The 115,343-nt window shown below is 45.9% G+C and carries 121 protein-coding genes, 1 other RNA gene, 1 pseudogene and 1 other annotated feature (1 of these 124 running past the window's edge); of the genes and pseudogenes, 90 read left to right on the forward strand and 33 right to left on the reverse strand.

Annotated elements, in window-relative coordinates:
- The 7 genes from NOM90_RS08905 to NOM90_RS08935 form a co-directional block, all read left to right on the forward strand.
- Window positions 1-528 (forward strand): LPXTG cell wall anchor domain-containing protein (locus NOM90_RS08905; RefSeq protein ID WP_255941416.1); only part of this gene is annotated, 528 nt, incomplete at its 5' end.
- 185 nt (window positions 529-713) lie between these two features.
- Complete coding sequence (locus NOM90_RS08910; RefSeq protein ID WP_255941418.1) at window positions 714-1,001, forward strand: Dabb family protein; 288 nt, start codon at window positions 714-716, stop codon at window positions 999-1,001.
- Between the two features lie 34 nt (window positions 1,002-1,035).
- On the forward strand, window positions 1,036-1,473 hold the full coding sequence (locus NOM90_RS08915; RefSeq protein ID WP_255941420.1) for a DUF86 domain-containing protein: 438 nt from the start codon (window positions 1,036-1,038) through the stop codon (window positions 1,471-1,473).
- A 39-nt stretch (window positions 1,474-1,512) separates the two neighbouring features.
- Window positions 1,513-2,607, forward strand: a complete 1,095-nt coding sequence (locus tag NOM90_RS08920) for a DUF4261 domain-containing protein (protein WP_255941422.1) — start codon at window positions 1,513-1,515, stop codon at window positions 2,605-2,607.
- A gap of 96 nt (window positions 2,608-2,703) precedes the next feature.
- A complete protein-coding gene (racE, locus tag NOM90_RS08925; RefSeq protein ID WP_255941424.1) occupies window positions 2,704-3,510 on the forward strand; it encodes a glutamate racemase in 807 nt (268 codons plus the stop codon).
- Window positions 3,511-3,575: 65 nt separating this feature from the next.
- Window positions 3,576-3,881, forward strand: a complete 306-nt coding sequence (locus NOM90_RS08930; RefSeq protein ID WP_255941425.1) for a HesB/IscA family protein — start codon at window positions 3,576-3,578, stop codon at window positions 3,879-3,881.
- 31 nt (window positions 3,882-3,912) lie between these two features.
- Window positions 3,913-4,140, forward strand: a complete 228-nt coding sequence (locus NOM90_RS08935; RefSeq protein ID WP_087801797.1) for a YuzB family protein — start codon at window positions 3,913-3,915, stop codon at window positions 4,138-4,140.
- Between the two features lie 55 nt (window positions 4,141-4,195).
- On the opposite strand, the gene NOM90_RS08940 is transcribed toward NOM90_RS08935, so the two are convergent.
- Together NOM90_RS08940 and NOM90_RS08945 are read right to left on the reverse strand one after the other, a co-directional pair.
- Window positions 4,196-6,202 (reverse strand): LTA synthase family protein, encoded by a 2,007-nt coding sequence (locus NOM90_RS08940; protein WP_255941428.1) that lies wholly within the window; start codon window positions 6,200-6,202, stop codon window positions 4,196-4,198.
- A gap of 12 nt (window positions 6,203-6,214) precedes the next feature.
- The gene (locus NOM90_RS08945) at window positions 6,215-7,360 is read right to left on the reverse strand and encodes a THUMP domain-containing class I SAM-dependent RNA methyltransferase (RefSeq protein ID WP_255941430.1); all 1,146 of its coding nucleotides are present in this window, start codon (window positions 7,358-7,360) and stop codon (window positions 6,215-6,217) included.
- A 254-nt stretch (window positions 7,361-7,614) separates the two neighbouring features.
- On the opposite strand from NOM90_RS08945, the gene NOM90_RS08950 reads away from it, so the two are divergent.
- From NOM90_RS08950 to NOM90_RS09005, 12 genes are all read left to right on the forward strand, one after another.
- Window positions 7,615-8,271, forward strand: a complete 657-nt coding sequence (locus NOM90_RS08950; RefSeq protein WP_255941431.1) for an O-methyltransferase — start codon at window positions 7,615-7,617, stop codon at window positions 8,269-8,271.
- Window positions 8,272-8,456: 185 nt separating this feature from the next.
- On the forward strand, window positions 8,457-9,530 hold the full coding sequence (gene hemE / locus NOM90_RS08955; RefSeq protein WP_255941432.1) for a uroporphyrinogen decarboxylase: 1,074 nt from the start codon (window positions 8,457-8,459) through the stop codon (window positions 9,528-9,530).
- A gap of 75 nt (window positions 9,531-9,605) precedes the next feature.
- The gene (gene hemH, locus NOM90_RS08960) at window positions 9,606-10,559 is read left to right on the forward strand and encodes a ferrochelatase (RefSeq protein ID WP_255941433.1); all 954 of its coding nucleotides are present in this window, start codon (window positions 9,606-9,608) and stop codon (window positions 10,557-10,559) included.
- Window positions 10,552-11,979, forward strand: coding sequence for a protoporphyrinogen oxidase (hemY, locus tag NOM90_RS08965; RefSeq protein ID WP_255941434.1), 1,428 nt, complete (start codon window positions 10,552-10,554; stop codon window positions 11,977-11,979). The genes hemH and hemY overlap by 8 nt, the downstream gene beginning before the upstream one ends.
- Window positions 11,980-12,259: 280 nt before the next feature.
- Window positions 12,260-13,780 carry a CapA family protein gene (locus NOM90_RS08970; protein ID WP_255941435.1) on the forward strand — a complete coding sequence of 507 codons (1,521 nt, stop codon included), beginning with the start codon at window positions 12,260-12,262 and terminating at the stop codon, window positions 13,778-13,780.
- Between the two features lie 24 nt (window positions 13,781-13,804).
- Window positions 13,805-14,581, forward strand: coding sequence for a glycerophosphodiester phosphodiesterase (locus NOM90_RS08975; protein ID WP_255941436.1), 777 nt, complete (start codon window positions 13,805-13,807; stop codon window positions 14,579-14,581).
- A 32-nt stretch (window positions 14,582-14,613) separates the two neighbouring features.
- Entirely contained in the window at window positions 14,614-15,240 is a 627-nt protein-coding gene (locus tag NOM90_RS08980; protein WP_255941437.1) for a fumarylacetoacetate hydrolase family protein, read from the forward strand.
- 37 nt (window positions 15,241-15,277) lie between these two features.
- Window positions 15,278-16,099 (forward strand): DUF92 domain-containing protein, encoded by an 822-nt coding sequence (locus tag NOM90_RS08985; RefSeq protein WP_255941438.1) that lies wholly within the window; start codon window positions 15,278-15,280, stop codon window positions 16,097-16,099.
- Window positions 16,096-16,671 carry a TetR/AcrR family transcriptional regulator gene (locus NOM90_RS08990; protein ID WP_255941440.1) on the forward strand — a complete coding sequence of 192 codons (576 nt, stop codon included), beginning with the start codon at window positions 16,096-16,098 and terminating at the stop codon, window positions 16,669-16,671. The genes NOM90_RS08985 and NOM90_RS08990 overlap by 4 nt, the downstream gene beginning before the upstream one ends.
- A 107-nt stretch (window positions 16,672-16,778) precedes the next feature.
- Window positions 16,779-18,737 carry an ABC-F family ATP-binding cassette domain-containing protein gene (locus tag NOM90_RS08995; RefSeq protein ID WP_255941442.1) on the forward strand — a complete coding sequence of 653 codons (1,959 nt, stop codon included), beginning with the start codon at window positions 16,779-16,781 and terminating at the stop codon, window positions 18,735-18,737.
- Between the two features lie 291 nt (window positions 18,738-19,028).
- Complete coding sequence (locus tag NOM90_RS09000; RefSeq protein ID WP_255941443.1) at window positions 19,029-19,757, forward strand: hypothetical protein; 729 nt, start codon at window positions 19,029-19,031, stop codon at window positions 19,755-19,757.
- 145 nt (window positions 19,758-19,902) lie between these two features.
- Window positions 19,903-21,681, forward strand: a complete 1,779-nt coding sequence (locus NOM90_RS09005) for an ATP-dependent nuclease (RefSeq protein ID WP_255941445.1) — start codon at window positions 19,903-19,905, stop codon at window positions 21,679-21,681.
- 275 nt (window positions 21,682-21,956) lie between these two features.
- Here the strand turns inward: NOM90_RS09005 and NOM90_RS09010 are convergent, their stop codons facing one another.
- Both NOM90_RS09010 and NOM90_RS09015 read right to left on the reverse strand, forming a co-directional pair.
- A complete protein-coding gene (locus NOM90_RS09010; protein ID WP_255941447.1) occupies window positions 21,957-22,790 on the reverse strand; it encodes an APC family permease in 834 nt (277 codons plus the stop codon).
- Between the two features lie 854 nt (window positions 22,791-23,644).
- Entirely contained in the window at window positions 23,645-24,061 is a 417-nt protein-coding gene (locus NOM90_RS09015) for a hypothetical protein (RefSeq protein WP_255941449.1), read from the reverse strand.
- A 31-nt stretch (window positions 24,062-24,092) separates the two neighbouring features.
- On the opposite strand from NOM90_RS09015, the pseudogene NOM90_RS09020 reads away from it, so the two are divergent.
- The 10 genes and pseudogenes from NOM90_RS09020 (at window position 24,093) to NOM90_RS09065 (ending at window position 30,270) form a co-directional block, all read left to right on the forward strand.
- Window positions 24,093-24,602: pseudogene (locus NOM90_RS09020) on the forward strand (phosphotransferase-like protein).
- A 245-nt stretch (window positions 24,603-24,847) separates the two neighbouring features.
- The gene (locus tag NOM90_RS09025) at window positions 24,848-25,594 is read left to right on the forward strand and encodes a metallophosphoesterase family protein (protein WP_255941451.1); all 747 of its coding nucleotides are present in this window, start codon (window positions 24,848-24,850) and stop codon (window positions 25,592-25,594) included.
- 32 nt (window positions 25,595-25,626) lie between these two features.
- Window positions 25,627-26,151: an AAA family ATPase gene (locus NOM90_RS09030; protein ID WP_255941866.1), complete on the forward strand. Its 525-nt coding sequence runs from the start codon at window positions 25,627-25,629 to the stop codon at window positions 26,149-26,151.
- A 79-nt stretch (window positions 26,152-26,230) separates the two neighbouring features.
- The gene (locus NOM90_RS09035) at window positions 26,231-26,701 is read left to right on the forward strand and encodes a hypothetical protein (protein ID WP_255941453.1); all 471 of its coding nucleotides are present in this window, start codon (window positions 26,231-26,233) and stop codon (window positions 26,699-26,701) included.
- A gap of 239 nt (window positions 26,702-26,940) precedes the next feature.
- On the forward strand, window positions 26,941-27,252 hold the full coding sequence (locus tag NOM90_RS09040) for a hypothetical protein (protein WP_255941455.1): 312 nt from the start codon (window positions 26,941-26,943) through the stop codon (window positions 27,250-27,252).
- Between the two features lie 43 nt (window positions 27,253-27,295).
- Entirely contained in the window at window positions 27,296-27,802 is a 507-nt protein-coding gene (locus NOM90_RS09045) for a hypothetical protein (protein WP_255941456.1), read from the forward strand.
- A 12-nt stretch (window positions 27,803-27,814) separates the two neighbouring features.
- On the forward strand, window positions 27,815-28,384 hold the full coding sequence (locus NOM90_RS09050; RefSeq protein WP_255941457.1) for a DinB family protein: 570 nt from the start codon (window positions 27,815-27,817) through the stop codon (window positions 28,382-28,384).
- 35 nt (window positions 28,385-28,419) lie between these two features.
- On the forward strand, window positions 28,420-28,881 hold the full coding sequence (locus NOM90_RS09055) for a VOC family protein (RefSeq protein ID WP_255941458.1): 462 nt from the start codon (window positions 28,420-28,422) through the stop codon (window positions 28,879-28,881).
- Window positions 28,882-28,908: 27 nt separating this feature from the next.
- Complete coding sequence (locus tag NOM90_RS09060; RefSeq protein ID WP_255941459.1) at window positions 28,909-29,598, forward strand: VOC family protein; 690 nt, start codon at window positions 28,909-28,911, stop codon at window positions 29,596-29,598.
- Window positions 29,599-29,610: 12 nt separating this feature from the next.
- Window positions 29,611-30,270, forward strand: a complete 660-nt coding sequence (locus NOM90_RS09065) for an ATP-binding protein (RefSeq protein ID WP_255941461.1) — start codon at window positions 29,611-29,613, stop codon at window positions 30,268-30,270.
- A gap of 338 nt (window positions 30,271-30,608) precedes the next feature.
- On the opposite strand, the gene NOM90_RS09070 is transcribed toward NOM90_RS09065, so the two are convergent.
- The 5 genes from NOM90_RS09070 to NOM90_RS09090 form a co-directional block, all read right to left on the reverse strand.
- On the reverse strand, window positions 30,609-31,652 hold the full coding sequence (locus tag NOM90_RS09070; RefSeq protein ID WP_255941462.1) for a M42 family metallopeptidase: 1,044 nt from the start codon (window positions 31,650-31,652) through the stop codon (window positions 30,609-30,611).
- Window positions 31,653-31,793: 141 nt separating this feature from the next.
- Window positions 31,794-32,201 (reverse strand): LapA family protein, encoded by a 408-nt coding sequence (locus NOM90_RS09075; RefSeq protein ID WP_255941463.1) that lies wholly within the window; start codon window positions 32,199-32,201, stop codon window positions 31,794-31,796.
- Window positions 32,202-32,283: 82 nt separating this feature from the next.
- Complete coding sequence (gene pepF, locus NOM90_RS09080) at window positions 32,284-34,086, reverse strand: oligoendopeptidase F (protein WP_255941464.1); 1,803 nt, start codon at window positions 34,084-34,086, stop codon at window positions 32,284-32,286.
- 123 nt (window positions 34,087-34,209) lie between these two features.
- On the reverse strand, window positions 34,210-34,389 hold the full coding sequence (locus NOM90_RS09085; RefSeq protein WP_255941465.1) for a hypothetical protein: 180 nt from the start codon (window positions 34,387-34,389) through the stop codon (window positions 34,210-34,212).
- Between the two features lie 6 nt (window positions 34,390-34,395).
- Entirely contained in the window at window positions 34,396-34,629 is a 234-nt protein-coding gene (locus NOM90_RS09090) for a hypothetical protein (RefSeq protein WP_255941466.1), read from the reverse strand.
- Between the two features lie 181 nt (window positions 34,630-34,810).
- Between NOM90_RS09090 and NOM90_RS09095 the strand changes: the two genes are divergently transcribed.
- Window positions 34,811-35,008 carry a cold shock domain-containing protein gene (locus tag NOM90_RS09095; RefSeq protein ID WP_018975236.1) on the forward strand — a complete coding sequence of 66 codons (198 nt, stop codon included), beginning with the start codon at window positions 34,811-34,813 and terminating at the stop codon, window positions 35,006-35,008.
- Between the two features lie 88 nt (window positions 35,009-35,096).
- On the opposite strand, the gene NOM90_RS09100 is transcribed toward NOM90_RS09095, so the two are convergent.
- Window positions 35,097-36,407, reverse strand: a complete 1,311-nt coding sequence (locus tag NOM90_RS09100; protein WP_255941468.1) for a multi antimicrobial extrusion protein MatE — start codon at window positions 36,405-36,407, stop codon at window positions 35,097-35,099.
- Between the two features lie 380 nt (window positions 36,408-36,787).
- On the opposite strand from NOM90_RS09100, the gene NOM90_RS09105 reads away from it, so the two are divergent.
- The 3 genes from NOM90_RS09105 to NOM90_RS09115 all read left to right on the forward strand — a co-directional run bounded on the left by NOM90_RS09105 (window position 36,788) and on the right by NOM90_RS09115 (window position 39,794).
- Window positions 36,788-37,819 carry a tetraprenyl-beta-curcumene synthase family protein gene (locus tag NOM90_RS09105; protein ID WP_255941868.1) on the forward strand — a complete coding sequence of 344 codons (1,032 nt, stop codon included), beginning with the start codon at window positions 36,788-36,790 and terminating at the stop codon, window positions 37,817-37,819.
- A gap of 30 nt (window positions 37,820-37,849) precedes the next feature.
- Window positions 37,850-38,821 carry a 6-phosphofructokinase gene (gene pfkA, locus NOM90_RS09110; protein ID WP_255941470.1) on the forward strand — a complete coding sequence of 324 codons (972 nt, stop codon included), beginning with the start codon at window positions 37,850-37,852 and terminating at the stop codon, window positions 38,819-38,821.
- A 109-nt stretch (window positions 38,822-38,930) separates the two neighbouring features.
- Window positions 38,931-39,794: a DUF72 domain-containing protein gene (locus NOM90_RS09115; RefSeq protein ID WP_255941472.1), complete on the forward strand. Its 864-nt coding sequence runs from the start codon at window positions 38,931-38,933 to the stop codon at window positions 39,792-39,794.
- Window positions 39,795-39,846: 52 nt separating this feature from the next.
- Here the strand turns inward: NOM90_RS09115 and NOM90_RS09120 are convergent, their stop codons facing one another.
- The 4 genes from NOM90_RS09120 to NOM90_RS09135 all read right to left on the reverse strand — a co-directional run bounded on the left by NOM90_RS09120 (window position 39,847) and on the right by NOM90_RS09135 (window position 44,407).
- Window positions 39,847-41,223 (reverse strand): MATE family efflux transporter, encoded by a 1,377-nt coding sequence (locus tag NOM90_RS09120; protein ID WP_255941474.1) that lies wholly within the window; start codon window positions 41,221-41,223, stop codon window positions 39,847-39,849.
- A gap of 101 nt (window positions 41,224-41,324) precedes the next feature.
- Window positions 41,325-42,527, reverse strand: a complete 1,203-nt coding sequence (locus NOM90_RS09125; protein WP_255941475.1) for a putative glycoside hydrolase — start codon at window positions 42,525-42,527, stop codon at window positions 41,325-41,327.
- A gap of 256 nt (window positions 42,528-42,783) precedes the next feature.
- Window positions 42,784-42,978, reverse strand: a complete 195-nt coding sequence (locus NOM90_RS09130) for a hypothetical protein (RefSeq protein ID WP_255941476.1) — start codon at window positions 42,976-42,978, stop codon at window positions 42,784-42,786.
- 625 nt (window positions 42,979-43,603) lie between these two features.
- Window positions 43,604-44,407 (reverse strand): YitT family protein, encoded by an 804-nt coding sequence (locus NOM90_RS09135; protein ID WP_370866593.1) that lies wholly within the window; start codon window positions 44,405-44,407, stop codon window positions 43,604-43,606.
- Between the two features lie 432 nt (window positions 44,408-44,839).
- On the opposite strand from NOM90_RS09135, the gene cshA reads away from it, so the two are divergent.
- The 4 genes from cshA (at window position 44,840) to NOM90_RS09155 (ending at window position 48,180) form a co-directional block, all read left to right on the forward strand.
- A complete protein-coding gene (gene cshA / locus NOM90_RS09140) occupies window positions 44,840-46,417 on the forward strand; it encodes a degradosome RNA helicase CshA (protein ID WP_255941478.1) in 1,578 nt (525 codons plus the stop codon).
- 157 nt (window positions 46,418-46,574) lie between these two features.
- Window positions 46,575-47,348 carry a YesL family protein gene (locus NOM90_RS09145; protein ID WP_255941479.1) on the forward strand — a complete coding sequence of 258 codons (774 nt, stop codon included), beginning with the start codon at window positions 46,575-46,577 and terminating at the stop codon, window positions 47,346-47,348.
- A 59-nt stretch (window positions 47,349-47,407) separates the two neighbouring features.
- Window positions 47,408-47,597: non-coding RNA, 6S RNA (gene ssrS / locus NOM90_RS09150), on the forward strand.
- Between the two features lie 190 nt (window positions 47,598-47,787).
- Window positions 47,788-48,180 (forward strand): DUF1499 domain-containing protein, encoded by a 393-nt coding sequence (locus NOM90_RS09155; protein WP_255941480.1) that lies wholly within the window; start codon window positions 47,788-47,790, stop codon window positions 48,178-48,180.
- A 97-nt stretch (window positions 48,181-48,277) separates the two neighbouring features.
- Here the strand turns inward: NOM90_RS09155 and tpx are convergent, their stop codons facing one another.
- Entirely contained in the window at window positions 48,278-48,796 is a 519-nt protein-coding gene (gene tpx, locus NOM90_RS09160; protein ID WP_255941481.1) for a thiol peroxidase, read from the reverse strand.
- 118 nt (window positions 48,797-48,914) lie between these two features.
- Here tpx and NOM90_RS09165 point away from each other — a divergent pair, with 118 nt between their 5' ends.
- Window positions 48,915-49,562: a rhomboid family intramembrane serine protease gene (locus NOM90_RS09165; protein ID WP_255941482.1), complete on the forward strand. Its 648-nt coding sequence runs from the start codon at window positions 48,915-48,917 to the stop codon at window positions 49,560-49,562.
- A gap of 65 nt (window positions 49,563-49,627) precedes the next feature.
- On the opposite strand, the gene NOM90_RS09170 is transcribed toward NOM90_RS09165, so the two are convergent.
- The 3 genes from NOM90_RS09170 to NOM90_RS09180 form a co-directional block, all read right to left on the reverse strand.
- Entirely contained in the window at window positions 49,628-51,343 is a 1,716-nt protein-coding gene (locus NOM90_RS09170; RefSeq protein WP_255941483.1) for a histidine kinase N-terminal 7TM domain-containing diguanylate cyclase, read from the reverse strand.
- Window positions 51,344-51,553: 210 nt separating this feature from the next.
- The gene (locus NOM90_RS09175; RefSeq protein ID WP_255941484.1) at window positions 51,554-52,231 is read right to left on the reverse strand and encodes a zinc metallopeptidase; all 678 of its coding nucleotides are present in this window, start codon (window positions 52,229-52,231) and stop codon (window positions 51,554-51,556) included.
- Window positions 52,232-52,258: 27 nt separating this feature from the next.
- Complete coding sequence (locus tag NOM90_RS09180; protein ID WP_255941486.1) at window positions 52,259-52,690, reverse strand: MerR family transcriptional regulator; 432 nt, start codon at window positions 52,688-52,690, stop codon at window positions 52,259-52,261.
- Between the two features lie 310 nt (window positions 52,691-53,000).
- On the opposite strand from NOM90_RS09180, the gene NOM90_RS09185 reads away from it, so the two are divergent.
- From NOM90_RS09185 to NOM90_RS09195, 3 genes are read left to right on the forward strand one after another with little or no spacing between them, the layout of a single operon-like run.
- Window positions 53,001-54,428 (forward strand): ammonium transporter, encoded by a 1,428-nt coding sequence (locus NOM90_RS09185; protein WP_255941487.1) that lies wholly within the window; start codon window positions 53,001-53,003, stop codon window positions 54,426-54,428.
- Between the two features lie 20 nt (window positions 54,429-54,448).
- On the forward strand, window positions 54,449-55,558 hold the full coding sequence (locus tag NOM90_RS09190) for a DUF294 nucleotidyltransferase-like domain-containing protein (protein ID WP_255941488.1): 1,110 nt from the start codon (window positions 54,449-54,451) through the stop codon (window positions 55,556-55,558).
- Window positions 55,555-56,292, forward strand: coding sequence for an exonuclease domain-containing protein (locus NOM90_RS09195; protein WP_255941489.1), 738 nt, complete (start codon window positions 55,555-55,557; stop codon window positions 56,290-56,292). Before NOM90_RS09190 ends, NOM90_RS09195 begins: the two co-directional genes overlap by 4 nt.
- A gap of 98 nt (window positions 56,293-56,390) precedes the next feature.
- Here the strand turns inward: NOM90_RS09195 and NOM90_RS09200 are convergent, their stop codons facing one another.
- Both NOM90_RS09200 and cimA read right to left on the reverse strand, forming a co-directional pair.
- Window positions 56,391-56,528, reverse strand: coding sequence for a hypothetical protein (locus NOM90_RS09200; protein ID WP_255941490.1), 138 nt, complete (start codon window positions 56,526-56,528; stop codon window positions 56,391-56,393).
- A 65-nt stretch (window positions 56,529-56,593) separates the two neighbouring features.
- Window positions 56,594-58,210 carry a citramalate synthase gene (gene cimA, locus NOM90_RS09205; RefSeq protein ID WP_255941491.1) on the reverse strand — a complete coding sequence of 539 codons (1,617 nt, stop codon included), beginning with the start codon at window positions 58,208-58,210 and terminating at the stop codon, window positions 56,594-56,596.
- Window positions 58,211-58,588: 378 nt separating this feature from the next.
- Between cimA and NOM90_RS09210 the strand changes: the two genes are divergently transcribed.
- The 3 genes from NOM90_RS09210 to NOM90_RS09220 all read left to right on the forward strand — a co-directional run bounded on the left by NOM90_RS09210 (window position 58,589) and on the right by NOM90_RS09220 (window position 61,717).
- The gene (locus tag NOM90_RS09210) at window positions 58,589-59,875 is read left to right on the forward strand and encodes a DNA polymerase IV (RefSeq protein WP_255941492.1); all 1,287 of its coding nucleotides are present in this window, start codon (window positions 58,589-58,591) and stop codon (window positions 59,873-59,875) included.
- A 133-nt stretch (window positions 59,876-60,008) separates the two neighbouring features.
- Entirely contained in the window at window positions 60,009-60,251 is a 243-nt protein-coding gene (locus NOM90_RS09215) for a ferredoxin (RefSeq protein WP_255941493.1), read from the forward strand.
- Between the two features lie 131 nt (window positions 60,252-60,382).
- Window positions 60,383-61,717, forward strand: a complete 1,335-nt coding sequence (locus NOM90_RS09220; RefSeq protein WP_255941494.1) for a L,D-transpeptidase — start codon at window positions 60,383-60,385, stop codon at window positions 61,715-61,717.
- A gap of 62 nt (window positions 61,718-61,779) precedes the next feature.
- Here NOM90_RS09220 and NOM90_RS09225 read toward each other — a convergent pair whose 3' ends face one another.
- Window positions 61,780-61,917, reverse strand: coding sequence for a hypothetical protein (locus tag NOM90_RS09225; RefSeq protein WP_255941495.1), 138 nt, complete (start codon window positions 61,915-61,917; stop codon window positions 61,780-61,782).
- A gap of 148 nt (window positions 61,918-62,065) precedes the next feature.
- On the opposite strand from NOM90_RS09225, the gene NOM90_RS09230 reads away from it, so the two are divergent.
- The 9 genes from NOM90_RS09230 to NOM90_RS09270 all read left to right on the forward strand — a co-directional run bounded on the left by NOM90_RS09230 (window position 62,066) and on the right by NOM90_RS09270 (window position 69,684).
- Window positions 62,066-63,157 carry a quinone-dependent dihydroorotate dehydrogenase gene (locus NOM90_RS09230; protein WP_255941870.1) on the forward strand — a complete coding sequence of 364 codons (1,092 nt, stop codon included), beginning with the start codon at window positions 62,066-62,068 and terminating at the stop codon, window positions 63,155-63,157.
- 37 nt (window positions 63,158-63,194) lie between these two features.
- Window positions 63,195-64,007, forward strand: a complete 813-nt coding sequence (gene yjbM, locus NOM90_RS09235) for a GTP diphosphokinase (protein WP_255941872.1) — start codon at window positions 63,195-63,197, stop codon at window positions 64,005-64,007.
- The gene (locus NOM90_RS09240) at window positions 63,997-64,473 is read left to right on the forward strand and encodes a DUF309 domain-containing protein (RefSeq protein ID WP_255941497.1); all 477 of its coding nucleotides are present in this window, start codon (window positions 63,997-63,999) and stop codon (window positions 64,471-64,473) included. Before yjbM ends, NOM90_RS09240 begins: the two co-directional genes overlap by 11 nt.
- Before the next feature lie 113 nt (window positions 64,474-64,586).
- Window positions 64,587-66,251, forward strand: a complete 1,665-nt coding sequence (locus NOM90_RS09245) for an RsmB/NOP family class I SAM-dependent RNA methyltransferase (protein WP_255941498.1) — start codon at window positions 64,587-64,589, stop codon at window positions 66,249-66,251.
- Complete coding sequence (locus NOM90_RS09250) at window positions 66,248-67,000, forward strand: pseudouridine synthase (RefSeq protein WP_255941499.1); 753 nt, start codon at window positions 66,248-66,250, stop codon at window positions 66,998-67,000. Before NOM90_RS09245 ends, NOM90_RS09250 begins: the two co-directional genes overlap by 4 nt.
- A 79-nt stretch (window positions 67,001-67,079) precedes the next feature.
- Window positions 67,080-68,222, forward strand: a complete 1,143-nt coding sequence (locus tag NOM90_RS09255) for a glycosyltransferase family 4 protein (RefSeq protein WP_255941500.1) — start codon at window positions 67,080-67,082, stop codon at window positions 68,220-68,222.
- A gap of 91 nt (window positions 68,223-68,313) precedes the next feature.
- Complete coding sequence (locus tag NOM90_RS09260) at window positions 68,314-68,886, forward strand: xanthine phosphoribosyltransferase (RefSeq protein ID WP_255941501.1); 573 nt, start codon at window positions 68,314-68,316, stop codon at window positions 68,884-68,886.
- 92 nt (window positions 68,887-68,978) lie between these two features.
- Window positions 68,979-69,308, forward strand: a complete 330-nt coding sequence (locus NOM90_RS09265) for a hypothetical protein (protein WP_255941502.1) — start codon at window positions 68,979-68,981, stop codon at window positions 69,306-69,308.
- A 118-nt stretch (window positions 69,309-69,426) separates the two neighbouring features.
- A complete protein-coding gene (locus NOM90_RS09270; protein ID WP_255941503.1) occupies window positions 69,427-69,684 on the forward strand; it encodes a hypothetical protein in 258 nt (85 codons plus the stop codon).
- 130 nt (window positions 69,685-69,814) lie between these two features.
- On the opposite strand, the gene NOM90_RS09275 is transcribed toward NOM90_RS09270, so the two are convergent.
- On the reverse strand, window positions 69,815-70,336 hold the full coding sequence (locus NOM90_RS09275; RefSeq protein WP_255941504.1) for a YhjD family protein: 522 nt from the start codon (window positions 70,334-70,336) through the stop codon (window positions 69,815-69,817).
- A 202-nt stretch (window positions 70,337-70,538) separates the two neighbouring features.
- On the opposite strand from NOM90_RS09275, the gene NOM90_RS09280 reads away from it, so the two are divergent.
- From NOM90_RS09280 to NOM90_RS09310, 7 genes are all read left to right on the forward strand, one after another.
- Window positions 70,539-73,112: an ATP-binding protein gene (locus tag NOM90_RS09280; RefSeq protein WP_255941506.1), complete on the forward strand. Its 2,574-nt coding sequence runs from the start codon at window positions 70,539-70,541 to the stop codon at window positions 73,110-73,112.
- A gap of 73 nt (window positions 73,113-73,185) precedes the next feature.
- A complete protein-coding gene (gene pepV / locus NOM90_RS09285) occupies window positions 73,186-74,589 on the forward strand; it encodes a dipeptidase PepV (protein WP_255941507.1) in 1,404 nt (467 codons plus the stop codon).
- Between the two features lie 29 nt (window positions 74,590-74,618).
- On the forward strand, window positions 74,619-75,632 hold the full coding sequence (locus NOM90_RS09290) for an asparaginase (RefSeq protein WP_255941508.1): 1,014 nt from the start codon (window positions 74,619-74,621) through the stop codon (window positions 75,630-75,632).
- 69 nt (window positions 75,633-75,701) lie between these two features.
- The gene (gene msrA / locus NOM90_RS09295; RefSeq protein ID WP_255941874.1) at window positions 75,702-76,214 is read left to right on the forward strand and encodes a peptide-methionine (S)-S-oxide reductase MsrA; all 513 of its coding nucleotides are present in this window, start codon (window positions 75,702-75,704) and stop codon (window positions 76,212-76,214) included.
- Window positions 76,215-76,487: 273 nt separating this feature from the next.
- Window positions 76,488-77,177, forward strand: coding sequence for a hypothetical protein (locus NOM90_RS09300; protein ID WP_255941509.1), 690 nt, complete (start codon window positions 76,488-76,490; stop codon window positions 77,175-77,177).
- A 55-nt stretch (window positions 77,178-77,232) separates the two neighbouring features.
- Entirely contained in the window at window positions 77,233-77,628 is a 396-nt protein-coding gene (locus NOM90_RS09305; protein WP_255941510.1) for a GNAT family N-acetyltransferase, read from the forward strand.
- An 80-nt stretch (window positions 77,629-77,708) separates the two neighbouring features.
- A complete protein-coding gene (locus NOM90_RS09310; protein WP_255941511.1) occupies window positions 77,709-78,212 on the forward strand; it encodes a hypothetical protein in 504 nt (167 codons plus the stop codon).
- Window positions 78,213-78,281: 69 nt separating this feature from the next.
- On the opposite strand, the gene NOM90_RS09315 is transcribed toward NOM90_RS09310, so the two are convergent.
- On the reverse strand, window positions 78,282-78,548 hold the full coding sequence (locus tag NOM90_RS09315) for an excalibur calcium-binding domain-containing protein (protein ID WP_255941512.1): 267 nt from the start codon (window positions 78,546-78,548) through the stop codon (window positions 78,282-78,284).
- A gap of 112 nt (window positions 78,549-78,660) precedes the next feature.
- On the opposite strand from NOM90_RS09315, the gene NOM90_RS09320 reads away from it, so the two are divergent.
- From NOM90_RS09320 to NOM90_RS09360, 9 genes are all read left to right on the forward strand, one after another.
- On the forward strand, window positions 78,661-79,311 hold the full coding sequence (locus NOM90_RS09320) for a DUF2625 family protein (protein ID WP_255941513.1): 651 nt from the start codon (window positions 78,661-78,663) through the stop codon (window positions 79,309-79,311).
- A gap of 115 nt (window positions 79,312-79,426) precedes the next feature.
- Window positions 79,427-79,840, forward strand: coding sequence for a phosphate-starvation-inducible protein PsiE (gene psiE, locus NOM90_RS09325; RefSeq protein WP_255941514.1), 414 nt, complete (start codon window positions 79,427-79,429; stop codon window positions 79,838-79,840).
- A 301-nt stretch (window positions 79,841-80,141) separates the two neighbouring features.
- On the forward strand, window positions 80,142-81,560 hold the full coding sequence (gene thrC, locus NOM90_RS09330; RefSeq protein WP_255941515.1) for a threonine synthase: 1,419 nt from the start codon (window positions 80,142-80,144) through the stop codon (window positions 81,558-81,560).
- Between the two features lie 171 nt (window positions 81,561-81,731).
- Window positions 81,732-82,568, forward strand: coding sequence for a hypothetical protein (locus NOM90_RS09335; RefSeq protein WP_255941516.1), 837 nt, complete (start codon window positions 81,732-81,734; stop codon window positions 82,566-82,568).
- A gap of 392 nt (window positions 82,569-82,960) precedes the next feature.
- Window positions 82,961-83,839 (forward strand): NAD(P)-dependent oxidoreductase, encoded by an 879-nt coding sequence (locus NOM90_RS09340; RefSeq protein WP_255941517.1) that lies wholly within the window; start codon window positions 82,961-82,963, stop codon window positions 83,837-83,839.
- The gene (locus NOM90_RS09345) at window positions 83,826-84,311 is read left to right on the forward strand and encodes a VanZ family protein (protein ID WP_255941519.1); all 486 of its coding nucleotides are present in this window, start codon (window positions 83,826-83,828) and stop codon (window positions 84,309-84,311) included. Before NOM90_RS09340 ends, NOM90_RS09345 begins: the two co-directional genes overlap by 14 nt.
- A 19-nt stretch (window positions 84,312-84,330) precedes the next feature.
- Complete coding sequence (locus NOM90_RS09350; protein WP_255941520.1) at window positions 84,331-84,870, forward strand: histidine phosphatase family protein; 540 nt, start codon at window positions 84,331-84,333, stop codon at window positions 84,868-84,870.
- A 12-nt stretch (window positions 84,871-84,882) separates the two neighbouring features.
- Window positions 84,883-85,287, forward strand: coding sequence for a hypothetical protein (locus tag NOM90_RS09355; protein WP_255941521.1), 405 nt, complete (start codon window positions 84,883-84,885; stop codon window positions 85,285-85,287).
- 108 nt (window positions 85,288-85,395) lie between these two features.
- Window positions 85,396-86,298 (forward strand): manganese catalase family protein, encoded by a 903-nt coding sequence (locus tag NOM90_RS09360; RefSeq protein ID WP_255941522.1) that lies wholly within the window; start codon window positions 85,396-85,398, stop codon window positions 86,296-86,298.
- Between the two features lie 92 nt (window positions 86,299-86,390).
- Here NOM90_RS09360 and NOM90_RS09365 read toward each other — a convergent pair whose 3' ends face one another.
- A complete protein-coding gene (locus tag NOM90_RS09365) occupies window positions 86,391-87,110 on the reverse strand; it encodes a 3-keto-5-aminohexanoate cleavage protein (RefSeq protein WP_255941524.1) in 720 nt (239 codons plus the stop codon).
- Between the two features lie 187 nt (window positions 87,111-87,297).
- Between NOM90_RS09365 and NOM90_RS09370 the strand changes: the two genes are divergently transcribed.
- From NOM90_RS09370 to NOM90_RS09395, 6 genes are all read left to right on the forward strand, one after another.
- A complete protein-coding gene (locus NOM90_RS09370) occupies window positions 87,298-88,326 on the forward strand; it encodes an HD-GYP domain-containing protein (RefSeq protein WP_255941526.1) in 1,029 nt (342 codons plus the stop codon).
- Between the two features lie 182 nt (window positions 88,327-88,508).
- Window positions 88,509-89,048, forward strand: coding sequence for a histidine phosphatase family protein (locus tag NOM90_RS09375; protein ID WP_255941528.1), 540 nt, complete (start codon window positions 88,509-88,511; stop codon window positions 89,046-89,048).
- 22 nt (window positions 89,049-89,070) lie between these two features.
- The gene (locus tag NOM90_RS09380; protein WP_255941530.1) at window positions 89,071-89,850 is read left to right on the forward strand and encodes an ABC transporter ATP-binding protein; all 780 of its coding nucleotides are present in this window, start codon (window positions 89,071-89,073) and stop codon (window positions 89,848-89,850) included.
- Window positions 89,851-89,955: 105 nt separating this feature from the next.
- Window positions 89,956-90,117 (forward strand): hypothetical protein, encoded by a 162-nt coding sequence (locus tag NOM90_RS09385; protein WP_255941532.1) that lies wholly within the window; start codon window positions 89,956-89,958, stop codon window positions 90,115-90,117.
- A gap of 332 nt (window positions 90,118-90,449) precedes the next feature.
- Window positions 90,450-90,959 carry a GNAT family N-acetyltransferase gene (locus NOM90_RS09390; RefSeq protein WP_255941534.1) on the forward strand — a complete coding sequence of 170 codons (510 nt, stop codon included), beginning with the start codon at window positions 90,450-90,452 and terminating at the stop codon, window positions 90,957-90,959.
- A gap of 121 nt (window positions 90,960-91,080) precedes the next feature.
- A complete protein-coding gene (locus NOM90_RS09395) occupies window positions 91,081-91,524 on the forward strand; it encodes an Hsp20/alpha crystallin family protein (protein WP_255941535.1) in 444 nt (147 codons plus the stop codon).
- Window positions 91,525-91,746: 222 nt separating this feature from the next.
- On the opposite strand, the gene NOM90_RS09400 is transcribed toward NOM90_RS09395, so the two are convergent.
- The gene (locus tag NOM90_RS09400; protein WP_255941537.1) at window positions 91,747-92,580 is read right to left on the reverse strand and encodes a hypothetical protein; all 834 of its coding nucleotides are present in this window, start codon (window positions 92,578-92,580) and stop codon (window positions 91,747-91,749) included.
- 190 nt (window positions 92,581-92,770) lie between these two features.
- Between NOM90_RS09400 and NOM90_RS09405 the strand changes: the two genes are divergently transcribed.
- The 9 genes from NOM90_RS09405 to NOM90_RS09445 all read left to right on the forward strand — a co-directional run bounded on the left by NOM90_RS09405 (window position 92,771) and on the right by NOM90_RS09445 (window position 100,422).
- Complete coding sequence (locus NOM90_RS09405; RefSeq protein ID WP_255941539.1) at window positions 92,771-93,685, forward strand: DnaJ domain-containing protein; 915 nt, start codon at window positions 92,771-92,773, stop codon at window positions 93,683-93,685.
- 14 nt (window positions 93,686-93,699) lie between these two features.
- Window positions 93,700-94,380 carry an HD domain-containing protein gene (locus NOM90_RS09410; protein WP_255941540.1) on the forward strand — a complete coding sequence of 227 codons (681 nt, stop codon included), beginning with the start codon at window positions 93,700-93,702 and terminating at the stop codon, window positions 94,378-94,380.
- 14 nt (window positions 94,381-94,394) lie between these two features.
- Entirely contained in the window at window positions 94,395-94,976 is a 582-nt protein-coding gene (locus NOM90_RS09415) for a GNAT family N-acetyltransferase (protein WP_255941541.1), read from the forward strand.
- 18 nt (window positions 94,977-94,994) lie between these two features.
- Window positions 94,995-95,726, forward strand: a complete 732-nt coding sequence (locus NOM90_RS09420; RefSeq protein WP_255941542.1) for a metallophosphoesterase family protein — start codon at window positions 94,995-94,997, stop codon at window positions 95,724-95,726.
- Between the two features lie 178 nt (window positions 95,727-95,904).
- Window positions 95,905-97,443, forward strand: a complete 1,539-nt coding sequence (locus tag NOM90_RS09425; RefSeq protein ID WP_255941543.1) for an NAD(P)H-binding protein — start codon at window positions 95,905-95,907, stop codon at window positions 97,441-97,443.
- A 204-nt stretch (window positions 97,444-97,647) separates the two neighbouring features.
- On the forward strand, window positions 97,648-98,127 hold the full coding sequence (gene fur, locus NOM90_RS09430; protein ID WP_255941544.1) for a ferric iron uptake transcriptional regulator: 480 nt from the start codon (window positions 97,648-97,650) through the stop codon (window positions 98,125-98,127).
- A 221-nt stretch (window positions 98,128-98,348) separates the two neighbouring features.
- Window positions 98,349-98,807 carry a GNAT family N-acetyltransferase gene (locus NOM90_RS09435; RefSeq protein WP_255941545.1) on the forward strand — a complete coding sequence of 153 codons (459 nt, stop codon included), beginning with the start codon at window positions 98,349-98,351 and terminating at the stop codon, window positions 98,805-98,807.
- Window positions 98,808-99,186: 379 nt separating this feature from the next.
- Entirely contained in the window at window positions 99,187-99,453 is a 267-nt protein-coding gene (locus tag NOM90_RS09440) for an AbrB/MazE/SpoVT family DNA-binding domain-containing protein (protein ID WP_370866594.1), read from the forward strand.
- A gap of 123 nt (window positions 99,454-99,576) precedes the next feature.
- Window positions 99,577-100,422, forward strand: coding sequence for a DUF2785 domain-containing protein (locus NOM90_RS09445; protein WP_255941546.1), 846 nt, complete (start codon window positions 99,577-99,579; stop codon window positions 100,420-100,422).
- A 253-nt stretch (window positions 100,423-100,675) separates the two neighbouring features.
- On the opposite strand, the gene ymzB is transcribed toward NOM90_RS09445, so the two are convergent.
- Both ymzB and NOM90_RS09455 read right to left on the reverse strand, forming a co-directional pair.
- Window positions 100,676-101,005, reverse strand: a complete 330-nt coding sequence (gene ymzB / locus NOM90_RS09450) for a protein YmzB (RefSeq protein ID WP_255941547.1) — start codon at window positions 101,003-101,005, stop codon at window positions 100,676-100,678.
- 123 nt (window positions 101,006-101,128) lie between these two features.
- Window positions 101,129-101,746 (reverse strand): TVP38/TMEM64 family protein, encoded by a 618-nt coding sequence (locus NOM90_RS09455; RefSeq protein WP_255941548.1) that lies wholly within the window; start codon window positions 101,744-101,746, stop codon window positions 101,129-101,131.
- Window positions 101,747-101,890: 144 nt separating this feature from the next.
- On the opposite strand from NOM90_RS09455, the gene NOM90_RS09460 reads away from it, so the two are divergent.
- Together NOM90_RS09460 and NOM90_RS09465 are read left to right on the forward strand one after the other, a co-directional pair.
- The gene (locus tag NOM90_RS09460) at window positions 101,891-102,184 is read left to right on the forward strand and encodes an antibiotic biosynthesis monooxygenase family protein (protein ID WP_255941549.1); all 294 of its coding nucleotides are present in this window, start codon (window positions 101,891-101,893) and stop codon (window positions 102,182-102,184) included.
- A gap of 70 nt (window positions 102,185-102,254) precedes the next feature.
- Window positions 102,255-102,514, forward strand: a binding site (T-box leader).
- Between the two features lie 391 nt (window positions 102,515-102,905).
- Window positions 102,906-104,462 carry a 2-isopropylmalate synthase gene (locus NOM90_RS09465; protein WP_255941877.1) on the forward strand — a complete coding sequence of 519 codons (1,557 nt, stop codon included), beginning with the start codon at window positions 102,906-102,908 and terminating at the stop codon, window positions 104,460-104,462.
- Here the strand turns inward: NOM90_RS09465 and glsA are convergent.
- A complete protein-coding gene (glsA, locus tag NOM90_RS09470) occupies window positions 104,430-105,377 on the reverse strand; it encodes a glutaminase A (RefSeq protein WP_255941550.1) in 948 nt (315 codons plus the stop codon). The genes NOM90_RS09465 and glsA overlap by 33 nt on opposite strands.
- Before the next feature lie 267 nt (window positions 105,378-105,644).
- Here glsA and NOM90_RS09475 point away from each other — a divergent pair, with 267 nt between their 5' ends.
- Window positions 105,645-106,706, forward strand: coding sequence for an ABC transporter ATP-binding protein (locus NOM90_RS09475; RefSeq protein WP_305120955.1), 1,062 nt, complete (start codon window positions 105,645-105,647; stop codon window positions 106,704-106,706).
- 88 nt (window positions 106,707-106,794) lie between these two features.
- On the opposite strand, the gene NOM90_RS09480 is transcribed toward NOM90_RS09475, so the two are convergent.
- A complete protein-coding gene (locus NOM90_RS09480) occupies window positions 106,795-108,099 on the reverse strand; it encodes an MFS transporter (protein WP_370866585.1) in 1,305 nt (434 codons plus the stop codon).
- A 176-nt stretch (window positions 108,100-108,275) separates the two neighbouring features.
- Between NOM90_RS09480 and NOM90_RS09485 the strand changes: the two genes are divergently transcribed.
- The 3 genes from NOM90_RS09485 (at window position 108,276) to NOM90_RS09495 (ending at window position 111,134) form a co-directional block, all read left to right on the forward strand.
- Entirely contained in the window at window positions 108,276-109,163 is an 888-nt protein-coding gene (locus NOM90_RS09485; RefSeq protein WP_255941552.1) for a YwqG family protein, read from the forward strand.
- Window positions 109,164-109,189: 26 nt separating this feature from the next.
- On the forward strand, window positions 109,190-110,143 hold the full coding sequence (locus NOM90_RS09490) for a DUF4261 domain-containing protein (RefSeq protein WP_255941553.1): 954 nt from the start codon (window positions 109,190-109,192) through the stop codon (window positions 110,141-110,143).
- 148 nt (window positions 110,144-110,291) lie between these two features.
- A complete protein-coding gene (locus NOM90_RS09495) occupies window positions 110,292-111,134 on the forward strand; it encodes a DegV family protein (RefSeq protein WP_255941554.1) in 843 nt (280 codons plus the stop codon).
- A 247-nt stretch (window positions 111,135-111,381) separates the two neighbouring features.
- Here NOM90_RS09495 and NOM90_RS09500 read toward each other — a convergent pair whose 3' ends face one another.
- From NOM90_RS09500 to NOM90_RS09515, 4 genes are all read right to left on the reverse strand, one after another.
- Window positions 111,382-112,743: a dipeptidase gene (locus NOM90_RS09500; protein WP_255941555.1), complete on the reverse strand. Its 1,362-nt coding sequence runs from the start codon at window positions 112,741-112,743 to the stop codon at window positions 111,382-111,384.
- A gap of 134 nt (window positions 112,744-112,877) precedes the next feature.
- On the reverse strand, window positions 112,878-113,318 hold the full coding sequence (locus NOM90_RS09505; protein ID WP_255941556.1) for a hypothetical protein: 441 nt from the start codon (window positions 113,316-113,318) through the stop codon (window positions 112,878-112,880).
- Window positions 113,319-113,479: 161 nt separating this feature from the next.
- A complete protein-coding gene (locus tag NOM90_RS09510; protein WP_255941557.1) occupies window positions 113,480-113,671 on the reverse strand; it encodes a hypothetical protein in 192 nt (63 codons plus the stop codon).
- A gap of 123 nt (window positions 113,672-113,794) precedes the next feature.
- Window positions 113,795-115,343, reverse strand: partial view of an outer membrane protein assembly factor BamB family protein gene (locus NOM90_RS09515; protein WP_255941558.1) — the 3' portion only. The gene runs 773 nt beyond the window's last position; only the last 1,549 of its 2,322 coding nucleotides appear in the window; its start codon lies off the right edge, out of view; the stop codon is at window positions 113,795-113,797.

The following is a 115,343-nucleotide window of genomic DNA, read 5'->3' on the forward strand; positions in this document are numbered from 1 at the left end:
ACGCCGACTACGCCAAACCCAGGAACAGGCAGTAACAATGGCGGCGTAACGGTTGACGGCGAAGTTGTAGGCACGGTACCTGGAGTAATCGTGGCAGTAGGTGGAACTGTACCTGCTACACCGATTGTACCGACAACAGAGCCAAGCAATACCGATGAAGATAACACGGTCAGCAATCCAGTCACGGCAGCTTCGACTTCGGATGGTGAAGAAATTGATGAATTGACGCCGATGACTGAAGTCGATCGCGATGGTAATCAAAGCCCGACTGTAGTTGCCGAACCTTCGGTAAATACCCTCGGAAATATGACTACCGCTATGGCTACGACACCAGCAACCGATATGATGATGGACAATGCTATGAATGAAAGTGCAGCTCAAGAGATGAACGCTAACGCAGCGATGAATTGGAACGGAGCTTCCGAGCTTCCGCAAACCGGAGAAAACGGTAACGACAATCTGTTTGTATATGCCGGTCTGATGTTAGTCGCATCCGGTATGGCAATTCGTTTTCGTCGCTCGCGTTAACAGCAAATGATCTTGTTATAGACTGCTTGCCGAATTTTCGGCAGCAGTCTTTTTTATGAAGACTCATGATTTTTCAATAAATCGACTTCCTTGATTTTGGCTGTAACCGCTCTCGTTATGATATAGTTTTGGTATAAGCTTTTTTTGAAAATGAATTCAATGGCATAGGAGATGGCAAAACCCATATGATTAAACATATCGTCTTTTTCAAATTGAAAAATCGTTCAGCAGAAAGCATAGCGGAAGCAGCCGACGTGCTACGCAGTATGGACGGGAAGATTGAGCAGCTTCGTTCGCTAGAAGTTGGCACAGATATCTTACGTACCGAACGTTCTTACGATATTGCATTAACAGCGACATTAGATACGTTAGACGATTTGGAAAGGTACCAGACACATCCCGAGCATCAGAAAATTATCGAATACATCAACGGAGTCAAAGATATTTCACTCGCAGTCGACTACGAAATCTAATCGGCTTTAGGGGTACCCATAGGAGGAACTTGCCTTGTATTACGTCAATCAGGAACAGATCGAGAAGCGTTTATTGTCTTTACCGCAAACGATTGAAGCTATGCGTCTTGTAGCGGCGGAATGGGAAGGCACGCTGCTTCAGGGAATGGCGCAAGAAAGAGCATTGCATCTGGCTTTGGAAGCCGTAACGGATATCGGCAGCTACCTTATCGACGGCTTTATTATGCGCGATGCCGGAAGTTATGAAGATATTATCGAAATTATCCACGGCGAGACGGTGATCGACGACGAACTGCGCGAAATGATGTTGCAGCTAGTTCGATTGCGTCGCCCGTTGGTACAAGATTATTACGAATGGGACCGCAAAGCTTTGCACCCGTTAACGATGCAGCTCCCTACCGCTTTGGAACATTTTGCGGATCGAGTCAATCGTTATTTGCTGAGCGAACTGGGAAAAAGCCAACCGCAATAAGCAAATGAAGCGGATAGATATGGAAGGGGACGTACACTCATGACCGATTCAACGCAAGAACAACCAAAAGAAGGCAAAAAACTAAAACCCGGATTTCATCCGGTATACGCAGTCGAACTGCTTTTCAGAGAAGAGCCCCATCTGAATCCGGTTCATATTTTTGAACGTATTCAGCAGCGGATTCCGCGCACCGCAATCAACAGCGGGCCTTTTCGTGAAGCGGAACAAGTAGAGAATGAAGCGCTGCGCCGCAAAGAAACGACAGGTAGCGATAACTTTGAATTAGCCGCTGTTTTTTATCATAGTGATTATACGGTGTCGTTTACTGATGCCGAAGTACCCGCGCAGACCCGCGTATTCCAACCCAGGAAGCTTCGAGAAGATCTGAATTGGGAAGGCGTGCTGCAACAAAGCTGGAAATGGGAAGGCGGAGAAGAACGGTTAGGCAAGTACAAATACGCGGTCACGTTGTGCGACTGGTATGCGGCAATGTTACCGTTCGAGCGTCGCCTTGAAATGTTCCAGTCGGTACTCGTTAGCTTGATCGAAGCGAGCGGATGCGACGCGATCTATTGGCAACCAAGCGGACAACTGATCGATGCCGGTTCATTCTTGGATTCTTATCAAAATGAACCGCTGTATGGCGCGCTAAATGTCAGAGTTTATCAAATGAAACGTCCGAACGAAGTATTGGTCGATACACTCGGATTGTCGGCACTAGGAGTACCGGATATTCAATCCCGTGTAAACGAATTGACGCCGGATCGCGTCATTCCGATGATTTACGGCGCTTCTTATTATGTATATGGCAACAGCGGCGAAGTCGCAGAAGGGCAATTGCTTGGCGGTGCAGGCTTGAGATGGCGATGCGAAAGTCAGCGCTCCGTGATCGCTCCAGAACGGATCGTAATCGACTTGAATCCGGGTCATCCGTATTATTCGGGAACCCAGACCGAAGATCCGGTGGGTTACGAGAAAGAAGCGGATTCGGAATGGGAAGAAGAGTCCAGTTCGGGTTACCGTCTGCGTGACGAAGAAGGTAGCGAATTCCGTTCCGAGAGCGAATACCGCATGCACGAACAACAACGACAAGCAGCGAATTCTTCAAGTGACGCAAAACCGGAGGAAGAGTAATCTTTTTACGTGAAAAAGTGACTTGCGAGGACGATAGAGCTTCGTTATGATAGCAGTTACGTGGGTAAAAAAATGATATGAAGGAAGCGTGTATTTGTGCAGCAAGCTATTGCGATATTAGATTCGGGCGTCGGTGGTCTGACTGTGGCAAAAGAAATGATGCGTCAATTGCCGAGAGAATCGATGATCTATTTTGGCGATACGGCGCGCACTCCTTACGGACCGCGTGATCTTCAAGAAGTTCGCTCCTTTACGCACCAGATCGTCGATCATTTGATGACGTACAATCCGAAAATGATTGTGATTGCTTGCAATACAGCAACAGCCGCTGCGCTGGACGAGATTACGGACAAACTGGATATTCCGGTCATCGGAGTCATTCATCCGGGCGCTCGCGCTGCGATCAGCAAAGCCAGCAATGGAAGTATCGGAGTCATTGGGACGCAAGGAACGATCGATAGCGGTGCATATACGCATGCTTTGGAGCAGATTTCGCCGTTCGTTAATGTTGTGAGCCGTGCCTGCCCGTCTTTTGTACCTTTAGTCGAACAAGGTCATTTCGACAGCCGAGCGACTTACGAGATTGTCAAAAACGAACTGCAACCGCTGCGCGAATTACCGCTCGATTGCTTGATTTTGGGCTGTACGCATTATCCGTTTCTTGCCGATACGATTCAGCGTGTCATGGGACCGTCCGTGAACCTGATCAGTTCGGCAGAAGAAACAGCAAGAGAAGTGAGTACGATTTTGTATGAAAAAGGGCAGTTGGAAATCAGCGACGATATCCCTCAGCATACTTTTTTGTATACGGGAGCTTCAGAGCTATTCGAGAAGATCTCCAAAAAGTGGTTAGCCGAGTATCTGACGCGAACCCAATCGACTTGGCAAAACGTTTCATTGTAAGTTCTGATCAACCCAAAAAACCAAGGAAAGCCGCGGCAACTGCCGTAGGCGAGAGGAGTCTATTTATGAAAGTCAAAATTACGCGTAACGCTGCCAAAAAATTGCTGGAAGAGTTGAACAAAGAAGAAAACAAAGATATGTACGTGCGTGTTTTCGTAACCCATTCGCATGGCGATCATGCCCACTACGGCATGGATGTCGATAAGCAAAAAGACGGCGACGAATTGGTGGCTACAGATAAAGACATCAGCGTATTGGTGGATGCTAGCGAGCCAATGCTGGACGGAATCAAAATCGATTACCTGTATAGCACCCAAGAAGAAGGGTTCGTTATTACAAATCCTTCGCAAGGAAACCACGGCGACCATTAATTTCATGTGTCGATAGAAGAAGGGAAGAATCATGGCTAACGATATTCGCGTCTGCGATAAATGTCAGCATGTACGGATGAAAACCATCGTACCGAAGCTGCAAAAAATGGCTCCCGATGCCGAGATCAAAATCGGTTGCAAATCGTATTGCGGTCCTTGCGGCAAACGAGCTTTTGTGTTTATTAACGGTCGCTACGTGAGCGCTCCGACGGAAGCCGAAGTGCTTGAGAAAGTCGCTCCGTTTATTAAAAAGTCTTAAAAAAGAGCATAGCAAAAAGCCCGAAGTTCCGATGTACTGGAACCTTGGGCTTTTTTTATTTCGATTCATTGAGTACTGGAATCAAATCTTTAGCAATCACATCATCGGAGATCGATAACCGCTTGACCGCTTCTTCGTAACCAGCCCGTGCTTTTTCCACATCTGTCGGCTGACCGGTATTCAAGTCGTAACAAATCCCGTTCTCGAACACGCCATCTGCGGAAGGTTCATAATAAATTTGACCATCTGCAAAAGCTCCGGTACGCAGTACGACTAATGAATTCGAATCCGATTGGTTTAGCAAATTTCTGCCCATAAGCGGATATTTGCCTGCATCTATGCCAAGCAGATTAAGCAAGGTCGGCATTGTATCGAGTTGCCCGCCAGGCTGCGAATACGTTCCGGCAAGTTTGCCATCCGGCAAATGAATCAATAGCGGCACTTGACCCATCATCTGACTGTATTCAAATTCCGAGACCGGCTTTTCAAGCAATTTGCTTACGGATTCTCGTTCGTCGAGCGAAAAATCATGATCGCCGTAGAACACGAAGATCGTATTTTCCCATAACCCGTCTTTTTTCAGGCGTTCAATCATATCTCCAAGCGCTGAATCTAAGTAGTGAACCGATTGCAGGTAGTCGCCAAACACCGTATTTTCAAATTCACCGACCGGCAGTTTGTCTTCTTCGGGCAAGTCCAGATTGTACGGATGATGACTACTTAGCGTAATCAAAAATGAATAAAAAGGCTCTGGCATTTGCTCCATATATCCGACCGATTGATTCAAGAATGAGCGATCGCCAAGCGACCAGCCGAGCGGTTCATCGATCTTAAACTCTTTTTCGGTATAAAAATGATCGTAACCCATCTCCTGATACATCCGATTGCGATTCCAGAAGCTACCGTCATACGCATGGAAGACGCTTGAGGTATAGCCTTCTTTTTTCAAAATCGAAGACATCGTATCAAAAGCATTGTTGGCATATCGGATAAACACCGAACCGGAAGGAAGCGGATGCAGCGAAATATTGGTCGCCAGATCGGCATCCGAAGTACGACCTTGACCTGTCTGATGATAAAAATGATCGAAATACAGACTGTCTTCACGTAACGCATCCAGATTCGGCGTGATCGCTTGCCCGTCGATTTTTTTGCCAACAAAAAAGTTCATAAACGCTTCGCCTTGTACGGTAACAACGTTGCTGCCTTTATACGCGCCAAGAAGTTCCGCTGAACTGCTACGAGCTGCTTGATGGTCTTGAAACCAGTCGCGAATTTCAGATAGGCGTTCCTCAGGAAGCGGCTGCCCTTTGTTGATTTCGGTCTGTACATAACGGTACGAATCGATCAGATGAAAGCCGAGTAACCCTGTCACATTGTACATCGAGACGTTCCACCAATTGTTTTCTAACAAATTTTTTGCCCAAGTCTGAGACGCATGGCGGATCGGGAAAAAGGCGGCACTGAATCCGATAATCAGAATCAACAGCCCGGCAGGTAGACGTCTTGTCAAAAATACACGAAAGCGCGAACCGCGCTGCGCAGAGTGGTTGACCGAATAATCTATCGAATAACCAGACCCCGACTTTGCTTTGCGGCGCCGCGACCAACTCCATAATGCACCGATCAACATCAACGGAAAATCAGCGAAAAACCACAGATCGCGCCAATGAAGCAATTCTCCTATACTGCCGCCAAGCGATTCGACTTGCCCGGCTTGCAGCAGCACCGGAATCGTCAAAAAATCGCCGAAATAACGGAAATAAACGAGGTCGGCAAAAATAACAAAGGAAAGCAGGAAGTTCATTAAAGCCAGCGCCCATAATACACCGCGACTCGGTAGCCATAGGATCCAAAAAGTCAGAACGAGCAAGCAACCTGCGGCAATAAGAAAATCAATCCCGCTCATATCGATATACGGCAAGTTCAGTTCATGATCGAGTAGATTCAACTTGCCAAGCATCAACGCTACAAAAATTAGATAAGCGATCCAAGTAAACCAAAAACCCGGCTTGCCGCCGGGTCTTGGGAAAGAAGTCGATAAAAAATTCCATCGTGACATTGAAGTTCCTCCTTAACGGCGCGGAGGCAGTGGACCTAAAAATTGCAGGAACTGACACTCGATCCGTCCGTTGAACAGTTTGCGGCGTTTGTCCGCTTTTTTACCGAACTTTTGCTCGAAGTTCGGAGTCGGGGTAATCGCGAAGAATGACCAATCTTTCAAATCGAGCGCCGCGCGTCCGAGTTGTTGGATCATTTTTTCGACTTCTTCTTCTTCGCTCAGACGTTCGCCGTAAGGCGGGTTCGTGATGACGCAGCCGAATTTGCCTTCGGCTTTGAATCGAGCGACAGGCTGTACCGTAAAGGTGATTTCGCTGCCAAGACCTGCGCGCTTCGCGGAAGCTTTCGCAATCTCGATCGATTCCGGATCGATATCGCTGCCGCCGATATTCAGCGAAATCTCGTCGCGAACCGCGTCAAACGCTTCGTCGCGCGCTTGCGTCCACAATTCTTCCGGTACAAAGTCCCAACGTTCAGACGGGAAGCTGCGGCGTAGACCCGGTGCGATATTCCATCCGATCAGAGCAGCTTCGATCGGCAGCGTGCCGGAACCGCAGAACGGATCGTAGAACGGACGGTGCGGGCCCCAACGGCTTAACAAGATCAAAGCAGCTGCCATCGTTTCTTTAAGCGGAGCTTCGACCGTCGTTTTGCGGTATCCGCGTTTGTGCAGCGAAGGGCCTGTCGTATCAAGTGTGATCGTCGCGATATCGTTGAGCAAGATGATTTCGAGCGTGTAGAGAGGGCCGTCTTCATCGAACCATTCCGTGCGATACGATTCTTTCATTTTTTCGACAACGGCTTTTTTTACGATCGATTGGCAAGCCGGTACGCTGGTCAGTTGAGACTTATGCGAACGACCGTTAACGGGGAATTCGCCGTACTCCGGGATAAAAGCTGCCCAATCAACCGCTTTTGCTCCTTCAAACAATTGTTCGAAAGTAACCGCTGGATATTCAGCCATTTTGATCAAAACGCGGTCGGCGGTACGCAGCCATAGATTGGTGCGGCAAATATCCGCCGGGGTTCCGGTAAAGATGACGCGACCGTTCTGGGTACGTGCATCGGTGTAACCGAGGTCTTTCAGTTCGCGTGCAACGACCGCTTCGATTCCCATCGCGCAAGTCGCCATCAATGTTAGTTGTTCTGGAATTTTCATAAGTTCAGCTCCGTTTATTAAAGGTAAAAAGCAGAAGTTCGCAAGACGCATCCGAGCGAAGAAAATCGGCTCTGCGGCTTGTGAAGCCTGCAATAACGTCGTACAATGGTGAGATGAAGACTGACGTATCCGGGCGCAAAAAGGCGTGCCGGAAGTATTGGTGTGTCCAATGCTCAATCTAGTATAGGGGAACACCGCTGTGGTGACAATATATTTGGAAACAATGGATCAGTGAAAACGGAGAGTGAGAAGCAATGAGCGACTTGCATACGCAAGCGTCGGCGGCTGAAGCTTACATGGACAGCTTGGCTCGCGAAGACGAATTATTGATTAGAATTAAAGAAACGATTCACGCGGCGAAAATGCCGGACGTATCGGTTGCGCCGGGATACGGCAAAATGTTGACGTTGTTAGTCCAGTTGACCGGTGCTAAAAATATTTTGGAAATCGGAGCTTTGGGCGGGTATAGCGGGATCTGCATGGCGCGCGGAATGGGCGAAGACGGCACATTGACGTCGCTTGAATTAAGACCCGATTATGCGGAAGTCGCGCGCAAACATCTGATCGAAGCGGGATTTGGCGACCAGACGCGTTATATGATCGGAGAAGCGGTCGATAGTTTGGCGCAGCTCAAAGCCGAAGGCCGAACATTCGATTTCTTTTTTATCGATGCGGATAAATTAAATTACTTGAACTACTTGGATATGGCAATCGAATTGTCGAATCCGGGCGCCGTCATTGTCGCGGACAATCTGTTGCTGCGCGGACGCACGCTGAACTTAGAGCGTAACGGCCCGGCGATTCAGATCGTGCGGGAATTTAACCGCCGTATGGCGGATGACCCACGATTGCTCGGAACGTTATTGCCGGCTTATGACGGTCTCGCGATCGCAATGGTGAAGAAAGCGTGAATATTGAATGATAAAACACCCGAAGTGGTTTCCAAGAGACAACTTCGGGTGGATAATATATAGATACGAAAACGTCAAACAATCGTCGTAATCATCGCTTGTGACGAATAGTTCAAAGGCGCATAATAAAGTAGACGAGTTTACAATCGATAGTTACTCAAGTAGGTAGAGGAGGTTTTATGAACATGACGTACAACGACCGCTTTATTCGAGCCTGTTATGGTCAAGAGGTCGATCGGTTGCCAGTGTGGTATATGAGGCAAGCCGGTAGATACGACCCTGAATATCGTAAAATCAAAGAAAATTATTCGTTGCTCGAAATTTGCCGCCGTCCTGAACTTGCTGCCGAAGTCACGTTGATGCCTGTACGCAAGCTAGGTGTAGACGCGGCTATTTTGTATTCGGACATTATGAATCCGGTTGCCTCGCTCGGCATCGATTTTGATATTGTCAAAGATATCGGCCCGGTGATCGACAATCCGATTCGCAGTCATGCGGATGTAGAGCGACTGCGCCCGATCGATGTCGAAGGCGATCTCGGCCATGTATTGGAAACGATTCGGATATTGAACCGCGAGCTGGACGTGCCATTGATTACGTTCGCCGGGGCTCCGTTTACGATTGCCAGTTATTTAATCGAAGGACGTCCGTCCAAAAACTATATTCGCACCAAAACGATGATGTACAGCGAGCCGAAAACTTGGTTTGCGCTAATGGATAAGCTTGGCGATATGGTCATTGCTTATTTGCGCGCGCATATCCAAAACGGTGGCAAAGCTTTCCAAGTGTTCGATAGCTGGGTCGGCGCATTGTCACCGGCAGATTTCTCGCATTACGTATTGCCAACGATCACGCGGATTTTCGATGAACTTTCGGCAATGCCGGAGATGCAAAATATCCCGAAAATTTATTTCCCGGGCGTAAGTTCGGGTGAACTTCTTCCTACGCTGCGCGGATTAAAAGCCAATGTGATCGGATTGGATTGGCGCGTATCGATCGCAGAAGGTCGCAAACGGTTAGGCGAAGGTTATGCCGTGCAAGGCAATCTCGATCCATTCGTATTGACGGCGCCGCAAGACATGATTCACCAGCGTGCGGCGGCTATTATCGATGAAGGCGTGCAGAAGCCGGGTTATATCTTCAACTTGGGGCACGGATTATTCCCGGAAGCGTCGCTGGATAAGCTGCGCGAGTTGACGGGCTATGTGCATGAGTATTCGGAGCAAGCGATCGCGCGCGCTTCGGCACCATTCAAATAAAGTATAGATTGCACGTATACAGATTGCGGAACGTTATGGAATAAAAATCATGCTTAGGAGAGGGGAAACTTTAAGATGAAGAAAAAAGTCGGAGTACTTGTCATGTCTTACGGAACGCCAAAAGATCTGGATGATGTCGAAGCGTATTACACGCATATTCGCAGAGGAAGACCGCCTGAGCCGGAACAACTCAAAGAATTGAAAGATCGTTACGAAGCGATTGTCGGCGGCGTGTTTCCGCTTCGCGAAAACACAGACCGCCAAGTCGAACATATTCAAGCCGAACTCAATGCGATGGATGTGCCGGACGTTGAATTTGTTTGTTACCAAGGGTTAAAACATGCGTATCCGTTTATCGAAGACGGCGTCGAGCAGCTTGCGGCAGACGGAATCAAAGAAGCGGTCGGTATCGTGCTTGCGCCGCATTACTCGACGATGAGTGTGGGCAGTTATATCAAGCGTGCCAAAGAAACCGCGGAAAAAACCGGCGTTCATATGAGCTTTATCGAAAGTTACCATCTGCATCCGAAGCTGATCGAAGCGTTCGCGAATCGAGTGAACAAAAAGCTGGATGCTTTCGTGGAAACCGGCGCGGGGCGCGACGAAGTGAAAGTATTGTTCAGCGCGCATAGCTTGCCGGAACGCATCTTGTCGATCGGCGATCCGTACCGCGATCAATTGCTGGAGACATCTAAAGCGGTAGCCGCTGCGACAGGCGTCACCAATTGGCAGTTCACTTGGCAAAGCGCGGGACGTACCGCGGAGCCGTGGCTTGGACCCGACGTGCTGGAGACGATGAAAGATCTGTCCGAACAAGACGTCCGTTATATGCTGGTATCGCCGCTTGGTTTCGTATCCGACCATTTGGAAGTGTTATACGATCTGGATATCGAAGCACAAGAAGTAGCGGCTGAATTGGATGTTCGCTTAATGCGCATCGATTCGCTCAATACCGATCCGCTATATATGCAGACGCTTGCGGATTGCATTGTGACCGAGTATCAAAAAGGGGCGCTGCTTCATGGCTGAACCGCGTAACGTCGTCATCATCGGCGGAGGCCTAACCGGTCTTAGCGCCGCCTTTTACACGCGAAAATTACTGCGCGAAGCTGGGGTCGATCCAGTCGTGACCGTAGTCGAAAAAGGCAGCGTATGGGGCGGGAAGATCGAGACGTTGCACAAAGAAGGCTTTGTGATCGAAAAAGGTCCCGATTCATTCCTGGCACGCAAAACGGCGATGGTGGATTTGGCAAAAGAACTTGAGATCGATCACGAACTCGTGACGACCAATCCCGAAGCGAAAAAAACGTATTTGCTGCATAAAGGCACACTGCACGAAATGCCTCCGGGTCTGGTACTCGGGATTCCGACGCAGATCGGCCCTTTTCTCAAAAGCAAACTGGTATCGCCAGCCGGAAAAATCCGTGCTTTGATGGATTATGTGTTGCCGGCTCGCCGAACCGAAGAAGACGAATCGCTAGGGCATTTTATCGAAAGACGCTTAGGTCATGAAGTATTGGATAATGTGACCGAACCGCTGCTTGCCGGTATTTATGCAGGCGATACCCGTCATCTAAGCTTGAACTCGACATTCCCGCAATTCGGCGTCGTGGAACGTGAACATGGCAGTCTGATCCGCGGGATGATGAGCGGACGCAAGCCGACGGAGACGCATACGGGTACGAAAAAAAGTATGTTTTTAACGTTCCGTCAAGGTCTGCAAAGCATGGTTCATGCGCTTGTAACCGAACTTTCGGGGAATGTAGATCTACGCTTGAACACCGGAGCGGAGTCGATTACGAAGCTTCCGCAAGGCGGTTATACCGTACAATTGCAAGACGGAAGTACCCTTCAAGCAGACGATATTATCGTGACCACGCCTACTTTTGCCACTTCCAAGCTGCTTGCGCCGCATGTGAATACGGCAGCGCTCGACGAGATCAAGTACGTATCGGTTGCGAATGTGGTATTGGCTTTCGATAAAAAAGATATTCGTACTAACTTCGACGGATCGGGCTTCCTCGTTCCGCGCAAAGAACATCGCACGATTACCGCTTGCACATGGACATCGACCAAGTGGCTGCATACGAGTAGCGACGATAAAGTGTTGATGCGTTGTTATGTAGGTCGCGCGGGCGAACAAGAAGCGTTGAAGCAAGACGATGCGGGATTGGTTGAATTGGTACGCAAAGACGTGCTGGATCTGATGGGAATCGACGCGCAGCCGTTGTTCACCGAAGTAACGCGTTTGAACCATTCGATGCCGCAATATCCGGTTGGGCATAAGCAAAAAATTCAAGACCTGCGTACACAGATGGCGCAAGCATTGCCGGGCGTGTATATCGCGGGAGCGGGATACGACGGAGTCGGTCTACCGGACTGTATTCGCCAAGCGAAAGAAATTTCGACAGCGATCGCAGCAGGTATTCCCGTGAAGTCGGTCGTGTAATGAAATAGAGTCAAGTGGAGTAAGCCGTTCTTGTTATCCCAGTGATAATAGGACGGTTTTTTCATATGGATCGATGACGCGGCGGTTTCTGCCGGATAACCAGCTATGCTATACTGTAAATGAGTTTTTACAGTCTGGGTACGTATAGAGATTCAACATGTATCCGTTGCAGTAGGGAGCGACCGGCGAGAAGTAGCCATAAGCATAAGGACTAAATAAGATAAAAAGAATAGATTTAGCGTTTCGCCGTGTTCACACAAGTTAAAGGAGAGTTTTGGTTTTGAACGATTCTGTAAGTTCGAGAAGTACTCGAACTAAAAAAGCCCGCAAGCGTAAGCGTCGGGTCTTATTAACCGTGAATTTGATTTTGGCGGTATTGATCTTGACCGGCGGCGCGCTGATTTTCGCGCGCGAACATGCCAAGAGCGAAGCTCGCACCGCCGCTGCTTTGAAAGCGGCGTACGCGCAGCAGCAGGCTGCGCCGGCACCTTCCGCGGATGACATCGCGGAAAGCCCTAAGCCGTCGGACGAGGTAACTTCGTCCGACGAACTTGAATCCGCCGCTACCGATGCGGCGGAAGACCCGGCGATCGGAAGCGTTGCCGCCGATCTGCCCGAGCCGTCCGGCGAAGAAGCTGCGTCGGACAACGGCGCCTCGGCAGACAAAGTTGCCGAGACCGAGCCGCCAAGCGGCGATGCCGCGGATTCCGCAAGCGAGAATCCGCCCGCAGCCGCATCGCCTAGCGGCACGGCTTCTTCCTCGGAAACGGAGAATTCCGAGCCAGAAGCGAAGCCTGCCGATTCCCCGAAAAAATCGGCAAGCAAAGACAATGCAAGTTCGTCAAGTGGCGGCAGCAGCGCCACCGTGAACTTGACGTTTGCCGGAGACGTAATCTTCTCCGGCAAAGTGCAATCGTTGTTGGATCAAGAAGGATATGATTATCCGTATACGTACGTGAAAGACCGGTTTAAAAACGATGATTTAACGGTTATAAATTTGGAAACCCCGGTGACATCCATGAATACAACCGGAGCAAGCAAGTCGTTTGTGTTCAAGTCGTCGCCCAAAGCGTTGGCTCCGCTCAAGCAATCCGGTGTCGATGTGGTCAACTTGGCGAATAACCATACGCTGGATCAAGGCATTCCCGGTCTGCTCGATACGATCAAAAATCTCGATGCCGCCGGAATCAAGCATGTCGGCGCAGGTAAAGACGCGTCTACCGCATATGCCCCGGTGTATGTCGAACGCAAAGGCGTAAAGATTGCTATTGTCGGCGTCAGCCGCGTATTACCGGAAACGCATTGGGCAGCCGGAGACAATCATCCCGGCGCCGCAAGCGCGTATGATCCGCAAGCCGCCGCGCATGCCGTAGCAGAAGCACGCAAAAACGCGGACGTCGTCGTCGCGATTGCCCATTGGGGCAAAGAGCGGGTCGATATGCCGGATGAAAACCAAAAAACATTAGCGCACGCCATGATTGATGCCGGAGCCGATCTGATTATCGGCGGTCATGCCCATGTCCTGCAAGGATTCGAACAGTACAAAGGCAAATGGATCGCTTACGGAACCGGCAACTTCATCTTTACCAAGTCGGCAACCGCGAAGACGTGGGAAACCGGTGTGTTCCAAGCGGAATGTACCAAAGACGGAGACTGCTCCATGAAGCTTGTGCCGTATTGGGCAGAAGTCGGACGTCCCGTGCCGATGGAGCAGCCAGACGCGCAAAAGCTGCTTAAACGCATAGAAACATTATCGCCGGGCGTCAAGATCGACGCCAAAGGAAATATCCGTGCCAATTGACGATGGATATAAGGAGTCATAGAAATGTTGAAAGGCTGTTGCGTGGCGCACCGAGGATTTTCTGGAGTCGCGCCCGAAAATACACTAGCGGCAATGAAGCTAGTCATGCAGATGAAAGAAATCCAGTGGATCGAGATCGACGTGCAGTTGTCGCAAGACGGCGTTCCGGTCGTCATTCACGACTTTACGTTGAATCGGACGACCAACGGTAACGGTATCGTGCATGAACAAAACATTGAGCAATTACGTCAGCTAGACGCAGGACGCTGGAAATCGCGCCTTTTTACCGGGCAACGGATTCCAACGCTGAGCGAACTGCTCGATACCGTTCAGGGACGATTGAAGCTGAATATCGAACTGAAGATCAAGCCGGACAGTTATCCCGGTCTGGCGCAAGCTGCCTTGCATGAGATACGCAAGCGAAAGATGGAGCAAGACGTGATCTTTACTTCGTTTGTGCCGCATATTTTGCTGGAATGTCGTGAAATCGCTCCGGAAATTCGGCGAGGATTGATTATCGATCAGCGTCCTGCCGATCTGATGGATAAGCTGCGCGAATATGGCTGCGACTTTTTATCGATCGGGCATCATCGGATTGATTCGCATTTTGTACGATCGACGATCGAAAGCGGGTTCGATATGATGGTATGGACGGTCGATTCGGTTCGCCGTATGCGAGAACTGAAAAGTATGCACCCGGATCTTATGATCTGTACGAACCGTCCAGACCGCTGGCTGCTCGCGCAAAAGTTACCGAATATCCGGGATCGTGCCAAGTGGCGTCGCTGGATGCCTTTTTAACCTCAAAATCCAATGAAGGTAGGAATATAACCATGATCGCTGTGAACAATGTGTACTGCGTTGGACGTAATTACAAAAAGCACGCTGAAGAATTAGGCAACGATGTTCCTACGGAACCGATGATCTTTTTGAAGCCTTCTCATGCGATCTGTGCGTTAGACTCTAATAACCCGACGATTGAAATGCCAAAAGAAGTAGGCGAAGTGCATTACGAGACCGAATTGGTTCTGCGGATCGGACGTGCTTATGAGCCGGGCATTACGGTAGAAAAATTGGTTTCTTCGGTCGCGCTCGGCATCGATTTTACGCTGCGCGACGTGCAATCGAAGATCAAAGCCAAAGGGCATCCGTGGACAGCTGCCAAAGGATTCCGCAATTCCGCGCCTTTGACGTCCGAAATTGCTTTTCCGGGAATAGAAGCTTTGAATGAAGCGACGTTCTCTATGCGCAAAAACGGCGAAGTCGTCCAATCCGGTAACATCACGAATATGATCTTCGATCTACAGACGTTAATCGATTATATCGGCGAACATTACGGGCTTGGCGAAGGTGACGTGATCTATACGGGAACACCGGAAGGCGTAGGTCCTACCGTGGCTGGCGATGTGCTTGAACTGTATTGGAACGAAGAAAAATGGGGCGGCTGCACCGTCGGCTAGACGGAATCAGTGACTTGCACAGGAGGCGTATCGTCAAGTGGATTGGATCATCGGAGCGATAGGCGCTTGCCTTGTAGCAGGTGCGGCTTACGCCAAAAGATCGTTGTCGGCTTCCGGCGCGATCGCAGCGATTCTAATGGGAACGATCTATTACGGAGCAGGGAATTTATTTTGGTTCGGTCTACTGCTGCTCTTTTTTATTACATCTAGTGTATTATCCAAAGTGAAACAAGCCGAGAAACGCCAAGCCGAGCAAATGTACGAAAAAAGCGGTCGGCGCGACGCGGTGCAAGTATTCGCCAACGGCGGAATCGGCATGATCTTGTGTCTCGGGAATTATGTTGTGCCTTCGCCGCTGTGGATCGGTGCTTTTGTCGGTGTGATGGCGACCGTTACGGCAGATACATGGGCAACCGAATGGGGCAGCCTGAGCAAAAGCCCGCCGCGTTCAATTACGACAGGAAAGCCGTTACCTGCTGGAACATCCGGCGGGGTGTCGCTTCGGGGAAGTCTAGCTGCGGTGGTCGGCGCGGGCATGATTGGCGTGTTTGCGGCGCTGCTGCTGCTCTGGACGAATAACGAATGGAGATCGCCGCTATGGGCTTGGATTCCGGCAGGGGTCATCGGCGGTACGGTTGGCGCTTTCGTCGATTCGTATCTAGGTGCAACGGCGCAAGTGATGTACCGCTGCCCCGTATGCGGCAAAAGCGTCGAAAGCCGTACCCATTGCGGGACGGCGACCGTGCGTTATCGCGGCTGGGCTTGGATGAATAATGATGCGGTAAACTTGCTGTCTTCAGTGACAGGCGGCGCCGTAGCGTTGGCAATTATGGTTGGAGCAGGGAGATGGTTCGGATGAGTGAAGCGCAGCGTGAAAAGCATGAAGCGATTCTCGATTCGGCTTTTGAAATTTTCGGTCAAAAAGGATTTTACGAAACGAAGATTTCGGATATTACGGAACACGCCGGAATCGCCAAAGGCACGATGTATTTGTATTTTAAAAGTAAAGAAGAATTGTTTACGGCGGTAACGCAGCGGGATTGGGATAACTTTTTGCGGAATCTCAATTATCGGGTGAAACAAGTCGAAGGGCTATCGCTCAAACTTCAACAAGTCGCCGAGCATCATTTGGAGTATTATTATGAACGGAAAGAACATGGGAAAATCTTTTTCCATGCGCCGAATAACGACCCGGAACTTATGAAGATGATGCACGACTTTTTGACTCGGTATATGGCAGCGGTGAAGACCATTTTGGAAGACGCGGGTATGGCGGATCCCGACTTTTATGCCAAAGCGTTTATCGGAATGTTGGATCGGCTGAAAATGGATATTTTGTTCGAAGGCGAATTTACGCGCGCCGAATTGGCACATCGGGTAGAGCAGACGGTTCGGCTGTTTTTACGCGGGAGCGAGCAAGAGTTAAAATGAAGGTAAGAAGTTCATCGATGAAGGATGTTCGTTCGGGCTTCCGCAGATCGCGGAGGTCCGTTTTTTAGCGTAAAGCACGGTTTTAGATAAAGGGGGAATAGACGGCAATGAATATTATGACCGTTGAACGCGTAAGTAAAAGTTACGGGGAAAAGGTTCTATTCGACGAAGCTTCGTTCGGCATGGAAGATCAAGATAAAATCGGGGTCGTTGGCGTCAACGGCACAGGGAAATCGACGTTTTTGAAAGTCGTCGCGGGGCTTGAGCAGCCGGATTCCGGGCAAGTGGTCAAAGGCAGCGGCGTTCGCGTTCGGTATTTGGCACAAAACCCGGATTTCGATCCAGAGCTTACGATTTTGCAGCAGTTGCTTCACGGTGAAGGCGATGAACTTGCGGCGGCACGATTTTATAGCGAGACCGCACTGCTGCTGGAGCAAGATCCGAATTCGGAAGAACTTCAGCAAAAACTGATGAAAGCCGGGCAAGAGCTAGATCGGTTGAACGCGTGGAGTATCGAAAGCGAAGCGAAAAGCGTGTTGTCGAAGCTCGGTCTGGATATTTTCGATGCGAAAATGGGTACGTTGTCCGGCGGTCAGCGCAAACGGGTCGCGTTGGCGGCGGCACTGGTGCAACCGTCCGAACTGCTGATCTTGGACGAGCCGACCAACCATATCGATTCCGAATCGGTTGCGTGGCTAGAGACGTATCTGAAAAAACGTCGCGGCGCGCTTCTCATGGTCACGCACGATCGGTACTTTTTGGATCGGGTCGCGGACGTGATGCTAGAGCTGGATTATGGCAAAATGCACCGTTATACCGCGAACTATTCGCGTTTTCTGGAATTGAAAGCCGAACGTGAAGAGCGCGAAGCGGCGACCGAAGATAAGCGTCAAAACCTGCTGCGCAAAGAACTGGCATGGATTCGCCGCGGAGCGAAAGCTCGTTCGACGAAGCAAAAAGCGCGTATTGATCGCTTCGAACAGTTGCAAGACGATAAGCCGCAGCAAAAAGCCGGCGATGTCGAAATGGCGACCTTGTCGGCAAGACTTGGACGTAAAGTATTGGAACTCGATCATGTGAGCAAGTCGATGGCGGGACGTCTGCTGATTGACGAGCTAACGTATATGACCGTGCCAGGTGATCGGATCGGGATCGTCGGTCCCAACGGACGCGGCAAATCGACGCTGCTCAATCTGATCGCAGGCGATCTGGAACCGGATAGCGGTACGGTCGATAAAGGATCGACCGTGCGCGTCGGTTATTTCCGTCAAGAAGATGCGGAGATGGACGTCAATATGCGGGCGATCGATTATATCAAAGAAGCCGCCGAGACCGTGAAGACGGACGAAGGAACCGTGACGGCATCGCAGATGTTGGAGCGTTTCTTGTTCACGCCGACCGCGCAGTGGACACCGATTGGCAAACTGTCCGGGGGCGAACGCCGTCGTCTGTACTTGCTGCGGATTCTGATCACGGCGCCGAACGTACTGCTGCTCGACGAGCCGACGAACGATCTGGATATTCAGACATTGACCGTGCTGGAAGATTACCTCGACGATTTCCCCGGCGTAATGATTACCGTATCTCACGACCGGTACTTCTTGGATCGCGTATGCGATAAATTGTTTGCTTTTGAAGGCGCGGGGAAAGTCGCGATCCATGCCGGGAACTACAGCGAGTATATGGAGCGCACGGGCGGCGGTTCGTTGAAAGACGGGTTCTCGGAAGGCGGGAAAGGGAGCGGCGGCAGCGGGAGTTCGGCTTCGGGCGCTGCTTCTTCGGCTAGTTCGAGTAATGCCACAACTGCTCCAGTTCCTGCTGCGAAAAAAGCGAAGTTCAGTTATAATGAGCAACGCGAGTACGAAAACATCGACGCGACGATCGAAGCGGCTGAGCAAAAGATCGCAGACATCGCGAGTGAGATGGAACGCTCCGCAAGCGATTCCGCAAAGCTTCAAGAGTTGATGCAAAAGCAGACCGAAGCCGAAGCGAAATTGGAAGAGTTGATGGAGCGCTGGACGTATCTGAATGAGCTTGCCGAACGGATTGAAGCGGAGCGGGGTTGAGTGGGATAGAGGTAGGTTGTTTGGATTAGGTTGAGTAGGTATGAAGGGAAAGGTCTTTAGACGAATGTTGCGTCTAAAGACCTTTTTTTGTTTTGGATTTTATAGTAAAAATGTATGTAAGGTGATAAAGTAGGTGGAAGTAAGTGAATGAGCATTTGCAGGTTAGTTTTACGTGAAATAAGCGTAGGAATGATGGATTTACGAAGTTCGGGAATACCTGCTTTTGAATGATATAAAAGAAGTTCGTGAATACGGGAACGTTATGTAAAATTCTAAAAAAGGAGTAATATTATGCTTAATAAAATCGAAAATTTCGAAAAAATAATTCTAAAATACCACCAAAATATAGTACACGATAGCGGTGGTGGTCAGGCTTTGAATTTTCCTGATTTTGATTTATTTGCACGGGATTACTTGAGATTTGCTGAAGAAGGATTAAATGATGGTTCCAATGCTAGTCTAATTAATTGTGTATCAAATTTAAAAAGAGCTATGGATTGTCAGATCGATACATTTTTTCATGCGATAAATTTATATAAATACATACATGATAAGAATTTAAAGTTCGAAAAAAAACTTGTTTTTATAGAAGATATAGGATTGTTTAGTTCTAGATCATTAAGAAAATTGAATACTATAAGAAACAAAATGGAACACCTTTATGAAGTTCCAAAAATAATCGAGATAGAATTATATTTTGAGTTAGTACATGCTTTAGTAAGATCGTTAGAAACTGCAATAACTCTTTTGGAATGGCACTCAGAATTAAACTTTGAAGTTTTTGAAGAAGTTGAACTTGAAGAAGTAAGAATAGGTCATATTAAACTTCATTATAAGCCTGAAAATCTTGGGTTTAATATTGCTTGGAAGGTGAATAATCAAGAAGAAAAATTTAAAGTTAGTATATATGATCATAAAGAATTTAGTTATATTTTTAGAGTTCACTTGCTCATGTACCAAATGAAAGGTATTGGAAGTACTGAATATATTGAATCAAAACTAAAGTATAATTCATGTTGATTTTAGAAGAGAACTTCACATAACATAATATTCACGCTGCGGGCATTCGCCCTGGGTTCGGCATTCGCCGAACACCCGACATACGTCAGGTAGTGAATACGGGAAAGTTATACGACAGAACAAATAAATAAGGAGAAGGATATTTATGAGCTATATTAGAATAAAAAGCATTAGTGTTGAAAACTATAGATCATTTGGAACAAGACAGACAATACATTTTCCTGATCAGAATCATAAGAAACCTGTAGCTATCGTTGGGTATAACAATTCAGGGAAAACAAATTTTCTCAATGCAATTCTATATGGGATAAAAGAGAAAAATGTTAATAAAGATACATTCACAATTAACGATTTTCACAACCGTGATTACAATAATCGTCCTTTTATTGAAACTGAAATTGAAAGCAGTATAGAAGTTAAAGGAGACGGAAACCAAGCAGAGCTTAAAGGATTTCATTCATTAAGAATAAGCGTAGTGGATAATGAAATTGAGCACGCTGGAGTCCGATCTTTTCGTGACAAGGAACAATTAACAAAAAATCCTGATGCTTCGGGAGCAGCAAAGTATTTTAGGATTTTCTATGTGAATTTTCATGATGTAAAAAAAGAGTTATCAACTAAGAAGACTACCTGGGGAAATCTTACTTCGTTTTTAGCGAAACATATTAAGAAAATTGTTGAAGCAGATGCGAATATGAAAGGGAAAAGGAAAACTTTTGAAGGAGAAGTGAAGGATTCAACTGATAGGGTTCTAGCAGATTCGAAGTTACACAGTTTTCTTGAGGATATAAGGTCAAATTATTCAACAAACCTAAGAGACAGTAATTTTTTTATAGGTTTTGAATTGCCTGATTATGAAGATATTTTTTTGGATATGATTTTTAAAATCGGTTTAAATGGTGATACCGAAAACCTTATTTCTATAGATCATTTCGGTGATGGATATATTTCTATGTTTGTTATGGCTATCATTCAAGCAATTGCTGAGAGCAACAAGAGTGATAAATGTTTATTTTTATTTGAAGAGCCTGAAAGTTTCTTGCATGAAAATCATCAAGAGTACTTTTACAAAACTGTCCTCTGTAACTTGGCAGAAAAAGGGCATCAAGTTATCTATAGTACTCACTCGGACAAAATGATAGATGCTTTTGATACACGAGGACTTATTCGTTTTGAATTTGATGATGAAGCACACGAAACAATTTTGAAATATAACAAACCAGATGAGAATATTTCAGAAGCTGATTTAGAAGGTTTCTCTTTGGATCAAGTAGCAGACTTTAATAATTACATTAAAATGATAGAGCCAAATTTGAATAAAATTGTGTTCAGTCAAAAGGTGGTTTTAGTAGAGGGGCCAAATGATTTACTGACCTACAAAGAAATTATAAAGAAAAAGGTATATCTGTTAACTAAAGATTCTATGTACTCAGAGACATACTTAAACTTTAAAAACATTTCTATAATTCCTCATCATGGTAAGATTACAGCCAGAATCTTGGTTAAGTTATGTAAACATCTTGGAGTGGACTTTTTTTGTATAAATGATTTTGACTTCAAAAACAATTTCATTTCAGAACTTTTATTTGATTCACTTGAAGATTTAAAGAAAAGTGAATTATACACAAAAAGGATATTGGATTTAGAAGGATTTAATTCTAAAGGCAAACCTCTAAGTGACAGTACAAAACGACAAATGGTTACTACAAATTGGGGATTAATTAAAGAAGCTTCTTTGGAAAAAATACATTTCAACATTCCTAAGTTAGAAGCTGTGATAGGTTACGAATCAAATGATAAAAGCAGTTTAGGCATATGGACTAAACTCCAAGAAACATCAGAATTCGGAGAAGAAATTTTTCCAACACCTCTAAAGAAATTCGTTGGAATTGAAGCTTTAGAACAAGCATGTTCCAAACAATAATCGAATCAAATACTTCATGTAAATTTAAGTAATGTTCCGTCGTATAACATAATATTCACGCTACGGGCATACGCCCTTGATCCGGCATTCGCCGGATACTCGACAGTCGTCGAGTCTTGAATACGGGAACGTTAGGCGAAATTATGTTCTATTAATTCAAGAAGTAAGAGATAAAACTGGCTTCTTGATGAAGAGAGCAGCTTTTTAAAAATGCGACTCTCTTGTTGATGATTATCTTGCAACTTTACTAATAATCGTTTAACTAATTTTGAAGATTATTGTCTTGCTCGCGACTGTTCAAAACGCTTTGTTATTTGACTTTTCAACGTATCCCAATCGTGTAGAGTAGTAACCAGTTGAGATTGTGATTGTTTAATATCAGGTAAATAGGGATTGCGGTAAGCTGGCTGAATTGTTACAGTGACTTCTTCGTTCCACATTTTAATGTTTTTTTCTCGAAACATTCTTGGATCAGTGTCAGCTATGTTTCCGAAATTTTCAGTAGCAATGGAAAGTTTTTTTATAAAATCCAAATACATTTCGCGATTTAAACTATCAAAAAAAGGTCCCTTCCATTTGTTCCAGTGTTCTACAATTGAATCGTGAAATAGTGCCCATCCGTCATGAACGCGATTGTACGGGAATGAATCATTATCGACTAATTTTAATTGTTCGATAATATCATTTAAACTCATCATTTCATCATACTCATGTTTTGTCATGAGAAATTCGATTTCTTTATCACTAATTGATTCAAGAATAGGTGGAGATTTTAATTCCTTGATTCCAAAAATCATTATTACAGCAGCTATACCTAATATAGTGAATCCATCTCCTAGATTCTGTATAATTTCTTTATCTAGTTCTAACGGTAGAAGTACCCAAAAAATTAATGCAAGTATAAAGAATATCATTGCTGCTATAAGCACAATTCTTTGGTGCAACATTTTAAATCGAAAAGCTTCAAATATATCTGCAAGACTTACTAGTAAGGCGACAATAGAAAAAGAGGCTACTGTCAAGGAGGGAATGTCTTTTCCAAATAATCTAAGAATACCAGCTAAAATTAAAAAACAACATAATGCAATCACAATCCAGGGTGTTTTCAAAAAATTTCCTCCTATTTTTCTTTATATCTTTATTATAAATATTGGGACTGAAATTCCAAGTAAAACTAAGTTTAATAACCCCCTTTAGCCTAGTTATTAGTTTTTTAAGTATAAATAATACTTAAGAAGTTGAAGGCGCTTATATTATGCTTCTTATTGGTTTGTTCAGTTTCTAAACATCTTTATAATAGTAAGGCTACTCGATTATATTAAAAATTGAAGTATCATTAAATTTAATTAAAATTAAAATAGTTTGTTTTGAGTATGACATATTCAAATAAAATTTTGCTAAGTAGCTTTAATAAGCACTTTAATTTTATGAAATTTATGAATTATAGAAAAAGGAAGAATATAAAAAATGTTAAAACACCAATACGCTTATAAATGAATTTGTCATAATATACCGAACTTCGCTTAACATAATATTCCGCGGCGGGTATACTCCCTTGATCCGGCATTCGCCGGACACCCGACATACGTCGAGTCATTGATACATGACGTCATGCGAAAGGTAAAAAAGCTTTTAAAAGGAGTATTAATATGATTAAATTAAGCATTTTTAAAAAGTTCACTTTATAATTTTTGTTTTTTTTCAGTAATGGTATGTCTAATTAATTTACCAGGACATGATGACAAAAATCTTTTGGTATTTCTCACGAATTCAATCAATTTATATTTGCAAGAATGGTTGTTAAAGATAAATAATAATCCAGAAACTTTTTATTTAATCTTCTGGGAGTAATAGGACTACTTATTGATGGACTGTTTATAAAGATAAAGAATATTAAAAAGGCGAATGAGAGATACGAATAATCTAAGGAGAAGTTCTGAAAAGCAGTTTCCATCCTACCTATTCAATCCTGAGAAAAATAAAAAAACTTATCTAACTTAAATTCGTCATAATTCGGATGTCCTTTAGACCGAAGCACTTCATCCAAAGCAGCCCTATAATCCTTTACCTTCTCAAAAAGCACAGTCACATTACAATGTGCTAAAGCCAGATGCCCAGTGAATTGCTCCGCGATATGATACAAAGTCCGTTTCTCCGCTTCATCCATATCTTCTAAGAAAAACAAATGAATCGTGATATGATTGTTCCTTTTATCTTCACCTAATCCATCTTTTAACCACGGAAAATCGAGATCTGTACTAGGACGGTGCTCATCCACAATAGCAATTCGATAGTCTTTGTCCGCTACATGCACATCCCATACTTCAATATCCTTCAACCGTAAAACCCTTTGAAAATCACGTACAAAATCAATACTCATCGCTACCTCTTCTTTACATTTTATTAAGTTTATTTACAATATCATCTTTTTAAACGGCGTAACAAGCTCAAGCAAGACTTCAATCTTAGAAGCCATGTAAGAATCCACAGAACCGTTCTTTTATGTAGTCGCTAATGATCTTTTCGAGAACACGATTGGCGATAAGCATTTACAAACAAATTACTGGAAATATCTAAGCGAAGCTATTATTTTAATGTATCATACTGCCAAAGTGTTTTCTGATCAGGGCAAGCATGTGTTGATCGATGGCATCCTTGTTGAGCGACCTGAATTAGCACCGCATTATGAGCAAGTAAAGCAGATTTTCAAAGGGGACCCGCTGAATATTGTAGAAGTCTATTGTCCGTTAGATATTTGTCGTCAGCGCAATATTGATCGTGGCGATCGAAGAGAAGATCAATCTGATGAGCAGCATAAGCTAATGGCACCGGATATTCAGTATAGCTTCTCTGTAGACACCAGCCTCCATACGCCGGAACAATGTGCGCAAATGATCATTACATCGATATTCCAAAATTAGATGAGACATTTTAAGTAGACAGTCATAATAGAAGTCTTTAGACGATAAAGTCTGAAGACTTTTTTTTGTATGCTGAATTAATGTATGCGGAGTGGATTAACGAGCGGATTTTTACCAGAACGAATAAGTAACGCGACACCCTTTTCACCAAAAAGGAAATTTTATATTCAACCTTCCCGAACGATGCTAAAATGGAAAAAGCAAGTGAATAAGCATTTTAGTCATAAGCATGAAGGAGAAGCCTAATGCCCAAACAAATCGCGATCCTTTCAGATATACATAGCAATAGCTTGGCTTTAGCAGCAGTTTTACAAGATATCTCGAACCGTGACATTCAGCAGATCGTCAATCTAGGAGATAGTTTATTCGGTCCTGTCGATCCGCTCGGTACGGCTAAGCAATTGATGGAACACCCCAACATCGTTCATATTATGGGCAATTGCGACGAGATTCTTTTGCAAAAACAAAGTGATTCGGACACCTTCAACTTCATCAAACCTTTGCTCACCGAGGATATCGAGACATGGATCGGATCTTTCAAAAACGTCTGGACGTACGAAGACTTACTGTTTTGTCACGGAACGCCTTTTGTAAATGATCGTTATTTGCTGGAAGAAGTCGATGCGCATGGAGTACGTTACAAGCAGCCAGAGCAATTATCGTCAGAACTCGAAAAGGTCGATTCAACCTACATCTTTTGCGGTCACAGCCATGTATTCAAAACGATGTTTCTGCCAAATGGTAAAACAGTGATAAACGCAGGAAGCGTCGGTCTGCCCGCATACGAGGACGAGCTTCCTTTTCCGCATAAAATGGAGTCGAATTCGCCTTACGCCGAATATGTGATTGCCAGTCAGACGCAAGATGACAAGTGGAATATTGAACATATCATGCTGCAATACGATTGGAATCAAGCGAGTGCGATAGCTGCTGCAAACGGACGAGAAGATTACGCAGTAGCGATCCAGACAGGTAGAATTTCGGAATCGTGATCCCGGCAGGAAGGAGTACGACTTTGATTATTATGATTAACGGTTCTTTTGGAGCCGGAAAAACTTCAACTGCCCAGCAGTTACAGCCGCTAATACCGAATAGTATGATCTACGATCCCGAAGAGGTCGGCTATATGTTGAGAAAGATCATACCGGAAGACGTTTATTTGGAAACAGAAAAAACGGACGATTTTCAGGATATTGAGCTATGGCGAGTTCTGGTTGTGCAGACCGCTCAAGCCTTAATAAACAAATATCACAAGCATCTGATCGTCCCAATGACCCTCTATAAGTCTGAAAATTTCGATTACATCTACGATGGATTTAAAAATATAGATGCAGAGACTTTTCACTTTTGTCTGGTAGCTTCGGAAGAAACGCTGAAAAAGCGGGTCGAGCAGCGCGGAGATACTTTTAGTTCGTGGTACGAGAAGCATGTAGAAGCTGCAGTTAACGCTTTTGCACAGACGAAATTTAACGAGCATATTTATACGGATCTTATCGATACGGAAGAAGTTATTGCGATTATTTTGGATAAAATTTCGAAGAATGATTGATGAATCACAGTATTCAAAGGTGCTAAGATCATTGCTTAATGCTAAAATTCACTAAATCTATAAAGCGAGGCAAATTTTAATGAACCCATCTATACCCTTTTTAAAAGCAGAAAACCTAGTCGGACGTTGGTCTTCCGAAGCTTTTTTCTACGATGCTTTTGAAGATACGCAATTAGAGTTTCATGCAGACGGAACAGGATGTTGTGCGTACATCAGACCTTTTCATAGCGATATCACGTTATTCAAATGGAGTTTAGAAGACGATCGAATCGAATTCGTCAATTATTGCGGAGTTTATATTGAAGACGATGAAGAGACAGGCGAGCAAAAGCACTACACATCCAGATTCGAAAATAAATCTTCCGAACGCTTTTTCAAAGCAAAAGGCTTGAACATTTCAAAAAAAGAAATCGATGTAATTGCTTTTTATTATCCTTTAGAGCAAGCTTCTGGTATGCAGTCGTTCGGATTAATGTCAAAAGAACTGAACAACTCCTTTCGAGATCAAGCGCTGGCGCTAATGGATGTCCCTGACACGATGACTCCATAACAAGAGAAGTCACCAGTAAACTGATTGCCTTCCCGATATCGGTTGTCTTGCCAGAAAGCATGAGTGTAAAAGAGATTGGAGTTGATCCGATGAATCACCAACCCTTCAGCAAAACATACAAAATCAAAATTCCCAGATCCATGTATGTCCAAATTTCAGCTACAGGCTTACAGCTAATAATCTTGTTAACGATTTTTCCAAAAAACAAGTTATGGGAATTCGTTTTTTTGGGTGGTTTTGTGATATTTATGTTGGTCTACTTTATTTTATTACTTAATAGAATTTTAAAAAGAAACAACGAACTAGAACTCACCGAAGATAAGATCACGGTCAATCAAATCGAACTTTCTAGCGAAGACATCGAAAAAATCATCATTGAAGGTTATTTCGTAGAGAGCGTCGGTATTAAGCTGCGGGGCAAAAAGTTGGTCAAAATGAACTTGCATTTTAGATTCAAAAACGATGAAGAACGCAGTGTAAATGAGTTAAAACAATGGGCAGCCGCAAACGGTATTCAAGTGACGAACCGCAAAATTTATAGATGGATGTAACGTACTTAACGTACTACTCGGGTAGATGAAAGGAGCCAGCGCCGTGAACGCGATCTTACTTAAATCCGAACAAGTTGAATTCTATACGTTTCTCGGTCCTATCTTCGAATCGATCTATAACCAACAATTAGAGTACAACTGGCTTCTCACCGAACTAGATCTAAACTATATTCCTAACAATTTTCTGGATTATTTTGACGACCATTATAAGGCAAAGGATGGAGACGACCGATACTGGCTATCTGGCGAACGATTGACGAAGCTAGTAACAGATCACGAAATTCAGTTTATCTGGGGACTGCTTACCGCATTTCCCAAAGACCAATCGATCGATATTCGCGATCTAAGCGTCGTCCCCTACGTGGATAGCAATCCGAATTTTTGGAAGCCGGGCAACTCCGTGCAACATCCTCAAGCGGAGATCGAGATTGCCTGTTGGGATTCTACGTTGACGCTGCTAATCAGCAAAGATCAGCAAATCATTCAAGATTTCAGAAGTATTTTTACAGATGCGCAAGATTTGGATCAGTATAATCGTCAATTTATCTAAAAGGAGAAGCCTATGAATATTCAGCAAACGATCGATTTTATCGATCAAGAACTGACGCAGACCCTAGAGCAGTACCAACCTTGGTTTGCTTCAACACCTGAAGTTCTTCATTTTAAACCTCAAGTCGGATGGAGCATCGAGCAGATTTTGGAGCATGTCACGTTAACGAACCACTTTTTACTGATTTTAATCCGCAAAGGGCAACGAAAAGCACTCGAATTAGCGGCAAAAAAAGATGTGAACGAGCGGTTAGCATCCTACGAGTTAGATTTAAATAAGCTAGACGCCATCGCGCAGCATCAGTCTTTTGAATGGATCAGACCCGAACACATGGAGCCTCAAGGCAACCAAGAGCTACATAAAATCCAAACTTTGTTAGGCGACCAGATTGCAGAGTGTCAGAAGTTATTGCAAGAAATGTCGCACGGCGAAGGGATTTTGTATCAAACGACAATGACAGTTAACGGTCTGGGTAAACTCGACGTCTATCAATATATCTACTTTTTGTGCCAACATGCCAAAAGACATCTGGTGCAGATGGAAAAAGTGAAAAGCGAGTATAAGCAGTCCAGCCGTATTTAGTAGAATGTATAGTTGCAAAAAGGAGAGAACGGTTCATGATACTTGGATTATATGAAGCGCATTTACCGGTAAGTCAGCTTGAGCGTTCAGTTGAATTTTATACAAAATTAGGTTTAGAACTGGCATGGAAGACCGAAGATATCGCCTTTTTTTGGATTGAAAAAGAAAAAAGCTGGCTAGGATTATGGGAAGGCGAAGCCTACAAAACCCCTTATGATCCGTCGCTTAGACATATCGCTTTTCGAGTCGGTTATGAAGAACTCAAAAACAGCCTAAGTTGGCTAAAATCGATCGGAGTCGAAGCCGTACCTTTCGGAGACAGAGATTCGGTTGAACCTTTTGTCCGTCCGAATCAAGGGAATGCTTCTGTTTACTTCAAAGACTTCGACGGCAACAGTTTGGAATTCATGTGTTTTATCAGCGTTCCTGAATCTCTCCGAAAAGTATCCGATAAATTATCTTTTGCAGAGTGGGAAGAGCAGCTACAAAAGCAATAATATTAAGTCAATCAGGAGAACGTAATCATGAAAATCACCAAAATCGAACTATGGATTTCAAATTTTGAAAAGACTATTGAATTTTACCGCGACACACTTGAGTTCCCGTTACTTAGTCATGATTCAACTACCGCTTCATTTCAAATAGGCAGCAGTCTTTTACAGTTTCATCATGATTCTAACCAAAAGTTTCACTACTACCATTTTGCTTTTAATATCCCGCCGAATCTGTTCCAATCTGCAAAGTCTTGGCTTGCTAATCGCACAACTCTACTAACAGAAGACGATCAAGACGAAGTCTTTTTTGATGGTCTGACTCAAGCGGATTCTTGCTATATTGAAGATCCGGCAGGAAATATCATGGAGTATATTGCGAGAAGAAAGACGACGCCGGAATCGCTAGAGCAAGAATTTACACCCGATCAGGTATCGTCGATCAGTGAGATTGGGTTATCAACCGAGCAAGTCGGCGAATATGCGCAGCGAATTCAAGACCTCGGTATACCTGTGCGCGGCAACGAAGAAATTCACCTGGAGCTATACCTGAATTTCATGGGTGAATACGAAGAAGGTAATTTTATCATTTTGAGCCCAGTGGGTAGAAGATGGTATTTTTCGACCAAACTTGCGATCGACGCACCGCTTATTATTCATACCAACCGTGGAATGATCGAGTACCCGTCGAAGCATTCTTTATCGAAAAGTACGTCATCGTAAAAAGGAGACATCATGACCATCATCAGCATCGAAGGCGCTAGCGCAGCAGGGAAGACAACGACCTCGGCTGCGCTATGTGCGGCAAACGGAGGTTTTCATATCCCCGAAGTCGCCGCTAGGTGGGAAAAACCTCAACCTGAATATCCCGAATGGTTTTTCGAGCGGCAAGTCGACCGATGGCAGATCGCAACGGAAAAAGAAATTAACGCCCTCGTCACGATCGACATCGATTTGTTCCAACCTTTTTGGTACAATTGGTCATTCGACTTCACCTTGTTCGATGGGCAATCCATAGAATTCTTAGCAAATTTCTACCGCCCATTAGTTGAGCAACGCAAACTCGGCTTCCCAGACCGATACTTCATCTTACATACAGACGAACCCAATCTCCGCCAACGCAAAGCCGGCGACGCCACAAGGCAACGCCGAGGATTCGAAATGAACTTAACCTTTATCGAACCACAAAAAAGATATTTCGAAGCATTAAATCACTACATCCCCGGACTCGTAACCTTTATCCCATCGATCACTATCGATAAAAACGTAGAACTGATCTCCACCGAACTCCCTAACTTAAACAACACCCATCGCTACTCACTCGATCTATTCGATCATATGGTTCATTGGCTATCTACTAACCCCGCCACTCAGTTCAAGTCATCCAATCATTGATTAAGGAACTCAAATTTAACGAACAGACGGGACTCAATTCAAAAAATTTAATTCTTCATACAAAAAGACCTTCAAAGCCATATTGATGGCGATGAAGGTCTAATATGTTTTCCTACTCACACTCCAACGTAGCTGGGAAGCGAAAAGTCGGAGGGAGAAATTCAGTGCAGTCAAATCTTTTTGAAGAAAAGATACTTCGGAAGCATATGCTTGTAGCGTTCGCCTTTGAAATCGGGAAAATTCCAATCAAAATTCCAATCATTTTTCCCGATTTCAACAAGCGACCGAAACGAATTTCTCCCGCAGCCTTTTCGCTTCCTCCCCGCAAAGGTAACTCCTCAGCTTTGAAGAATGTAGGCGCCAAGCAGCTGCGCCGTCCCCATCACAGCCCGAGTATGCGTCCGCTCCATCGAGTGAGAAGCATGAACCCCTGGTCCAATGAGCGCCGCACGAATATTGCTTCCGCCACGCAGCGCCGCCGAAGCATCCGACCCATAAAAAGGATAAATATCCACCGCATGTTCAATTTCATTTTGCTCACACAGTTCGATCAGTTTCCCCGTCATATGATAATCATACGGCCCCGAAGAATCTTTCGCGCAGATCGAGACGTCCGTCTCTTTGCAGTTCAGGTCGTCACCGATACATCCCATATCGACCGCGATCATCTCCGCAATATCCGAAGGAATATAAGCCGTACCGTGCCCAACTTCTTCATAGTTCGAGATCAGCAATTTCACGCGTTGTTTCGGCTTCCAATCTTGACGTTTAATCGACTCCAGCAGACCGAACAATGCCGCAACGCTTGCTTTGTCGTCCAGATGACGGGATTTGATATATCCGCTATCCGTCACGACCGCGCGGGCGTCGAACGAAATATAATCGCCGGTACGAATACCCAAATTCTCGACGTCTTCGCGTGAAGAAACCAATTCGTCAATCCGCACTTCCATATGTTCTTCCGAACGTTTGAAATCGCGAGCATCCGCATATACGTGAACGGAAGGATGTTGCGTCAAAATCGTACCGGTATAGGTTTTGCCGCCGCGAGTATGGATGATGCAATATTCGTTTTCGATACTGGACATCGAAAATCCGCCAAGCGATGTGAGTTTCAGCGTACCGTGCGAAGTAATCGAACGCACCATCGCGCCGAGCGTATCCACGTGAGCACTTAAACCTACGGTATAGTCGTCATTTTGACCTTGAATATCAATGATCGCGCCGCCTTTTTCATTGAACGTCACAGGGAACCCTAGCGATTCCGCTTCTTCGCGGATCATATCGATAATATGATGGGTATAACCTGTAGGGCTCGGCGTATCCAGTAATTTTTTCAAAAAAGGTACAACGTAGTTTTCATCAATCGTTATGTTTGTCATTCGGTAAACCCTCCACAGATAAAATTAAATCCTGATCATTGCTTTGAATATTTTGTTCGCACACAACAAGAAAACCGCTCCCTATAAAAGGTCGCGGTTTTCTTGTCCATGCTGGGTAACTTTAAGCGTTACATCGGTCACTCAGAATTTTTTGAGCTTATCCGAACGGAATCCACGCGATTCCGAATCGGTGTTCAAATCGTCTGAGATCGGCTCAAGCGGCGTTGGATCGGCAGATACCGTAGGTTCGTTATACGCAGGCGGCGGAGTGGAAGCCGCTACGGAAGGAGTCGAAGACTGCGTACGCAGTTGTTCGTTTTCGATCCGCAGACGTTTCACTTCGCGCTGCGTTTTGAACAGACGGTAGATACCGAACATGCCTACTGCAAGTCCGCCGAACAACGCGCTGCCGAGAATCATCAGCACCAGCGGTACGTTCGCATAACCGAATAAAAAGTTAACTTCGACAGGATTGACGTTGATTACCGCGAAGATCGCGATAATAACCGCAAAGACGAGCATAAGAATCAAAGACCATTGAGCTTTCATAAATAAGGACAACCCCTTTCGCTTTCTTGCTTATGAGAATCATTAGCCGCTGGCGAAGGTTTTGACGCAGGAAGCTTTGCCCTTATTCAGAAAGTTGCTCCATTTGCTCGATTAACGCTTCAAATACGCTCATTGCTTCGCGTACCGGTTCCGGCGAAGACATGTCCACGCCAGCTTTTTTCAAGATATTAATCGAGTAGTCGCTACCGCCGCTTTTGAGGAATCCGAGGTAACGTTCGACTGCCGGCGCGCCTTCTTCAAGGATCTGTTTCGAGAAGCTGGTCGCTGCCGAGAAACCGGTCGCATATTTATAGACATAGAAGCTGTTGTAGAAGTGGGGGATACGCGCCCATTCCATCTCAATCTCTTGATCGACAACCATATCCGGTCCGTGATATTTCACGTTCAGGTCATAGTAGATCGAAGAAAGATCTTGCGGAGTCAGCGATTCCCCGGCTTCTGTACGGGCATGAATGATTTTTTCGAATTCAGCGAACATCGTTTGACGGAACACCGTTGTCCGGAATTGATCCGCGTAATACGTCAACAGATACATTTTTTCTTTTGGATCTGTCGATTTGTTCAGCAGATAATCCATCAGCAGAGCTTCATTGGTCGTCGAAGCGACTTCTGCCAAGAAGATCGTATACTGAGCATCGCGATACGTCTGCGTTGTATCCGAATAATATGAATGCAGCGCGTGACCCATTTCGTGCGCCAACGTGAACATACTATTTAGGTTGTCTTTGTGATTCAGCAGCACATAAGGGTGAACGCCATACGCACCGGAGCTATAAGCGCCTGTACGTTTGCCTTCGTTTTCGTAAATATCGATCCAGCCTTCTTTGAAGCTGTTTTCCAGGACTTCCAGATAGTCTTTGCCAAGCGGCTGAAGACCATCGATTACCGTCTGCTTCGCTTCGTCATAGGTAATGTCCATTTTGAATTCGTCAACGAGCGGAGCGAACAGATCATACATATGCAATTCGTCGACACCCATCAATTTTTTGCGAAGACGCATATAACGGTGCAGAATCGGTAGACTTTCGTGAATCGCATCCAGCAAGTTGTCATAGACCGATACCGGAACATTGTCGCCGTACAGCTTCATTTCCAACACCGAAGGATACTTGCGGGCGCGCGAGTAGAAAATGTTTTTGTTTACGTTCGCCGTCAGCGACGCGCCGATCGTATTTTTCAGTTTGGCATACGTGCCGTAGATTGCTTGGAATGCTCGGCGACGTACATCGGCATTGTCGCTTTCCAAAAACTGAATATAGCTGCCGTGCGTCAATTCGACTTCGTTACCGTTTTCGTCTTGGATATTCGGAAACTTCAGATCCGCATTGTTCAGCATTCCGAAAATATTCGAAGGCGCTTGAGACAAGTTGCCGACTTGAGCGAGCAGAGCTTCTTCCGCTTGCGACAAGACGTGCGCTTTTTCGCGCTTCATTTCTTGCAACGTGAACCGGTATTCTTTCAAAGACTCGGCTTCGATCAGTTCATCGAGTTTCGCATCGTCAAGCGACAAAATTTCCGGCGTAATAAAGGACATCGCTTCGCCGGCATCCACCAGCAATTTGCGACCTTTTTGCGTCAAGGCTTGATACGTCGGGTTCGCTGTGTCTTGATCGTGATACAGATGCGTATAGACATAAAGTTGTTCCAGCTTCAACGAAATTTCGTCTTCAAACTTGAAACATTCGCCAATCGTCGTTTCGTTATTTAATTTACCGCGAAAATCTTCGAACTTTTTCAACTGTGCTTTGGATTCTTCGTATGTAGCATCCCAAGCCGCTTGATCCGCAAATAGATCGGATAATTTCCATTGATGTTCCGCAGGAACTTCGCTGCGTTTAGGCAAAGTATTAGGTGTCGTGCTCATAAGAAAGACCTCCTCAGAAATAGTTGGTTCAGTGCTTAGATCCGTGCAAAAGAAGACGCAGCAGTTTAGCGCAGACTCCAAAGCCCGCATCGCCGGCTGGCAATGCGGATCGAAGAGTGCGTCCTAAGTGCCCATGCTGAAAAGCGTATAGACCGTCAGGATAAACGAAATCATTAACATGACGGCAGCGGAGATCGCAAGACCTCGTCTAAGCTTCGCCGGGATCGAGTCTTTGTAAAAGACAATGACGGCGCCAAGGATCAACGTCAAAATAAGCAGAGCAGCAATATTGGCGGTATTCATGAAAGATTACACGCCTTTAAAGGCATCCATGATACTTTGCCATTCTTCGTCGGTGCCTTCGAATTTGTCTTTGGCAAAGCGATTTTCTGCCCAGTGCATCATCTCTGGACGGCTCATGAAGTTATGCGTTTCTTCGCCCCATTGATCGGAAATTTCGCGCAAAACCAGTTGTCTTCCGTGGACTTCCACCGTCATCATGTTCCAATTATCCGTTTTGTAAATACTGTGCTTTTTAATCATGATTGCTATTCCTCGTTTCACATCGTTTCTTATCTAAAATCATACCTTACCCGTACGGACAAAAGCAACGCCTAGCACAGAAAGGAGAGATTGCTTTGAATTTACAATTGCCAAAGGTTTTTTATTCACGTATAATAACGATACTCACCATAGATGGTGATATTTTTAGGAGGTTGTTCAATTGAAAGGTACAGTAAAATGGTTTAACGCAGAAAAAGGTTATGGTTTCCTTTCCGTAGAAGGCGGCGAAGATGTATTCGTACACTTCTCGGCAATCCAAGGCGACGGATTCAAAACTCTTGACGAAGGTCAAGAAGTAGAATTCGAAATCACTGACGGAAACCGTGGACCACAAGCAGCTAACGTAATCAAACTGTAAGAATTTTTCTTACTTGATTTGATAACATAGCAAACCCAAGGCACAGCTCCTGTATAGGAACTGTGCCTTTTTGCATGCTTGTTAGACATCAATTTTGCGACTCAAGCTTCGGTTCGCGGCGAATACGGCGCAACACAAGGAAGATGATCACGGCTTCAGCGAGCAATCCCAAAGACTGGGCGAGCGCGCCGACCATCCCGTTCCAATGCGGCACGATAGCGACCAATAAGAGCAGTACCGCAATCGTGCAGATCGCGTTCGCTAATTGCGAACGGAACATGACTTTCGTCTGGCCGCCTAGTAAAATCAAGCCATTTCCATAATCGAGCCACGGCATGACAAGCGGATATAAAATAAAGGCGCGCAGCGTATACAGACTTTCTTGCAACAATTGTCCTTCTACGTTCATGACGTGCCCGAATACCCAATAGCCAAGCGGCGTATATGCGATAATCGCAACGAGAATAGCCGGGATAAACCCGATCGCAAGCGCGAATTTGCGGACAAGGTCAGCATCGATCCGGTAATAGTTGAGCACGATCTGATGAATATAGATGAAGAAACTCAGCATAAGCTGCATCAGACTTGCGGCTACGGCGAACGACGAAATCGCAAGCGCTACGCCGTCTGTTTTGCCCAACATAATGTTGAGAGCCGGTCCAATCACCATCGCGACAAGCGAAGAATACAGCAGCGGTTTGTAGAAACGGAACACATCGCTGCGCGTCTCGATAGGATGACCTTCTTTTTTGACCGGCATACGGCGAGCGATATTGCGTCCTTCCATAAAGCTTACCGCGGCTTCAATGACCATGCCGGCTACAAAAATGACCGCACCGACGATCCCGCTGGTTACGCCATGAATATTGACGAAATACAGCGATAGCAGATACATCCCGCTTAACCTGATGACCATGCCGATTGTCAGCCATTTGGTGCGGTTATGCGTAATAATGATGCCTTGATAAATATTGCGGATCACGGAAAATACGCTAACGAACATCAAGACGCCGTAGACCGCGATTACGCTTGGCAAAAGTGTGGCATCAACGCCAAATAAAGTACCGAAAATCCCTCTACCTACCGGCGTATACACGATGATTCCACCGATCAGCAGCACGCAAACCAAAAAGACATAAGTCACGAAAGTCAGCGCTTTGAACGAGATTTTATCGCGCACGAGCGCCGAACACGTTTGCCGAAGCAAAGTAGACGGGCGTTCGGTTACTGCGAGCAGACTGCTTGCCAGCGCGTAACTTGCGATCACGGTCTCGGGCGAAGGTGCATAAGCTAATGTGCGGTTGATAATGACATGCGACAAAGTAACGAGAGACGCGGATAAGCCAAGCGGCACGAAAAACAGCAGCAGGCGTTTCCAAGACAACGAATCGTCGGACATAGCCAACTCCTTTCCAAAAATCGGGCGAACTTTTGTGAATGCTAACGAACGTCCAATGAATTATTTTCCAGTATAGCATGATCGAAACCGTTTGCAGGACGCGAATGAAAAGTTTCTAAAAATGGAGCGTTTTTGACTTCTATCAAAAGTGAAAGTTGTAGATGTCCGGGAAATAGGGATTTTCACGCAAAAAACATTGAAAAAATTGGAGAATATGACGAAGGTTATTTGTACAAATTAAACCCTCATATTATAATAGAAGTGCATTTGCGTACGGAGCCTGTGAAAGCACGCAAGACAGACTGAAGACTGGTACTTGGAGGTACGCTTTGAACCCACTCAAAACCGTTTATACCGTTCCTGAACAACCGATCTCTTTAATGCGATGGGTATATAAGTTTGCTTTACCGGGCGTAAAAAAAGAACTTGGAGGTTGGAGAGAACGTGCAGCACGTATTCCCGATCCCGAACTTCGGACTCAAGCGCTTGCGAGCATCGCGGACAAAGAATTTCATTGTCAAGGCGGCTCGGTCTACGCAGCGATCAATTCGGACAAAAAAGATGTATTGATTCCGCTTATTGTAGCGCTTCAGACGATCAGCGATTATCTGGATAACTTATGCGACCGAAGTACGTCGCTCGATCCCGAAGATTTTCGTCTTTTACATAAGTCGATGCTGGACGCGGTCGATCCGTCCGCACAGCCGGAAAACTATTATCGCTTCCGCGACGAGCAGGAGGACGGTGGGTATTTGAATGCCCTCGTGACGACCTGTCAGGAAAATATTCGACAGTTACCCGGTTACGTTCATGCACAGCCTTATGTGCGCCTATTGGTGAGTCTGTATGGCGATCTTCAAGTCTACAAGCATATCGCGCCTGAACTTCGCGAGCCTTCGCTGACGACTTGGAGACAAGAACATGCTGAACTCGCTCCCGAATTGTATTGGAATGAATTTTCAGCAGCAACCGGTTCGACACTCGGTATGTTTATGTTATTTGCCGGGGCAAGCCGCGACGATTTTGATGCTGAAGCCGCGAAATTGGTGTACACGTCGTATTTTCCTTACGTATGTGGGCTTCATATCATGCTCGATTATTTGATCGATCAAGAAGAAGACCGCATCGGAGGCGACCTAAACTTTTGCAATTATTACGACAGCAGCGAAGACATGCTAAGACGCGTCGAAGAAATCGTCAACGGTGCGCGTCGTGACGTGGCTGCGCTTCCGCATGCTCCTTTTCACCGCATGGTTATTGAAGGATTAATTGCGCTTTATCTGTCCGATCCGAAGGTCAGTCAGCAACAAGACGTGCGAAACGTGTCCAAGCGCTTGATGAAAAAGAGCCCGCTTACGCGTATGTTCTTTTTTGCGAACAGTGTGTGGATCCGCAAACATAAGCAGCATTAATTAAGCAGGATTAACAAGGGGGAAGTTAAGATGTCAGCAGTAAAAAAAATTGCCGTATTAACCAGTGGAGGAGACTCCCAAGGAATGAACGCCGCTCTTCGCGCCGTAGTACGTAGCGCGATCTATCATGGAATCGAAATCTTCGGGATTCAACGCGGATTTCAAGGTTTGTTGAACAACGATATTTTCTCGATGGATCTACGTAGCGTAGGGGATATTATTCAGCGCGGCGGAACCGTGCTTCAATCTGCACGCTCCAAAGAATTTTATACCGAAGAAGGTCAACGTAAAGGCGCTGAAATTTTGCGTAACTACGGCATCGACGGTCTTGTAGTTATCGGCGGCGACGGTTCGTATCAAGGCGCGAACAAGCTGAGCAAACTCGGCATTAACACAATGGGACTGCCGGGTACGATCGATAACGATATTTCGTTTACGGATTATACGATCGGCTTCGATACATCGGTAGGCGTCGTGGTGGATGCGATCAACAAACTTCGCGATACCATGTCTTCGCACGAACGTGCTTCGATCGTCGAAGTTATGGGGCGCCATTGCGGCGATATCGCGCTTCACGCAGGTCTGGCTTCGGGTGCGGAAACGATTCTGGTTCCTGAAGTGCCTTACGATCTGGATGAAGTCGCGCAGCGCATGACGCACAACTTCGCAATGGGCAAACGTCACAGCATCATCGTCGTTGCCGAAGGCGCAGGTAAAGGCGAAGATATCGCAACCGCGTTGTCGCAACGTTCGAATCAGATCGACGCTCGCGTAACGGTACTTGGACATATTCAACGCGGCGGTACTCCGACTCCGTTCGACCGTAACTTGGCAAGCCGTCTTGGCGATTTCGCCGTACGCTCGTTGATTCGCGGCGAATCGGACAAAGCTTGCGGCATTATCAAAGGCGAATTGGTACTGACGGATATCGATACTGTCGTAAACACTCGCCCTGATTTCGACCATAATATGTACGAACTGGCTCTGCGTTTATCGCAATAACGGATAGACCTATAGACCTTCGCGCTCCGATCGGGCTGCTATTGCCGATTGCGAAAGCGCGAAGGTTTTTTTGAAAAAAAGATCGAATTCCAAAAAGGAGGAACGGCATATGATTACCATTGGGCTAACCGGCTGGGGCGATCACGACTACATCTATACCACAAAAGAAGCCGCCAAGCAGAAGCTCGTTACGTATAGCAAAATGTTTGGCACGGTCGAAGTGGACAGTATGTTTTATGCCGTGCAATCGAAGCGGAATATGGAAAAATGGGCGCAAGAAACACCCAAAGGTTTTCGTTTTATCGTGAAAGCTTATCAAGGGATGACCGGGCATTCGCGCGGTAAAATTCCTTTTGATAGCGAAGACGAGATGTACGAAGCTTTTTTGCTTTCAATCGGCAATCTACAGCAAGTGGACAAGCTCGAAGCGGTATTATTCCAATTCCCGCCGTGGTTCGATTGTACAAGGGAAAATGTAAGCAAGCTTCGTGAAATACGCGAAAAGATGGGCAATGTTCCTTGTGCGCTAGAGTTCCGGCATCAAAGTTGGTTCCAACCGGTGATGCGAGAACGAACGTTAAACTTTATGCGCGAAAATCGTTGGATTCATAGTGTATGCGACGAACCGCAAGCGGGAGTTGGCTCGATTCCGATTGTCGAACAAGCGACCGACGAAGAATTGACGATTGTACGCATGCACGGTCGCAACGAATCGGGTTGGCAATCGGCAAATCAGCCGAACTGGCGAGAAGTTCGTTATCTGTACCGCTACAACACGCAAGAATTAGAAGAGTGGGCGGAGCGTTTGCGTAGGTTGGAGCAACAATCCAAGCATGTATACGTCGTATTTAACAATAATTCAGGCGGAGATGCGGCAGAAAATGCACGTGAGTTAATGGCGATTTTGGATCAAGAAGTGCCCAAGTTACCCGGCGAAGATGAACCTGAGCAACTGGATCTTTTTGAATTTTAAAAAAAGCAGCTTCCAAGCGTCGAAATTTCAGACGCTGGAGCTGCTTTTATTTTTAAAAATGTAATGGATTTGTATCGGGCGATGTAGCAAGAGGCATACGCTGAACTTTGAACAATCGAAGCAGCAACAATACCGCACCGACAGCAAGCCCTGCAATTAAACCAATCCAATATCCGAACGGACCGAAAGACGTGTAGACGGCAAGGATAAACCCAACCGGTAATCCGATCCCCCAATACGCGATCAAGGTGATAAAAAATGCCGGAGTGACATCTTTGTATCCGCGTAGCGCTCCTTGAATCGGTGTTGCCAGCGCATCGGATAGTTGGAAAAAGATCGCGTAGGCTAAAAATTGCACGATCAAAGCCGTTACATTAGGGTCAGTCGAATAAATCAACGCGACGCGATCGGCAAAAAGAATCAGTACAACCGCCGTAATGAGCGCAAGCGATACCGCTAATCCGATTCCGATCAACGAATATTGCCGCGCATCTTTTCTCCGTTTGGCTCCTGCTTCGTAACCGACCAGAATCGTGAGTGCCATGCAGATCGCCAGCGGAATCATATACAGCGTCGAAGCAAAGTTGATTGCCGCCGAATGAGCCGCTACCGCATTCGTTCCAAAGCGATTCATCAGGAGCGTAACCGCAGCAAAGATCGACGTTTCAAAAAAAGTCGCAAATCCGATCGGAATCCCAAGTTTCAATAATTCGCGTTGTTTACTCCAAGAGATCCGGTGACGTTGACGGAAAAATTCGTATTGTACAAAAGGTTGGCTACGGTGCATGACGATTAGCGCGATCCCAAAAATCACCCAATACGTAATCGCGGTTGCGATTCCGGCTCCAACGCCGCCTAATTTCGGGAATCCGAACTTGCCGAAAATTAGCAGATAGTTGAGTAACAATTGCACGGGAAGCGAGCAAAGCGTGATCGTCATCGAGATTTTGGTTTTGCCCATCGCATCCATACAACCGCGCAGTACCGTATAACCGAATAGCGGCACAATGCCGAAAGCCAAGCAAAGCAAAAATTTATAAGCAGTATCCGCAACTTCAGGTTCGGCGTTCATCCATTCAATCGCAGGTTTAAGTAGGATGGCTCCGAAGATCAATACCGCTACCGAGAATAACACGGACAAGATCAACCCTTGAAAAAGATTAAAGCGAATATCCCGCTCGCGTCCACCGCCCATGAGTTGAGAAACGATCGGCATGATGCCATTGAGTACGCCGTTCAGACCTGTCTGAATCGGAATCCATAAGCTGACCCCGATCGAGACGCCCGCTTGAGCCGCTGGGCTAACATGACCCGTCATACTCGTATCGAAAAAAGCCATCGCAGATAACGCAATTTGCGTTACAAAAATCGGGAAAAAGACGATCGTAAACAATCTGAATTTTTCCTTCCACGTAGAAGTCGGTTGCATGAAGTCGTTGATCCTTTCGTAGTAAACTCCATTTGGATTTTTTTAAAAAGCGCAGGCAAAAACCCGACCATCATCGGTCGGGCTGCTGCCAATCGTCAAACTTAATCTTTTGCGCCGTAATTGCCGTTTTTCGTATAGCGGTTCGAAGCGTTCCACAGCAGATATTCATCGACATTCATATCCGCCATCGCTTTGATTTGAGCATCGACTTCGGCTTTGCCGTATTTTGTATAATGCCCGCTGCCGAGCCAGCTTGCCGTAAAGTCTTGAATCCACGGACGCACGATCGGGCGCTGCGATTCATCTTCGATCTCGTCAAGCTTTTTGAACGTATCGACCATCGATCCTTTGATCGTCACATACGGTTCTCTGTCTGGATCTTTCGCTCCAAACCAACCGGTTGAGTAGTGACTCGGATAGACCATCGGAGCGATAACGTCGACGTTTTCCGAAATTTTCGTAAAGTCTTGTCCGATTCCGTCTGCAGCAGGAACCGACGCCGCATAACCGAAGATATCGACCGAGACGCGAACGCCGAGCGGAGCGAGTTCTTTACGTGCGTATTGCACAAACTCGGATACCGCTTCGGTACGCGTCGAATCTGTTTTTTCATAAATCAACTCGTCGGCACGTTTTTCAAAACCTTCTGCGAAACGTACATAGTCGAACTGGATTTCTTTGAAACCAAGCGCTGCCGCTTCTTTGGCAATATCGACGTTGTAATCCCAGACTTCTTTGCTATATGGGTTCACGAAAGCGTCGCCGCCGCCATTTTTCCATACCGAGCCGTCTTTATTCGTAAACGAAAGTTCAGGATGATTTTGAGCCAAGATCGTATCTTTGAATACAACGATACGAGCGATCGGGTAGACGTTGTGTTTTTTCAGTCTGTCCATTAAAGCATTGATATCCGGAATAAATTTTTGCGCCGTACCCATTTTGAGCAGCTCTTTATTTTCTGTCTTGTACGTTATGTATCCCAAGTCATCTTTAATATCGATAACCATTGAATTCAGACCCGTATTATCCAGTAAATCAAGCAATTCCGTCATACGCGAACCGCCTGCGCTATAGGCTGTTACATAGATGCCTTTGACTTTCGGAGCATCCGGTTGAGGATCGATTTTGACGGGAGGGTTGTTTGCATCGATCACGACACTATCTTTTTGCGCCGTTAGCGTGCTCAGGTTCCAAGCCGATTCCACCGCGACCGTAATTGGGTTGGCTTGAATCGGTGCAACGGGTGCGCTTTCAGGGTTGTGACTGCTTACAGTGAGCGCTAAAAGGCTCCATAAAATATCCATTGATGTATTCTCTCCCTCTTATGTACATGATTCTTGGCTGCCCAGCCTCTACCCAGTATAGCCTTTTTCTTAATCAAGTGAAGCAACAAATTTGTCACGAAATGGCTAAAAGGCATTTCTGCAACCTTTAACCTTCCGTTGAAGTGGCGAAACAGCAAGTTACAAATGCAGACTTACGTCTACACATAGGTAGGGCCGCCCTTTCCCGAAGGAATCGAGCGGCCTATGGAGAAAACTTTTACAAGGTTCAAGCGACTTAATGTAAAACTTCCGGCGACTGGTGCTCCAAGATGCTGTGGTGAATAATGTCAAGTGCGTCGTCGGCTTCCAGAATGCCCAGGCCGTCACGAAGGACGATCACGGAATCCAGCTCTTGCTGCTTCAAGAAGGAAAGCATGTCAGGGTACCATTTCATCACGATTTGTTCAAGTTTTACGGCTTCCATTTCCATAGTCGTCACCCTTTCTATTCCGGAATCGTGTGTCATTGTCTGACTCGAATACCTGAGAAAAGCTAACCTTGCACTATCTATGAAGCTGAAGGCGTGTTGCTTGTAAAACCGGCGCGCCGCAGAGCACGCAGGATGTGGTACGGGGTTATTATATCACATCGCGTTTGGATTCGCGAAAATGCTTGGTGCGGGGAGAGAAGGCGGAGCGGGAAATTCGTTTAAAACGCTGCTTAACCCGGAAAGGAGTAGGAAAATTCGAGAAGCAACTTTCCAGGTTCAAAGGCGTTTTTCACTGAATTTCCCGCTCCGCTCCCACGCACCGAAGTCGCGCATCCCTATTTGAAGAGATCTAATAATCGAAGATTATTATTGGTTCTTTAAGGTTTTTTCTTTTTTTCTCTACACAAAAAAAGAAAGCGCCCGCGAGGGTCGCTTTATAGAAGCTGCTGAAAGCCAGCGGAGGGTTAAAGGCAGTGGAGGAATGGAATGTTCGCCTTTGAATTCGGGAAATCCCCTTGAAAGGATTCTACAAAATAAAATTTCCCGAATTCAACAAGCGACCGAAACGCCTTTAACCCGCAGCGCCTCCCAGCACCCACCTAACTCTATCCGACAAACTTCCCACTTAAACGGAGCGCTTGCGGAACGACCCCATTACACCGACCGTTTCCACGATATTGACGAAAGCATTAGGATCGGCTTCTTTAATGATCCGTTTAAGTTCGGCAAGTTCGTAACGCGTCGTCACCGTCATCAGCATGTCTTTTTTAGCGTGAGAAAAAGCACCTTCGGCAGGAATACGCGTCACGCCGCGCTCGATCTGAAGCAATCGCTCCAACAATTTTTCGGTATCGCTCGAAATAATAAACAACGTCACTTTCGTATGACTGACGTGAATCATATCGACGACTTTACCGGTAATGTAGATCGATACCATAGAGAGCAGCGCCAAATTCCAATCATTTTGCAAATAACCCATCGCCAAGATCACGAGCGCGTTCAAAGCCACGAGCACACTGCCGACCGGGAAATCGCGGTAACGCGTCACGATCGAACCGAGAATATCGAAGCCGCCGCTCGATCCGCCTACGCGGAACGAAATCCCCGCACCGACGCCTACTAAGATGCCGCCGAACACCGAAGACAAGATCGGGTCGTTTGCGACCATACGCTCAGGTACGATTGCGATTAGCGCGGTTACGGCTGCTACGGATACGATGCTCAGCAAAATAAAGCGGCGTCCCAGCAGGAACCAGCCTGCGATCAGCATCGGGACGTTATACACAAAGTACAAAATTCCGATGGAAAGTGGCGTGAAATAACCGGTTAACATCGATAATCCCGACACGCCGCCACTTAGCAATTGATGCGGAATTAAAAATAAATTGAAGCCTGCGGCTATCAGCAAAGCACCGATAACCGTCGTCATAATATGACCGATACGAATAAACAACACTCACCACTCCTGAAAATAAAATGAAAATCTAAGAACAAAAATGAAAACGATGAAAAAATGTGACAAATCTTTGAAAGGTTTACTGGCTTTTTTATAGTCACTTATGCTATAATGATTTAGATGTTCTTGAGTAGATCTTTCTCGTTTCCGTAACCCTCCATGGCTGAACGGAAGAATTACGAGTTAAAGGATAAACGGTATATAATATAGCTTCAGCTTTTCAGCTTCGGCATTTGAAGAAGCTCCTCCCTTGTCCAAGTCAGTGTTCGGAAAACTTGGTATTGTCAGCATATGAGGAACCCTTCGGTTATCGATCGGTTGCGGCTACTTAAGAATACAGAATACGAAAGCGACTTGTCCACAGAGAAGTGGCAGCTCGCCCACAATAAAAGGAGCATGAATATATTGGCAAATTTTGTAGACTTTGATTTAGAACCAAAGGTACTTCAAGCAATCACGGAAATGGGCTTCGAGGAAGCTACTCCGATTCAATCGCAGGCGATTCCGATCGCCCTGAGCGGAAGCGACATGATCGGTCAAGCACAAACAGGTACAGGTAAAACAGCTGCATTCGGTATTCCGATGATCAGCAAAATCGCACGTGAAGAAGAAAAAATCTCGGCACTCGTTATGGCACCGACTCGCGAACTCGCGATTCAAGTTGCTGACGAAATCGAGAAATTGGCACGTTTCAAAGGCCTTCGTTCTTTGGCAATCTATGGTGGACAAGATATCGTTCGCCAAATTCGCGCTTTGAAAAGAAAGCCACAAATCATCATCGGTACACCAGGACGTTTGCTTGACCATATCAACCGTAAAACGATCAAACTCGATGATGTTCAAACGGTTGTATTGGACGAAGCGGACGAAATGCTCGACATGGGCTTCATGGACGATATCCAATCGATCCTGAAACTCGTTCCAGAAGAGCGTCAAACGTTGCTCTTCTCGGCAACAATGCCAGCTAACATCAAGCGTCTGGCTGAACAATTCTTGAAAAACCCGCAACATGTATCGGTAATCCCGAAACAAGTTAGCGCTCCGTTGATCGATCAGGCTTATATTGAAGTGCCTGAGCGTCAAAAATTCGAAGCATTGACTCGTCTGATCGATATGGAATCGCCGGAACTTGCGATCTTGTTCGGACGTACAAAACGTCGCGTTGACGAATTGGCAGAAGCTCTGCAAAAACGTGGATATTCCGCTGACGGTCTGCACGGTGACCTTTCGCAGAACCAACGTGATGCGGTTATGCGTAAATTCCGCGACGGCAGCATCGAAGTGCTTGTAGCTACAGACGTAGCAGCACGTGGTCTGGACGTATCGGGCGTATCGCACGTTATCAACTTCGACCTTCCACAAGATCCGGAAAGCTACGTTCACCGTATCGGTCGTACCGGTCGTGCAGGTAAAGAAGGTAAAGCATGGTCGTTCGTAACACCACGCGAATTGGATCACTTGAACTTCATCGAGCGTGTAACACGCCACAAAATCGCACGTAAACCGCTCCCAACAATGAGCGAAGCGATTGAAGGCAAACAACGCATCTTGGCTGAACGTTTGCTTGAAGTGGTACAAGATGGTGAACTGAACGAATATAAAGCAATCGCGATTCAAATGTTGGAACAATTCGATTCCGTAAACTTGTTGTCGGCAGCGATGAAATTGATGACTGGCGAGAAAAAAGACGCGAAGATCGAATTGACTCCGGAAGATCCGGTTCGCGCAAAACGTCGTAAACCTTCGGGTAGCTACGGCGGCGGACGCAGCGGTGGCGGATACAAAGGCGGTAGCGGCGGTTATAAAGGTGGCTACAAAGGCGGAAGCACAGGTGGACGCAGCGGTGGTTACCAAGGGAACCGCAGCAGCAACGGAACTGGCGGATACAAAGGTTCCAAAGAAGGCGGATACCAAGGTCGCGGAGGCAAATCTTCGTACCAAGGCGATCGTCCAGCTCCAAAACGCGATAATTTTGAAGGATAATCAATAATGAAGAAAAGGAGGCGGCGCAGTCATGCGTCGTCTTTTTTGTGCGATCATTTCGAAAGCCTTTTTGATAACAGTGGTTTTTCAGACCGACAATCGGTATAATTGAACTAGCTAAGCTGAGTACGATTTGATTTTTGAGGAGGAATACCTGTTGGAATTTAGGGGGCTTACAGGGGGCATTTACCGTTTAACAGAGTGGATCATGCGTCTTTCAGGGACGAATTTGCTTTGGGTATTATGTTCATCACCGTTTTTATTTATTTTGTATATGCGACTTGCGATTGATCCACAGTATGTGAATGAAGCATTATTGCTGAATTGGGTATTGGGAGTTCTGGCACCGATTACATTATTCCCTGCGACGTCGGCGATGTTCACCGTGACGCGCAAATGGGTAATGGGCGAACCGGATATCAAAATTTTCCGTACTTATTTTAGAGGATACAAAGAAAACTACAGACAAAGTTTGGTTGGCGGTATTTTCTATACGCTGCTGTTTGTCGTCATGTATGTAGATATTACGGTATATATGGTGCAGTTCCGTAATATGCAGTTGTTCGGCATCTTGATGCTGATCTTGATGATTTTGCTATTCGTATCGCTGTTTAACTTCTTCTCGATGGTTGCTCATTACCATATGAAGATCGGCGGTATTTTGAAAAATGCGATTTTGCTGACGTTGCTTCGTCCAATCCGCGTATTCTCGACATTGGTTGGAGCAATCGCCGTCTTTTATATTTGCTGGACTTATATGCCTGTATTGTTTGTGATTTTCGCAGGTAGCGTGATTTCTTGGTTCGCTTTCCTTAACTTCTACGCGACATTCCAAAAGATGCAAGATCAAGCGAAAAAGCGCGAAGAAGAACAAAGCGGAGAAGAACCTCCAGAGTTGATTGATTTGGATAAAGAGAAAAAAGGCAAATAATTTTGGATAAAAAATGGGAGTGGCGTTTACAAAGAAAGACGTTAGCGCTATAATAACTCTACATCCTGCGATGTACGTTGCGGTATTTCGTTGTTTTGAACCAATGAATAAGTCTCGGGAGATCTATATTAGTCGCCGCGATGAAATGCCCTGTCTATATGACTTGGGGACTTCAAAGCCCGTCTTGCGGTCACCCACCTGCGATAGCAGGTTCGAGACAATGTTGCCGTACGGCAGAGCGGGATCCTTACTTTTCCAATATCGGATTTCGCATATAGTATCAGTTGCAATTGATTTGTTCCAAAAGGGAAAAAGCGTTCTTGGCTCGGGAAAATTCCTGACACAAGAACGCTTTTTTTGCTGTGTTTTTCTTTTGTTCTGAATCGAACAATGCTAAACTAGAAAGTAGAATGAAGGTAACGTCAAAGGAGGAAAGATTTTGTCGGTTAAACGTACATTGGTCGGACTCTTTCGTAGCCAAGAAGGCACGAGTGATCGCGCGACCGATCCCAAAATGAAAACGAGATACTACAGCCTTTCTAGAGATAGAGCTTGGGAAGAAGTCAGTTCCACTCTGAAAAAAATCCCCGGCTACAAAGTGCTGCATGAAGTACCTAGCGTCGGTGAAATCATTTTGGAGAAGCGCACAAAGTTTGGCAGAACGATGGACATTACCGTTTCGGTATTGGCAGTCGGCCCTGTAAAAAGTGCGGTCGATATTTATTCGGCTTCACGTGGTTCGTTAGGCGATCTGGGTGCAAATTATCGGACGATTATCAGTTTGTTTACGATTTTAGATAAAAAATTAGCATCTCATAAAACGACTGGTTAACTGAAGATTTTTTTGCTTATGTATGTAAGCGTACCCGCTCTATGAATTTCCGTGAGCGGGTACGCTTTTTTTGATCGAATCAGGTTGAAGTTAGCGATTACAGAAGAGCTTTAACCGCTGCGATCGCTTGCTCGTAGTTCGGATGTTCGCTCATTTCTTTCAGATACTCGATATACGTAATGCGGTTATCGGCATCCAGAACGAAAATTGCACGCATATCCAGTTGCAACTCTTCGATCAATACGCCATAAGCTTCGCCGAAAGAACGTGCTTTGTAATCAGACAAAGTCACGACTTGATCGACACCTGCGGCTCCGCACCAACGTGCTTGAGCGAACGGCAGATCGACGCTGACTGTGATGATCACTACATCTTCGCCAAGATCAGCAGCTTCGGTATTGAAGCGACGTGTTTGCGCATCGCAAGTCCCTGTATCGAGCGAAGGTACGACACTGATCAATTTGATTTTGCCGGAGAAGTCGCTTAACGATGCTTCTTCCACCAGGTTGCGGTTCAATTTGAAGTCCGGTGCAGTGTCGCCGACTTGAAGTTCAGGACCGATGAGGGTGATCGGATTGCCTTTGAATGTTGCGACGCCAGTTCGTTGATTTGCCATAGGTAAAGAACCTCCTTAAGTGTTGGTGCAAATGGGATTTTGGATTTTCCCGTACGTTTTCATTATAATGTGTATAATCGATTCTTTGCAAAAAAAGAGGTTAGAAAAGGGGAAAATCATGATTTTTGTTCGGTACGAAAAATGGAATCAATATCTGAAGTTTTATCCGGTTACGACAGTACTGGTACTGATCAATATCATTATGTTTATCGTATTGGCTTTTAATGGAGCATATAGCCGGGACGCTTCAGGCGTTATTTTGCTTCAATACGGAGCTTTATCCAATGTAGTCGGAGTTCCCGGCATTGATCATGTCGACTCGCCGTGGCGTTACTTAACTTCCGTGTTTTTACATGGCGGATTTGAGCATTTACTGTTTAACTGTTTTGCGATTATTGTCTTTTTACCGCCGCTTGAACGATTGCTTGGTCATATCCGGTATGCGATTCTGTATTTGGGAAGCGGCATTATTGCGAATGTGATCAGTATGGGGTATTACGATCGAATCGGAGAGTTCTTTATTTCGGTTGGGGCTTCGGGTGCGATCTACGGAGGTTACGGAGCCTTTTTGTACCTGGCTTTGTTCCAACGTAACAAGATGGATAAAGCCTCCAGACAAACGGTATATATTTTGCTTGTGATGGGTCTTATCCTAAGCTTCGCAACGCCGAACGTGAATATTTCAGCGCATATTGGCGGCGCGATCGCCGGGTTCTTTTTATACGGCTTGCTTGTTCGTTTGCCGATCGGCAAAAAAGTTGGATAGTCAGAGTAAACAAAACCCGCTTTCTTCATTAGAAGAGAGCGGGTTTTTTAATGTAAACTTTTATTCTACATTTCGGCTTCACGGATTTCTTTTTGCGATACATGAAAGACATCCGAGATTTGGATACAATTTCTGCCTCGGTTTTTAGCTTCATAGAGCGGCTTATCGACTTCGGCAAACAAACTGTTCAAATAATCGTCCAAATACATTTCGTTATACGTAGTGTCAAAATCTGTAATTGCGAGCACGCCTAGACTGATCGTAACGCTGACCGGATCGGTAGATCCGCTGAGATTCATAATATTTTGCTCGACAGATAGCCTTACTTGTTCAGCAATTTGCGCCGCGCGATCCCGATCCGTACAAGGAAGATACAAAATAAATTCTTCGCCGCCATATCGTGCCAAAATATCGCTACTGCGTATTTCTTGCTTCACGATCTGCGCAGTGCGGTAAAGGACTTCGTCGCCCGAGACATGACCGTACCGATCATTGATCGTTTTGAAAAAGTCGATATCAAACAAAATAAAAGCGAAAGGAATCTTTTGCTGAATATTAGCGTTCATCTCCTGCGTTAATCGCTGCGTCAAATAATGTCGGTTGTAACAACCTGTCAAACTATCGGTTAACGCCATTTCTTCGAGTTTTCGATTGGCTTTCGATAATTCTAGGCGTGTACGATCCAACGAACGATTGCGTTCGTGCAACAATTCATTTTGACGATTTAATTCTTGGACAAGGCGGCGTTCTTGCGACACATCCTGGAACGTTAAAATATGCCCGATCGGTACTTGTGAAGCATCGAAAATCGGAGACGTTTGTAAAATAAAATGCAGTTCGCTTTTTTGTTTGAATAGCAGCTCGATATGGAATAAGCCTTGTTCTTTTGCTTTGTAATGTTCCAGAAATTCAGCGTCATGATCGGTATGATGTACAGTCGTGAAAAAAAGGTCAATATCGAACAAATCGCCAACCTTTTTATTTACGAAAACTTGCGAGGCACGATTGGCTTCAATGATCATATGATCTTCGTCCAATACCAAAATACCGTGAGGAATCGTATTGATAATATCGTCATGTGCAATAGAAACGAGATCAAATACTTTGTAGTGCATGATCACGAAAATGAAAAAAAGATCCGCAATCAAAATGCCGAGCGAAGTCAGACCCGGGATGACAGGGAAATAAGCGGTAAGAACAACATTGAAAAGAGTATCAAGCGCAGCAAAAAAGACCAACGTGTAGATCCCAGCCAGAATAATACGAATTTGTTTTTTGAGACTTTTTGTCGTGGAATAAGACCGAACTTTGTTGAGAAGAATAAATAATGAGATAAGCAAATAACCGGCAATCACAATCATCGTCAACCAAAATAATGGACCGTAAGCACGATCGACATAGTTGTTCGTTTTAGGACTCGTAAATAGATAGAAGGGGTTAAACACAGCCCCAAGCGAGGAAAGAATAGCAGGAATAAAAAGAAGAGTCATTGATTTTCGGCTTACCTTTTGGTCGTCTCCGGTTAAAAATAGCGTAAATAATAACCAACCGCTTGCGAGCATCGACGAAGCCACAAAAGATAACGATACATACATAAATTGAATATCGACGTCTTGTACGATATGCGTAGCGAACTGACAAAGCGGCCACAACATCATAAAAAAGTGAAAAACAAAATAGACCTTATGTAGATTGGTAATCCGAACCGTAAAAAAGACAAAGACCAGTAAGAAAGCTAGGAAAGCAAACAATAAAAGATCAAACCATACTGATAAGCTCACGAGTCTTCTCCTTTTATATGCACATGCTCTGCGATAGATAGTAAGACTAAAGTAGGTGTATCGTACCATAAAACCTAGAGAATTAGCCAGCATTATCGTCCACGCTCGAAAGATTAACGTCTTTTTAACAAAGATCGAACACTATTTTTATAAAAACAAAAACGGCGCGGTTTGAGCACCGGCGCCGTTTTGATCATTCTTTTTTCATTTTTAGTCGCGATTGTTGAAGATCCCGATCAAACGGATCAATTCAAGCAAAGCGACAAGTGCGGCAGCAACATAAGTTAAAGCAGCTGCATTCAAGACTTTGCCGACTCCGCGTTCTTCTTCGTTCGTGATATAGCCTTCGGATACCATCACTTCACGAGCACGGTTGCTGGCATTGAATTCGACTGGCAATGTGATCAGTTGGAAAATGACCGTCACTGCGAAGAACAAGATGCCGAGACCGATCAGCGTATGGCTGAACAAGAAACCACCAAGAATCAAAAATGGGGCTACGCCGGAAGCAAAGTTCACAACCGGGAAAATCTTATGGCGCAACGATAACATCGGATACGCTTCTTTATGTTGAATCGCGTGACCAATTTCGTGACAAGCAACCGATACCGAAGAAATACTATTTCCATAGTAGACATCTTCCGATAAAGCTACCGTACGATTGACTGGGTTGTAATGGTCAGAGAGTACGCCGGGTACAGATACGATCTGTACATTTTGCAGACCGTGCGTATCCAGCATATGGCGCGCCGCTTCGTAACCGGTCATATGACTGTGTACCGGAACTTCGCTCCATTTTCTATACGTGCTTTTGACCTTAAACTGTGCCCAAATCGTCAAAATGAATGCCGGAATAATCAAAATATACATAAAAACATTAAAGCTCATTAATAGTTTCCCTCCATATTAAATAGATTACATGATGGAATTTTGCCCGAGCAACAACTTGATCGCTTCCATGCAGGCAATACCTTGTGGAAGTAATTGAGAGAACGTCTTGCGTGCTTGTACAGGATCGAGCCCTTGGAGCAGAGGTTGTAGTTCTTTTAACTCTTTCTCCACTTGAGCTAAGTGACTTTCGAGCAAGGTAAGCTTTTCCGAGACGCGTTCATCTCCAGAAGCAGCGTTCCATTTATCGAGTCTTTCCCGAATCTCTTCCAATGTAAACTTTTCGTTTTTCAACTCATGAATACGTGTAAGGCGAAGTAAGGTTTCGGGTCCGTACAGTCGATAGTTGGTCATAGAACGGTCTTGAGGATGGATTAAGCCTAACTTGGTGTAATAGTCGATGGTACGTTCGCTGGTTCCTGCGGCTTTGGCAAGTTCTCCGATTCTAAAAAGCTTCATATCTCCACCGCTGCCTCACCCTTTCCGCCGATTCTGCTAAAAGTAAGTAAATATAAAAAGATAGTCTTGACAAATTCAATTATATCCAACGAAAAGCGTACAGTCAAACGTCATGCTTTAATTCTGAAAGTACGCTGTGCCGCGTTAACGTGTCATGATGAATATGTCAAGAAAAAATTCAGAAAATCCTGAAAATAAATTTTGGTTTTTTTATGAAAATACACTTGTCAGCTTTCTTGCCGCGGTCTATAATGACATCAAGGATTTCACATTGTGTTAGAAAAAATAACATGAAGAGGGCGTGGGGAGTTTGAAAAAGAAGTGGTGGGTAGCACTCGGAGCTTTGACGGTAGGTTCAGCATTTCCGGTTAGCGCGTTTGCAGCGGAAGCAGTAGACGGCGAAGCATTGTCGAACGGCGTGAATATGGCATTCGTATTTTTAGCAGCCGTACTCGTTATTTTCATGCAAGCAGGCTTTGCTCTACTGGAAGCTGGTTCGGTACGTATGAAAAATGCCGGGCACGTTGCCGGTAAAACAATCCTTTCCTTCGGCGTAGCAAGCGTGGCATTCTGGGCTTTCGGCTTCGCATTCGGATTCGGTAACGGTAACGGATTCTTCGGGTTTGAAGGCTTCTTCTTTGGAGGAGACACGCAAGCGGCTTCCTTCGATTCCGTAAACGGCTTCGGTCTTCCCGTTTCTCTTATGTTCTTATTCCACCTTGCTTTTGCAGGCGTATCGCTAGCGATTGCAGGCGGCGGTCTTGCTGAACGTGCCAAACTCAGCGTATATATCGTATTCGGCGCTTTGTTCACGATCATCATCTATCCGGTTATCGCTCACTGGGTATGGGGCGGCGGTTGGCTCGGTTCGATGGGGATGCAAGACTTCGCAGGATCGACTGTCGTTCACTTAACAGGTGCAACAGCAGCTCTTGTCGCAACGATTATGCTCAAACCTCGTTTGGGTAAATATAGCAAAGACGGCAAACCGAATAGTATTCTTGGGCACAACCAAGTATTGTCGGTGCTTGGCGTTATCATCTTGTGGGTAGGTTGGTTCGGATTCAACCCAGGTAGTGCATTGACGGTTATGGATGGATTCTTTGCTTACGTTGCGTTGACGACGAATATCGCAGCGGCAGCAGGCGGCGTAGCGGCATTGTTGGTTTCTTGGATCGTATTTGGTAAAGCAGATATTCCAAGTATGCTTAACGGCGTATTGGCAGCACTGGTAGCGATCACAGGTTCGTGTGCATTCGTTGAGCCGTGGGCAGCAATCGTAATCGGTCTGGTGGCAGGCGTACTGACATTCTTCACAGCTCAATGGTTTGAAAAAGCAGGCGTGGATGATCCCGTCTTCGCATTCTCCGTACACGGTATTGCCGGAATCTGGGGCGCGCTGTGCACAGGCTTCTTCGCAACACCGGAACTGTCTACAGACAAAGGTCTGGGTCAAGCAGGTCTGTTCTATGGTGGCGGATTGCACCAACTGGGCGTTCAAGCGCTTGGCGTAATCGGTACATTGGCTTTCGTAGGCGCTGTAACATTCATCATCTTCGCAATCTTGAAAGCAACTATGGGTATCCGTGTAACGGAAGAAGAAGAAATGATGGGTCTGGATATCAGTGAACACGGAAACTACGGTTACCCGGAACAAATGAAAAATGCAGGAGAAACAACATTCCACGGACCTACAAATCCAGATGGAAGCAAAAAAACAACACCAGCTAATGCTTAATTGCAGAAAAAAATAGCGCTATGCAGAAAAGGGGGAATTCGGTGAAACCGACCGATTCGTATCCGAATCCTTTCATTGCATCCAACGAAGATCTATCGAAAATCGATTCCCCCGAAGCGCTTCGCGCAAAAAGGGTCGAGATGCAGAAGCAATTGCGAAGCCAGTATTCCGAACTTCAAGTATTGGATTGGAATAGGGACGTAAATGTCATGCACGATGTTCTGATGAAGCGCGCAGTCGAGTTATGCGAGCGTGAGATGGAGGAGGCGGGCTACGGTCCGCCTCCTGTGTCTTATGCTTTCGTTGTATTTGGCAGTGCAGGTAGACAGGAGCAGACGTTATGGAGCGATCAAGATAACGGATTGATTTTGTCTGATGAAGAACATCAGAATAAAGATCTTTACTTTGCGGAGTTTGGACGTCGACTAACAGACATTTTGGAGCAGACAGGTTATGAGAAATGCGAAGGCAAAGTGATGTGTTCCGAATCCAGATGGCGACAAACGTCTTCGGAATGGAGAACGCAACTCGAAGAATGGCGCAGCGACCTAAGCTGGGAGCCGGTACGATATTTGATTATCGCATCCGATCTGCGTCATATCGCTGGCAATGTGAAATTATCCGAACAATGGCGCAAAGATTTTCATGACGGTATTCGGGGGAATGTTTCTTTACACGCTGCAATCTTGCGTAATACGGTCAGACACAAAAAGACGTTGAATGTGTTAGGACAAGTGGTTACCGAACGATTTGGCGATCATGCGGGCGATTTTGATGTCAAGTATGGCATGTATATTCCACTCGTCAATGCTGCTCGGTGTTTTGCGATTCAACATAATATTGAGGAATCGTCTACATTGAAGCGGTTAGAGCGTCTGATTCAATTCGAAGCCACTTCGCTACCTTTGCTAGAACCGACTTATGAAGCTTTTTTGACCGCACTGCGGTTACGGGATATGACGTATTCCACCGAGCAAAATGGATTGCTCGAAAGTACAGGGTATCTACTGAGTGAAGAATTAAAAAAGAAAGAACAGTTTTACGAACTGCGCGACGCGCTGGTATTGGTGCGTAAATTGCATCGCGTGCTTGCACGTCAGCTCAGATTTGCAGAAAGGAGACGCGCATGAAACAACCGGCTGGGTCGAGAAGCGGATTTTGGAATATGCTACGCGGCGGCGGAGTCCCGTCGGCTGTAGCCTCGGTATTCGGCGGACAAAGTGCTCACCAAATGGCGTTTATTCGCTCGCTCAGCCGAGAACAGCGTAGGCCTGAAGCGTTGATTACCCCGCTGAGCGAATTGGAGACTGTCGTGTTCGATCTGGAGACGACCGGATTCAATTGTCAAAAAGGCGACGAGATTTTGTCGTTCGGAGCGGTCAAAATGAAAGGCGGGCAAGTGCTGGAAAACGAGACGTTTTATACGTTAGTGAATCCCAAAACGGACGTACCGCCGCATATCACCGATCTGACCGGCATTACACCTGAAATGGTCGAAAGTGCGCCTTCGTTAATCGAAGGGCTGCATGATTTTATGGCTTTTATCGGTCATTCCGTATTGATTGCCCATGCTAGCGCGCATGACAAAGCTTTTTTGAACAATGCGCTTTGGAAAACATCAAAAACGCATCTGACCCATCGGGTGATCGATACGATGATGATTGCAAGACTACTGAATCCGACTCGATCGGGCTATGGACTAGATGAGTTATTGGTGGAAGAAGGGATCGAAATCAAAGAACGCCATCATGCGCTTGGCGATTCTCTGATGACTGCCAAGCTATGGGGCGGTTATATGGAGCGAGTCCGGGCTAATGAAATTTCTACATTGGGTGACCTTTATGCACATCTTAGCCATACTTGATCCAGATTGAACAAACAAAAATCCCGTATCTGATTCGGTGTAAGCCGTCATTGGACGAAAATACCGAGAATCGATACGAGATCATTGATTTTGAGTCATCATGGGAAGTTATAAAGCGGCGGGTTAGGCGCTACGTTGCGAACCGGATTCATACTCCGCTTCGCATGTCGCCCGCTGCGAATGACTTTGCTTTGAAATGATGTACCCTCATTTCGAAGCAAGGTTTCATTACCCATGTTTACCCCTCTCATACTGGGCTTTCCGCTACGGCGGGAAGTCGTTTTTTTGTTTTGTTTACAAGTTAATGGTTGAGCAGACCCGGACGAGGTTCGGCAATCATTGCCGCTGCGGCAGGTTCTTGACCCAGCAGCGCATAACGCATACTGTCGACTAAAGCTTCCCAGCTGGCTTCGATTACGTTGCCGGAGACGCCGACGGTACTCCAAGTTTCTTCGGCATTGCGAGATTCGATCAAGACGCGAACTTTCGAAGCCGTAGCTTCTTTGTCGTCCAAGACCCGCACTTTGTAATCGCTCAAGTGCATATCCATCAATTGCGGATAATACTGTAACAATGCTTTTCGCAGTGCATTATCGAGCGCATTGACCGGGCCGTTTCCTTCGCCGGCGGTATACAAGCTTTCGCCGCCAATTCGAAGTTTGACGAACGCTTCCGAGACAACCGGCTTTCCAGCCGATTTTTCGACTAACATTTTAAAAGACTCGAAAACAAAAAGTTCGCGGACTTCGCCGCTGGCTTCGCGTAGTAGCAGTTCAAGTGACGCATCGGCGCCTTCGAATTGATACCCACGATGCTCCAATTCTTTGATCCGTCCGATCGTTTCGGAAGCTTGCGGGCTTTTCGGATCAAGTTCAATCCCTAATTCTTTGGCTTTAGAGATCAGATTGCTTTGCCCGGCGAGTTCGGAGACCAGTACCCGTTGTTTGTTGCCGACAAGTTCCGGTGCAATATGTTCGTAAGTTCGAGAATCCCGCAAAATCGCCGAGACATGAATCCCGCCTTTATGCGCGAATGCGGCGCTGCCGACGTAAGGCTGACCGGTTGGCATATGCACATTGGCAATTTCGCTCACGTAACGAGCGACTGGAACGAGCTGCGATAATTTGTTTTCTGGCAAACAAGACCAGCCGAATTTCAATTGCAGATTCGGAATAACGGAGCACAGATTGGCGTTGCCGCACCGCTCTCCATATCCATTGATCGTTCCTTGAACTTGCAAAGCGCCTGCGGAGATTGCACTAAGCGCATTGGCAACAGCGAGTTCGCAATCGTTATGCGTGTGAATACCTAGACGAACGTCAGGCATTTCAGCCAAAAGAGCTTCGACCGTATCGCGGATTTCATGCGGCATAGTTCCGCCATTCGTATCGCATAATACCAACCAATCGGCTCCCGCTTCGGTAGCGGTACGTAGTACCGTTTTGGCATAATCGGCATTATTTTTAAATCCGTCGAAAAAATGCTCCGCATCGAACATCACTTCAAGCCCGCGACGTTTGAGATAAGAGATCGAATCGGCGATCATCGCCAAATTTTCTTGCAAAGTCGTCTGGAGTGCGGTATGCACATGAAAATCCCAAGCTTTTCCGACTAAGGTAGCTGCTTGCGCACCGGATTCGGCAATCAATCGCAAATTATCGTCGTCTTCGACCGAAGCGTTTTTACGGCGTGTACTGCCAAAAGCAACGATCTTGGCTCGAAGCCCCAGTTCTTTGACCCGGCGGAAAAATTCAATATCTTTGCCATTGCTGCCGGGATTGCCTCCTTCAATATAATGCACGCCTAGCTCATCGAGCTTTACAGCGATTTTAAGCTTGTCATCGGCAGACAGGCTAATGCCTTCTCCTTGTGTGCCGTCTCTTAAAGTGGTATCGAAAATGGTGATCGACCGTGTCATAGAATGACTCCTTTCCGCCCGTATTAATTGTGGATTATAGCATGAACGCTTTAAACCGGTATAGTAGCGGATTTAACAATTTTCGCTCGTAAAAAAAGACGCACGGAATGTTGTCCGCGAGAGGTGGATGTGCAAAAAAATGTTACATCGCCAACTCCAATGAGAACGTTATAAAAGAAAGGAGGAATTCATTTTTGTTTGTTTTGGTCTCTATGTAACAACTTGAAGTCGTCCGCCGCAGAAACAACAATAACGATTCATTTTAAATTTTTGCATGAGATATGTAAAAAGAAATGAAGTCGGATTTTTATCATCAAAAAAGAGTTGCTTCTCTACATAATGTTGTAAAATAAAAGGATACGGTAAGGAGGTGGGAACGTGGAAAACATCGATCGGTATTATCCGTCTAAAGGAAGAGTGATTTTGCATGTCGATATGAATGCTTTTTATTGTTCGGTTCATGAAGCCGAAAATCCGGAACTATACCGAGGCAAAATGACCGCTGTTGCTGGAGATAGCGAAAAACGTCGGGGGATCGTGGTGACCAGTTCCTACCCGGCAAGGCGAAAAGGCGTGCGCACCGGGATGACGGTGAACCAAGCTGAGCGGTTATGCCCGTCATTGATTTTGATCAAGCCGGACTTTCGACTGTATCGGATGTATTCCAAAGCTTTTCGCGAAATTTTGTACAATTATACGCCATTGATCGAAGCGACTTCGATTGATGAATGTTATATGGATATTACCGGTTCCAAACAATTTGGTACACCGCTTGAGATCGCCGAGCAGATTCAGCGGCGTATTCAAGATGAGTTGTCTTTACCTTGTTCGGTCGGCGTGGCGCCTAATAAGCTGCTTGCGAAAATGGCTTCCGATATGAAAAAACCAAGCGGAATTTCGATTCTTCGTATACGGGATTTGCCTCGTACGTTATGGAATAAGCCATGCGGAGAGTTATTTGGAATCGGTGCAAAAACGGCTGAAAAATTGAACCGATTAGGCATTCGTACAATTGGGGAATTAGCACGTACCGATGAAAAAAGGTTGCAGTCGTCTTTTGGCGTATTCGGAGCTTGGATGAAACGCGCCGCAAACGGTCAAGATTATTCGGAAGTGCAAGCCGTACCGGAGCCGAGTAAATCGGTTGGGCATACAACGACCTTGCCTTACGATGTGACAGAATCATCCGAAGCTCTTCGAGTGTTGCTGAATCTAAGCGATCAAGTGGCGCGCCGGATGCGCAAGCAGCATTTATTGGCGGGTTCGGTACAAATCACGATTCGTACACCTGAGATGAAGACGATTACCCGTTCGCGAACTTTGGAGACACCGACAGAGACTGCCGATGATATATACCGGGAAGCGAAAAATTTGTATTTGCGACATTGGAAAGATGATCGACCGGTTCGGCTACTCGGTGTAGCCGCTCAGACGTTATCGGACAAAAGTACCGCCGCCATTCAGCTTGATTTATTCGATTATGAACAGCAGCCGAAAAAAGAAAAATTGACTGCAATCATGGATAAGCTGCGCGATAAATTCGGAGAAGATGCGCTGATGACTGCCGGGATGTTGGAAGAAGATGGAACGAAACGATTGAAAGCAGGACGGACTCCGGGAATTTCTTTTCATGGAGAACGCAGTAACGATCAAGAAAACCGATGAAAATGCAACATAAGAGTCATTGAAATCAAAAAAAGTTTATATTATAGTTAGAGGGATGAAGGCTCTTACGGGAATGGGCTTCTTGACAAGAGAATGAGTATTGCCGATATGGAGTATACAGGAGGGAACATACATGGCTAAATTTACATGGGTCGACAAAGATACGTGTATCGCGTGCGGAGCATGCGGCGCAACGGCTCCGGACATTTACGATTACGACGATGAAGGGCTTGCTGAAGTTATTTTCGATGGCGACGGCAATAAAGGGATCAAAATGATTCCAGAAGATATGCACGAAGATATGCTTGACGCGTGTGACGGTTGCCCAACCGACTCGATCATCATCGCAGACGAACCATTCAACAAAGAAGGCTGATTCGACTCGAAAGCGCCGAATACAGGGCAGATCCGAGATAAAGCGTCTCTCTCCTGAAATACAGGCGGGAGGCGCTTTTTTACGGAAAAGGAAGCAAACAGACTTATTTTTCGGCAAAGGAGCGAGCGGTTATGTCCCGTTTTCGCGATCTGAAACAGTATGTGCGCGAACATCCCGATAACAAAATGGCGTGGTACTTGTTAGGCAAAGAATATGAAGCAGACGGTCAAGAAGGCAAAGCCAACTACTGCTTCAATCAAGCGCAAGAAATATACGAAGCGTATGAGCATGTTCATGTGCCGGAAGATATTTTGGCGGAATACGAAGAAAAGTTGCAAGAAGCTGCGCGCAAGCGAAAAAAAGTGCTTGCCAGACGCAGAGCTTGGCTGCTTGCGGCAGTACTTCTGCTGCTGATTGGTTTTCGTTATGCGCATGCGCCGCCGGCAAGTTCTTCTGCCGCTTTGGAAAAAGCTGCCGCAGCTTCATCTACCGTATTTACGGCTGCTGAAATCGGCGAACCGAAAGCTATTGGACTCGCGGCAGCGAGTTACCTGGAAGATGGACGTCAGTTTCCGGCTTCTGTGCTGGGCATGAGGCGAAGCGGGCAATGGTTATTATGGAATTCGAAGATGCCGGTTATTGCGCAGCTTGAACCCGGTGAAGGAACCGAAGAAAGTCTAATTCGTAACTACGATCCGACTACTTGTGACTGTGAGGCGGATGTCTCCAAACAAGAACAGCAAGCGGCTCAAGCTTGGGTGAATGAACAAGAAAGTTTGGCGACTTTGTCTTCGGCAATCACGCAGTATAGGCAAAAAGAAAAAGGATTTCCGGAAGATCTTCAAAGCTTAAATCAATCTTTTCCTAACAATGTGATGTCTGGATCTACGCCGGTGATGAGCCGTTTTTTTGATCGCTACGCTGCTATGCTCAAAAGACAAGTATACGGTCAAGACATTCCTTCTTTAGCCGAAGGTGGACGTCCGGTATCGGCGGAAACGTTGGGCGGTCAACCTTATCTGAACCAACCTTTGGAGATCGTTGTGGATCGAAGTCGTCATCGCCTTGCCGTGGTGAGCGGCAATATTTTGCTTCGAAGTTATGAAGTCGGGCTTGGCGGAAGTAAAACGCCGACAGGTACATTCGAAGTCACCGACAAAGTCGTCAATCCGAATGGAAAGTCCAATGGAGAATTTGGGAGCCGCGGGATGCAATTGTCGGATACCGATTATGCGATTCACGGAACGAATGAACCGAGCAGTATCGGCGGGGATGAATCGCATGGTTGTGTACGCATGAATGTAGCTGATGTCGAAGAACTGTTCGATATGGTGCCCAAAGGAACGAAGGTGACTCTGACGGACAATGTATTGCCCGAAGAAATCGTTGTTCCGCAGCAACGCTTTCAGACGCAGGATCGTCAAGATCAGACCAATAACAAAAAGGTTTATCATTGGTTGAACTAATTGGAAAGCCCGGCTCCAGCGAATAGCTGGAGACCGGGCTTCACGTTGGAAGTATGCGTCATTTAAACGTTTGCAAGTACGATAAATACGCTCACGACGATAACGAATAAAGCAAGGCTACCTCCGATCCATAATGCAGCTTTGCGATTGACTTCTTCCTTTTTTTGTTGCAGCGGTGCGGGTTTTCGTTTAGTCGCCATCGTTATCGTCTCCTTTGAGTGAAGATATACCTATATTGTAAGCTCCTTTTCGCCGGATTGTAAGAGGGAAGCGCTTAAGAATGCTTTCCTTTTAAGAAGGTTGCGAGTAAAATTAAAGAGTCAGAAGAGAAGAATAGGAGTGAACCGCTTGCTGTATGAACGTCTAGCCAAACCGTTGTTTTTCCGGATGGACCCGGAAAAAGCTCACCATCTCGTGATTGACGGCATGCGCCGCGCCGAGAGCACACCTGGAGGTCTAACGCTGCTGCGCAAGATGTACGGGACGGAGCAAGACGAAGCGCTGCTGACCGAAGTAGCGGGGCTTACTTTTCCGTCTCCGATCGGCTTAGCTGCCGGGCTTGATAAAAATGCGGAAGCCGTGCCGGGATTTTCTTCGGTCGGTTTTGGATTCATGGAAGTCGGAACGGTCACGCCGTTTGCTCAACCGGGCAACGAACAACCTCGGTTGTTTCGTCTTCCGTCCGATGAAGCACTGATTAACCGCATGGGATTCAATAATGAAGGCGCGGAAGCGATGAAGAATCGTTTGGCTTCCTTAACTGAACGCCCGGTTCCAATCGGTGTCAATATCGGCAAAAACAAAGTGACCCCTAATGAGGAAGCTTATCTGGATTATGAACGTTGTATTCGGATGCTGTATCCGTATGCGGATTTCTTTATCGTCAATATCAGTTCGCCGAATACGCCGGATTTGCGTCGATTGCAACACGGCGATGATTTGCGCCGTCTACTTACGGCAGTCACGCAAGAACTTGCGAATCAAGCGGGTGAAGCGATGCCGAAGCCTGTATTTGTGAAAATCGCGCCTGATTTGGATGATGCAGAACTGGAGCAGACCGTTGAAGCGATCTCTCAGAGCGGCGTATCGGGTCTGATTGCAACGAATACAACATTATCTCGCGAAGGATTGACGCATAGCAATAAAGTCGAAATGGGTGGGTTAAGCGGACGACCGCTGACCGGACGTTCGACCGAGATTGTGCGCCGAGCTTATGCGCAGACGCAAGGACGTCTGCCTATCGTAGGTAGCGGCGGCATTTTCACAGCAGAAGATGCGTATGCCAAAATCCGAGCAGGCGCGAGTCTGATCGAAATTTATACGGCAATGATCTATAAAGGGCCGGAAATCAATCGTCAATTGCATACCGGGCTGAAAAAATTGTTGCAGATGGACGGGTTCACCCACATTTCCCAAGCAGTTGGCGCAGACCACCGCTAAAAGGGTGAAGGAAGACGAGGAGGCACATAGCATGGGTATGGACGGTAGAAACTGGGAAACCTTTTTGCTTCCCTATGAACAGACAGTCGAAGAACTGAAAGTCAAGTTTAAAACGATGCGTGCCGAGTTGAAAAAGCGCGAAGAATATGCGCCGATTGAGTTTGTCACTGGACGAGTCAAACGGATCACCAGCATTTTGGAAAAAGCCGAACGATTAGACGTATCGCTAGATAATCTTGAAGAAGGAATCGAAGACATCGCCGGAATCCGCATCATGTGCCAGTTCGTTGAAGATATTCGCCGCGTTGCTGAATATATTCGGGCGCGTAAAGATTTAACCGTATTATACGAAAAAGATTACATCACGAATTACAAAGAAAGCGGCTATCGCAGTTTTCATATGATCATCAAGTATCCGGTTCAGACCGCTTTGGAGCAAAAGATCGTCCTTGCCGAGATTCAAATTCGGACGCTGGCAATGAACTTCTGGGCAACCATCGAACACTCGTTGAATTACAAATATCGCGGCGGCTTGCCTGGCGATATGCGTCTTCGTCTGCAAAAATCGGCGCAAGCCGCTTCGGTACTCGACAGTGAAATGTCCAGTATCCGCGAAGAAATTCTGGATGCCCAAAAGTTGTTCGAAGATGATGCCAATATCGTAGCGACATTGCTCAAAACGATTCATCGGCTGTACGCGTATCATTTGGTTTCCGAGGCGGTCGCGTATCAAGCGCAATTTAGCGAGTTGTTCGCAGAACGTGATTTCGAAGGGATGAAAAAGATGCTTGGAGAGATCAAAGCCATCATCGCTTCCAAACACGAGGAAGAACTCGAAGATGAATTTTGAACCGAATTTCGTCGCTTTTCTGATCTATTTCAATCGGGACCGCGACTACTTCGAGTGTCATGAAGTGCTTGAAGAATTATGGTTAGAACGTGGACGAACTCCGCTTTACTCCGGGTTGCTCCAGATTGCTGTAGCGTTATATCATTTTCGGAATGGCAGCGTAACTTCGGTGTATAACAAGATCGAAGGTTCCAAAAAGATGATGCGAAGCGCCATCCGCAAGTTGTCGGATTACCCGGCAGACGCGCTTGGAATCGATCTGAAGCAATTGATTGAACAAAGTGAACATTACTTAGAGCGGCTAGAGCAGTTTGAACAAAAGCCGTTCGATTTTTATCCACTCCATATTGAGCTTGTCGATCCGGAATTAATCGAACAAGTGCGGCTGATGGAACCCAAGCTTCCGCCGATTGTTCCGCAGCGAACCGGATATGAACGAGGTCCAAAAGCAAAGCCGAATGTTTGAACATCAGTTACGCCCGCTCTGCCGGGTCGCGGTCTATCGCCGCCAGGCGGAGCGGGTTCTTTTGCGTTGCTATCATCTTATCATGTACCCCTCAGAAACAGGAGGAACTCTCAATGAGTATTCAACTTCCCGCGTTGTTCGAGTCGCGTATGCAGCGCTGGCTCGGAGACGAATACGAAGCTTTTATCGACAGTTACGAACGTCCGCGTCATGTAGGCATCCGCGTAAATACATTGAAAGTCGCGTTAGAAGATTTCAAAGCCGCAAGCCCTTTTGAATTAAAATCGATCCCGTGGTGCGAAACCGGGTTTTATATCGACGAACAGAATCGACCGGGCAAACATCCGTATTACCATACCGGTCTTTATTATATTCAAGAACCGAGTGCGATGGAGCCGGCGGAAGCGCTCAATCCACAGCCGGGCGATCGCGTTTTGGATTTATGCGCCGCTCCTGGCGGCAAATCGACACAGATCGCAGCCAAGCTGCAAGGTCAAGGCGTGCTGGTCACGAACGACATTAGCGCGGAGCGCACCAAAGCGTTAGCGAAAAATATCGAGATGAGCGGGGTTCGCAACGCGGTTGTGCTCAACGAAACGCCGGAGCGAATCGCCGAGAAGTTCCCCGCGTACTTCGATAAGATTCTGATCGACGCGCCTTGTTCGGGCGAAGGCATGTTCCGCAAAGATCCCGATGCGGTTCGCCAATGGGAAAAGCATTCGGTAGACGTCTGCACGGTGATGCAGCGTGATATTTTGGAGACGGTATCGTCGATGCTCGCGCCGGGCGGGCGTATCGTCTATTCGACTTGCACGTTCTCGCCTGAGGAGAACGAAGCGATGATCGCGCTATTTCTTGCGCGGCACCCGGAATTCGTCGTGGGCGAATCGCCGCATTCGCCGCTGTTTGCTCCGGGGCGACCGGATTGGGTCGCCGATCTGACGCAAAGCGGCGGCTGGTTATCGCCGCTGCTTGCACAGGAGGCTCAAAGCGGCGAGCCGGATTTTGCGCGGCACGAAGCGCTCTCGCAGACCGCGAGAGCTTCGCGTATCTGGCCGCACCGCGCCGAAGGCGAAGGGCACTTCGTGTGCATCTTGGAGCACACGGGGGAGAAGGCGGCGCAAGCAGGCGCCGCCGGCAGTGCTTCTGCGCCGATAATTGGCGCAGGGGAAGAACTGCCCGCCCCCGAATTGGGTAGGCGCGCAAGCGGCGGCTCCAAAGGGAGGAGCCGCCAAGAAGCACGTGGCGCTGCTGCGCGCCGCGAAGACAAGTCCGCGCGCCAAGCTCGCGGACAGCGCAAAGACGCCTATATCCGCGAAGAGGCGTCGGAAGATCAAGTGCGCAGCGCGTGCCTTGCTTTTTTCGCCGATCAAGTGACGGCGCCGATCTTCGGGACGCTGCTGATCTCCGGCGATTACGCCTACGCGTGCCCGGTAGAGCCAGAGCGACTTCGCGGACTCAAAGTTCGCCGCTCCGGGTTCCAGCTTGGCATGGTCAAAGCCGGAGGACGCTTTGTGCCGTCCAACGCGTTGGCAGCCGCTTTATCGCCAAGCGAATCTTCGCGGTATGTCTCGCTGGATTCTTCGTTGCCTGAAGCGGTGTCCTACCTCAAAGGCGAGACGCTTACTTTCGGCGAAGAACGAATTGTTCGCGGTGATCAGATCGAGCCGAAAGGCTATGTCCTTGTCGCGATCGACGGATATTCGGCAGGTTGGGGCAAATGGGCAGCAGGCGTACTGAAAAACGAATATCCCGTAGGATGGAGATGGAACGGATGAGTGACTCAAAAAGTGTGAAAAAACTGCGTGTCGATAAAATTTTATCCCACTTAGGCATCTCGACACGCAGCGAAAGCAAAAAGCTGGTTAAACAAGGTCGCGTATTGGTCGATGGCGTCGCGATCAAAGACAGCGGGCTTCAAGTGAATCCGGAAATCGCAAAGATCGAAGTCGACGGAGAAGCCGTCCACTATCGTGAATTTATTTATCTTCTGCTCAATAAGCCGCAAGGCGTCGTGTCCGCAACCGAAGACAAATGGGACGATACCGTCATTGATCTACTCGAAGCTCAATATATCGCGTTCGAGCCTTTTCCGGTCGGGCGTTTGGACAAAGATACCGAAGGGCTGCTGCTGTTGACAAACGACGGGCAGCTTGCGCATGAACTGCTTTCGCCGCGCAAGCACGTACCGAAGACGTATGAAGCATCGGTACTCGGCGCTGTCGATGAAGCAGACGGTGTCGCTTTTCGAAACGGCGTAACGTTAGATGACGGATATGAGACGATGCCAGCCGAGCTTGAAATCATCCGCCAGTTTGAACAAGAAGGCGAGATCCATAGCGAGATTCGATTGACGATTATGGAAGGTAAATTCCATCAGGTAAAGCGGATGTTTGAAGCGGTAGGCAAAAAAGTCGTTTATCTGAAACGCATCTCGATGGGCCCGCTTCAGCTTGATCCAGAGCTTGCGCTTGGCGACTACCGAGAGCTATATCCAGAAGAGTTGGAAGCTCTACGAAATCGGTAAGGTCTTATCCTTTACGTGTAGCTACGTTGTGGGCTATCATTTGTAGAAAGAATGTGTGAAGCGGAAGGGGAGACTGGCTGTGAGATTGCTGCAAGCTTTATTTTTCCCACCCGAACAGCCGGGGGGCGTATCATCGATGATCCCGCATTTGCAAGAAAAGTTTTCGTCCGCACGTTGGGAAATGGAGATTTTTTCGTTGCCAAAGCGGATTCGCGGCAAAGGGCGCGAAGAGATTGTATTTGAGACTTTCGATTGGACACAGTACGCCGATAGTCCAATCGTGCAAAAATATATGCAGACGTATCGCGATTATTTATGGTGGACGCGTTTGCGGTTGCAAAAGCCGTATGATCTGATCCATGCGCACCATCCGATCGCGGCGCTTGCGATGAAGACGGTATTTCCGAATACGCCAATCCTTCAAACGACCCATTCCAGTTACGAACGCGAATTAATTTTGAACGGTAAAATTGAAGAAGGCGGAGCCGAACATCGCTTTTTAGTCTCGATTTATCGAGAGCTTGAAGCTAGAACGGATCAGATGATTACCGTCTCTGAAGCATTCCGGAAGTATATTGCAGCGTATATCAAGCATCCCGAGCACGTAAAAGTGATGCCTAACGGCTACGACGAACGTCGATTCAAGCCGATTGCCCATGAGAATGAAGTCCCTCAATTGATCACCGTATGCCGCCTTGTTCCGGCGAAAGGTTTGGATATTTTGCTTCAAGCTTGTTCGATCCTCAAGCAACGCCAGATTCCGTATGTCCTGCATCTGATCGGAGACGGGCCTTCACGCGAAGATTTGGAACAGATGGCGTCAGAACTTGGCGTATACGACGATACGATCTTTTATGGGTATACGCTGCATCCCGAAGAATTTATGCCGTTTTTCGATATTTTTGTATTGCCGTCACGCGCCGAAGCTTTCGGGTCGGTATTTGCCGAAGCCGCATTGTGCGGTCTTGCACTGGTCGGTACCCAAGTAGGCGGTATTCCCGAGCAGATCGAACACGGCGTAAACGGGCTTTTGGTTCCTCCTGATCAAGCGGAGGCGTTAGCCGATGCGCTAGAGCAAGTTATTGTGGATCCAGCGTATCGTTACGAGATGTCCAGAACGGCATGCGACAAAGCCAAATCGCAATATTCGCTAGATCGCGTAGCGATCGAACTCAAACGATTGTACCTCAGTTACGAAAGCCGAGGTCAACAAACGGTATAGTCATGTCACCTTGAAAAACAAGAAGGAACATGCTATTTTTACGAAAACGTGCTTGGCTTGTTGAGCATCAGTGCGAAGTGGAGGAGAACGTATGGAAGAACTCAAAGAACGGATTAAACAAGAAGGAATCGTCGCTTCGCAGCAAGTCTTGAAGCTCGATGCGATCTTGAATCATCAGGTTGACCCCATGTTGACGATGGAGATGGGCAAAGCTTTTGCGGCTCGGTTCAAAGAAGAAGGCGTCACGAAAGTCGTGACTGTAGAATCTTCGGGTATTCCGGTTGCTTTTGCCGTGGCGCTTGAACTTGGCGTTCCGATGATTTTTGCTCGCCGGAAAAAAACGCTGCTTGCCGACCCGGATTCTTATGTGGAACGTGTACCTTCTTTTACAAAAGGAATCGTAACCGATTTGATGCTTCCCAAACGGTTTATTAAACAAGAAGACCGAGTTTTACTGATCGACGATATTATCGCAAACGGCGATGCGGCACGTGGACTGGTGAAAATTATTCATTCCGCTGAAGCTACGCTCGTAGGTGTAGGCATTGTGGTCGAAAAATGTTTCCAATCCGGCGCACAAAGTTTGCGAGATCAGGGGATTCGTCTGGAATCACTTGTTCGGATTCAGTCGCTAGGCGAAGAAGGGGTCGTTTTTGCAGACTGATAGAATTTGAGCCAAAGGGTTCATTTCCTACTTTACCCCTCCGATAATGTTACGTATAATACTTTTTAAGTAGGGAAAGGAGGAAGAACAATATGACTGATCCAGTAGTGAATGCCGATTTTTTTATTAAAAAAGTGAATGACGCTAAGGTGCATTTTGAACGTGCACTCGACTGCAAGCATACGGAGTTTGACGACCTTTATCCCTATATGATTGAACATCCTCAATTTTTCTGGTACAAGCGTTATGTCGCTTGGTCGGAATTGTTGACACTCGCCGATTTGTGCGAAGAATTGTCTTTCCCTTGGAGAGAAGAATTCACGGCTCAACAAGTTGAATATGTCGAGCAACGTGTCATGTCGGCAAAAGTACTTGATTTCTGGTTTGAAAACGCAGATTCCAAAGAACACGCGCAGCAATAAAATCGGCTGTTTCATTGATTATTGGATGTACGACCGAGTACAAAAGTCCGCTCGCGCCATGCGCGTGCGGGCTTTTTTCGTTAAATCGTAAATAACGTTCAAAAAGGAGGAATTAGTTATGATCGACGACGAGCAATTAAACGCTTACCGATTATCGGGAGAAAAAGTACGGGTTGTCCGTGACGGACTCAAAGAAAATGATATCCGAGGCATTGTAGTCGCTTGGGATGATACGCATGTGTTGATTCGCAGACCTAACCGGAATGTAGTTAAACTGGATCGTAATTACCCGATTCAGCCTTCCAAAGAAGAACGGATCGATATTTTCGCAAATGAAAATCTGCCTTCATCCGATGATGAACAATCAAACAATTGATATGATGTAGAAAAAGCCTATGTGTAACCGTAATTACGGTTACACATAGGCTTTTTTGGTACGATCCGCCGCAGCTAGGTGAGATCTGAAAGATAGATCGTAGAGGAAGATCGCGAAGAAAAATTATGATTTATGCGTAAGTTCCTGCGGGAAAAGAACGTTTGGGATTCTTTTTGGCAGAAGATTTTGTATTTTGAAGGTAAGATTTATGCGAACCATAACGACGAGTCGGCACAAAACTTGCTGAACCCGAATCAGATACGATTGGCTCAGCTGAGCGATTATCTGTCGTAAACAGACCCATATAAGCACGCATTCTTAAGTTCATTTCTTGATGAAAAGGCTGATTGTCGATATGCAGTGTCCCGTGCAGACCACGGCACAGATAATCAGCGTCGACGCCTTGCTCGGAATGTTTAACTTCACAGATCCGAATCTGACTCTTTTTGAATTCGGATCGAATGCCCGATAGCAATGTAGCTGCGCAACGGGAAGCTTTACGAATCATTTCTGTATATAAAGTAGAGGTCTGCATCGGCGCATCCGACTCTAACTTTTTGGCATCGTTCTCGAATGCTTTCAAAATACGGGTCAACAACAGATAACTTTTGATCAAAGAAACTTCGTCTTGGGTTGTCTGTGCAGCGGTCATGCTCTTCACCACCTTGTAGGAACTAATGTTCTGTTCTTATTATAACCGAATGCGTGTTCGTATTCAAGCGAAAAACGACTTTTTTTCATCTATTATTGCCTTTTGATGTTACAGATTGCAGGATTTCGTCATCTTTTGTCTGATTTTTTGTCGTATACTGAATAAACAATTCAAAAATCCGAGCAAAGTCAAGAGGTGCACAATGAGCGAACGCATCATGGAATTAAATCGGCTAGTCGGCGTTTCTTCGGGCAGCCATATTTTATACCTCTACGACGAGATTGAAATCTATATGACAAATGTGGCGGCATATTTGAGTTCTGGCGTTCAGATTGGAAGCTTGGCGGTTTTAATTGATTCAGAAGAACATATTTCGCGGATTCGTCCTTTACTTGCGTCGATGCTGACTTCTGAGCAACAAGAAAAAGTCATTTATGTGAATGCGGATTCTTTTTACGATACCTCTGACCGTTTTGATCATAAAAAAATCTTAAAACATTCCAGAACATTGATGGAGCCTTATTTTAAGCAAGAAGTAAGTATCCGAACCTGGGCGCAGATTCATTGGGAACCGGGAACCCAAGTCGAAGAAGAAATCCATTTGTTTGAACATTTTGTTCATCCGAACGTGCAAGGGCTTGGCGTGATGTCGGTCTGTGCTTATCATTCCAGTTCGATCAGTGCAGCGCTGCAAATCAAATTAATTCGAACGCATGACTATGTCATGACCGATGAGGAATTAAGTCGCACTAACTTTACTGAACAGAATCAAGAAAGCGAATTTCCCACCTTCTCTGAGCAGAAAGATCAAGAGCGGGAGCAACAGATGGAACGTTTACGCTTGGGAGTTGCCGCTAGACAATTGGAGCAGATTATTGCGAACCACTTTGATCCTATATGTTTGTTTAACGAAAAAGGAATATTGGTGAGAGTCAATCCAGCATTTGAAAAAGTATTCGGCTGGGATTCAGATGATTGTAAAGGCATGAGTGAAACCGAAATACGTTCGAAGATCGGTCTTCGAAGTGTGATAAAAGATGAGTTGCCGCCACTCTCGCAAGCTGATATTCTTCCTGACCCTTCGATTCCTGCTGAAGAAGCACAGCACACCGAAGCCACTGCAATTGCGCGAAGCGGACAGAAGTTGAATATCCATGTGACCGAATTTGCGCTTGGAGAGGCAGAGCAGCCTTCGGGTTATGCGGTGATTTACCGCGATATTACTGATTTCCGATATGCAGAGCGTAAGCTCCAAGAATCGATTGAACGGTATACGTCGCTAAAGCGCCATAACCACGATGCTGTATTTTCGATCAATAGCGAAGGATTTATTATCAATACGAATCCGGCTGCTGAAAAATTGATCGGGTTTTCGATCAAAGAAATGATCGGTCTTCGCTTTTCCGATTGGTTGGTTGAAGGCACAATGAACGATATTTTGAAAAATGAAGTTAATGGAGACGATTCTGTTCGACCCTCTGTGCGTATCGCGAGCCAAAACGGAAGCCAGTTGGAAGTGTTGACTTCGATTGCTCCAATCATTGTAGGCGGGCAACAAATCGGGATCTATATTCTAGTAAAAGACATTACCGAACACAAAAAGTTATTGATCGAAAAGCAAGCCGCCGAAGAAATGAATCAAGTCAAAAGCGACTTTTTGGCAATGATGAGTCATGAAATTAGAACGCCGATGAACGGAGTCATTTCGTTGACCCAATTGCTGCTGGAAACAGACGGTCTGACTAACCAGCAGTTAGAATACATTGACGTTATCCGTCGGAGCGGCGATTCTCTACTGGGGATTATCAATGATATTCTCGATTTTTCCAAAATCGAAGCCGGCAAAACGACTCTGCAAAAAGAACCGATGAATTTACGCGAAGACGTTGCTCGTTCATTCGATATTTTATTAGCCGATTCGCGGAAAAAGAAATTGGAACTGGGTCTGTCGGTGGCGCCTCAAGTGCCGGATTTAGTCATGGGCGATCCGAATAAACTGCGCCAGATTCTTGTGAATTTGGTCGGGAATGCGATCAAGTACACGGAGAAAGGCGGCGTATTCGTTTCGGTCGAAAAACAAGACGGAGCGCCGGAAGGTTGGGTTCGATTAGAGTTTCGGATCCGCGATACAGGCGTTGGGATTCCCGAGGTACAGACCGAGCACCTATTCGATCCATTTTATCAATTGGATAATTATATGACACGCAAAACCGAAGGTTCGGGTCTGGGGCTTGCGATCACGAAGCGTCTAATTGAATTAATGAACGGGACAATCGGAGTGCAGTCGAAAGTCGGGGAAGGGACTGTTTTTCGTTTTACCATCGAGATGCAGCTGCCAGACTTTATCGAAACGCCTGAGACGCCGGTGCAAGCTTCAACGCCTGCTGCCGAGTCTTTGATTCCTTTGCGAATTTTGGTGGTGGAAGATAACAAGGTCAATCAACTGGTGATGGACCGTTTGCTTAAGCGGTTAGGGTATACGTCAGATCTGGCGGAAGACGGGATAAAAGCTTTGGAACGTGCCGAGCAATACACCTACGATCTGATTTTGATGGATGTTCGGATGCCGAGAATGGACGGATTTGAGACGACCAAGCGAATCCGAGAAAATCCGAAGCGCTACGGCAGTCCGTATATTATCGCGGTGACGGCTAATGCCGTGCGTGGTGACCGCGAACGCTGTTTGGATGCAGGGATGGACGATTATCTCAAAAAGCCGATCGATACCAAGCAACTGACTCTTTTATTGTCCCAAGTGCAGTCTACGATTCGGTAATGTGATTTAAATAATGGTAAGATAGAAAAGAAGTGCACTTTACATTGAAGCAAGTCACAAGGAGGATCATTCCATGATCGATTGGCAAAAAGAAGTAGAATCCAGGCGCGAAGATTTACTCCGTGATTTGGATGGTCTGCTTCGGATACAAAGTGTAAAAGATTTGGATACCGCTTCAACCGAGCGTCCGATGGGACAAGCGATCGGCGAAGCTCTCGATTATATGCTGAATTTGACGAAGCAAAGCGGCTTAACGATCAAAAACGTAGACGGGTATGCCGGTCATGCGCAATACGGCAATTTCGATGAATCGACGACGATCGGGATTTTAGGGCATGTCGATGTCGTTCCGGCAACCGGAAATTGGACAAGCCCACCGTTCGAACCGACGATCCGCGCCGGTAAATTGTACGCACGCGGAGCGATTGACGACAAAGGGCCTACGATTGCCGCTTGGTACGGGCTGAAAATCGTGCAAGAACTCGGGCTTCCTTTGACCAAAAATGTACGTTTGATTTTTGGCACAGACGAAGAAAGCGGTATGAGTTGCATGCGCCATTATGTAGAGCATGAACAAATGCCTACAATTGGCTTTGCCCCGGATGCCGAATTCCCGATGATTATTGCGGAAAAAGGACAATTCAATCCTACGATTGTACCGAAGCAGGCAGCTTCCGATTCCAAATCACTGGTGAAATTGGAATCGTTCGAATCCGGGCTGCGCATTAATATGGTACCAGAGCGCGCTCATGCCGTACTTAGCGGAGATATTCGCCCTCTTGTGGAATCGTTCGAAGATTTTTGCCGCGCTCACCGCGTCAAAGGGGAAGCTGAGATCAGTTCCGGACAAGCGATGTTTACTTTGACCGGCGTTTCGTCGCACGGTTCGGAACCGGCAAGCGGGATCAATGCAGGGACGACGCTGGCTCTGTTTTTGAAAGACGCGGCTTTGCAACCGGAAGCGCGTGCGTTTATCGATCTGCTCAATGAGATGCACGAAGATTTCCACGGCGAAAAGCTCGGTATTGCGTTCGAGGATGAAATGACAGGTCATTTAACGGTGAATCCGGGCATTATCATTTTCGGCACAGAAAAAGGCACGCAGATTCAGCTAACGACGCGTTGCCCGGTGCAATCGGATCAGACCCAGATTAAGGCGCAGCTGCAAGCGAAGCTGGATGCTTTTGATTTCCATATTACCGATGTCCAGCAAAAAGGTTCGCATCATGTAAGCAAAGACGAGCCGATCGTTCTGGCGTTGCAAAAAGCATATGCGGAGCAAACGGGCGACGAACCGACCTTATTATCGACAGGCGGCGCGACATATGCTCGATTTATGCCAAAAGGCGTAGCTTTCGGAGCTTGCTTCCCGGGAAAAGAAATGACCGCCCATCAAGCGGATGAATATATCGAAGTCGACGATTTGCTCAAAGCTACGGCTATTTACGCGCGAGCGATTTACGAGTTGGCTCAATAATATCCTACACAGAAAGAAGAGATTATCCGATGTCGCAAGATGTACAAGTTACCCGAGGAGAATATATTGAAAGTAACCATAGCGTTCATATCGCGGTAGTCGATGCCAACGGCAACCTGCTATATGAACTTGGCGACCCGCATCGCCTAACTTATCCTCGTTCGTCGATGAAGCCTTTTCAGACGGTGCCGTTGATCGAATCGGGAGCCGCTGACGCTTACGGGTACGGCGATGCAGAAATTTCGTTAAGTTGTGCTTCGCATAGCGGTGAACCGATACATCGGCATACGGTGCTTGATGTATTGTCGCGCGCGGATTTAACGGAAGACGATCTGCAATGCGGTACGCATATTCCGCGAGATGGCGCGAGTTACCGAGAATTGATTCGAGAAGGAAAAGAATTGACGCCGGTATTTAGCAATTGCTCCGGTAAACATTCGGGTATGCTGCTCACAGCCGTGCATTTGCACGAAGATACGCAGAACTACCGCGAATTGGAACATCCTCATCAACAGCGGATTTTATCGGTAATTTCGGATGTCTGCGATATTCCGGTCGATGAAATCGGGATCGGCGTAGACGGGTGCGGCGTTCCTGTACACCGTTTGCCGCTGTGGCAAGTCGCGCTCGGATTTGCACGTCTGGCAAAACCGGAAGGAACGGTATCGGAACTTCGCGCAGATGCGCTTAATCGGATTCGGCGCGGCATGACCACACGGCCAGAAATGGTTGCGGGCAAAAATCGCTTCGATACGGATCTGATGCGTGTATTTGAAGGAAATCTGGTAGCAAAAGTAGGCGCGGAAGGCGTGCAATGTATCGGCGTTGCAGACCGTGGCATCGGCATTACGGTTAAAGTCGAAGACGGCAATGAACGGGCTACGACGGTTGCGGCGATGGAAGTGCTGAAGCAGCTAGGAATCGGTACACCGCAGCAATTCGAAGAACTTGCCGATTATGTTTATGCACCGGTACTTAATGCACGTCAAGAAAAAATCGGTGAAATCAAACCGAATTTTGTATTGCAAAAGGTGAATCGTTAAATCATAAGGAGCGAACTCAAGATGACAGAAGAAACATCAAGTTTTGCTGAACATGTGGATCATACGCAGATCGAAAAAGCGACTTTTGCAGGAGGTTGCTTTTGGTGCATGGTCACGCCGTTTGAAGAACTTCCCGGGATTCACGGCATTGTGTCTGGCTATATGGGCGGTGCGGTAGACAATCCGACTTACGAGCAGGTGAAGACCGGCACGACAGGGCATTACGAAGTGGTTCAGATTACGTTTGAGCCGTCCGTATTCCCTTACGAGCGACTGCTCGAACTATATTGGCCGCAGACCGATCCTACGGATAGCGAAGGTCAATTCCAAGATCGGGGCACTCAATACAAACCGGCGATCTTTTTCCATAACGAGAAGCAGCAAGAAGCGGCTTTGGCGACGCGCCAAGAGCTTGCGGACAGCGGGCGTTTCGATAAACCGATTGTAACCGAAGTATTGCCTGCACAAACTTTTTACGAAGCCGAAGACTATCATCAAGATTTCCACAAAAAAAATCCAAAGCACTATAAAGAAGATCGCAAACAATCCGGTCGCGACGAATTTATCGAATCGAATTGGTAAAGAAATAGGGAATAAATTACGTCAAAAGGCTGTCGAGTATATCTCGGCAGCTTTTATTTTCACGACTTTGAATGAGTATGAGACAAACTTCGCATGTAGCCTTTTTTTGAAATTTCTCGGAAATAGGAAAAAACGGGCTGTGCGGCTACATCCTTTCACGTTAAAATAAGGAAACAAAAGGATACTCTCGAACATAAGATCTTGTTGATTTTTTAAGTTGACCATCATCGCTGCACACTTTTCGCAGACTTTACATAATAAAGGGGCATTCTTATGCTGATTCCCGATAATGCACAAACGATGGAGCGGCTCAAAGCATTTATTTGCAAATGGGCAGGACCGTCCAGACCTGAATACGGCGTTCGCTCTGATAGCCTTCCTAGCGATCTGCCTGCTGTATTAAAAGACTTTTATACGTTTGCCGGCAATTGGCCGAACCCTGCTTACGAGGCTGCTTTACAGCCAAATGGGTCACGAACGAAGTTATTCGAAGCCCAAGACAGATGGTTGGAACCGCAATTTTTGACTCGTCAAAATGATCGGATTACTTTTTTGTTGGAAAATGAAGGGCAATGGAGCTGTGAAGTCAATGCAGGGCAAAACGATTCTCCCGTTTATAGCGACGCGGCTATGCTATGGAATGATCGACTGGAAGAAAGCGAGATTGTTTGCCCGTCGATCAGTCATTTTTTAACGACGTTTTGTTTGCAAGAATTGGTCTTCGGCAGTCGATATTTCGGCAAGCTCGAAGGCGGTCTTGATCCCGCTCTGTTTCGCGAATCCTTGCATCCGCTTTGGTTGGACGGGTATTATGTGTTTAAAGAACCGTCTCATTCGTTTTATGTATGCGGCGATAACTTACTGATCATGGATTACTATTCGGATGTATGGTATGGCTCTTTGGAAGAAGATGCGTTATCGCTGATTCTTGATCCAAGTACAGTGAAACCGATTGAGCCTTAAACTTTATCTTTTTGCAAATGTTAGCCTGGCGCAATACTAAGGAGGCTTACACTCGATGATCGTCGTTAAATTACATACCGAAAAACCGATTCCACCGCTTCAATTGATGCGTTTATATGAGAATGTGGATTGGTGGCCGAACCGAACGAAAGATGGAATTCGGAAGATGTTAAATAACAGTATTGTGGTCGGGGCTTGGGAAGACAAGCAATTGGTCGGATTTTGCCGAGCGGTATCGGACGGGGTGTATCGGGCTTATATCGAAGACGTAGCGGTCTTAACGACGCATCGCAGTCAAGGAATCGGGAAGCAGTTAATGGATCAGATGATCAAAAAATTACAGGGTATCGAAGTCGTTAGTTTATTTTGCTCGCCTAAGCTTGCTGATTATTACCGAAGTAGCGGGTTTGATTCGACCAAGCAGACGGTTATGCACAAAACGAAAATGTAATCCAATTTTTACGAAACGAATTCGATTTGGGACGCGTTCATAGAGGTAGAGTCGAAATTTCCATAAAGGAGGAAAAAGAAATGATACCTGAACGTCGACGTTTTGCGGTACGTACCGCTTATCCCATCACAATCTCGTTTGTTTATTTGATTCAAGCCGCGCTGTTTTATATGATGTTTTATCAGCAATATCGGTTGGAAAAAGAAAGTCCATATCCAGCTATACAAAATTGGACTTCGATCTGGTTTGTGTTAGGGGTCGCTATTTTGCTCACGATCGCTGCTGGATTTTCCATTTGGCAAGCTTTTCGACCCGAATATGAACTTGAATTGAGTGAAGATCGAATCAAGCTGCGCCGCGTGGAACTGGGGAGCCAAGAGATCAAAAAAGTCTATATTTCGGGTCTGGATACGGATCAGATCGCAATCGGAATCAAACCCAAAGGTAAGCTTGCGGTTCCGAACGACTTTTCGTTTAAGATCAACGATACTGAACAGGTTGGGCAACAAGTTCGCGAGTTTTTGAATTGGGCTAAGCATCATAATATCCCGGTTATCAATCGCAAATCGACAAGCTGGATGTAAAACCTCATGAATAGATAAAAAAACGGCAATCGGAACTATTCCGACTGCCATTTTTTAATTAAAGGGAGCTTATTTTTCGCAAGCGATAAAGTCTTTGTCTCGATCGCTTTTTTTGTTAGCTTCGTACAGCTCGGCAGAAACGAACGGCTTATACCGGGTTTTGCCGCCTTTGTTTTTAACAGATGCAGATTTTGCGACTCCACCTTTATAATCTTTACGGAGTTCGGTACAATTTTTATACGTTTTTGCAGCTGCATTCACCTGTTGCGTCGATACCGGAACAGCGATCGCAACCAATAAAGAAAAACTCAGACCGTAAATCACACTTTTTTTCATATTATCCTCCTCCAGATTCTAAGTTGACACATACAAGGAGATTATCGGCAAAAATAGAGGGGTTTTGAAGAGTAAGGCATACATACATAAATATAGAAAGGGCGTATAAACGATGGAAAATCAATCGAAAAGTTCGGCATGGGCACCTACGCTAGAAATGATCAGTTCGGCTACGAATCAAGTTCAAGTCTTGTCAAACGATCCAATCATAGGAGAGCGAACATTGGCTGAACTTCAAATGAGCGATACTTCGACGTTGGGAGCGGTCGCTTTGAATAGTGGCGGTCTTCTAATCGATAACGGTTGGCTGCGTATACTGGGCTCTGGTCATGCTGAGATTTGCGGAGATCTTCGTTCTTGGAACGGGCTGGGCGAACATCCGGTTACACTTTCTTTTAAGCCGCAAGGTTATTTTATCGTGGCTTACGATGTTGCCGGAGGGTTCTTCGCTTTACACGCTCAGTCGCCTACTGTTTTCTATTTTGCGCCGGATACCTTGGATTGGGAAGATACGGAGAAAGGATATACCGATTTTCTTGATTGGGCTCTGAATGGCGATTTGGAGCAGTATTACTCGACATTTCGCTGGAAAGGTTGGGAGCGGGAAGTAGGAGAGCTTAGCGGTTCACAAGCGATTTTGATCTATCCTTTTTTATGGACAAAAGAAGGACGCCGTATCCATCAATCGGAGCGAAAAGCCATTCTGGTCGAAGAATTGTGGGATTTGCAACAAGATATGAGAAAGCAAGGATTCGGTTCTTGATATTAAATGTTTAAACCTATCGTTTTATAGATTGCCGCTTATTTTGATACAATATATACTTTATGCAGTAAATCTTTTCTTAAATTAAAGTTGCATAAAGGGGAAAAAACAAAAAATGAATTCATGGATGGATTATGTCAAAAAAATCCCTGCTGTTTTGCAGGCGATTTTGAATGTGGCACTGGCTTTGGTGGCACTTACTCTATGTTTCTTTTTAGTTAAAGAAACATGGCATATTTTTAGTTTTATTTTCTTAGAAGAAAATGAGGCGACCGGATACGAACTTGCTGGACGTTTGCTTGTATTCTTTTTGTATTTTGAGTTTATTGCTCTTATTATCAAATACTTCAAAAGCGGATTTCATTTTCCACTCCGTTACTTTATCTACATTGGCATCACGGCAATCATTCGGCTGATCATTGTAGATTACGATAATTCAACCAATACGGTGATGTGGTCATTAGCCATTCTGATTTTATTGGGTGCTTTGTTTGTATCCAATGCTCGTAGTGTTCGAAATGACGATTAAACTTTATGGGTGAACAAACGAAGAAGTTTGGCGATAAGCCGACTTCTTTTTTTATATTTTCGAAAAAAATAATGTCTATCCTGTAGAGATTGTTGTCCACGTAAACGATTCTTATCTGCATCATTCTACTATCGATTTTGTATGAAATGTACACGTCAGACGGACATTGTAGATTGAATTGCGATTTTTCATAAAAATTAACGTTTACTTTTTAGTGAAAATCATAAAAAAAGACTGTCATCGGATGTCCGTTTCGCGGTATGATGGTTGAAATATTCTCGATATAATTGGGGGCTTTACGATGAATTACATCAGTACAAGAGGTCAAGTTGAACCAAAAGGCTTTATCGATACCGTGTTGATGGGGCTCGGCGAAGACGGAGGTCTTATGGTGCCGGAGCAAATTCCGACTGTATCCGCATCTACTTTGGAACAGTGGAAAACATTGCCGTTTCGCGAGTTGTTTATCGAAATCTTCTCCTTATATGCAAATAACGAAATTCCGGAAGCGGATCTGAAAAAATTAGTCGACGATAGCTACGCAAGTTTCCGGGACCCGGAAGTGACTCCGGTTCGCAAACTTAACGATTCATTATATATTTTGGAACTGTTCCATGGCCCTACTTTTGCGTTCAAAGACGTAGCGCTTCAATTTATGGGTGAGTTTTATTCTTACGTGTCCAAAACGCGCGGCGAGATCATTCATATCTTGGGTGCTACATCCGGCGATACCGGCGCTGCCGCGATTCAAGGCGTACGTGGCAAAGAAGGCATCAAGATTTGTATTTTGCATCCGCATGGCAAAGTCAGCAAAGTACAAGAACTGCAAATGACGACGGTCAACGACGAAAATGTACTGAATCTATCGGTTCACGGCAACTTCGACGATTGCCAGCGCATTATCAAAGAACTGTTCTCGGATCTAAATTTCAAAAGCAAATACCATCTGCGTGCAATCAATTCGATCAACTTTGTACGGATTTTGGCGCAAACGGTCTATTACTTCTATGCGTATTTCCAAGCGGAAAAACAAGTCGGCGATGCTTCCAAAAAGATCAACGTCAGCGTTCCTTCCGGCAACTTCGGCAATATTTTCTCCGGCTTTATGGCGAAAAAGATGGGCTTGCCGATTAACAAACTGATTATCGCAACCAATGAAAATAATATTTTGGAGCGCTTCGTCACTACAGGCGAATACCAACCAGGCGAGTTCCGCAAAACGCATAGCCCGTCGATGGATATTCAAGTCGCGAGCAACTTCGAGCGTTATCTGTACTACTTGCTGGATGAAGATTCCGCTCAAGTATCTCAGTACATGAATACACTGGCGACAGAAGGCAAAATCACAGTAGAAGGCGATCTCCTGAGCCGTGTACAAGCGGAACTTCTGGCTTTGGGTGCGACCAACCAGCAAAACTTGGAGTTGATCGGCAAATATCGCAATGAAACAGGTTACCTGCTTGATCCGCATACGGCTTGCGGCGTTGCCGCTTCCGAAACTTTCACCGAAGAGGGCGAAGTGACGGTATCGTTCGCGACTGCGCACCCAGCCAAGTTCGATGAAGCGATCAAATTGCTGGATATCGTGCAAGAATTCCCTGTAGAAATCGCAGAATTGGTCACGAAAGATCAATTCCAGACGGTGATCGACAACGATAAAGCCGAAGTCACGCGTCAGCTTCAACAGTTTTTTGCAGGCGATAAAATTTCTCAAGCTTAACAGACTTTAAAAGTTATCAATCAAGCGCTTTTTCCGAATCTACATTTTACTTCGGAGAAGGCGCTTTTTTGTATGTTTTTTTGGACTTGTAGCTAAATTGCTCTTAAACAATCAGTGAAATTCAGTTAAAATGGAAAAGAAAGCAAAATAGAAAAAGATGAGGGTGTTGAAGTGAATACAGCCTATAAAAAGCAAGTCAGAAAAATGAGATGGATCGGTTGGTTTGGTATATTCTTTTTTGGTTTGTGTATGGTCATAGGATTCGCAGAAGGCGAAGCTTTGATGGCACTGTTGGGTCTTTTGATGACAGGAGTCAGTGTATGGATATTGACTCGAGCTGGAAAAATCAAAAAACTGAACGAAAGTTTCGGATCGGATTATGTAGCGGGGCAAGGGTTCAAGCGTTACCGTCGATCAAAAGCAGACAAACTTAAATATTTAACGCTGACGCAATGGATCGTTTCACTAATGTTTATAGCTGTAATTTATTTCGGTATCGGAAGTCTTGTCATCAATCTGACTGTTGGTTCAATCGTGTTAATTTCTATGCAGTTTTCAATCAAGCAACGTATCAAAAGACATGTCCAAACCGATCCGCAGACTTTGCAGCAATTGCAACATCTAGGCTTGGTTACCCAAGAAGAACAAGTTCAAGCTTTGTATAAAGATTTTGAACGTTGGAATGATCTCCGGTGGGATACGCCGATTTTGGTTATCACTCGTGAAAAGTTGAAAGTCTTTCAGCTGCAACAAAATCGAACATTCTCTGTAAATGAAATCTTGCTCAGCGACGTAAAAAAGATGAGCGTACAAACAATAGCATACACCGGTAGAAGACTGCTAATCGCAATCGGAGACGGTATGTATAATCAAATCAGTTGCAGCTTAAAAGGACAAAGCCGCACCGACTCGCCCGAAGAATTTATGTCCGATCTTCTACGCGCGATTGATTATGCTTTACTTGGCTTCGGCGACTATTCGTTAGGCGGCGGATCGCGTTCCGCTTGAACTTTTTCGAAATAACGTAACTGTAAGCGAGCAGACGGAGAGAGAAATTCAGTGCAGTAAAGCATTTCTAAGAAATGCACTTCGGAAGCCTATGCTAGTAGTGTTCGCCTTTGTGATGCAGATTCTCCAAAAGATAACTGTCGAATTTGCATCGCTACTTGGGAAAATTCCAATAAAATTCTAATCTCTTTTCCCAAGTTCAACAAGCGACCGAAACGAATTTCTCTCGCAGTCTGCTCGCTTACTGCTCCCACTTAACTTTGTTCACAGCGACGCGACCTCATAGGTCGCCTTTTTGTTTTACAAAGATGTATGTAAAGCACGACATGACGAGCGCCAACAATTACGGTATGCTGAACATATATAACAACCTAAAAAGGAGTGCGAAATCAATGACAACTTTAGCATGGATCGGAACGGGATATATGGGGCTGCCTATGGCTCGCAATCTGCTTAAATCAGGTTACACCGTTAACGTATATAATCGCACCATCGAAAAAGCACAGCCACTAACTGAAGACGGCGGCAATATCGTTTCTTCACCGAAACAAGCTGCCCAACGCGCAGAAGCCGTATTTATCATGCTCACCAAAGGCGAAGCTGTTGAAGCTGTATTGAATGGCGAAGAAGGATTAATCGCTGGTCTTGCACCCGGAACGCTTGTTGTGAACATGAGCACAATTGCGCCAGGCGAAGCACGTGAATTTGCCAAACAAGTTCAATCCGCTGGCGGCGTCTATATAGACGCTCCCGTATCCGGTTCCGTAGCTCCGGCAGTCAACGGTCAATTGGTCATTTTAGCCGGAGGAGCCGAAGAATCAGTGAAGCGCTGCGAGCCGTTTTTCGAAGTGTTGGGCAAAAAAACGATCCGATTCGGTGATGTCGGCGCAGGCAGTTCAGCGAAACTATCGATTAATTTGCTACTTGGGATTACCGCACAAGGAATCGCGGAATCGCTTCTGCTCGGTGAACAAGCAGGGCTTCAGCGTGAGCAATTGATCGAAATGATCGGAGAGTCGGCAGTCCAGACTCCGATGTTGTCTGCGAAAAAAGAGATGTGGATGAACGAAGAATTTCCAGCTGCTTTTATGGTGAGCCTGTTATCCAAAGATTTAAGCCTCGTCACAGCCGAAAACAAACGTGAAGGCATTCAGCTTCCTTTAGCCGAAGCTGTAGAGCGTACGTATGCGCAAGCGGTTCAAAGCGGCAAAGGCGAATTGGATATGGCGGCAGTCTGGTTAGAGTTGAAAGAATCTATTGAAAACAAATAAACGTCGCAGACAACCTATTAAAGCTCCCAGCAAACTAACAAAAGGTATAGCCGGTCTATTGCTGATTGGTTATATCTCCTTACTTCTGTATTGGATGTTCTGGGGTTTCGGACGTTCTACGCATATAAGCGGAGATTTTCGTTATAACCTCGTACCGCTAGAAACGATCCGACTTTTTGCTAAATCTGCGAGTTGGGATAATCTTCGCGCCCCGCTGATTAATTTAGCTGGCAATGTAGCTGTATTTGTCCCGCTAGGTGTATTACTTCCGATCGTTTTTACTAAACTGCGGTTGTATATCCGATTCTTGCTTGCTTTTGTGTTGATGATTAGCCTATTGGAATTGTCGCAAGGTATATTGGGAGCGGGAGTCGCCGATATCGATGATCTGATTTTGAATACGATCGGGGGCAGTATCGGCTATATGATTTATTCTTATTTTGCTAGTCGTAAAGCCGGTCGTAACCGATAATAAATAGTATAGGAGAAAGGTGAGTACGTTGACGATTTTTTATTTGATTCGACATGGAGAACCGGATTGGGAACCGTATAAGCCGCTGCGCTTAAAAGGGAATGGACGAGATCTGGTGCCGCTCACAGCGCGGGGACAAGACCAGATTGTTCAGACTTCTACGCATCCGAAACTCAAGCAAGCGGAGCTAATTATTTCTTCACCCTATACACGTGCAATGCAGACCGCAGCGATTTTGTCGCGTCGGCTAGATTTGGATATACAGGTCGAATACGATCTGCGGGAATGGCAGCCCGATCTATCTTTTGAATATGATAGCGAGGAAAGATTGCTTGAACTGCGTGACGATTTTGACCGATATAAAGGTATACGTCCTGTAGGAGAAAAGAAATTGTGGGAAAGCCGTGAGATGTTGGTGCGACGATTGAAGCAGACTTTAGATCGTTATCGAATGTATTCTCATGTGATCGTTGCAGGGCACGGGACTTTATTCGGTTCACTTGTAGGTCGTTCAGATATTGTGCATGGTGAAATGATCGAATATGAGCTTGTTGAATAAGGAGTAGAACATATGAAAAAAATCGCGATCGGCGGCATTTTAACATTAGCGGGTACTTGGATTGTTGGTTGTATTTTTGTCGCAGCTGCGTTGTATGTGCCGAATATGTCTTCTTGGGAAGGGACGCGCGTCTGGTATGCCATTTTCGGCGGAGGCACTTACGAATCGGACCTGAAGCAAAGTATGGCGCTTGGGTTGCCTTTCGTAGTAGGGCTAATTATGGTCGTAGGCGGGCTTGTAATTTTGATGATCGAGCTATTTCGTTCTGAAAATCCGAAAGTGCCTGTAGCCTTGGCTCCTACGACTTCAACGCCGCAGTTGGTTCATCCTGAACCGCAATCGTATGTAATCCCGAAAAAGACGTCAAAAGTCGAACAAGAAGAAGACATTCCGACTATGAAAGAAATCCAGCCTTAAAAAATCTCGGACAGATTAACAAAATTTAGTTATTTACGTTTGAAAAAGTCCCCCTGGTGTAATGTAGGTTAGCAGTACACTTTATCTACACCTAGGAGGAAGCCCTACATGTTCAAACGCATGGAAGAGATTATGATCGAGATCCCGGATGTTGAAAAGCCGGACCCGAACGCTGCGGCTGCCGTTCAAGAATTATTGGGCGGCAAATTTGGCGAAATGTCCACGCTGAACAACTATCTGTTCCAATCGTTTAATTTCCGCTCCAAATCGAAGCTTAGACCTTTTTACGATCTGGTTATGAGTATCACCGCAGAAGAACTAGGGCATGTAGAGTTGGTTACGCATGGCATCGGCAAAATTTTGCAAGGTTCCACGTCGCCGGGCAATCCAGATAAAAGCCCATTAGAATCGGTCAAAGACGCTAGACTTTCGTATCCTTTCCTTGCAGGTGCACAAGGCGGTATGCCGATCGATTCAATGGGAAATCCATGGACAGGAGCCAATGTGTTTAACAGCGGTAACCTGGTCGAAGACTTATTACATAACTTCTTCCTGGAGTGTGGAGCACGTACACATAAAATGAAAGTCTATGAAATGACCGATCATCCAGCTGCGCGAGCGGTTGTTGGATTTTTGTTGGTACGCGGAGGCGTTCACGTGGTGGCTTATGCCAAAGCACTGGAGATCGCAACAGGCGTCAATGTGACGAAGTTGATTCCGATTCCGTCTCTGGATAATCGCAAATTCAATGAATCGAGAAAATACGAAGAAAAAGGCGTGCATACGAAACTGTATACGTGGAGCGATAACGATTTCACCACGATTGATCAGATCTGGAAAGGCACGCATCCTGAAGACGGTTCGCCGTTGGAAGTCATTCATGGTGTTCCTAAAGGTGTACCGATTCCGGAAGCCCCGCCGATTGACGAAGAATTCGCACCCGGTATTTCCGCCGCTGAATTCAAAGAAATCGCGAAGCGCTTAAAACAATCCGGTAATATCAAAGAATAACCGTTTTATTATTCAACTGTACATCCGCTCAAACCTCACTTGCGAATATCGGAGTGAGGTTTTTTAGTATTGGCTTTTTTACAACTAACCACTCAAAAACGACCTTCGATTAGTTTGGCAGTCATCACTAACTCTTCATTATCAGCAGCTGTGACGCCGGATAACAACATATTCCCGTCTTCCAACCCGATCCGTCCATCGAATCCTTGCAGCAAAGCTTCGATATACATCGGCCACATCGTTTGATGCGAGCCATGTAGCAGAATCGGCAGATGGCAGTTGGCTCGCTTCAATACGCCGCGAATCCTGCGTACGATCGCGGACTCTTTTCCGGGATCAGGATCATGAATACCGATCAATACGCGCAAGCAAGCGTCGAAACCCGGCATCGCCACAAAGCGTTCGGCATCGGCTTCAGAGCGAATACCGGCTTCGACTGCAATTCCTTTGGCAAAAGCAGTCGAAATGATCCATTCCGCATCCGGTTCGTCCATATTGATCGAAATATAATCAGGCAACACAACCCATGAGTGCAAAAGCTTCATCCGTGCAGCGCTATCTGGCAAGATCGACCAAGTTGTCGAGATACCGATCGGAATGCCGGGCACGCGTTCTCGAACAGCCAATAAAGTAGCTGCTACGTCTTCAGGTGCTAGACTTTCTTTGCCGGATTGATCTCGCACATGGATATGTAATTCGGCGGCTCCGGCTGTGATAGACTTTTCCGCATCGACTGCAATTTCGTACGGCGTATAAGGAATAGCCGGATGGTCTTCACGCGTACGAGAACCATTCAAGCAAGCTTGCAGCATCAAAATTCCTCCTTCGACTTTGGCTACAACATTCTGTATCAAAAAATCGGATAGTCACTTTGCCTTATTTTTAAAAGCTTTTTCCACGACTAAAGTCGTTATTCCTGCTTGCTGACTCACAAAAAAGAGTTTGTATCCGATATTTTTAAGATAAGAGAGTGTTAAGTACATTTTAGGGGGTTGTCCTTTGCGAATTCATGTGACGGATCTTGAACAAAATGAGATATTAAAAGAAGACGCATTTAGCCCATCGGGTCTGCACGTGTTACCAAAAGGAACGGTTATCGGAATCGACGAAATCGATCTACTTAATCGGCAAAAAATAGACTACGTAGAGATCGAATCCCAAAAATCCGCGACCCAATCGAATGTTTTGAGCGCCGCGATGAAAAGTCATATCGAACTTGCGATTCGCGGGTATCAATCGATCTTTTTGGAAGCGTTAACCAGTGGTACATTTGACGAAGAATACGTCGATTTGCAACTGGAACCTCTTTTGCAGACCGTCGACGAACATCGCGATATCGTATCACTGTTGCTTGTGTTGGAGCGCGAAGATGTGAGTCTATACAATCATTCGATGCAAGTTGGCATGCTGTCTTATTACATGGCTACGTGGCTTGGATATACACGCGAAGAATGTTATGCCATCAGTAAAGCCGGTTATCTGCATGATATTGGCAAAAGCAAAATTTCGCCAACGATTCGCAATAAGACAGATTATTTTACCGATTACGACCGCCAAGAATTACGCAAACATACGAACTTGGGTTATGACATTATCAAAAATTCGATGAATGACGAGACGACTGCGCTTGTGGCTCTTCAGCATCATGAGCGTGAAGACGGTTCCGGTTATCCGCAAAATTTAACTAAGCCGGATATTCATCCGTACTCGCAGATCGTCGCTGTCGCCGATACATATTTAAATCTGTCCGAAGTTAAAAAAGGAGAGCCACACCGTCCGCTTCTCGATATTTTACGTGAAGTTAGCGAGATGGGTTTCGGTAAGTTAAATGAAAAACCTGTTCAAGCTCTCGTCCAACATTTAATGTCGAATCTGATCGGCAAAAACGTACGTTTGAGCAGTGGGGATACAGGCGTTATTATTTTAAATAACCCATCCGATATTTTCAAACCATTGGTGCGCGTAGGCGAAACATTCCACGATCTATCCAGAGAACGGAATCTGATCGTTGAAGAAGTCTTTTTATAAATCGATCTTTTGGTATAATCGAAGCCCTTCTGATCTATTCAGAAGGGCTTTTTGAATATAAAAAAACAAATTCATTAAATGAAAAATTCACAATAGAAAAAAGCAATTGATTACGTCTGGAAAAAAGGTCACAATAACAATAACCAACACATTATAGTACACACTAGGAGCTGAACAGACAAATGATAGAATTGTTGGTTGTCAGACACGGCGAATCCCAACTGGATTGGGAAGAAGATCGCCGGGATCATATCGATTGCGATCTTACGCCACTCGGAGAACGTCAAGCCGGGCTTGCAGCAGCTTGGATCGCCAATCGCTACCGTCCGCATGAGATTATTTCTAGCCCGCTTAAGAGAGCGGCGCGAACAGCCGAAGCGATTGCACAAGAATGCAAACTGTCGGTTTCTTATGATGAAGATCTGATTGAAAAAAGTGACGATTTGAATCATAATACACACTCGTTCATCTATGATCGGGCTCAAGCTGAAGCTTTTTTGTTGAAAATTTTGACTGCGCACCGATCCAAATCGGATTTGCATCGAATCTGTATCGTATCGCATGGAGCGGTTATCGAGTTGTTATTCCATAGTTTAATCAACCTTCCTTTTCAAACCGAGATTTCTTTGGCAACAGGCGATACCGGTATTCATTTGTGGCGGATCGACGGTTCGCGCAGACGTATTATCTTTATGAACGCACAAGATCATTTGCGAATTTGATTGAAGATAAGGAGGCAGCATATTGGCACCCGTTATTGAATTGAAAAACGTGTCGTGGAGACGCGGCGAAAATCAGATCTTGCAAGATATCAATTGGACAGTCGAAGAAGGGCAGCACTGGGCGGTATTGGGGCTTAACGGATCGGGTAAAACGAGTATCTTGAATATCATCAATGGCTATATGTGGCCTACAAGCGGCGAAGTGTCGGTATTGGGTCATCGTTTCGGTACGATCGATCTGCGTGAATTGCGCAAAAGTATCGGTTGGGTCAGTTCATCGCTGCAAGAAAAAATTCGTCCGAACGAACAAACGTTAGAGATCGTGATCAGTGGCCGTCATGCGTCGATCGGTCTGTATACGGAGATTGAAGATACTGATCGTAAGAAAGCACAGCAGTTGATGGAAGACTTAGGCTGCGCACATCTAATCGGGCGGACATATCAGACCTGTTCGCAAGGGGAGAAGCAGAAATTGCTGATTGCCCGTGCGCTTATGGCTTCGCCAAAGCTACTCATTTTGGATGAAGCGAGCAATGGATTAGATTTTATTTCTCGCGAAGCTTTGCTACATAGTATCGATCAGTTAGCGGCTAGACCGGATGCGCCTACACTTTTGCTGGTTACGCATCATACCGAAGAAGTGTCTCCTGTATTTTCACATTCGCTCCTGATTCGCCGGGGCGAAATATTCGCTCAAGGTTCTTCTAGCGAGATCTTAAGCGATCAGCATTTGTCCGAATTTTTTGAAATGCCGGTTGGCGTTGAATGGCGCGGCGGCAGAGCTTGGTTGTCGGTTCGGTAAATACATACATAAGCCTATCGTTTGAGCCTGAATGTTTTCTTCTTCGCTCAGCGGGTAATGATAACTTGTGAAAACAACTAGAACTCAATCGAGGAGGCTTACATCATGACAGATTCTAACAAAGATCAAAATCAACAAAGCGCCGGTGAAGATACATTGATGGAAAAAACGCGTAAAGAAAACGGAGCCAACGTCGAAACGCAAGCAGACGAATGGGCAGCGAAGCCTTCTCCAAAAGCTTCCGGCGACTCCGAAGATCAAAAATAAAGAAATTCTCATGAAAAAAAGACGCCATTAAATTGGCGTCTTTTTTTTACTTTTCTCTCTTAACTTTCGCTCACCACATATCCTTGAGCCCAACGAAGGGAGAAATTTAGATCAAGACGCCTTTGAACGAGGAATCCTACAGTTTGTTCTTCGTTGTAATCCGAGTGAGACAGCGCCTTGAACGAATTTCTCCTGTAGCGTCTCTTCGCACGCACCCTTCCACCATCTGAATCCTTTTTGCCTAATGTATGGAAGTTTAGTAGAATGGACAAAGGTCGAAGACTTGATAGAAGCTTTGCCCGGCAACCCATAACAGACGGGAGCGAATAAAGATGAGCGAGTTGATTATGCGTACAGCAAGTTCTGACGATATTGCGCAACTAGCCGAGATGCGATACGACTATACGCTAGAAGATCATCCTGAGCTAGACATCACGGATGAGCAGAAGATGGATTATACCGACGAAATGCACGAGTTTTTGGAAGAAGCGATCGGTTCGGAACATTGGGTAGTCTGGGTTGCCGAATACGGCAGCGAAATCGTCGCCCATGCGTATTTGGAATTGATTCGTAAAGTGCCAAGACCCGGGCGTACGACTCAATCTTTTATTTATATGACCAATGTCTATACGCGTCCCGAACATCGAGGGCTTGGAATCGGCAGTCGATTGACACAAGTCATCGAACAATGGTCGCGAGAGTTGGATCATGATTTTATTATGGTATGGCCGAGTGGTCGAGGCGAAGATTTTTATGCCAAAAACGGCTATTCCGCTTGCTCTGTTCCGATGGAACTTAAGCTGACCGTTGATCAAGCGCCTACGCATCGGTCTCTTTCGTAAAAGAAGCGTTCAGTAGTTCTTCATGTAAAGCGCATAGCTGAAGCTATGCGCTTTTTCGCTGCTTGGTCAACGTGAACAAAGGTTAATTAAATAAAAAAGCCCCTAGAGAGGAGAATGTAAGATGTTTGAACAAGGACCGTTTGGCAGACGCGCAGAAGAAATTTTCGATCAGATGGCAAAAACCTTCGGCGGTACGTTCGGTGAAGATTTTGCTTCTTCGATTCGAGACCGTGTTTTATCTTTCCGTACCGATATTTACGAGTACCCCGATCGTTATATTCTCGAAGCCGAATTACCCGGTTTTGACAAAGACCAGATCGATATTGATTACACTGCATCGTCACTGACGATCCGTGCCGTTCGCCGGGACAATCAAGAAGGACAAGAAGATCGCCGAGTGATCTTAAACGAACGCCGTCACGGCGAATTCGTACGTCATTTCCATCTGGAAAACGCCAACCGCGACGAAATCCGCGCTTCACTCAAAGAAGGCGTACTCAAACTCGATATCCCCAAACTCCAATCTTCCACCAGCAAACGAATCCTTATCGAAAGCGAAGATTAAGAAAAACCCGCTCCCAACCCGGAGCGGTTTTTCTTTCTTTTTCTTTTTATGTTTCCTCCCACCAATCACCCTCAAAATAGCCGCCTAGCCCCAGCGAAAAGAGAAATTCAGAGAAAAACGCCTTTGAACAAAAAAATGATGCCCTGAATATTCAGGGCATCATTTTTGCAGTGAAACAGCGTTTTGAACGAATTTCTCTGGCAGCGTCTTATAACGCCTCGCTCAGGCCTGTTTTAAACGCTCATACGCAGCTTCCACACTACGCGAAGCCGCTTCGATCACAAGCAGAACGCTTTTACTATTCAGCAAAGTTTCCAGATCACTGGTTTGTCGATCAAAATCAGCTTTTAACTTTTGCAGTTCCGAGCTATCTGGTTGTTGATTTATCCATTCTTCGGCTTGTTCAATCTGAATTTGCAGATGGTTCAAGCGTTCGCTGCGATCGATATTCATCCGATCTCGAAGCTGTACGGCTCCTGCAATATAACTACGATACGCTTGACGGAATTGCTCTATATTAGCTGATTCATCGTAGACCACAGATTGGACTTGTTCGATCACAGCGTACATGTCATCGGCAGCATCTTGAGGATACGTACCCGGAGTCGTGCCGACCGAAGATTGTAAGACGCGCACCATTTGGAACGTTTGACGTTCAACAATAGAAGCATCTTGAATATATAAGTTAATATAAGCATCCAGTTTCTTTTTTAAAGTCAGCGTCGCCGCTTTTAATTGAGCCGTAGTTGTCGATGGATGGAGTAGCAACTTATACGCTTTGTCGGAAGCTGCTTTTACCGCTTGGTATTCTTCGTTGTCAGGGTCTCGATAAAAATCTTCGGCTGCCCAATCGCTCATCGCAAGTTCATGCAGTAAAGCTTTCTTTTCCGGCTGGTTCCAGTTCGTATTCGTAGTTTGGGAAGTCTGTGTTTGTTCAGAAACCGTTGCTGCGTATGTAGGCAAAGAAAGTGAGATCGAAGTTCCGCCTAACAAAAGACTACAAGCAAGTGTCGTAGACACCCAAGTTTTCGTATGTCGTACATTCCATGTTTTCAAAAAAGAACGCCTCCTTGTGTAGATCATGTTGTAAAAGCTGAGGACGGAAGGGTCGCTGTTCTTCTGTAATTAAACGTATGAGCATAAACGAAACGCAAACGCTTTAAAAAAGATGCAACGCTCTGTTCCTTCATATAAAATAAAAGAAGATATGGGTAAAGAATAAGATAGAGTCGAGGGGAGGATTGTCATGCCGGAACAAAACTACTACGACACACTCGGAGTCAACGCTAACGCCTCCCAGGCGGAAATCAAAAAAGCCTATCAGAAATTGGCGAAACAATGGCATCCCGACGTTAACAAAGCACAAGGTGCAGAAAGTCGCTTCAAAGAAATCGCAGCCGCTTACGAAGTATTGGGAAGTGAAGATAAGCGTAGCGAATATGATGCTTCTCGAAGGCGCCGCTCTGCTCCTAACTTTGGCAATCAAGGAGCACGTGGGCAAAGCGCAGGAACTCAAGACGCGGATCGTTCTTTTGATTGGATCAATGATCTTCAACATGAAGATTTATTCGATATGTTTTTCAACGAACGGATGGGTGGGCTTGGCGGAGCTACGACTCAGAGTCAGCCTCAGCGTCCTACGCAATCGACACTTGAAGTTACACTCGAACAAGCGTATACCGGAGAGACGGTGCGTATTCAGTTGAGTGGGAAAAAGATCGGGCTGCGTTTGCCTGAACGTTCGCGGAACGGGCATACGATTCGAATGACCGGAACCGGAAACAACGGAATTGCCATCGGCGAAGAATTGCGTATCGTATTGAAAATTGCGCCGCATTCGATCTATTCGTTAGAAGAAGAAAATGTGGTGGCTAGTCTTCGGATCGCACCGTGGCAAGCCGCGCTTGGCGGAAAAGCGAGAATCGTATTGCCTGACGGAGCAGCCGTCAACCTGAATATCCCGCGCGGGATTGCAGCAGGAAGTCGGTTACGTATTTCGCGGCGTGGACTCAAAAAAGCAGACGGTACCTATGGCGATCTGTTTGCAGAGATTGATATCATTGTGCCGGATCCGTCCAGCGAAGAAGAAGAACTGTATCGCCGTTTGGAGCAATTATCGAGTTATCGCCCGCAATTAGGCAAGATTAGAAACAGACCCTAAAGGAGTTTATGAATATGCAAGGCAAGTTCCCGTTAACAACGCGTCAAACGACTATTTTGCAATCCGCAACCACATTGGCAAAAAACACGCTTGAAAACGAAGGTAGCGGTCATGATTGGTGGCATATCTACCGAGTCACGCGACTTAGCAAAAAAATCGCGGTAGCCGAAGGGGCTAATTTATTTATTTGCGAACTAGCGGCGCTGCTACATGATCTGATCGATGAAAAGTTATTCGACGATCCAGAAGCGGAAAAGCAGCGTCTTCAAGACTGGATGCTCGAAAATGAAGTGACTACAGACGAAGCCGCGCATGTGATGGAGATTATTACGACGTTATCGTTTAAAGGCGGAGCCGGTCAGCCGATGACGACGCTTGAAGGTGAAGTCGTACAAGACGCTGATCGCTTGGATGCGATCGGCGCGATTGGGATTGCACGAACTTTTGTCTACTCCGGTAAAAAAGGACGTCCGATGTACGATCCGAATGTTCCGGTGCGTGAAGAAATGACGCCAGAGCAATATCGAGACGGCAAAGATACCGCAATCAACCACTTTTACGAAAAATTATTAAAATTACAACATCTGCTCAATACCGATGCAGGGCGCAAGATCGCTCAGCAACGGCATACGTATATGGAGCAATTTTTACGACAGTTTAAGCAAGAGTGGGATGGGCTAGACGGCGAATTGTAGAAGGAGAGAGTAAGATGCAACCGAATATAGATCCAATCCTATTAGATTTTCCTGAACGATTTGAGACAGAGCGAATGATTATTCGAGCGACCAGAGCTGGCGATGGAGCGGAATTGAACGCAGCGATTCGAGAAAGCCAAACGGAATTGAACGTTTTTTTGCCTTTTGCCCGCACGATGCCAGAGCCGGAAGCAACAGAAATTTTGATGCGCCGTAAGCGACTGGAATTTTTGAATCGTACCGATCTGATGATGTTGATGACCGACCGGGAGACCCATCAGATTCTTGGAGCAATCGGATTGCACCGGATGGATTGGGAAGTAAGACGCTTCGAGATTGGCTATTGGATTCGCACATCACGCTCTGGTGAAGGTCTTGTCACTGAAGGCGTACACGGAATCACTGAATTTGCGGCACTGCAATTAGGAGCAAACCGAATTTCGATTCATTGCGACGATCGCAACGAGCGAAGCGCTGCTGTAGCAAAGCGCGCCGGGTTTACTTTGGAAGGCGTACTTCGCAATTGGAAACAAGAACACGATGGAGTTTTGGTGAACGAAATGGTGTTTGCCAAAATCCGCGGAATCGATTTTTAAATAAACGGAGGATTATCGATGAGTAAATTAGCGATTATATCTGACATTCACGGCAATCTTCCGGCGCTGGAAGCGGTACTTGAAGATATTGAAAGTCGGGGAATAACAGAAATCTACTGCTTAGGCGACTTGGTGGGCAAAGGGCCAAGTTCGGATCAGACGGTGGATTTGGTTCGTAAGCATTGCCGCCATATCGTGCGCGGGAATTGGGAAGACTTTTTGACGCAGCCGACAGAGTATCCCACTTTGCTATGGCATCAACAATTGCTCGGTGAAGAACGTATGGCTTATTTGCGTGAATTGCCTTTTTCGATCGAGTTTGTATTTAGCGGGCGGTATATCCGGTTGTTTCATGCTTCGCCTCGCAGCGTGTATGAGCGGGTACAACCGTGGGACGACTACGAGCGCAAAGCTAGTTTGTTCGATTACTCCGATATGAGCGTAGAGCCGGTCAAAGCCGATGTGGTCGGTTACGGAGATATCCATAACGCCTACACGCAAATGATGAATGGACGAATGTTATTCAATACCGGTAGTGTAGGCAATCCACTGGATATGACGCAAGCGTCTTATGTCATTTTGGAAGGCGATCCAGGCGAGAAGCGGAAAACGCGGTTTGATCTGACGTTTGCCCGCGTACCTTACGATATTGAACTAGCGATCACGCAAGCCAAAAACGTAAATATGCCTGATCTGGAACCTTATATTCGAGAGATTACGACAGGGCGTTATCGCGGTATGCCTGATTAAAACTTAAAAAGAACCTGCCCCTCAAAAAGATTATTGCCTGTGAGGAAGCAGGTTCTTTTTGATTCCAGCGGGTAATGAACATCAGTGGCAGAAAAGGTGCGATTTCCCGCGCATTTCGGGTTGCCGAATCTTTGTTTGACCAACAATCGGGAAAATTCCAGAAGAAGAAGGTGTACACATGGATACAGAAACCGGAAATCCAAAACGTCCAAAAGTCATTTTAACCGGAGCCAGTGGATACATCGGAAAAAACCTGATGAAAAAATTGGTGGAAGACCACGATGTGATTGCTTTATCCAGACACGGAGATTCACATAAAAATGAAGAGCACGTAGAATGGAGAAGTTGCGATTTCTTCTCGATGGCAGATGCGCTTGAATCGTTAAAAGGTGCGGATTACGCGTTTTATCTGATCCATTCCATGATGCCCACCGCTACGCTGACGCAAGGCGATTTTGAAGATATGGATGCGATTTTGGCAGACCATTTTGCCCGTGCGGCTCGTCAAAACGGACTTAAACAAATTGTATATTTGAGCGGGATTATACCGGATGGATTGCCGGAAGAAGAGCTATCCAGACATTTACGCAGCCGTTTGGAAGTCCAGCGCATATTGGAGTCATCCGGTGTTCCGGTTACGACTATTCGTGCAGGTCTGATTGTTGGGCCGCAAGGTTCTTCTTTCCCGATCTTGTATAAATTGGTGCAAAGACTGCCTGTGATGACGTTGCCGACATGGACACGCACAGAGACGCACGCGATTGCGCTAGATGATGTCTTGAATTCATTGAAAAACAGTCTGGGCAATGAAAAAGTGAAAGGTCGCGCTGTCGATGTCGGCGGCCCTGATATCATGAGCTACAAAGAAATGATGCACCAGATGGCAGAAGTGCTCGGCGTCAAAAGACGGTTTATCGATTTCCCTTTTCTTACGGTAAAGTTATCGCGATTATGGGTTACGCTGGTCACCAGAGAACCGCGCGAAATGACGTACCCGCTGATTGAAAGTCTGGTGCATCCAATGGTTGCGCATCCTGATCTAAAAGTCGAAGGAATCAGCGATGGTAAAATCACGTTTAAACAAGCGGCAAAAGATTCGTTAGAAGCAGAAAAGAAGAAAAAAGAAGAAGACGAAAAGAAAAAACAAGAATCTTCTGGCAGCGAAAAGTCGGAGTCGAAAAATAAACAAGAAGAAGTGAAAAAATCCGATGTACGTTCTGTGCAGCGTGTGACGCTTCCAGAAGGCGAAAATGCGAGCTGGGCAGGCGAATATTATATTCAATGGTTAGGCAAATCGATCATGCGTCCATTTGTACGTACCGAAGTTGGCGAAGACGGCGTGGATCGGATCTATATTCGTTTCTTCCGTCGTCCGATTTTAGAGCTGACCTATGATGCTTCGCGCAGCGACGGAGATCGGGCGATCTACTGGATTACAGGCGGTATGTTCGCGAATGCAGCAGATGCCCACCGTGGACGCCTTGAGTTTCTGATGATTCCCGGATCTAGTGACTGCGTTGTTGCGATTCACGATTATATGCCGGCGATGCCGTGGTTTTTGTACAAATACACACAAGCCAAGCTGCATCTGATCGTCATGTATATGTTCCGCAAACATCTGGAGCATAAAGGACGTCTCGGTAAATCCAGCACATCCAAAAAAGCCGGCGGTTCAGTCGGTACACCTTCTTCATTGGAAGCTGAACCTAAAGGGTAAGCACTTATTTTATAAAGCGATCCGTCAAGCGTTGGACATCTTCAACGCTGACAGATCGCTTTTTGCCGTAGAATCTAATAAAAATCTTTGCGTGTAAGTCACATTTGCGTTATTATTAGATTATAATCATTCTAATTAAATGAAAACTGCAAACCAATTGAGCGGTGAACAGATAAGATATAAGCTCAAAGGAGGTATAACCGAATGACAAATGTAGATGAACAATTAAAATCAATGAAGCAACAAATGATAGCAAAAGGTTATAAATCTACGATTCAGCGCGAAGCTACGATGCGTGTGCTATTGGAACACGAACGTGATCATATGAGCGCCGAAGATGTGTATATGCGAGTGAAAACCAGATTTCCGGAGATTGGTCTTGCGACAGTGTATCGGACATTGGAATTGCTGACTGAACTTCATTTGGTTGAAAAAATGAATTTCGGTGACGGCGTGGCGCGTTTCGATCTACGCAGCGAAGGGCATGAACATATGCACCATCATATGATTTGTTCGATTTGCGGAGAAGTCGAAGAAATTCAAGATGATTGGTTGACTGAACTTGAGCAGCGTGTAAAACGGGAGTACGGCTTTGAAGTGTCGGATCATCGACTAGATTTTATCGGAACTTTCGCGACTTGCAAACATGGAGAATGTCATCGACATTCGGAGCAGGTTTCTTGATCTCAAAAATAGCGGTTGCATGCTGTGAATGAATGATTAAATATATTGAACGATTACTCAGAAAATATGTCAAAACCGTCACGAGACTCGTGGCGGTTTTTATGCTATAGTTGTTCAAAACTACTCTGTTATGAACAGATTTGGGCCGATCCCCATCTGTTCATTGTACTTATTTTATTGTTCGGCTTTTGGTAAACCCAAAGATAAAGGAGGAGTTACGCATGCAAATTACAATGTTTCAAGAAGAACATCAAGATCGTTTGACAGAAATTTGGTTGGTGTCGGTACATCGAACGTTGTACGATCTCGATCCGGGAGAGATTGAGTCTTATGTTCGTTTGTTCCGGGAAGAGATTCTTGAAAAGATGGAACTGTATGCGGTAAAAAGTCGTTTCGGTGGAGAACTGACTGGCTTTATCGCGATGAATGGTTCTAAAGTTGAACTGCTTGTCGTACATCCTCATTATCAAGGTCAAGGAATCGCAGGTCTATTACTGGATCATGTATCGCAGCGCGGTGAACTGGTCGTCGATGTTGGCGAACATACGCCTGGTGTGTACGAATTTTATCAAAACTTGGGATTTGTCGAATCCGGACGTTCGAAGTCTAATGTAGGCGGTCATATTGGAACGACTGTACATCTGCTTCGTCCGCAATTAAGCGAACAGACCGGAGCTTAGAATATCTTGAATGAACTTGAAGCCTTTCGTAAACTTCCTTACCCGGGAGATTTGCGAAAGGCTTTATTTTGTAGTCTAATAGAACTTTCGAAAGAATTCGACATCTTCTTCATGTCGAAAGCCTTTTCCAAATAATTATAGAAAATGGAACGGAAAATAAAGAGAGAAAATCAAAAAACTTTCTGTTAGAATTGAATAAAAGCTTTAGCACCAAGATTTCGTTTTATTTTCGAAAAAAATTTCACCGTAGTATAAATTTCCATATTGACAAGATATATAAAGGAGAGTAGAGTAGAGACAAGCACAAAATGTCGAATAATATCGAATAACGACGATCTTTTGTCGACAATAACTATTTTAAATGAAATGAGGAATTATAATTATGAAAGCAACAGGTATCGTAAGACGCGTAGATGAACTCGGACGAGTAGTTATTCCAATCGAATTGCGTAGAACAATGGGCATCGACATTAAAGACGGATTGGAAATTTTCGTTGATGGCGAGCGTATCATTTTGAGAAAATATGCACCAACTTGCATCTTCACAGGCGAAGCTGAAGACCTCGTTTATTTCAAAGGTAAAATGGTCAGCAAAGCTGCAATCGAAGAATTGATCGAACTGTACCAAAGTTCAGAAGCAAAATAATCTACTGATTTTATTAGTATTCTCATACAGCCTGCCGTTTTCCTATAATGGGAAGCGGCAGGCTTTTTGAGTGATCAACAAGCGTGATATACGATGTCTAAAAAAGTAAGGTGACCTCTACATATGAGCCTATCCCATAACGAGACTATGACCATGTTGCGTAGCCGGTTGGAATATTATATCCAAGCTGACTTTGTGCCTCCGCCAGAAAAGCTTGAGTCGCTAATGAAAGACATGCTGATTCATATCGGCGATCCCGATCCGGTGCTGCGAGATGAACAAATCTATCGATTATTTTCGACTTGGATTCCAAGCGGCGTACTTCCGATAGCCCAGCTTCGACATCTACTAGAAGTCGTACTCAGCGACGAATACATCGGCTACCGCTTGGGAGAACAAGGAACAGATTCCGTCTTTCGACGTTCCTTCTCGATGCTACTGATTCCATTGATCTTATCCGTCGATCATCAGACTTCGTTTTTGTCGCAAACCGAATGGAATCGGATCTTCGAAAAAGTAGTATTTATCTTAAAAAACGAACGTGACCTACGCGGCTACGTAGCCGAAGCGGACAAAGGCTGGGCACATGCTACCGCCCATACTGCTGATGCGTTAGAAGATCTGGCACGCTCGAAATATGCGCAAAACGAAGAGCGAATCCGCATCTTGGAAGCTATTCGTATTCGCTTATTGACTGCCGATATGGTCTTCACTCACGACGAAGACGACCGATTAGCCGCCGCTGCCGAAACCACGCTGATTTGCGGCACACTTCCCCAAGCCGATCTCCAACATTGGATCGACCGCCTCGGCGAAGCTCCAATCACCAAGCAACCCCCGTTCGCAGGCGAAGCTCGCGTCAACGCCAGATTATTTATTCAACGCTTGTGTGAACGACTTGCGCCGAATCCAGCCCATGCCCACACCGTTGAAGCTTTGCGACAACGTGCCATTTCACTCCGCATGTAAAAACGCAAGAAAAAAGGCTTCCAGCAGGAAGCCTACTTTTTGGTTTAGCAAACTCCAACATAACTGGAAGTGAAAAGGCGTAGGAAGAAATTTAGTGAAGTGAAGTCTTTTCGAAGAAAAGACACTTCGGAAGCATAAGCTAATAATGTTCGCCTTTGAAATTCGGAAAACACCTTTTAAAATTCCAAGCATTTTTCCCAATTTCAACAAGCGACCGCAACAAATTTCTTCTGGAGCTTTTTCACTTCCACCGTTAACCAAACATATAAGTCGCCCGATCATTCTGAATTTTCAAACTATTCTCATCATGGCTATGAATCTGCAAATCATTCAACACAATCTCGTAACTATCGCCTGGAACCGGTACTTTTTCACCGTCTGCATTGAGGATACTGCCCGATCCGTACAGCAGCAAAGCGCGCTCCAGATAGTCATCGACGGGATTGTCTTGCGAGCGTTCGCCGATCTCGCGAATCTCAAAATGCACAATATCCGTATCCTCGTTTTCTTCTTTTTCAATTTTCACCGTCTGTCCGACTTTGCCTTCTAACCATTGCTTCAAATCTTCGATTGATTTTTCCATTGTACCCATCCTTTCATTCGACAGCTTTTTGTGCGCCGTCTCCGTATTGTCCTTTTACCCCACGCATCAAAAAGACAAACGTGCTCGCCCGCCGCCTTCTGAATTCTGCATACAAGGATAGGCTTATTTTTGATCAAAACGAACATAAAATCGATAGAGAAGATACACGATTAGCAAAAATCCGCCGTATAATCCGAGTACAGTAAGCGTCTGGGGAAGATCGGTAAAAAGATGTTGCCCGACAAAAGCGAACACAAGCATCGCCGGAATTTTTCCTAAAGCAGAAGCCGTAATGTAAATAATCGGTCGAATATTCAAAAAAGCCGGATACAAATTGACCAACGCTTGCGGAAGCAAAGGGACAAGCCTTGCCGCTAAAATCACGACAAAAGGACGACGTTCCATCCAGACGCCAATCCGTTCAAGCCCTGAAAATTTATTCAAAGCGGCGCGACCTTGTTCTCGGAAAAACCGGCGTACCAAAAAATATTGAAGCAGCGATGCCGCCGTCACAGCAAGCCAAGCCGTCAGAGCGCCCCATGCAGGCCCATACAAAAACCCAAGAGAACCAATCAAAATTTTATAAGGGATTACCGGGAAAAAAGCAAATAAAAAAGCAAGGCCAAAGCCTGCGGAAATCGGCAACGAAACATTTTGAAGCAACGATTGAAGTTCGTGACGATAATAAATAATCAACCCCAAAAATACTGTATACAAAGCGAGAGTAATCCATTTTTTCATCACTAAAAGCTCCTTTATGACAACTTGCGAAAAGAGAATACAAAAGATTTCAAGGTTGATTGTCTTTTTGATTGTATGCTAGAGTTTCGTCAAAGTCGAATCGAAAAGATTCAGTCTAGCAGCAGTAAAAAGGGGGAGATACTTATGATATTGGAAGCGGCAATGTTACAAGTAAAACCGGGACGTACCGAAAATTTTGAACGCGATTTTCGTGAAGCTTCGGCGTATATTAGTCAGATTCCAGGCTATATTCAGCATGAACTTCAGCGGTGTATCGAAGACGATCATAAGTATATTTTGCTGGTCCGTTGGGAGACGCTAGAAGCGCATACGGAAGGCTTTAGACAGTCGGAGCAATACATAGAGTGGAAAAGGTTGCTACACGATTATTACGATCCGTTTCCAGTCGTTGAACATTTTTCTGCTGTCTATCCCTAAAACTTTTTTTGAAATTAGTGTTGACAACTTAATCCAATCAGGCATAAAATGACACAAAACTATAGATCATTGAAACGCGATGAACGGGATCAGTAATCGAAAAGCCGTCAAGAGAGCTGCGGATTTGGTGCGACGCAGTCGGTAGATTCGGTGAAACTCACCCGGAAGCGGTCAAGCCTAATTGATATTTGCCAACGCAAGGCAAAAGGATAACAAGCTTGAACGGACTCACCCACGTGAAAGGGTCGACGAGCGGATTTCGATCATATGCGAATTAAAATCGAAATCAACGAGAGTGGTACCGCGACAGCCCAGCCTGTCGTCTCTTGAACCCAAGAGACGGCAGGCTTTTTGATTTATCGACAACTTGATATTAGCGCGATGAACGGAATCAGTAGGATACAAAACGATGCTCAGAGAGCTGCGAATAAGGTGAAACGCAGACTTCGTTTTTTCCGAACTCACCCGGAAGCGCGGAAGCCGAACCCCGATCTCCGAATCGGACTTAAGCCGACCGGTCTCCCAGTCGTTATCTTGGGATCAAGCGGATTGTTGTGATCTTGTAAGCGGAGAATAACATCAATCAATGAGAGTGGTACCGCGGCGGGTTTTGAGCACGTCGTCTCTTTTTACAGAGACGATGTGCTTTTTTATATTCATTTTGAAAAGCTGCAACACGATCAAAAAAACTTGGAGGCGGTAGACGATGAACGAAAAAACAATGCGGCAAATTAAAATTTTTGACACGACGCTGAGAGATGGCGAACAAGCGCCAGGAGCTTCACTGGATGTCGAACAGAAGATCAAGCTTGCGCATCGCCTTGCAGCACTTGGCGTCGATACGATCGAGCCGGGATTCCCGATTTCCAGCCCTGGGGATTTTCAGGCGGTACAACGGATTTCGCGTGAAATCGAACACGTCGAAATTTGCGGATTTGCCCGTGCAGTCAAAGAAGATATCGACGCGGCGGTTCGTGCGACTCAAGATGCACAGCGCCGTAGACTGCATATGTTTTTGTCTTCGTCGAATATCCATCTTGATTTTCAACTGAAAAAAACGCGCGCCGAAGTGGTGGAACTGGCAAGAAGAATGGTTTCGTACGCCAAAAGTTTTGTGAACGAAGTTGAGTTTTCTCCTATGGATGCCACTCGAACAGGCGATGAATTTTTGTTTGAAGTGTTGGAAGCTGTCATTGAGGAAGGAGCAACAATTCTGAATATTCCAGACACCGTCGGATTTGCTTTACCGGAAGAATACGGGGCGATGTTTACTCGCGTGATGAAAGGCGTTCGGGGTAGCGACAAAGTCGAATTTAGCGCGCACTGCCATAATGATCTGGGGATGGCAGTTGCCAATAGCCTGGCAGCGATTCAAGCTGGAGTGACACATGTCGAAGTCACGGTAAACGGAATCGGTGAACGTGCCGGCAACTGTTCGCTCGAAGAATTGGCGATGGCTTTGGCAACACGTTCCGAGCATTTTGGCATCACCACGAATATTCGCCACGAAGAGATTTACGCGACTTCGCAGATGGTAAGTCGAATGACACGGTCGCCGATTGCTTTTAACAAACCGATTATCGGTCGTAACGCATTTCAGCATGAAGCCGGTATTCACCAAGACGGGTTGCTCAAAAATCGAAATACGTATGAAATTATGGACCCTGAACGTCTTGGAATTCCTCGCAGCATGATCGTATTGGGCAAACATTCCGGGCGACATGCGCTTCGGCACAGGGTTGCGGAATTTGGGGTCACGCTGGATAACGAGCAACTGGATCAGCTGTATACGACGTTTAAAGAAAAAGCCGATATTCAGAAAACCGTACATGACCATGAATTGATGCAGATGGCGGGGCAAGCGGTAGACCGCGCTTTGGAGCCTTATACGCTGAATGACGTACAGATCGTGACAGGCAATGCCATGCACCGCGTCGCTTCGTGTGAGATTCAAGATCATCGGACAGGAAAAGTAGAGATCTATACAGGAAGCGGAGAAGGGCCGGTCGAAGCGGTTGTTGACGCGATTCGCCGAGCGATTCCAGAACCGATCGAGTTTGCCGATTTGGAACTGTATTCGGTATCTTCGGGGGAGACGTCGGCAGGCGAAGCGAACGTGACCGTACGTTTGGATCAGAAGCTTTATACCGGCACAGCAACGAACCGCGACATTTTGATCGCCGCGGCTGAAGCTTATATGGCAGCTTGTAATCGAGCGGTACGCGATGTTCGCTTAGACTCTAGTCTAGAACAAACTCCAGTCCATACGTTGGGATAAACGTTCGATCAGATGTACGCCCGCGCTGCTGTTGCCTTTCGCGTTTAAAGCCGGACCAATAACGCCGATTCCGAGTGCGCCGGGAACGAAGCTTAAAATGCCGCCGGACACGCCGCTTTTTGCGGGCAGTCCCGCTTTAATCGCAAATTCACCAGACGCGTTGTACATGCCGCACGTAATCATAAAGGTTTTGGCGATCTGTACATAGCGGCGAGGAATAAGTTCTTCGCCGCTGATCGGATCGGTGCCGTCACCTGCCAGCACTAACGCCATACGCGCTAAATCGCTGCAAGTCGCTTCAATCGAACAATGACGGAAATAGATCGACAATACTTCTTCGACGCTACCGTTTAGCACCCCGTTTTCGACCAGCAAATAGGCGATAGAGCGATTAAGGTTGCCTGTCTCAAGTTCAGAGCGGTAGACGGCTTCATTCACTGTAAGCTGACTTCCACCGGATAGGCGGCGGAAAAAGTCCAGAATACGTGCTGATTTCTCTTCAGCCGAAGAACCTTTGATCATCGAAGATATCGTAATTGCACCTGCATTGATCAGCGGGTTGAACGGAATACCGGGGCGAACCAATTCAAGCTTAAGCATCGAGTTAAAGTTGTCACCTGTCGGCTCCATGCCTACGCGCTCGAATACCGATTCTTCGCCATTGTCCATTAGCGCCAAGATCAAGGTAAAGACTTTCGAAATACTTTGCAGCGTAAAAGGCATGCCACAATCGCCGGAGGAAACGAAATCTCCATCCTTATCAAGCAAATGAATGCCTAAAGCGGTATGCGAAGCTTTTGACAGTTCAGGAATGTAAGAAGCGACTTCGCCGGAGGCGGCTTCTTTTCGGCTTTCTTCTAGCCATTCGGGCAAAAATTGACGCACTTGTTCTAGGTTTGCTTGTTTATGAGTCATCCATGCAGCCTCCTTTGTTTTTTCATCATACAACATTGTATCCGATCGTGTGAAAACATATACCTAACATTTAATGTCTGCTTGACTGCCAGATAGACAAGCAGTTACAATATTACATACGGTTTCGTAAAATAATGTTCTCCTGAATCATATCAAAACGTTCGGAAAAGCGGGAATTTGCAGGTGGAAATCACTCGCGAGAACGATATGCGAAAAGCGACAATCGGCCCGTTCGTCTGCGAACGGGCTTTATAGGGAGTGGATATAATGGAGAGACTTCTCGAAGTCAAAGATTTGGCGATTTCATTCAGAACCCGCGCCGGTGAAGTTCAAGCGATCCGTGGCGTTAACTTCCATTTGGATAAGGGTGAAACTCTTGCGATTGTAGGAGAATCCGGTTCTGGCAAAAGCGTAACGTCACAAGCGATCATGAAGCTTATCCCCGAGCCGCAAGGTCAGTACAAACGCGGACAGATTTTGTTCGAAGGTCAAGATTTGATCAAAAAGTCGCAAAATCAAATGCAAAAGATGCGCGGCAAAGAAATCGGCATGATTTTCCAAGATCCGATGACTTCGCTGAACCCGACGATGAAAGTCGGCAAGCAGATCACCGAAGTATTGTTCACGCATGAAAAAATTTCGGGAAGCGACGCTCGCAAACGCGGCTTGGAATTGCTGAAACTTGTAGGCATTCCGAACTTTGAGAAGCGTTTCGATCAATATCCGCATGAATTTTCCGGCGGTATGCGTCAGCGCGTCGTCATCGCAATGGCTTTGGCTGCAAATCCAAAACTGCTGATTGCCGATGAACCGACAACGGCTCTTGACGTTACCATTCAAGCTCAGATTCTTGAGTTGATGAAAGAACTTCAAGCGAAGATCGGTACAGCGATTATCTTCATTACCCACGACCTTGGCGTTGTAGCTAAAATGGCGGATCGCGTAGCGGTTATGTACGCAGGCCAAATCGTGGAAATGGGCACGGCTGCCGAGATCTTCTACGATCCACGCCATCCTTATACATGGGGTCTGCTTTCTTCGATGCCGGCACTCGATAGCAATGGCGAAGAAAAGCTGACCGCTATTCCGGGAACACCTCCGGATCTGCTGCACCCGCCTGTAGGCGATGCGTTTGCTTTGCGTAGTCATTATGCAATGAAGATCGATTTCGAAAAAGAACCTCCGATGTTCAAAGTTTCGGATACGCACTTCGTTAAATCGTGGCTGTTGCACCCGGATGCTCCAGCAGTTACACCTCCTGAAGCGGTTCTGCGTCGTCAGCGCAAGCTGGAAAACGCGTACGAGAAGCCAGTTCTGGTAGAAGCTTAATCAACCATTTAATCTGAGATGAGATCTTATCAAAAAGGATCAAGCCGGTAGTTATCGGCTTGATCCTTTTTTTGCGTACTTTACTGCATTAAGCAGGTTGTAACTTAGGCGGTTTACGATCGCGGAATTTGAAGTAATACAGCGAAGCTGCTACGACATAGAGCACGCCGGTAATACTGAACGTAATCGCGTAACCCCAATAATTGCCGTACGTCGTGACTAAATACGATTGTACGGGTCCCATACTTGCCCAACCCAGCATAAAAGCCGTCTGTGTTAACGAGTTAGCAACACTGCGTTTATGATCGGGAATCCGATCCACCATGACTGCGGATTGGATCGGATTAGCGGCGTTCATCAGCGCTTGGCGGAACAAGAATGCAATTGAAGCGACCAAAGCGACATTGGTAAATCCGGTAGTTAGCAAGAACGGTAGCGATAGCAGTTGGAAAATAACAACGGCTCGTACAGGGCCGAAGCGTTTCGATAACGAAGGACCAATTAGCATGGAGACGATCGTCATCACTTGTCCAAGTGAAATCAGCAAACTCATCAAAGAGATCGATACGCCGAATCGATTGGTGAAATACAAATTCAGATAAGGCACGACCAGACCTGAACCCAATCCGATCAGAAGCTGAGTAAACACTAACCAGAACATAAACGAACCGGTTTGATCTTTAGTACCTTTTGAGGTGCCAGTCGCTTGATTTGGTTCTTTGGCAGCGTCAATATTCTTTTCGCTAGAAGAAATCGGAGACGTTTTCGGTGCTTCCGACAGTTTCCGATTTTCGCGGATAAATAACATCGGTACGAAAGCGGCAAGCGTGGCAATGCCTCCAACAAATAACGTAAAGCGTAAGCTAAGCACACGTTCGATTCCAGCGTGTTGCAACGTATCGGCAAGCACGCCGCCACCCATACTTCCCAATACTTGCGCAGCGAGCATCAGTGAAGAGTAGGCGCTGAATAAAGCCAATCTTTGCGACTTTTTGACACTTTCAGCAAGAAACGGAATCGCAAGCACTTGAAAAAATGCCGCGAATATCCCTGAACAGATAGCCAAAACCAGCAGCAAAGGCTCTGATTCGGCAAAAGCACGAAAAGCAAAAATCAATCCGCTGCATAATGCCCCGATAACCAGTAAGGCTTTGCGGCTAAGTCTGTCGCCAAACAATCCGATCGGGATAAAAATGCAGGCGGTAGCAAGCGATTGAATACTGACCACTCTACCGTTCATTGCATCGTTATAGCCGATTCCTTGGATATACAGATTGTATAGGACAGAGAACATGCCGCCACCAATTTGATACAACAAGTTTGCGACGAAAAACAATTTTACGTTACGCGGCCAGCCGGCGATACTGGCGATCATACGCCTAAACCCTTCCAATTGCGAACCTCCTTTTTACCCATAGCTTCTTTATTCTACCCGTTTAGCAAAAACTTGCAATGCAAGGCGTCGACATATTCAGCAAAGCGAGCCTATTAGAAAAAGATCCCTTGTATCGTTTATACTGAATAGGAAAGTTAGACCTTCGAAAATTTGATGTAAAGGAAGGGATCGTAGTGAGCTTAACCGAAAAAAATAAAAATTATTTATTGAAGAAGATTGAAGAACATCAATTCACTCATGCTCAAGACTATTTATTGAATACCGCCAAACAATCTGTTGTGTTCAAGGCAACGGAGCCAGAAAATTATGAAAAGATCGGAAATTCACGGGTAGCCGGTGAGCCTGATCTGCCTGAATCTATAACATGGCCGCTAGATGCTGAAGGTACGCCGATGACGTTCGTTCTTCAATTGGATCTTTCGCAAGTCTACCCTCTTGATCCCGAATATCGAGTACCAAGCACCGGGCATTTATTCTTTTTCACAGGATATTATGAGATGAAAGTCGAACATCGCGTATTTTATGCGACACCTGAAGAGATGCAGACTGCTTCTCGGCGTAGTGCGCCCGCACCTACGGTACACGAAGAAGACGAAGAACCATTTCGTCCTTATCGGCTAGAAACGCATGCTACGATCGATTTACCGGGCTATGGCTATGTAGACGAAGAATTGATCGAAGGGGACGAATTCGGCTGGGAAGAATATGAAGATCTGAATTTTGCGTTGGAACAAGAACATCCGTCTCCTATCGTTAAAATGTTCGGCTATGCGGAAGGGCAGCATGGAGATGATGAATATCAAGCTGCGCTTGAGCTATTCGGCGCCAAAAGAACTTATGATTTGGATGAAGCGGTACAAAACTTGGCAAAAGCTTTGGGCGGCGATCAGGCAAAAGCAAAGCAAGAAATCGCAGATATGGTCATGCTTGCCGAGATTGATTCCAATCAAGAAGTGGGCTTCCTATGGGGAGATGCGGGAGTGCTCCATTACTTTATTCGTAAAGAAGATTTGCTCAAAGGAAATTTTGATCGGACATATTGCACGTTCTATTCCAGTTGATCAAAACTCGAAGGAGGAATATCCGTATGACGCATGAAAATGAAGAATTAGAGCTAGATCAACAAACCCAAGAAATGCTTGCGGCTGACCAAGATTTTGGTTTTGCCCGTGTGTATACGATTGAGCTGAAATACAAACAAAAACCGAGCTTTGCGCGTAAACGATTGCTAGAAAAAATGAATTTGTATACCGGAGAAGTCCAGCAACCCGAAGAACAAAAGCAGCCATATCATCAATCAACTTGGGAGCCTTCTCTGGAATCCGAAAGCGATCTGCTGCATTTTTTCCATCTGAATTATTTGGTGAATTTTGCAGACGGAGAGATGCCTGCGCAAACGTCGTTGATGCCAGCGCCAAGCCGTCCGGCTTCGGAATATGAGACTGCGGTTCAACAAGCTTGGCACTGGGCAGATGCAGAAGCGGTTGTGGAAGAATGCCAATATTCATTATTTTTAACCGACATGATGGCTTCCGGTCTGGAACCGAAAGAACGTCTGCGTTTGATTACAGGGGCGCTCCGTGCCATCTTGGAGACGACGCCTTGTGATGCAATCTATTTTCGAGAAAGCGATAAATTACTGGAGCCCGGTGATTATTTGACAGCGATTGAAGCGGGCGCAAGTCTGTACGGAGCGATGAATGTTCGCTTTTTCAATGTGCAAGGAAACGATCATGAGCAAGAAGAAATGTTGATGGATACGGTTGGATTAACGGCACTGGGTATTCCTGATGCGCAATGCCATTATTTCGACCTGGAACCCGGCGATGTGGCGCAATATTTAACGAGTCTTGCCTACTATATGTTCGACCGGGGCGATGTGATTCAAGACGGAGAAACATTCGGCCCTTCGGAAGAACTTCGCTGGCATTGTGAGCATCAGTACGCACTTGCCGGTCCGCACCGTTTGGTTCTGGATGTTGATCCGGGGCATCCGTATTATGCGGGAAAACATGTTGCGCCTATAGCAGACGATATGTAAAAATTTAAATAAAATCTTACAGAATTGTACGGTATTTGTACATCGCTAATTCTGCCTGTATACTGATTGAGACAGCTAAGACGAACACCTTCCGATGCAATAAGTAGCGGCGGCGGATAACAGCTGATCGCGTACAGGAGTGTGATTTATGCGTAAGATTAAAATCGTAACAGATTCAACGATCGATTTGAGCCCGGAGGTACTGGCTGAGTACGGCGTAGAGATGGTGCCGCTTTCTTTTAACATCGATGGGGAGTCATATACAGATCGTGTCGATATTACACCTGAGACTTTTATCCAAAAAATGATCCATGCCAAAGAACTGCCAAAAAGTTCGCAGCCCGCGACAGGGACTTTCGTTGAGTTGTATGATCGTCTGGGAGCGGAAGGATATGAAGTGCTTTCGATTCATATGACGGGCGGGATGAGCGGTACGGTACGTTCAGCAGCAATGGCAGCGGAGATGACCGATACAAAAGTGACCGTCGTGGATTCTCAATATATTTCTAGAGCGCTTGGCTTCCAAGTTATCGAAGCGGCGCGTATGGTGCAAGAAGAAAAAAGTACGGAAGAGATTTTAAAACGCTTGGACGAAATTCGGGAAGGCACGCGGCTATATGTCGTAGTCGATACACTCGAAAATCTGGTGAAAGGCGGACGAATCGGTCGCGGTAAAGCACTGATCGGATCGCTTCTGCATATCAAGCCGATCGGCATGCTGAACGAAGGCGTCTACACGCCCTCGATGAATGTCCGCAGCCATGCTCAAGTCGTCAAGCATCTTGCGCGCCAATTTGCGGAAGACGTCAAAGGCCGCACCATCAAAGGCGTAGGCATTGCCCATGCCGAAGGTTATAAATTAGCCGAAAGCCTAAAAGAAAAAATCGCCGAACTTACCGGCTACTCACAGATCGAGATCGATTACACCACCCCGATCATTAGCACCCATACCGGACCCGGCGCGATTGGATTTATGTATTATTTCGAGTGATAGAATATTTGTAACAATTCTATATGTATAAAAAAACCGTTGCTCTATGAGGAACGGTTTTTTTAAATTTAACTAACACTCTAACCTACCTAGAAGCGAAAAGGCGGAGAATGAAATTCAGTGTAGGAACGATAGTGTTCGCCTTTGAGATCGGGAAAATTCCAATAAAAATTTAATCGTTTTCCCGATTTCAACAAGCGACCGAAACGAATTTCTTTCGTAGCCTTTTCGCTTCTCCTCACACACTTCACACACTCTTCAAATATTGAACAAGCGTCAAAAGCCCTTTATCGAAGTTTTCCAAATTGAAATGTTCGTTAGGAGCATGCAGATTTTCGTCAGGAAGACCGAAGCCCATCAGCACGACTGGAGCTTCCAGTACGCGAGAGAACGCTTCGATGATCGGAATCGATCCGCCGTCTTTCGTGAACAGCGCGCGCGTGCCGTAGACCGCTTCGTAAGCATCTGCCGCTTTTTGCAAAAACGGATGCGAAGGATCGATATTGAACGCGAATGCTTTTTCGCCCGGTACCAGAGACAACTTCGCACCGATAGGCGTATGAGCATGCAGATGGCGTTGAATTTTCTCCAAAATGTCTTCTGGATCTTGATTCGCAACCAAGCGGCAAGTGATTTTGGCATGAGCTTCTTTAGGAATAACCGTTTTCGTGCCTTCCCCTTGGAAACCACCGTACACGCCGTTGAGTTCCAACGTTGGACGGACGCCGGTACGTTCCAAGAACGAATAGCCTTCTTCGCCGAATAAAGCTTCAAGACCGAGATCGTTGCGTAGCTTTTCTTCGTCGTACTGCATTTTGACTAACTCGCCGCGCATTTCTTCGGTCAAAGGCAGTACGTCATCATAAAATCCTTCGACATTGACGCGGCCGGTTTGCTCGTCATGAAGCGAGTTCAGCAAGCTGATCATGCCGTGCAGCGCATTTGGAACGCCACCGCCGAATGAGCCGGAGTGCAGATCGGTATTTGCGGTGTTCAGCGAAACTTCCAGCGAGCATAATCCACGCAGCCCTGTACTGATTGCAGGTTTGCCACGTTCAAGCAGCGACGTGTCGGAGATCAAGACCGCATCTGCGGCAAGTTCTTTGGCGTTTGTATCCAAAAACTCGACCAGATTAGGGCTGGATACCTCTTCTTCGCCTTCGATACACAGCTTAACATTGACCGGAAGTTTGCCTTCTTGAGCCAGAATCGCTTCGATCGCTTTGACATGCAGGAACACTTGACCTTTATCGTCAGTCGCTCCGCGGGCGTACAATTTGCCGTCGCGCTCATTAGGTTCAAATGGAGGGGTATCCCACAGATTCAGCGGATCAACCGGTTGCACGTCGTAATGACCGTAGATCAGCAGTGTTGGCGCGCCTTCTGCGTGCAAATGGTCTGCTGTCAAAATCGGATGACCTGCTGTTTCATTCAGCGTTACATGTTCAAGACCCACATTTTCCAAAGCCGTTTTGAGCCATTCAGCAGCACGGCGTACATCTTCTTTGTGCGCGGACAAAGCGGAAATACTCGGAATCGCCAGCCATTCTTTTAATTCGTTGAGGTGTTGATCACGATGTTGCTGGAAATAAGTCTGATAGTTATTCATAAGATAAACATGTTCCTCCTTAGGCAATCGTCTCGGGGGTTATTGTACTACAAAAAAACGCATACCGGAAAGGGATGCGTTTGAAGAAGGATGAAAAAGACTCCACCTGAGGTGGACAATGTATCTCTATTCTATTATTCGTGCAAAGAAAAGTTAATCGATCCAACCATCGTGCCGCTGCGGGCGAGCGTGAATTCATAAATACCCGGTTCCCAGTTGGCGTTATCCAAATCCATACGGATTTGCTTGGTCGAATCATCTTCATTCACTTCCAGTTTTTGTACGACTTTGCCGCTACTTTCAGAGATGACCGATAAGATCGCGATATGGTCGCGTGTAATGCCTTCTTCTGGATAATCGGCAATGACATAGATGGGTTTGGTGCGGCTAAATGAAGTTCCATTGTCTGTAACAGCCGTCTGATCTGCATTTAACTTCTGGCCCATTTGCAGATTGAACGGGTTATTTTGCGGAGTTGAACGAGCATAGACCAGGAAAATCACGAGCGCTATAATCGCAACGACCGCAACGCTTCCTCCTACGATCGCGATTAATTGATTTCTTTTCGTATTCATCGACGTTGTTCCTCCTCGAAATTGAGTACCGCTATCCAGTATACGCTAAAAATTTGCAAGATCGCAAAAAAATCAGGCATCATTTAGGCTATTTCGTGACCGAGTTCAATTTTGTGTATTCATAAAAAAAGCTCGTCCTTATGGACAAGCTGGATGTGTATTTAACCGATTCGGCGACGGCTTCTTCTGCGAAGCAAATAAACCTGATCGTGTAAAGCCAGATGGAAACGAATACTATTCATCAACTCTGGATTGTCCTCCCGTTCGACTTCTCGGATGCGTTGCTCTTTGACGGGATCTGGACTGAGTAAAAAATCGGTCATCCACAAAGAATAATTCGGTGTGCTTGTCATAACGGTCCCTCCTCGAAATTTGGGGTGAGGTGCGGTCGTGCTTGTTTCTATTATACGCCTATAGTGGAAAAAAAGATGAATCCCGGATTAAATTTTATCTCCGAAATTCATCTTTTTTTAAGGTCAATTGGACGTCGACAGTTCTTTGGAAAGCTTTTGTTTTAAAGCTTCGACAGAAATAGCCAAAAAGCTTCCGTTAGCCGAACCGATAAAGATTGTTTTGTCGTCGCTATTCAGTACGCCGCTTCGTGACAAAGACGTAAAATCATCGTTATACCCCATCGTCACTCCATCGATCCGGCGAAGAAGTTTACCATTTTGATCATCGAAAGCCAGAACATCGTCACCATACGGGAGGAGTAAAAGATTATCCACATGCAGGAAACTTCCAGCGTCTACGGTGCCTTGTAGATCACTTAAAGCGAACCCGGTTGTTTGGGTTTTCCAGAGTGGTTGACCTTCTTCGATCGATAAAGCAGTCGGAATTCCATTCCACAGAACATAAAGTCGGTCATTGTCGAGAAGAGGTCGATCGACCCAGCCCGGAATACGCCACAGTTCTTTTTCTTGCTTCACATCGTAAAGAATAGTCTCAAACAACGATCCGGTATTGAACGTCGATGAATCGAGCGCTCGGCGAATCAGCAAATAATCGCCGCCCGGCATATCGATTCGTTCATTTTGCTGGATAGGGTAACGTCCCGTAATTTCACCGTTGGATGCGTTTAGTCGAACCCAATCATTTCCCAGTGTGACCCAGCGAATATCAGAATGAGCATCAAGAGCACGTTGCAGTTGTCCATCAAAAAGATTTTTCGAAGACGGATTATTCATTGCAGTCTCTAGCTCTGATTTTAGACTCCATACCGCCTGACCCGTCAAAGAATCTAAAGCTTGAATCCAGCCGCCTTGTTGCACCAATACATAAGGATCATCTGATCCTCGGTTGAGCACCGTATAAGGATCGGCAAAACTTTTGCTCCAGCGCACTTCACCGGAGTACGGCGATAACACATTCAGTATTCCTTTGCTCTCAGGCGTCGGCTGCTCTGCGATAACCGCGGAACGTTCGACCGCGAAAACTTGAGTATTACGGTTTGCTGAACCGGGCTCCAGATCACGGCTCCAACGTACAGCACCGTCACGAAGACGGATACTTTGCAGTTTGGACTTGGGTTGATCTACAGAATCGTCGGTTAGCAAAATCAGTACCGATTCTTGATCTTGACTCAAAGTCGCTTGTATCGAACCTTGCTTGATATCGGAACTCCATAACCGCTTACCGGTTTCTTTATTTAGTGCATAGATCCCATTTGTCGACGAATCGTCGCCAATGACTTGTTCATGTTGTTGCACGACCAATATATTCTCGGAAGCTGCCAATAAATATTGGGCATCCATATTCGATTGCGCCGACCAGTCTTCAGGTGCCGACAACGAAGGAACAGGAGGCAAAGTCCGAAAATCATAATGGAACGTATATGGAGGTTGATCCGAATTGACGCCCGCTTGAGCGGCTTCGGACGTTGGCAAAATCCAATTCCAGCTCAGTAACTTTCCGTCTGCTCCGAAAGAAAGTGTGAACTGGGCATCGCTGCGTTCGTATCTCCACTGTTCTCCGCGCTGAGCTTGATCGGATAGGTTGCGATAGTCTTGATGCGAAAGAGGTGTC

It is taken from the genome of Saccharibacillus sp. JS10 (genome assembly GCF_024436065.1).
Classification (GTDB): Bacteria; Bacillota; Bacilli; order Paenibacillales; family Paenibacillaceae; genus Saccharibacillus.

Bases quoted from the DNA above. Each gene is read 5' to 3' on its own strand.
- NOM90_RS09180 (WP_255941486.1), bottom strand. From the start codon at position 52,690: ATGAAGCTTTTTAGAATCGGAGAACTTGCCAAAGCCGCAGGAACCAGC.
- yjbM (WP_255941872.1), top strand. From the start codon at position 63,195: ATGGACGGTAGAAACTGGGAAACCTTTTTGCTTCCCTATGAACAGACA.
- fur (WP_255941544.1), top strand. From the start codon at position 97,648: ATGACAAATGTAGATGAACAATTAAAATCAATGAAGCAACAAATGATA.
- NOM90_RS09135 (WP_370866593.1), bottom strand. From the start codon at position 44,407: ATGACGACGGTTATCGGTGCTTTGCTGATAGCCGCAGGCTTCAATTTA.
- NOM90_RS09245 (WP_255941498.1), top strand. From the start codon at position 64,587: ATGAGTATTCAACTTCCCGCGTTGTTCGAGTCGCGTATGCAGCGCTGG.
- NOM90_RS08945 (WP_255941430.1), bottom strand. From the start codon at position 7,360: ATGAAAATTCCAGAACAACTAACATTGATGGCGACTTGCGCGATGGGA.
- NOM90_RS09105 (WP_255941868.1), top strand. From the start codon at position 36,788: ATGCGATGGGTATATAAGTTTGCTTTACCGGGCGTAAAAAAAGAACTT.
- NOM90_RS09000 (WP_255941443.1), top strand. From the start codon at position 19,029: ATGCTTAATAAAATCGAAAATTTCGAAAAAATAATTCTAAAATACCAC.
- NOM90_RS09050 (WP_255941457.1), top strand. From the start codon at position 27,815: ATGAATATTCAGCAAACGATCGATTTTATCGATCAAGAACTGACGCAG.
- NOM90_RS09360 (WP_255941522.1), top strand. From the start codon at position 85,396: ATGTTCAAACGCATGGAAGAGATTATGATCGAGATCCCGGATGTTGAA.
- NOM90_RS09240 (WP_255941497.1), top strand. From the start codon at position 63,997: ATGAATTTTGAACCGAATTTCGTCGCTTTTCTGATCTATTTCAATCGG.
- NOM90_RS09365 (WP_255941524.1), bottom strand. From the start codon at position 87,110: ATGCTGCAAGCTTGCTTGAATGGTTCTCGTACGCGTGAAGACCATCCG.
- NOM90_RS09120 (WP_255941474.1), bottom strand. From the start codon at position 41,223: ATGCAACCGACTTCTACGTGGAAGGAAAAATTCAGATTGTTTACGATC.
- NOM90_RS09415 (WP_255941541.1), top strand. From the start codon at position 94,395: ATGCAACCGAATATAGATCCAATCCTATTAGATTTTCCTGAACGATTT.
- NOM90_RS09315 (WP_255941512.1), bottom strand. From the start codon at position 78,548: ATGAAAAAAAGTGTGATTTACGGTCTGAGTTTTTCTTTATTGGTTGCG.
- NOM90_RS09075 (WP_255941463.1), bottom strand. From the start codon at position 32,201: ATGAAAGCTCAATGGTCTTTGATTCTTATGCTCGTCTTTGCGGTTATT.
- glsA (WP_255941550.1), bottom strand. From the start codon at position 105,377: ATGACTCATAAACAAGCAAACCTAGAACAAGTGCGTCAATTTTTGCCC.
- NOM90_RS09280 (WP_255941506.1), top strand. From the start codon at position 70,539: ATGAGCGAACGCATCATGGAATTAAATCGGCTAGTCGGCGTTTCTTCG.
- NOM90_RS09260 (WP_255941501.1), top strand. From the start codon at position 68,314: ATGGAAGAACTCAAAGAACGGATTAAACAAGAAGGAATCGTCGCTTCG.
- NOM90_RS09085 (WP_255941465.1), bottom strand. From the start codon at position 34,389: ATGAATACCGCCAATATTGCTGCTCTGCTTATTTTGACGTTGATCCTT.
- hemE (WP_255941432.1), top strand. From the start codon at position 8,457: ATGACGTACAACGACCGCTTTATTCGAGCCTGTTATGGTCAAGAGGTC.
- NOM90_RS09125 (WP_255941475.1), bottom strand. From the start codon at position 42,527: ATGGATATTTTATGGAGCCTTTTAGCGCTCACTGTAAGCAGTCACAAC.
- NOM90_RS09090 (WP_255941466.1), bottom strand. From the start codon at position 34,629: ATGATTAAAAAGCACAGTATTTACAAAACGGATAATTGGAACATGATG.
- NOM90_RS09250 (WP_255941499.1), top strand. From the start codon at position 66,248: ATGAGTGACTCAAAAAGTGTGAAAAAACTGCGTGTCGATAAAATTTTA.
- NOM90_RS09060 (WP_255941459.1), top strand. From the start codon at position 28,909: ATGAAAATCACCAAAATCGAACTATGGATTTCAAATTTTGAAAAGACT.
- NOM90_RS09425 (WP_255941543.1), top strand. From the start codon at position 95,905: ATGGATACAGAAACCGGAAATCCAAAACGTCCAAAAGTCATTTTAACC.
- NOM90_RS09490 (WP_255941553.1), top strand. From the start codon at position 109,190: ATGACGCATGAAAATGAAGAATTAGAGCTAGATCAACAAACCCAAGAA.
- pepV (WP_255941507.1), top strand. From the start codon at position 73,186: ATGATCGATTGGCAAAAAGAAGTAGAATCCAGGCGCGAAGATTTACTC.
- NOM90_RS09495 (WP_255941554.1), top strand. From the start codon at position 110,292: ATGCGTAAGATTAAAATCGTAACAGATTCAACGATCGATTTGAGCCCG.
- NOM90_RS09460 (WP_255941549.1), top strand. From the start codon at position 101,891: ATGATATTGGAAGCGGCAATGTTACAAGTAAAACCGGGACGTACCGAA.
- NOM90_RS09220 (WP_255941494.1), top strand. From the start codon at position 60,383: ATGTCCCGTTTTCGCGATCTGAAACAGTATGTGCGCGAACATCCCGAT.
- NOM90_RS09475 (WP_305120955.1), top strand. From the start codon at position 105,645: ATGGAGAGACTTCTCGAAGTCAAAGATTTGGCGATTTCATTCAGAACC.
- NOM90_RS08935 (WP_087801797.1), top strand. From the start codon at position 3,913: ATGGCTAACGATATTCGCGTCTGCGATAAATGTCAGCATGTACGGATG.
- NOM90_RS09395 (WP_255941535.1), top strand. From the start codon at position 91,081: ATGTTTGAACAAGGACCGTTTGGCAGACGCGCAGAAGAAATTTTCGAT.
- NOM90_RS09435 (WP_255941545.1), top strand. From the start codon at position 98,349: ATGCAAATTACAATGTTTCAAGAAGAACATCAAGATCGTTTGACAGAA.
- NOM90_RS09465 (WP_255941877.1), top strand. From the start codon at position 102,906: ATGCGGCAAATTAAAATTTTTGACACGACGCTGAGAGATGGCGAACAA.
- ymzB (WP_255941547.1), bottom strand. From the start codon at position 101,005: ATGGAAAAATCAATCGAAGATTTGAAGCAATGGTTAGAAGGCAAAGTC.
- NOM90_RS08950 (WP_255941431.1), top strand. From the start codon at position 7,615: ATGAGCGACTTGCATACGCAAGCGTCGGCGGCTGAAGCTTACATGGAC.
- NOM90_RS09410 (WP_255941540.1), top strand. From the start codon at position 93,700: ATGCAAGGCAAGTTCCCGTTAACAACGCGTCAAACGACTATTTTGCAA.
- NOM90_RS09445 (WP_255941546.1), top strand. From the start codon at position 99,577: ATGAGCCTATCCCATAACGAGACTATGACCATGTTGCGTAGCCGGTTG.
- NOM90_RS09200 (WP_255941490.1), bottom strand. From the start codon at position 56,528: ATGGGTAATGAAACCTTGCTTCGAAATGAGGGTACATCATTTCAAAGC.
- NOM90_RS09025 (WP_255941451.1), top strand. From the start codon at position 24,848: ATGCCCAAACAAATCGCGATCCTTTCAGATATACATAGCAATAGCTTG.
- NOM90_RS08910 (WP_255941418.1), top strand. From the start codon at position 714: ATGATTAAACATATCGTCTTTTTCAAATTGAAAAATCGTTCAGCAGAA.
- NOM90_RS09035 (WP_255941453.1), top strand. From the start codon at position 26,231: ATGAACCCATCTATACCCTTTTTAAAAGCAGAAAACCTAGTCGGACGT.
- NOM90_RS08920 (WP_255941422.1), top strand. From the start codon at position 1,513: ATGACCGATTCAACGCAAGAACAACCAAAAGAAGGCAAAAAACTAAAA.
- NOM90_RS09420 (WP_255941542.1), top strand. From the start codon at position 94,995: ATGAGTAAATTAGCGATTATATCTGACATTCACGGCAATCTTCCGGCG.
- NOM90_RS09055 (WP_255941458.1), top strand. From the start codon at position 28,420: ATGATACTTGGATTATATGAAGCGCATTTACCGGTAAGTCAGCTTGAG.
- hemH (WP_255941433.1), top strand. From the start codon at position 9,606: ATGAAGAAAAAAGTCGGAGTACTTGTCATGTCTTACGGAACGCCAAAA.
- NOM90_RS08990 (WP_255941440.1), top strand. From the start codon at position 16,096: ATGAGTGAAGCGCAGCGTGAAAAGCATGAAGCGATTCTCGATTCGGCT.
- NOM90_RS09385 (WP_255941532.1), top strand. From the start codon at position 89,956: ATGACAGATTCTAACAAAGATCAAAATCAACAAAGCGCCGGTGAAGAT.
- NOM90_RS09340 (WP_255941517.1), top strand. From the start codon at position 82,961: ATGACAACTTTAGCATGGATCGGAACGGGATATATGGGGCTGCCTATG.
- NOM90_RS09265 (WP_255941502.1), top strand. From the start codon at position 68,979: ATGACTGATCCAGTAGTGAATGCCGATTTTTTTATTAAAAAAGTGAAT.
- NOM90_RS08940 (WP_255941428.1), bottom strand. From the start codon at position 6,202: ATGTCACGATGGAATTTTTTATCGACTTCTTTCCCAAGACCCGGCGGC.
- NOM90_RS09455 (WP_255941548.1), bottom strand. From the start codon at position 101,746: ATGAAAAAATGGATTACTCTCGCTTTGTATACAGTATTTTTGGGGTTG.
- NOM90_RS09275 (WP_255941504.1), bottom strand. From the start codon at position 70,336: ATGACCGCTGCACAGACAACCCAAGACGAAGTTTCTTTGATCAAAAGT.
- NOM90_RS09030 (WP_255941866.1), top strand. From the start codon at position 25,627: ATGATTAACGGTTCTTTTGGAGCCGGAAAAACTTCAACTGCCCAGCAG.
- NOM90_RS09195 (WP_255941489.1), top strand. From the start codon at position 55,555: ATGAAACAACCGGCTGGGTCGAGAAGCGGATTTTGGAATATGCTACGC.
- NOM90_RS09390 (WP_255941534.1), top strand. From the start codon at position 90,450: ATGAGCGAGTTGATTATGCGTACAGCAAGTTCTGACGATATTGCGCAA.
- NOM90_RS08975 (WP_255941436.1), top strand. From the start codon at position 13,805: ATGTTGAAAGGCTGTTGCGTGGCGCACCGAGGATTTTCTGGAGTCGCG.
- NOM90_RS09305 (WP_255941510.1), top strand. From the start codon at position 77,233: ATGATCGTCGTTAAATTACATACCGAAAAACCGATTCCACCGCTTCAA.
- NOM90_RS09005 (WP_255941445.1), top strand. From the start codon at position 19,903: ATGAGCTATATTAGAATAAAAAGCATTAGTGTTGAAAACTATAGATCA.
- NOM90_RS09065 (WP_255941461.1), top strand. From the start codon at position 29,611: ATGACCATCATCAGCATCGAAGGCGCTAGCGCAGCAGGGAAGACAACG.
- NOM90_RS09225 (WP_255941495.1), bottom strand. From the start codon at position 61,917: ATGGCGACTAAACGAAAACCCGCACCGCTGCAACAAAAAAAGGAAGAA.
- NOM90_RS09405 (WP_255941539.1), top strand. From the start codon at position 92,771: ATGCCGGAACAAAACTACTACGACACACTCGGAGTCAACGCTAACGCC.
- NOM90_RS09100 (WP_255941468.1), bottom strand. From the start codon at position 36,407: ATGTCCGACGATTCGTTGTCTTGGAAACGCCTGCTGCTGTTTTTCGTG.
- NOM90_RS09300 (WP_255941509.1), top strand. From the start codon at position 76,488: ATGCTGATTCCCGATAATGCACAAACGATGGAGCGGCTCAAAGCATTT.
- NOM90_RS08930 (WP_255941425.1), top strand. From the start codon at position 3,576: ATGAAAGTCAAAATTACGCGTAACGCTGCCAAAAAATTGCTGGAAGAG.
- NOM90_RS09215 (WP_255941493.1), top strand. From the start codon at position 60,009: ATGGCTAAATTTACATGGGTCGACAAAGATACGTGTATCGCGTGCGGA.
- NOM90_RS09190 (WP_255941488.1), top strand. From the start codon at position 54,449: ATGCAGAAAAGGGGGAATTCGGTGAAACCGACCGATTCGTATCCGAAT.
- NOM90_RS09070 (WP_255941462.1), bottom strand. From the start codon at position 31,652: ATGACAAACATAACGATTGATGAAAACTACGTTGTACCTTTTTTGAAA.
- NOM90_RS09270 (WP_255941503.1), top strand. From the start codon at position 69,427: ATGATCGACGACGAGCAATTAAACGCTTACCGATTATCGGGAGAAAAA.
- pfkA (WP_255941470.1), top strand. From the start codon at position 37,850: ATGTCAGCAGTAAAAAAAATTGCCGTATTAACCAGTGGAGGAGACTCC.
- NOM90_RS08995 (WP_255941442.1), top strand. From the start codon at position 16,779: ATGAATATTATGACCGTTGAACGCGTAAGTAAAAGTTACGGGGAAAAG.
- NOM90_RS09310 (WP_255941511.1), top strand. From the start codon at position 77,709: ATGATACCTGAACGTCGACGTTTTGCGGTACGTACCGCTTATCCCATC.
- psiE (WP_255941514.1), top strand. From the start codon at position 79,427: ATGAATTCATGGATGGATTATGTCAAAAAAATCCCTGCTGTTTTGCAG.
- NOM90_RS09015 (WP_255941449.1), bottom strand. From the start codon at position 24,061: ATGAGTATTGATTTTGTACGTGATTTTCAAAGGGTTTTACGGTTGAAG.
- NOM90_RS09355 (WP_255941521.1), top strand. From the start codon at position 84,883: ATGAAAAAAATCGCGATCGGCGGCATTTTAACATTAGCGGGTACTTGG.
- NOM90_RS09510 (WP_255941557.1), bottom strand. From the start codon at position 113,671: ATGACAAGCACACCGAATTATTCTTTGTGGATGACCGATTTTTTACTC.
- NOM90_RS09500 (WP_255941555.1), bottom strand. From the start codon at position 112,743: ATGAATAACTATCAGACTTATTTCCAGCAACATCGTGATCAACACCTC.
- NOM90_RS09320 (WP_255941513.1), top strand. From the start codon at position 78,661: ATGGAAAATCAATCGAAAAGTTCGGCATGGGCACCTACGCTAGAAATG.
- NOM90_RS09505 (WP_255941556.1), bottom strand. From the start codon at position 113,318: ATGAATACGAAAAGAAATCAATTAATCGCGATCGTAGGAGGAAGCGTT.
- pepF (WP_255941464.1), bottom strand. From the start codon at position 34,086: ATGAGCACGACACCTAATACTTTGCCTAAACGCAGCGAAGTTCCTGCG.
- hemY (WP_255941434.1), top strand. From the start codon at position 10,552: ATGGCTGAACCGCGTAACGTCGTCATCATCGGCGGAGGCCTAACCGGT.
- NOM90_RS09130 (WP_255941476.1), bottom strand. From the start codon at position 42,978: ATGGAAATGGAAGCCGTAAAACTTGAACAAATCGTGATGAAATGGTAC.
- cimA (WP_255941491.1), bottom strand. From the start codon at position 58,210: ATGACACGGTCGATCACCATTTTCGATACCACTTTAAGAGACGGCACA.
- NOM90_RS09375 (WP_255941528.1), top strand. From the start codon at position 88,509: ATGATAGAATTGTTGGTTGTCAGACACGGCGAATCCCAACTGGATTGG.
- thrC (WP_255941515.1), top strand. From the start codon at position 80,142: ATGAATTACATCAGTACAAGAGGTCAAGTTGAACCAAAAGGCTTTATC.
- NOM90_RS08980 (WP_255941437.1), top strand. From the start codon at position 14,614: ATGATCGCTGTGAACAATGTGTACTGCGTTGGACGTAATTACAAAAAG.
- tpx (WP_255941481.1), bottom strand. From the start codon at position 48,796: ATGGCAAATCAACGAACTGGCGTCGCAACATTCAAAGGCAATCCGATC.
- NOM90_RS09115 (WP_255941472.1), top strand. From the start codon at position 38,931: ATGATTACCATTGGGCTAACCGGCTGGGGCGATCACGACTACATCTAT.
- NOM90_RS09175 (WP_255941484.1), bottom strand. From the start codon at position 52,231: ATGAGCTTTAATGTTTTTATGTATATTTTGATTATTCCGGCATTCATT.
- NOM90_RS09165 (WP_255941482.1), top strand. From the start codon at position 48,915: ATGATTTTTGTTCGGTACGAAAAATGGAATCAATATCTGAAGTTTTAT.
- NOM90_RS09290 (WP_255941508.1), top strand. From the start codon at position 74,619: ATGTCGCAAGATGTACAAGTTACCCGAGGAGAATATATTGAAAGTAAC.